Origin of the sequence: Streptococcus sp. 1453 (assembly GCF_013276955.1) — a bacterium.
In the GTDB taxonomy this organism is placed as follows: domain Bacteria; phylum Bacillota; class Bacilli; order Lactobacillales; family Streptococcaceae; genus Streptococcus.
Window position 1 is genome coordinate 115671 of sequence record NZ_VMLZ01000002.1, and the last position, 107987, is coordinate 223657.

Consider the following 107987-nt stretch of genomic DNA (forward strand, 5'->3'; position numbering starts at 1 on the left):
GATTAGCTGAACACCTCTGGTATTTTGAGCAACAAGGCTAGTCACAACGGCCATTCCATAGACATCTCTCGCTTGGAATGACTTTAAATCAGCCATAATGCCAGCACCGCCACTAGGGTCAGTCCCTGCAATGGTCAAAGCAACGGGTAAATAAGTCATCTAAAACCTCCCAACCAACTGAAGTTTGTATTCTCAAGAACAAGCTGGTCTGTTTTAGAAAGGTAATAGAAGACTGCTAGTCCCCATTAACATTTCCACTTCCATCAGCTAGCATTACCTAGATTGAGTCAGAGGGATCTAACAGTCGTTAATCTCAGCTTTACGCACCCCTAGTGGTTGTTTTCTTTTTTTCTTTAGTATAGCATATTTTTATTGTTTATATAGTAATATTTGACTGCAAATCGTTTTTCAAATGATTAAAATTCTATTTTTCGAAGAAAAATTTGATTTTTATAATTGACAAATGTAGATTTTCGAAGTATACTAATAACTGTAATCGACAAATGTAGATTTTGGAGGTGTGATGATGCAGATTTCAGATGCAGAATGGCAGGTCATGAAGATTATTTGGATGCAAGGAGAGCAGACCAGTACGGATTTGATCAGGGTTCTGGCGGAGCGGTTCGATTGGTCAAAGTCAACCATTCAAACTCTCTTGGCTCGTTTGGTTGAGAAAGAGTGTCTGACAAGGAAAAAAGAAGGCAAGTCCTTTGTTTATTCAGCCCTTTTAGCCTTGGACCAAAGTCGGGATTTACTTGTCCAAGATATCAAGGACAAGGTTTGTTCTCGTAGGATTAAGAACTTGTTGGCTGATTTGATTGCTGAATGTGATTTTACTCAGGCCGACTTGGAAGACTTGGAAGCTGTGATTTCTGAGAAGAAATCAAACGCTGTGACAGAAGTAAAATGTAATTGTATGTAAAGGAGACGTCATGTTAAATAGTATTGTAACCATTGTTTGTATTGCCCTTATCGCCTTTATCTTGTTCTGGTTTTTCAAAAAGCCTGAAAAATCTGGACAAAAGGCCCAGCAAAAAAACGGCTACCAAGAGATTCGAGTGGAGGTCATGGGGGGCTATACGCCTGAGTTGATTATCCTCAAGAAATCAGTGCCAGCCCGCATTGTCTTTGACCGCAAGGATCCTTCACCCTGTCTGGACCAAATTGTTTTTCCAGATTTTGGTGTACATGCGGACCTGCCTATGGGGGAAGAGTATGTAGTGGAAATCACGCCTGAGCAGGCTGGAGAATTTGGATTTGCTTGTGGTATGAACATGATGCACGGTAAGATGATTGTAGAATAGGAGAATGATATGACTGAAATTGTGAAAGCAAGTCTTGAAAATGGTGTTCAAAAAATCCGTATCACGGCAGACAAAGGCTACCATCCAGCCCACATTCAACTGCAAAAAGGAGTTCCTGCTGAGATCACCTTTCACCGTGTGACACCTTCAAACTGTTATAAGGAAATTCTGTTTGAAGAAGAAGGCATCTTGGAACCAATCGGCGTAGATGAGGAGAAAACAATTCGTTTTACACCTCAAGAATTAGGTCAACATGAATTTTCTTGTGGTATGAAGATGCAAAAGGGAAGTTATACAGTTGTTGAGAAGACTCGAAAATCTCTATCACTACTCCAGCGTTTTTGGATTACCAGTATCTTTACTGTGCCTCTTGTGATCCTCATGATTGGGATGTCGACAGGAGGAATTAGTCACCAAGTCATGCGTTGGGGCACCTTTTTAGCCACAACACCGATTATGCTAGTAGCAGGTGGTCCTTATATCCAAAGTGCTTGGGCTAGTTTTAAAAAGCACAATGCCAACATGGATACCTTGGTTGCTCTGGGAACCCTAGTGGCCTATTTCTATAGCTTAGTTGCCCTCTTCGCTGGCCTCCCCGTTTACTTTGAAAGTGCTGCATTTATCTTCTTCTTCGTTCTTATGGGAGCCGTTTTTGAGGAGAAAATGCGGAAAAATACTTCCCAAGCTGTGGAGAAATTACTGGACTTGCAGGCTAAAACTGCAGAAGTCTTGCGTGATGAACGTTATGTTCAAGTTCCTTTGGAACAAGTCAAGGTAGGTGACCTGATTCGAGTGCGTCCCGGTGAAAAGATTGCGGTTGATGGTGTCGTAGTAGAAGGTATCTCTAGTATTGATGAGTCTATGGTGACAGGTGAGAGTCTGCCTGTGGACAAGAAAGTTGGAGATACCGTCATTGGTTCAACCATCAATAATAGTGGAACGCTTGTTTTTAGGGCAGAAAAAGTTGGTTCAGAGACAGTTTTGGCTCAGATTGTCGATTTTGTGAAGAAAGCTCAGACCAGTCGTGCGCCGATTCAGGACTTGACGGATAAAATTTCAGGCATTTTTGTCCCAGCAGTTGTCATTTTAGGGATTGTGACCTTTTGGATTTGGTTCGTCTTGCTCAGGGATAGTGTAGTCGTGCTTGGAGCGAGTTTTGTCTCTTCTCTTCTCTATGCGGTGGCGGTTTTGATTATCGCCTGTCCTTGTGCTTTGGGGCTCGCAACACCGACAGCCCTTATGGTAGGGACAGGACGCAGTGCCAAGATGGGAGTTCTCCTCAAAAATGGAATGGTTCTACAGGAAATCCAGAAAGTCCAAACTATCGTCTTTGATAAGACCGGGACTTTGACGGAAGGGAAACCTGTGGTCACAGATATCATCGGCGACGAAGTAGAAGTACTTGGATTGGCAGCCTCCTTGGAAGAAGCTTCTCAACACCCACTGGCTGAAGCCGTTGTGAAACGAGCGAGTGAAGCTGGACTTGAGCTTCACACTGTTGAAAATTTCCAAGCCTCGCACGGAAAAGGTGTTTCAGGGAAAATCAATGGAAAACAAGTTTTACTTGGAAATGCTAAAATGCTGGATGGCATGAACATTTCTAGCACTTATCAAGATAAACTAGAAGAACTAGAAAAAGAAGCTAAGACAGTTGTGTTCTTAGCTGTTGACAATGAAATCAAAGGCTTGCTTGCTTTGCAAGATATTCCCAAGGAAAATGCCAAGCTTGCCATCAGTCAGTTGAAAAAACGTGGTCTTAAAACAGTCATGCTGACAGGAGATAATGTCGGTGTGGCGCGTGCTATTGCAGATCAGATTGGAATCGAAGAGGTCATTGCAGGTGTCTTACCAGAAGAAAAAGCCCATGAAATCCATAAACTACAAGCGGCTGGCAAAGTAGCCTTTGTTGGGGACGGTATCAATGACGCTCCTGCTCTCAGTGTAGCAGATGTGGGAATTGCCATGGGAGCTGGAACAGATATTGCCATCGAGTCAGCAGATTTGGTGTTGACAACCAATAATCTCCTAGGAGTGGTGCGTGCCTTTGATATGAGTAAGAAAACTTTCCATAGAATTCTGCTCAATCTTTTCTGGGCTTTTATCTACAATGTTGTCGGAATTCCGATTGCAGCAGGAGTCTTTTCTGGTGTTGGACTGGCTCTCAATCCAGAACTGGCAGGTCTAGCCATGGCCTTTAGTTCTGTATCTGTTCTGACCAGTTCTCTTCTCTTAAACTTTACTAAAATAGACTAAAAGTAATGACTAGATTTCTTTGTTATAAAACAGGAATGACAGCACTTTCAAAACTGTATTAGAATAGAGAATAGAGAGTTTTGAGCAGATTTTTAGAAAAGTCAGCATAAATATGATACAGTGGAATAGTAAAAGTTTGGAGAACGTTTCCAATTCTATGTAATCGTATTCTCCAAGTCTAAAAAAATTGAAGGAGAGTTATCACTATGACTCAAGGGAAAATTACTGCATCTGCAGCAATGCTTAACGTATTGAAAACATGGGGCGTAGACACAATCTACGGTATCCCATCAGGAACACTCAGCTCATTGATGGACGCTTTAGCTGAAGAGAAAGATATCCGTTTCTTGCAAGTTCGCCACGAAGAAACAGGTGCTCTTGCAGCGGTTATGCAAGCTAAATTCGGCGGCTCAATCGGGGTTGCAGTTGGTTCAGGTGGTCCAGGTGCGACTCACTTGATTAACGGTGTTTACGATGCAGCTATGGATAACACTCCATTCCTAGCGATCCTTGGATCACGTCCAGTTAACGAATTGAACATGGATGCTTTCCAAGAATTGAACCAAAACCCAATGTACAACGGCATCGCTGTATACAACAAACGTGTAGCTTACGCTGAGCAATTGCCAAAAGTAATCGACGAAGCTTGCCGTGCTGCAGTTTCTAAAAAAGGTCCAGCTGTTGTTGAAATCCCAGTAAACTTTGGTTTCCAAGAAATCGACGAAAACTCATACTATGGATCAGGTTCATACGAGCGTTCATTTATCGCTCCTGCTTTGAACGAAGTTGAAATCGACAAAGCTGTTGAAATCTTGAACAATGCTGAACGTCCAGTTATCTATGCTGGTTACGGTGGTGTTAAAGCTGGTGAAGTGATTACTGAATTGTCACGTAAAATCAAAGCACCAATCATCACAACTGGTAAAAACTTTGAAGCCTTTGAATGGAACTATGAAGGTTTGACAGGTTCTGCTTACCGTGTTGGTTGGAAGCCAGCCAACGAAGTGGTCTTTGAAGCAGACACAGTTCTTTTCCTTGGTTCAAACTTCCCATTTGCTGAAGTTTACGAAGCATTCAAGAACACTGAAAAATTCATCCAAGTCGATATTGACCCTTACAAACTTGGTAAACGTCATGCCCTTGATGCTTCAATCCTTGGTGACGCAGGTCAAGCAGCTAAAGCTATCCTTGACAAAGTGAACCCAGTTGAATCTACTCCATGGTGGCGTGCAAACGTTAAGAACAACCAAAACTGGCGTGATTACATGAACAAACTCGAAGGTAAAACTGAGGGTGAATTGCAATTGTATCAAGTTTACAATGCAATCAACAAACATGCTGATCAAGACGCTATCTACTCAATCGACGTAGGTGACACTACTCAAACATCTACTCGTCACCTTCATATGACACCTAAGAACATGTGGCGTACATCTCCACTCTTTGCGACAATGGGTATTGCCCTTCCTGGTGGTATCGCTGCTAAGAAAGACAATCCAGATCGCCAAGTATGGAACATCATGGGTGACGGTGCATTCAACATGTGCTACCCAGACGTTATCACAAACGTTCAATACGACCTTCCAGTTATCAACGTTGTCTTCTCAAATGGTAAATATGCCTTCATCAAGGACAAATACGAAGACACAAACAAACACTTGTTTGGTTGTGACTTCCCTAATGCTGACTATGCGAAAATCGCTGAAGCGCAAGGTGCTGTAGGATTTACAGTTGACCGTATCGAAGACATCGATGCAGTTGTTGCAGAAGCTGTTAAACTCAACAAAGAAGGTAAAACTGTTGTGATCGATGCTCGCATCACTCCACACCGTCCACTTCCAGTAGAAGTACTTGAGTTGGATCCAAAACAACACTCAGAAGAAGCTATCAAAGCCTTCAAGGAAAAATACGAAGCAGAAGAACTCGTACCATTCCGTCTCTTCTTGGAAGAAGAAGGATTGCAATCACGCGCAATTAAATAATTTCTCTCGTCGAAAATCAAATATAAAACTTGTAGATTTTATTCTTTGATTTTCATAGAGCAGAACTTGAAAAGATCGGAGCAATCCGGTCTTTTTATGGAGGATAGTAAATGGATTTAAATCAATTAGATATTATCGTTTCAGATGTTCCTCAAGTCTGTGCTGACTTGGAGAGACTTTTGGATAAAAAGGCAGATTATGTTGATGGCAGTTTTGCTCAGTTTACGATTGGCAGTCACTGTCTGATGTTGTCCCAAAAACATTTGATTCCTTTGGAAGATTTTCAGTCAGGAATCATTATTCATATCGAGGTTGAGAATGTCGACCAGAACTACAAACGGTTGAACGAGCTTGGTATCCAGGTTTTAAACGGTCCAACTGTAACCGATTGGGGAACAGAGTCCTTATTAGTTAAAGGTCCTGCTGGTCTAGTGATTGATTTTTATCGTATGAAATAAGGTGCTTAGTTATTTGAAGATAACCTTAACTATTCTTAAAACAGAAAGTGAGAATATGAACTATTGAAAGATCGGAGCAATCCGGTCTTTTTAATATAAAGAAATTGCATATAAATGGTTGACAGCGCTTTCTTAAAATCTTATAATAAAAATATAATAGCAGAAAATAAGACTGATGTGGAAAGGAGGAATATGATTAAACAGCTGTAGTAAGTAGATTTTCTTATCTCATTGGAAGTTGGGATTGAAATATCTCCATGAATAGATAGTAGGAGGAAAGAGATGCAAAAAAAGGATATTTATCTAATCTGTGTGACCATGATTATCTGTTCAATTATTCTAGGATTGATTATAGGAAGTTTTATTCTTCATGGTCTTGAAGATATTGCTGCAATCATTAACCACGGCTTGCTGATAATCAATCAAACTATCAATCAATCTATCCATTGATTGACAAGAGCTATTCATTTTTACATTTTATGGATCAAACAGATCGGAGCAATCCGGTCTGTTTCTTATTACAAGACTGTGATAGTTTACATTTTTATAATAAAACTCTTAAAGTCTTGCTTATTTTTGTATTAAATTATAAAATAGAAAGTATAAAAGAATAAAAGAGGTTTTGAAAATGTCTGAAAAACAAATGAAAGTGTTGGGTTGGGCAGCTACCTTTATGTCTGTTATGATGTATGTGTCATATTTTCCACAAATCATGAATAATCTTGCCGGTCAAAAAGGCAACTTCATTCAACCCCTAGTCGCAGCTATCAACTGTAGTCTCTGGGTTTACTATGGTCTTTTCAAGAAGGAAAGAGATATTCCACTTGCAGCTGCTAATGCACCAGGTATCGTTTTTGGTTTAGTAACGGCTATCACAGCTTTGATTTAAAAAGAAGACTGGTTTCAGTCTTTTTATTTTATGAAAATAGATGCTTCATTAAAGTAATTTTTGAATGAGAGTTGAGGGGAAAAGTCCAGTTACAGCTAGCTTTACGAGAATCTTTTATGTTCGTCTCTATCAAAGAAAAAAGTATATCGTTACTATTTTTATAAAATCTTCTCCCTACTTTATAAGATGTTAAAAAGAGTTCAATTCGAACTCTTTTTTTGCTATAATGAGGAGAGAAAAATCAGACAGGAGATCAAGATGTCAGAACCATTATTTTTACAATCAGTTATGCAAGAAAAAATCTGGGGGGGAACCAAGCTACGTGATGAGTTTGGCTACGACATCCCTAGTGAAAAAATCGGGGAATACTGGGCCATCTCAGCTCATCCAAATGGTGTCTCTAAAGTTGCCAATGGTCGCTACGAGGGAACAGATCTTGCTACTTTGTATGCGGAGCACCGTGAATTATTTGGCAACCGTCCAGAACCTGTATTTCCGCTTTTGACTAAGATTCTGGATGCTAACGACTGGCTCAGTGTCCAAGTTCACCCAGATGATGCTTATGGATTAGAGCATGAAGGCGAACTCGGAAAAACAGAATGCTGGTACATCATCGCTGCGGATGAAGGTTCAGAGATTATCTATGGCCACAATGCTAAGTCAAAAGAAGAGCTCCGCCAGCAAATCGAGGACAAGAATTGGGATGACTTGCTGACAAAAGTTCCTGTTAAGGCTGGAGATTTCTTCTATGTGCCAAGTGGCACCATGCACGCCATCGGTGCAGGTATCTTGATTCTTGAAACCCAACAATCTAGTGACACCACCTATCGCGTCTATGACTTTGACCGTAAGGATGATAATGGTAACTTGCGTGAACTTCACCTTGAAAAATCCATTGATGTCTTGAACATTGGCGAGCCAGCAAATAGCCGTCCTGTAACTGTCAAATCTGATGATTTATGCTCAACTCTCCTTGTATCCAATGATTTCTTTGCAGTTTACAAGTGGGAAATTACTGGAAAAGTTGACTTCGAAAAGACAGTTGACTACAGCTTGTTGAGTGTCTTGGCTGGTCAAGGTCAACTGACTGTCGATGGGAACAACTATCCAGTCCAAAAAGGCAGTCACTTTATCCTACCAAGTGATGTTGAAGCTTGGACATTGGAAGGGCAAGGTATTGAATTGATTGTTAGCCATCCATAAAAAAGAAAGGGCCTGAGTTCACTACTCAAGTCCTTTTTGATTACATAAATTGGGCGATAAAGACCACGATGATGATGATAGGAATGACAAAGCGAAGAAGGAAGAGCCATACTTGGAACAGTCCCTGTTTCCATGCTCTTTCATCGAGATGGAGTTCCTCCATTGCAAGAGCCTTTTTAAAGATATAGCCTGTAAAAAGTGAAAGGCAGAGAGCTCCAAATGGCATGAGGAGATTGGAAACCAAGAAGTCCATAGCGTCAAAGAAGGTCTTCCCAAAGATGTGAACATCTGCCATGACACCGTAAGATAGGGCTGAAGGAATTCCAAAGACAAAGGTCAAAATTCCTAAAATAACACTCCACTTAGCACGCTTGCTATTGTCCTGATTGGTGATATTGCCCACATTGATTTCCAGCATTACGACCGAAGAAGTGACCGTCGCAAAGAGGAAGAGCAAGAGGAAGAGGATGTAGAAAATGGTTCCAAAAGGCATCTTGTCAAAGAGTTGAGGCAAGACGATAAAGAGCAAGCTCGGCCCCCCTTCAGACTGGATATTGAAGGCTGACATGGCTGGGAAAATGGCTAGACCCGCCATGATGGATACCGAGATGTTCATAGCTACAATGGAAATCCCTGACTGGACAAGATTGGTTTTATTGTCCAAGTAAGAAGCATAGGTCAACATGGCTGTAACCCCTAGTGAGAGGGCAAAGAAAGATTGTCCCAGAGCATAGAGGAGACCAGCACTTGTCAGCTTAGAGAAGTCTGGTTTGAGGAAGTAAAGAACCCCTTCCATGGCATTTGTCAAACTGAGAGAACGACCGATGATAACGACAAAGATGATAAAGAGCAGGGGCATCATGACTTTCGAAGCTCTTTCAATCCCTTTTTGAACACCACGTGATACAATAAAGATATTCAATAAGATAAAGGCTGCTTGAGCTCCAAGGGCAATGGCTGGATTGGAAATAATATCGGTAAAGAGCTGAGCATAGTCACCCGTTCCGCTAAGCTGGAACAATTTTCCAAACTCGATGCCTAGATAAACCAGAATCCATCCTCCAATAACACTGTAGAAAGATAAAAGGATAAAGAGGGCAAAGGCACCAATCCAACCGATAAAGTTGTACTTGCTATTATTGCCTAGTTTTCCAAAGGTTTTGATTGCTGAGACACCAGCGCTTCGGCCGAGGGCAAATTCTGCAAGCAAAAGGGGGAAACCGATTAGAATAGTGGAGATGAGAAAGACTAGTAAAAAGCCACCTCCACCGTTAGCAGCAGTCATGTAAGGGAATTTCCAAACGGCTCCAAGTCCGATGGCTGAGCCAGCAGATGCTAGGATGAAGCCCAGTTTAGAACCCCATTGCGATTTTTCAGACATAGTTAAACTCCTAAAATTAGTGTTACAAAAGAAAAAGCTACTGCCCTTGGCAACTAGCCTCATCAGTACTCAAAGTGAGCGTTTCTTTTGATTGATAGACTTGACTATCCTATCATGTTTTCTAAGGTCTGTCAAGAAAACCATTTTCATGTTATGATAAAGTAAAAAATTTCGCAAAATCGCTTGACTCTGACCTAAGGGGAGGGGTTATACTATCATTGTAAGGAGGAAATCATGTACCATATAAAAGAAGCTGCCCAGCTTTCGGGCGTCTCTGTCAAGACCCTACACCACTACGATAAGATAGGACTTTTGGTTCCTTTAAAGTCGGAAAATGGCTATCGAACCTATAATCAGGAGGATTTGGAACGCCTTCAGGTTATTCTTTATTACAAATATCTAGGTTTTTCTTTAGAAAAAATAGCAGAACTATTAAAGGAAGAAAGGGAAGATTTATTGCCTCATTTGACCAGGCAGTTGGACTATTTGACTCGAGAAAGGGAATATCTGGATACCTTGATTTCAACCTTGCAAAAAACCATTCAAGAACAAAAAGGAGAAAGAGAAATGAGCATTCAAGAGAAATTTGCTGGATTTAACTACCAAGACCATCAAAAATACCACCAAGAGGCGGTAGAGAAATATGGACAAGAAGTCATGGATCAAGCGCTGGAGCGCCAGAAAGGTCACGAAGACGAAGCTACGGCTGCCTTCAATCAAGTCTTTCAAGCCTTGGCACAAAATCTTCAAGCTGGTCTACCTGTAACAGCATCCGAAAATCAAGAAGAAGCAGCCAAACTCTTGCAAGCCATCCGTACTTATGGATTTGACTGCTCTATCGAGGTCTTTGGTTATATTGGAAAAGGCTATGTCTATAATCCAGAGTTTAAGGAAAACATTGACAAATTTGGCCCAGGAACAGCCCAGTACACATCAGATGCCATTGCCCACTATGTCCAAACTCAGACAAAATAAAATCGGAGGAGTGATCTTCCGATTTTTACTAAATTCAAGCACTACTTGCTTAATAATTTTTCTACTACATTTAGTTTTCGCATGGTCAAATCTACATTAAAAAGCTTTTCAAGATAGTTGGTATGGAGTTTCTTTTGTTTTGCAGTTCTAGGGAGATAGAGGTAAAGACAATGGTTACCGATACAAATTTCTTCTTCACCGTAATCAATTTTCAATTTTTCTAAAGGGAGACTTTGAATAGATTCTTGATAAAAAATCACGTGTATACGGTCATAAAGATAGTGTTCTCCAAACGGGTTTTCTTGGACAATTTTTTTAAAATCACTTTTGTTCTTGATTACCATTTTTAAGTCGGCCCCAATTTTTTCCTTTATCAGAGTATGAACACGTTCTCGTATTTTTTCTAAATCTAAGTCACTTTCAAGAATGATATTCCCACTTTGAATATAGGTTCGAACTTGTTGAAAACCAGCTTCTGTCAAGATATCTACTAGATAAGACATTTTCGGGATAGCATTTTTCCCATTAGGAGTAACTCCTCTTAACAAGATAATATGTTCCAAAGGACTTCCTTTCTTTTGGAGTTGGTTTAGCCATTGAATAATTTAGATTTAGATTAGATTTGATCCCGCAACCCAGCCAGTACAGAGGGCAGAAGTGATGTTAAAGCCACCTGTGTGGGCGTTGATATCCATGACCTCGCCAGCAAAGTGGAGGCCAGGTACCAGCTTACTTTCCAGAGTTTTAGGGTTGATTTCCTTAAGACTGACACCACCCTTGGTAACAAATGACTTGGCAAGAGACATTTTACCAGTCACAGGGATTTTGAGGGCCTTAATAGACTGGAGAAGTTGTTCTCGTTTCTTTTCAGTCAACTGTTTGACTTTTTCAGGATAGCCTTGCGCAAAAAATTCTGCCAAGCGTTCTGGTAACAAGGTTTTTAAAGCATTTTTCAAGGATTTTTCCCGATTCTCTTCTAAAAAAACAACCAAGCCCTCCTCAGAAAGTTGAGGCAAAACATCGAGTGAGAGAACTTCCCCACCCTTGACAAAGCTGGACATACGCAGGGCAGCAGGGCCTGACAAACCAAAGTGGGTAAAGAGCAAATCGTGAGTGATGACATGCTTACCATAGCTTAGGGTCACATCGTCCAGCGAAATCCCCTGTAAGGCTTTGTGTGGAAAATCTGTTAATAAAGGACTTTCAGCAGCCTCAAGCTCGGTGATGGTATGCTTAAAATGGCGGGCAATCTCGTGACCAAAACCAGTCGAACCAGTAGAAGGATAGGATTTCCCACCAGTTGTGACAATGAGTTTCTCACAAGTGAAAGTTTGGTCTGTGGATTTAAGGACAAACTGGTTGTCTATCTTTTTAACCGAAACAATCTCCGTTTGAGTAGCAACTTGGCCGCCTAGCTCAGTGATTTTCTTTTCCAAGGCTTCGATAATGGTTCGCGATTTGTCGCTAGTAGGAAAGACGCGTCCGTGGTCTTCGATCTTAAGTTTAACACCATTTTCAGTAAAAAAGTTAATGATATCATGATTATCAAATTGGGAGAAGACACTGTAGAGAAAGCGCCCATTTCCAGGGATGCCAGCTAGCAGGTCGTCCAAGCTACCATTGTTGGTTACATTGCAACGTCCCCCACCAGTCCCAGCTAATTTTTTTCCAAGTTTCCGATTTTTTTCGATGAGGAGGGTTTTCTGTCCATAAAAGCTACTGGAAATTGTAGCCATCATTCCAGCAGGTCCTCCACCGATGACGATAGTATCAAAATGTTTCATAGCTCTATTGTACCACAAAAAAACAAGAGATGCTCGACATCTCTTGTTGCTAATGATCTTAGTTGATTTCATATCCCATCAACAAACCGCCATCTTCTGCATAGAAACTGCAGAGACCAGATGTCGGGAGAATTTTAATATCCGCCTGTGGGAAGGTTTCGCGAATTCGCTCTGAGAGCTGTTGACAACATTTCTCGTTATTACGTTGGGCCATGACGATACGGCCACCAGTATATCCTGCTTTCACTAACTCTTCATATGCTGCTTGAATCGCTTTCTTTGGCCCTCGTGCTTTTTGTAGCAATTCAAGGGTTCCAGTTTCACTAGCTTCTCCAACCATACGGATATTGAGAAGGCCAACGACCGTACCGATAAGCTTGCTCAAACGGCCGTTCTTCACCAAGTTATCGACTTTGGCTAGGACAAAAAGTAACTTGGTTTTTTCTTGATAGGCAGTGATAGTTTCAACCACTTCTTCAAAAGATAAGCCCTGGTCAATCAAGTCATTCAATTTTTCTACGAGCAAGTCAACTTCCCCACCAGCAGACAAACTATCAATTACATGAATTTTAGTATCAGGATGTTCTTCCAGATAAATATTCTTGGCCAGTTGAGCACTATTGTGACTGCCAGAAAGAGTACCTGTGATGGTTACTAGGAAAATGTTTTTGGCACCTTCAAATGCTCGCAAATAATCATCTGGACTTGGACAAGCCGATTTTGAAGCTTCTGCGGTTGCATACATGGTTTCCATCATTTGGTCAATATCAAGACTGGCATCATCAACAAAGACCTGATCAGCTACTTGAATGGTTAAAGGAACACTTACAAAGGTCGTGTCAATAGCTGGTGTTGGCAGCTGACGATAATCACAACCAGAGTCAGCAATAATCTTCCAAGTCATAGAAATTCTCCATCTTTGTCAGTTATACATTGACAAAGGTTCTGTCTTTTTTTACAATTATATCATGAAAGCCCTTGAAACAAAAGCCTCATCCGTCTGTTGTGACAAGTAGAAAGAAAATGTTATGTCTGAACGTAGAATCTCTGAAAAGTCTCTTGAAAATCTCAGAAAATCAAACCAAGAATCCAATTTATTAACTAGAGAAGCCATTGAAACAGCCCTCTTACAACTCTTGGAAAAAAAGGACTTGACCAAGATTAGTATTTCTGAATTGGTCAAACGTGCAGGCGTTTCGCGTGCGGCCTTTTACCGTAATTATGATTCCAAAGAGGAAATTTTAGAGAGTGTCTTTAAACGGAGTGTCCACAACATCATGGAACAGTTGCACCATTATGATTTAAAGACAGACCTTTATCTGGTCTGGGTTCACCTTTTCCGAGAAGCAAGAAAGGAAGCCAGAGTAATTCAACTGGCCTTGGATTACCATCTGGAAAAAATCTTTGTCCAAGCCATGCAGGAATTTCTAGAAAAATACCATGGAAAATCAAAAGGTGTCAGCTCTTATCTTCATTCCTTTTGGAGTTCAGCCATCGTCTCTGTCCTCCTAAAATGGATCAAGGATGGCATGAAGGTACCAGCTGAAAAGATTGCAGATTTACGGTTACCATTTTTTAAAAAATAGAGAAAAAGGAGAAAAGAGATGACTGAAAAAAGACTAGCCTGGGATGAGTATTTTGCAGCCCAAGCCCTACTAATTGCCAATCGTTCCACTTGTAAACGTGCCAAAGTGGGTGCGATTCTGGTAAAGGATAATAAGGTAATTTCCACTGGTTACAATGGTTCGGTGTCAGGGACTGAGCATTGTATTGACCACGAATGTCTGGTCATTGAAGGCCACTGTGTTCGCACCCTTCACGCTGAAGTTAATGCAATTCTCCAAGGTGCTGAGCGTGGTGTTCCTAAAGGCTTTACAGCCTATGTGACACACTTTCCTTGTCTGAATTGCACGAAACAATTGTTGCAGGTCGGTTGCAAGCGCGTAGTTTATATCAACCAGTACCGAATGGATGACTATGCCCAATACCTTTATCAAGAAAAAGGGACAGAATTGACCCATCTACCACTTGAGACAGTACAAGCAGCTCTTAAAGAGGCAGATTTAATGTAAAAATTATCAAAAATAAATGGTTTAGAAAGATTTTTAAACCGTTTTTTGGTATAATAAGAAGAATAAATTGAAAGAAGGAACTCCAAAAATGGGAAAAATTGAAGTTATTAATCACCCACTGATTCAACACAAATTGTCAATCTTGCGTCGTACAGATACTTCTACAAAAGCTTTTCGTGAGCTAGTAGATGAGATTGCAATGTTGATGGGGTATGAAGTACTTCGTGATCTTCCACTAGAAGATGTGGAAATCGAAACACCAATCACAAAAACAGTTCAAAAACAATTGGCTGGTAAGAAATTGGCCATCGTTCCAATCTTGCGTGCAGGTATCGGGATGGTTGATGGTCTCTTGAGCTTGGTTCCAGCTGCCAAAGTTGGTCATATCGGTATGTACCGTGATGAAGAAACGCTTCAACCAGTTGAATACTTGGTGAAATTGCCTGAGGACATTAACCAACGTCAAATTTTTGTAGTAGACCCAATGTTGGCAACAGGTGGTTCAGCAATCTTGGCTGTTGACTCGCTTAAAAAACGTGGCGCATCAAATATCAAATTTGTCTGCCTTGTATCTGCTCCAGAAGGTGTAAAAGCCCTTCAAGAAGCTCATCCAGATGTAGAAATCTTTACAGCAGCCTTGGATGAACGCTTGAACGAACACGGTTATATCGTTCCAGGTCTTGGAGATGCTGGAGACCGCTTGTTCGGTACGAAATAAAATTAAAAGAAGAATGACTTGGAAAAGGATTTCCAGTCACGAAAGGAGGTTGAATTTTTGTTTCTGTCTAATGAAAACAGAGCAAAAATTTGACCTTTTTTGACCAAGATATTATAATAGTCTTATCTTTAGTCATTTGACCAACAAAAATAAAACTCAAAAGGAGAAATAAATGATTCCTGTAGTTATTGAACAAACAAGTCGTGGAGAACGTTCTTACGATATTTACTCACGTCTTCTCAAAGACCGCATCATTATGCTAACAGGTCCAGTTGAAGACAATATGGCTAACTCTGTTATTGCCCAATTGCTTTTCTTGGACGCCCAAGATAGTACAAAAGATATTTACCTTTATGTCAATACACCTGGTGGTTCCGTTTCAGCTGGTTTGGCAATCGTTGATACCATGAACTTTATCAAGTCAGATGTCCAAACTATCGTTATGGGAATGGCTGCATCTATGGGAACAGTCATCGCATCAAGTGGAGCAAAAGGCAAACGTTTCATGCTTCCAAATGCTGAATACATGATTCACCAACCAATGGGTGGTACAGGTGGTGGTACCCAACAAACTGATATGGCGATCGCTGCAGAACACTTGCTTAAAACTCGTAACACCTTGGAAAAAATCTTGGCTGAAAATTCAGGTCAGTCAATCGAAAAAGTCCATGCAGATGCAGAACGCGATAACTGGATGAGTGCCCAAGAAACACTCGAATATGGCTTTATTGATGAAATCATGGCCAACAATTCATTGAACTAATGATGAAAGAAGGCAAACTCGACTGGGTTTGCTTTTTTTGGTATAATAGGGAGAGATTTCTTAGAAAGAGGATTTATCATGTTTGAAAAAGTCAATCGATCTGGCTTGATTATCTATCTTTACTATAATCGTGATGCCAAAAAACTGCAGGATTATGGAGATATTACCTATCATTCCAAGAAACATCGTTACTTACAACTCTATGTTCCAACTCAAGAAGTGGAGCAATTGGTCGGGCGCTTGAGTAAGGAAAAATTTATAAAAAAAGTCAGAGTTTGTCATATCCAAGAGCTGGAAACACCCTTTGTGGGCAATCTTTACCGAGAAGAAAACGTTATCAGATAAAAAATTAAAGAAAAGTGTTGACAATTTTCTGATAATTCGGTATATTCTTAACAGACTATTTAAGAAATAAGGAGACAAAAAAAGATGAAGAAAAAATTTGCCCTATCGTTTGTGGCGCTTGCAAGTGTAGCACTTCTTGCAGCCTGTGGAGAAGTGAAGTCTGGAGCAGTCAACACTGCTGGTAACTCAGTAGAGGAAAAGACAATCAAAATCGGATTTAACTTCGAGGAAACTGGTGCCGTAGCAGCCTACGGAACATCTGAACAAAAAGGTGCCCAATTGGCTGTTGATGAAATCAATGCAGCAGGTGGTATCGATGGAAAACAAATCGAAGTAGTCGATAAAGATAACAAGTCTGAAACAGCAGAGGCTGCTTCAGTAACAACTAACCTTGTAACTCAATCTAAAGTATCAGCAATCGTAGGACCTGCGACATCTGGTGCAACTGCAGCTGCGGTAGCGAACGCTACAAAAGCAGGTGTTCCATTGATCTCACCAAGTGCGACTCAAGATGGATTGACTAAAGGTCAAGATTACCTCTTTATCGGAACTTTCCAAGATAGCTTCCAAGGAAAAATTATCTCAAACTATGTTTCTGAAAAATTAAATGCTAAGAAAGTTGTTCTTTACACTGACAATGCCAGTGACTATGCTAAAGGTATTGCCAAAGCCTTCCGTGAAGCTTACAAGGGTGAGATCGTTGCAGATGAAACTTTCGTAGCAGGTGACACAGACTTCCAAGCAGCCCTTACAAAAATGAAAGGGAAAGATTTTGATGCTATCATCGTCCCTGGTTACTACACTGAAGCTGGTAAAATTGTAAACCAAGCGCGTGGTATGGGAATTGACAAACCAATCGTTGGTGGTGATGGATTCAACGGTGAAGAGTTTGTACAACAAGCAACTGCTGAAAAAGCATCAAACATCTACTTTATCTCAGGCTTCTCAACTACTGTAGAAGTTTCAGCTAAAGCAAAAGCCTTCCTTGATGCTTACCGTGCTAAGTACAATGAAGAGCCTTCAACATTTGCAGCCTTGGCTTATGACTCAGTTCACCTTGTAGCAAATGCAGCAAAAGGTGCTAAAAATTCTGGTGAAATCAAGGATAACCTTGCTAAAACAAAAGATTTTGAAGGTGTAACTGGTCAAACAAGCTTTGATGCAGACCACAACACAGTCAAAACTGCTTACATGATGACCATGAACAATGGTAAGGTTGAAGCAGCAGAAGTTGTAAAACCATAATCGAAAAATGTTGAAATAGGGAATGAGCCTTTGACTCACTCCCTGTTTCGATGTTTAATACTCTTCGAAAATCAAATTCAAACTGCGTCAACGTCGCCTTGCCGTACTCAAGTACAGCCTGTGGCTAATTTCCTAGTTTGCTCTTTGATTTTTATTGAGTATAAGAACCTATCAAAAATTGAGGGAAAACCCTCGAAATTATAAATAGAAAGAGTGAATCTTATGCTCCAACAACTAGTAAATGGTTTGATTCTAGGTAGTGTTTATGCCCTGTTAGCACTAGGATATACCATGGTTTACGGAATTATCAAGCTCATCAACTTCGCCCATGGTGATATTTATATGATGGGAGCCTTTATCGGTTATTTCTTGATCAATTCTTTCCAAATGAATTTCTTTGTAGCGCTTATTGTAGCCATGCTAGCGACAGCTATTCTTGGTGTCGTGATTGAGTTCCTTGCTTACCGACCTTTGCGTCACTCTACTCGTATTGCTGTTTTGATTACAGCTATTGGGGTTTCTTTCCTATTGGAGTATGGCATGGTCTATCTGGTTGGTGCCAATACTCGTGCCTTTCCTCAAGCGATTCAAACAGTTCGCTATGATTTGGGACCAGTTAGCCTAACAAACGTGCAGTTAATGATCTTGGCCATTTCCTTGATTTTGATGATTTTGTTACAGGTCATTGTCCAAAAAACGAAGATGGGGAAAGCCATGCGTGCTGTATCTGTAGATAGCGATGCGGCACAATTGATGGGGATCAATGTAAACCGTACGATCAGCTTTACCTTCGCTTTGGGTTCAGCTCTTGCGGGTGCGGCTGGTGTTCTGATTGCCCTCTATTATAACTCTCTTGAGCCTTTGATGGGGGTTACTCCAGGTCTTAAGTCTTTCGTTGCTGCAGTACTTGGTGGTATCGGAATTATTCCTGGTGCGGCTCTTGGTGGCTTTGTGATTGGTCTATTGGAAACCTTTGCGACAGCCTTTGGAATGTCAGACTTCCGTGATGCCATTGTTTATGGAATCTTGTTGTTGATCTTGATTGTCCGCCCAGCTGGTATCCTTGGTAAAAATGTGAAAGAGAAGGTGTAAACGATGAAGGAAAATTTAAAAGTTAATATTCTATGGTTACTCCTTTTGTTAGCTGGCTATGGATTGATTAGTGTACTGGTTTCAGTCGGAGTACTCAATCTATTCTATGTACAGATTTTACAACAAATTGGAATTAATATTATTCTTGCTGTTGGTCTCAACTTAATCGTTGGTTTTTCAGGACAATTTTCACTTGGTCATGCTGGTTTCATGGCGATTGGTGCCTATGCTGCAGCTATTATTGGTTCTAAATCACCAACCTACGGTGCCTTCTTTGGAGCTATGATTATAGGCGCTTTGCTTTCAGGAGCAGTTGCCTTACTTGTCGGAATTCCAACCTTGCGTTTGAAGGGGGACTATCTTGCAGTAGCAACTCTCGGTGTTTCTGAAATTATCCGTATCTTTATCATCAATGGTGGAAGCATTACAAATGGTGCGGCAGGTATCTTGGGAATTCCTAACTTTACAACTTGGCAAATGGTATACTTCTTTGTCGTGATTACAACCATTGCAACCTTGAACTTCTTGCGTAGTCCAATTGGTCGTTCAACCCTCTCCGTTCGTGAAGATGAAATCGCTGCTGAGTCAGTTGGGGTTAATACGACTAAAATTAAAATCATCGCTTTTGTCTTTGGTGCCATTACTGCAAGTATTGCAGGGTCACTTCAGGCAGGATTTATCGGTTCAGTTGTACCGAAAGATTACACCTTCATCAACTCAATCAACGTTTTGATCATTGTTGTATTTGGTGGACTTGGTTCAATTACAGGTGCGATTGTATCGGCTATTGTTTTGGGAATTTTGAATATGCTTCTCCAAGATGTTGCTAGTGTGCGTATGATTATTTACGCTTTGGCCTTGGTATTGGTAATGATTTTCAGACCAGGTGGACTCCTTGGGACATGGGAATTGAGCCTATCACGTTTCTTTAAAAAATCTAAGAAGGAGGAACAAAACTAATGGCATTACTTGAAGTAAAACAGTTAACCAAACATTTTGGCGGTCTAACAGCTGTTGGAGATGTGACTCTTGAATTGAACGAAGGGGAACTGGTTGGACTAATCGGTCCAAATGGAGCTGGGAAAACCACTCTTTTCAACCTTTTGACCGGTGTTTATGAACCAAGTGAGGGAACAGTTACCCTTGATGGTCACCTTTTGAATGGAAAGGCACCTTATAAGATTGCTTCTTTGGGACTTGGACGTACTTTCCAAAATATCCGTCTCTTTAAAGATTTAACAGTTTTGGACAATGTTTTGATTGCTTTTGGCAACCATCACAAACAACATGTTTTTGCTAGTTTTTTACGCTTACCAGCTTTTTACAAGAGTGAAAAAGAATTAAAAGCTAAAGCTTTGGAATTGCTGAAAATCTTTGATTTGGATGGTGATGCAGAAACTCTAGCTAAAAATCTTGCCTACGGACAACAACGTCGTTTGGAAATTGTTCGTGCCCTCGCTACGGAACCTAAAATTCTCTTTTTAGATGAACCAGCCGCAGGTATGAACCCACAGGAAACAGCGGAATTGACTGAGTTAATTCGTCGCATCAAAGATGAATTTAAGATTACAATCATGCTGATTGAACACGATATGAATCTGGTCATGGAAGTAACAGAACGTATCTACGTACTTGAATATGGTCGTTTGATTGCTCAAGGAACTCCAGATGAAATTAAGACCAATAAACGCGTTATCGAAGCTTATCTAGGAGGTGAAGCCTAATGTCTATGTTAAAAGTTGATAATCTTTCTGTGCATTATGGTATGATTCAAGCAGTCCGTGATGTAAGCTTTGAAGTGAATGAAGGAGAAGTTGTTTCCCTTATCGGTGCCAATGGTGCTGGTAAGACAACCATTCTCCGTACCTTGTCTGGTTTAGTTCGACCAAGTTCAGGAAAGATTGAATTTTTAGGTCAAGAAATCCAAAAAATGCCAGCTCAGAAAATCGTGGCAGGTGGTCTTTCACAAGTTCCAGAAGGACGCCACGTCTTCCCTGGCTTGACTGTTATGGAAAATCTAGAGATGGGAGCTTTCTTAAAGAAAAATCGTGAAGAAAATCAAGCTAATTTAAAGAAAGTTTTCTCACGCTTCCCACGTCTTGAAGAACGTAAGAACCAAGACGCAGCCACTCTTTCAGGAGGGGAACAACAAATGCTTGCCATGGGACGCGCTCTTATGTCAACGCCAAAACTTCTTCTTTTAGATGAACCATCAATGGGACTTGCCCCAATCTTTATTCAAGAGATTTTTGATATCATTCAAGATATCCAGAAACAAGGAACAACTGTCCTCTTGATTGAACAAAATGCCAATAAGGCACTCGCAATCTCTGACCGAGGCTATGTACTGGAAACAGGAAAAATTGTCCTATCAGGAACAGGAAAAGAACTTGCTTCATCAGAAGAAGTCAGAAAAGCATATCTGGGTGGCTAAACTAGTCTGGGAGACTAGTTTAGGTTGCAGATAAAGATTACGAAGTAATCATCAATATAGTCCGGGGGACCTTTTTAATCGGTGGATAGAGATTGCGAAGCAATCATAGCATAGTCTGGGAGACTAGTTTAGGTTGTAGATAAAGATTGCGAAGCAATTATCTTATCCAGTGGATTGTTTTAGTCGGTGGATGAAGATTACGAAGTAACCATCAATATAGTCCGGGGGATCTTTTTAGTCGGTGGATGAGGATTACGAAGCAATCATCAAATCCAGTGGATTGTTTTAGTCGGCGGATGAAGATTGCGAAGCAATTATTTTATCCAGCATATTTAGATTGCGAAGCAATTCTCATCTACACTGGAAAGTTAGCTTCTGATTCTTGAAATAAAATCGAATGAAACGTTTCTTACCTTCATTCACAGAGCTCGATTTTAGAGCTCTTTTTGCTAGCTTATTCATACTTTTCTGAATTTTGAAAAAGAAATGTAAGCGTTTGATAGATTTACAAAAAGATTGTATAATAGGGATAAGAATAGAAAAGGAGAAGTCTCATGGCAGTTAAAGATTTTATGACCCGCAAGGTAGTTTATATTAGTCCAGATACAACAGTATCTCATGCAGCAGATTTGATGAGAGAGCAAGGGTTGCACCGCTTGCCTGTTATCGAAAATGATCAATTGGTTGGTTTGGTAACTGAGGGAACCATTGCCCAAGCTAGCCCATCAAAAGCAACCAGTCTTTCTATCTATGAGATGAATTATCTTCTAAATAAGACAAAAGTAAAAGATGTCATGATTCGCGATGTTGTCACTGTTTCAGGCTATGCGAGTCTAGAAGATGCAACTTATCTGATGTTGAAAAACAAGATTGGTATTCTTCCTGTCGTAGATAACCATCAGGTCTATGGTGTTATTACGGATCGTGACGTTTTCCAAGCCTTTCTCGAAATTGCTGGTTATGGTGAGGAAGGAATTCGTGTGCGCTTTGTTACAGAAGATGAAGTTGGCGTTCTTGGTAAGATTGTTTCTCTAATCGTTGAAGAAAATTTGAATATCTCCCATACAGTCAATATTCCGCGTAAGGATGGTAAGGTGATTATCGAAGTGCAAATCGATGGATCAATTGATTTACCAGCCTTGAAAGAAAAATTTGAAGCAAATGGTATTCAAGTGGAAGAAATCACTCGCACTTCAGCAAAAGTCTTGTAAGAAGGGAAGCCGAAAGGCTTCTTTTTTCATAAAAAAGGGATTATAGCAAAAGATGGAAAGAAATGATAAAATATGCTATAATGAAATGATGCAAAAAGGAGTATTTATGGACATTTCAGTAATTCGTCAGAAAATTGACGCAAATCGTGAAAAATTAGCTTCTTTCAGGGGGTCTCTTTGACCTCGAAGGGCTAGAGGAAGAGATTGCCATCTTGGAAAACAAGATGACAGAACCTGATTTTTGGAACGATAATATCGCGGCCCAAAAAACGTCGCAAGAATTAAATGAATTAAAAAACACCTACAACACCTTCCATAAGATGGAAGAGTTGCAGGATGAAGTTGAAATTTTATTGGACTTTTTAGCAGAAGACGAGTCGGTTCAAGAAGAACTGGTAGAGCAGTTAGCCGAACTTGATAAGATGATGACCAGCTATGAGATGACTCTACTCTTGTCAGAACCTTATGACCACAACAATGCCATCTTGGAAATCCATCCAGGATCTGGTGGTACTGAGGCGCAGGACTGGGGCGATATGTTGCTTCGTATGTATACTCGTTATGGTAATGCTAAAGGCTTTAAAGTGGAAGTATTGGATTACCAAGCAGGAGATGAAGCTGGTATCAAGTCAGTAACCTTATCATTTGAAGGGCCTAATGCCTATGGCCTTCTCAAGTCAGAAATGGGTGTGCACCGTTTGGTGCGAATTTCGCCGTTCGACTCTGCCAAACGTCGCCATACATCTTTCACATCTGTAGAAGTGATGCCAGAATTGGATGATACTATTGAAGTGGAAATCCGTGAAGATGACATCAAGATGGATACCTTCCGTTCAGGTGGTGCCGGTGGACAAAACGTCAACAAGGTTTCAACAGGTGTACGTTTGACCCACATTCCAACTGGAATTGTTGTCCAATCAACAGTGGATCGGACCCAGTATGGAAATAGAGATCGTGCCATGAAGATGTTGCAGGCTAAGCTCTATCAAATGGAGCAAGAGAAGAAGGCTGCGGAGGTAGATTCTCTCAAAGGTGAGAAAAAGGAGATCACATGGGGAAGCCAAATCCGTTCTTATGTCTTCACACCTTATACTATGGTAAAAGATCACCGAACTAGCTTTGAGGTTGCTCAGGTAGATAAGGTTATGGATGGGGACCTAGATGGTTTTATCGATGCCTACCTCAAGTGGCGAATCAGCTAAGAAAGAAAGGAAGTCACATGTCAATCATTGAAATGAGAGATGTCGTCAAAAAATACGACAACGGAACGACTGCCCTACGCGGTGTTTCGGTCAGCGTTCAACCAGGGGAATTTGCTTACATCGTAGGACCTTCAGGAGCAGGGAAGTCAACCTTTATTCGTTCTCTGTATCGTGAAGTAAAAATCGATAAAGGAAGCCTATCAGTTGCTGGTTTTAATCTGGTTAAGATCAAAAAGAAAGACGTCCCGCTTCTACGTCGTAGTGTTGGGGTTGTCTTCCAGGATTATAAACTCTTGCCAAAGAAAACGGTCTATGAAAATATTGCTTACGCTATGGAAGTAATTGGGGAAAATCGCCGTAATATCAAAAAACGTGTGATGGAAGTTTTAGACTTGGTTGGGTTGAAGCATAAGGTTCGTTCTTTCCCAAATGAGCTCTCAGGTGGAGAGCAACAGCGGATTGCGATTGCACGTGCCATTGTAAATAATCCCAAAGTATTGATAGCCGATGAACCAACAGGAAACCTGGACCCGGATAATTCATGGGAAATTATGAATCTCTTGGAACGGATTAACCTACAAGGGACAACTATTTTGATGGCGACTCATAATAGCCAGATTGTAAATACCTTGCGCCACCGTGTCATTGCCATTGAAAATGGTCGTGTTGTTCGTGACGAATCAAAAGGAGAGTATGGATACGATGATTAGTAGATTTTTTCGCCATTTATTTGAAGCCTTAAAAAGTTTGAAACGAAATGGTTGGATGACAGTAGCTGCTGTCAGCTCAGTCATGATTACTTTGACCTTGGTGGCAATATTTGCTTCTGTTATTTTCAATACAGCGAAACTAGCTACAGATATTGAAAATAATGTCCGTGTAGTAGTTTATATCCGAAAGGATGTGGAAGATAACAGTCAGACAATTGAAAAAGAAGGTCAAACTGTTACAAATAATGACTACCACAAGGTATATGATTCTTTGAAGAACATGTCTACGGTTAAGAGTGTTACCTTTTCAAGTAAAGAAGAACAATATGAAAAGTTAACCGAGACAATGGGAGATAACTGGAAAATCTTTGAAGGAGATGCCAATCCTCTCTATGATGCCTATATTGTAGAGGCAAATACTCCAAATGATGTAAAAACTATAGCCGAAGATGCTAAAAAAATTGAAGGTGTCTCTGAGGTTCAAGATGGCGGTGCCAATACAGAAAGACTCTTCAAGTTAGCTTCATTTATCCGTGTTTGGGGACTAGGGATTGCTGCTTTGTTAATTTTTGTCGCAGTTTTCTTGATTTCAAATACCATTCGTATTACCATTATTTCCCGCAGTCGCGAAATTCAAATCATGCGCTTGGTCGGAGCTAAAAACAGTTATATCCGTGGACCGTTCTTGTTAGAGGGAGCCTTTATCGGTTTATTGGGAGCTATCGCACCATCTGTTTTGGTCTTTATTGTTTATCAAATGGTTTACCAATCTGTCAATAAATCGTTGGTAGGGCAAAATCTATCCATGATTAGTCCAGATTTATTTAGTCCGTTGATGATTGCCCTACTATTTGTGATTGGGATTTTCATTGGTTCATTGGGATCAGGAATATCCATGCGTCGATTCTTGAAGATTTAGGTAAAATAATTATTTTTATGAGGAGGTTGTAAAATCTCCTTTTTTTGCTACAAGAGTTTTTGAAAAGGGACTTCTAATACTCAATGAAAATCAAAGAGCAAACTAGGTAGCTCGCCACAGGATGCTCAAAATACTGTTTTGAGGTTGTAGATAAGACTGACGAAGTCAGTCACATATATACGGTAAGGCGGCGCTGACGTGGTTTGAAGAGATTTTCGAAGAGTATAAAGAAGTCCCCCAGAGAAAACTTCTTGATGGGTAACTTGAACTTGAAATTTGGCACTAGAAAAATTTTTGAAAAAAGTGTAATTTTTTTTGTAAAAGCCTTTACAAAAAAAATTAAAGTGGTATAATTAAATCATAAAAGGTGCAAACGTTTTCGTAAAACGTTTGCCTAAATAAAAATAAAGGAGATTTGAATGATGAAAGATACATTCAAAAATGTCTTGTCTTTCGAATTTTGGCAAAAATTCGGTAAGGCTTTGATGGTGGTTATCGCGGTTATGCCGGCTGCTGGTTTGATGATTTCAATCGGTAAGTCTATCGTGATGATTAACCCAACCTTTGCACCACTCGTTATTACTGGTGGTGTACTAGAGCAAATCGGTTGGGGGGTTATCGTTAACCTTCATATCTTGTTCGCCCTCGCTATTGGAGGAAGCTGGGCTAAAGAACGTGCTGGTGGTGCGTTTGCGGCAGGTCTTGCCTTTATCCTAATCAACCGTATCACTGGTACAATCTTTGGCGTATCAGGAGACATGTTGAAGAATCCAGAAGCTATGGTAACAACTCTCTTTGGTGGATCAATCAAAGTTGCTGATTACTTCATTAGTGTTATGGAAGCTCCAGCACTTAACATGGGTGTATTCGTAGGGATTATTTCTGGTTTTATTGGAGCAACTGCTTACAATAAATACTATAACTTCCGTAAGCTTCCTGATGCACTTTCATTCTTTAACGGAAAACGTTTTGTACCATTTGTAGTTATTCTTCGTTCAATAATTGCTGCAATTGTACTTGCTGCTTTCTGGCCACTTGTGCAAACTGGTATCAATAGCTTTGGTATCTGGATTGCCAACTCACAAGAAACTGCTCCAATCCTTGCACCATTCTTGTATGGTACATTGGAACGTTTGCTCTTGCCATTTGGTCTTCACCACATGTTGACTATCCCAATGAACTACACAGCTCTTGGTGGTACTTATGAAGTCTTAACTGGTGCAGCAAAAGGTAGCCAAGTATTTGGTCAAGATCCACTTTGGCTTGCATGGGTAACAGACCTTGTAAACCTTAAAGGTACTGATGCTAGTCAATACCAACACTTGTTAGATACTGTTCACCCAGCTCGTTTCAAAGTTGGACAAATGATTGGTTCATTCGGTATCTTGATGGGTGTGGTTGTGGCTATCTACCGTAATGTTGATGCTGACAAGAAACACAAATACAAAGGTATGATGATTGCGACAGCTCTTGCAACATTCTTGACAGGGGTTACTGAACCAATCGAATACATGTTCATGTTCGTTGCAACACCTATGTATCTTGTTTACTCACTTGTTCAAGGTGCTGCCTTTGCTATGGCTGACGTCGTAAACCTACGTATGCACTCATTCGGTTCAATCGAGTTCTTGACTCGTACACCTATTGCAATCAGTGCTGGTATCGGTATGGATATCATTAACTTCGTTTGGGTAACTGTTCTCTTTGCTGTAATCATGTACTTTATCGCAAACTTCATGATTCAAAAATTCAACTACGCAACTCCAGGGCGTAACGGAAACTACGAAACTGCTGAAGGTTCAGAAGAATCTAGCAGCGAAGTGAAAGTTGCAGCAGGCTCTCAAGCTGTAAACATTATCAACCTTCTTGGTGGACGTGCAAACATCGTTGATGTGGACGCATGTATGACTCGTCTTCGTGTTACTGTTAAAGATGCAGATAAAGTAGGAAATGCAGAGCAATGGAAAGCAGAAGGAGCTATGGGTCTTGTCATGAAAGGACAAGGGGTTCAAGCTATCTACGGTCCAAAAGCTGACGTATTGAAATCTGATATCCAAGATATCCTTGATTCAGGTGAAATCATTCCTGAAACTCTTCCAAGTCAAATGACAGAAGCACAACAAAACACTGTACACTACAAAGGTGTAACAGAGGAAGTCTACTCAGTAGCTGACGGTCAAGTTGTTGCTTTGGAACAAGTAAAAGATCCAGTATTTGCTCAAAAAATGATGGGTGATGGATTTGCAGTAGAACCTGCAAATGGAAACATTGTATCTCCAGTTTCAGGTACTGTATCAAGCATCTTCCCAACAAAACATGCTCTTGGTATTGTGACTGAAGCAGGTCTTGAAGTATTGGTTCACATTGGTTTGGACACAGTAAGTCTTGAAGGTAAACCATTTACAGTTCATGTTGCTGAAGGACAAAAAGTTGCAGCAGGAGATCTCCTTGTCACAGCTGACTTGGATGCTATCCGTGCAGCAGGACGTGAAACTTCAACAGTAGTTGTCTTCACAAATGGTGATGCAATTAAATCAGTTAAATTAGAAAAAACAGGTTCTCTTGCAGCTAAAACAGCAGTTGCTAAAGTAGAATTGTAATATACTTGAGGTTGGAAGCTGTATTCCAACCTCTTATTTTGGGAGAAAAGCATGAAATTTTTAACACTCAATACTCACAGTTGGATGGAGAAAGAAGCAGAGGAAAAATTCCAGATTTTGCTTGAGGATATTCTTGAAAAAGACTATGATTTGATTTGTTTCCAAGAAATCAATCAGGAGATCACATCGCCAGAGGTGGAGGTCAATGACCTTTATCAAGCTTTGCCAGCATCTGAGCCTATTCACCAAGATCACTATGTTAGACTCTTGGTTGAAAAGTTATCTGAGCAAGAGAAAAATTACTACTGGACTTGGGCCTATAACCATATCGGTTATGATCGCTACCACGAAGGTGTGGCTATCTTGTCTAAAACACCTATTGAAGCCAGAGAAATTTTGGTTTCAGATGTGGATGATCCAACAGACTATCATACTCGCCGTGTTGCCTTGGCTGAAACTGTAGTTGATGGTAAGGAGCTTGCAGTTGCAAGTGTCCACCTTTCTTGGTGGGATAAAGGTTTCCAAGAAGAATGGGCACGATTTGAGGATGTCTTGAAAGAATTGAACAAGCCACTTTTACTCGCTGGAGATTTTAACAACCCAGCTGGTCGGGAAGGCTACCAAGCTATTTTAGCTAGTCCATTAGGCTTACAAGACGCTTTTGAAGTTGCTCAAGAGAAAAGCGGTAGCTATACTGTTCCACCTGAAATTGATGGATGGAAAGGGAACACAGAACCCCTTCGGATCGACTATGTTTTTACTAGCAAGGAGTTAGCGGTGGAAAATTTACATGTCGTATTTGATGGTAACACGAGTCCGCAAGTGAGTGATCACTATGGCTTGAGTGCTATTTTAAACTGGAAATAATAACTGATACTCTTCGAAAATCTCTTCAAACCACGTCAACGTCGCCTTGCCGTACTCAAGTACAGCCTGCGGCTAGTTTCCTAGTTTGCTCTTTGATTTTCATTGAGTATGAAAAGAGGTTGGGATTATAAAATTCCAGCCTTTTTCTGATTAGAAAAGCTACTGGAAATAGCCTAATACTCTTCGAAAATCAAATTCAAACCACGTCAGCTTCACCTTGCCGTACTCAAGTACAGCCTGCGGCTAGCTTCCTAGTTTGCTCTTTGATTTTCATTGAGTATAAATAAGTGAGGCTACTGAAATGGAATAAAATGTGGTATAATTGATAGGATAGATAGAATCGAGGATAGTATGTCATTTACGAAATTTCAATTTAAAAACTATATTAGAGAAGCCTTGCAGGAGTTGAAATTTACAACTCCAACAGAGGTACAAGATAAGTTGATTCCCATTGTCTTGGCAGGCCGAGATTTGGTTGGAGAATCAAAAACAGGTTCAGGTAAGACCCACACTTTCTTGTTACCGATTTTCCAGCAATTAGATGAAGCTAGCGATAGTGTACAAGTAGTGATTACTGCACCGAGCCGTGAATTAGCTACTCAAATTTACCAAGCAGCCCGTCAGATTGCTACTCACTCAGAAGTAGAAGTTCGTGTGGTTAATTACGTGGGTGGTACTGATAAGGCTCGCCAGATTGAAAAATTGGCAAGCAATCAGCCTCATATTGTTATTGGAACACCAGGCCGTATCTACGACTTGGTTAAATCTGGTGATTTGGCTATTCACAAGGCTAAGACCTTTGTGGTCGATGAGGCAGACATGACCTTGGATATGGGATTCTTGGAAACTGTTGATAAGATTGCTGGCAGCCTTCCAAAAGACCTGCAATTCATGGTCTTCTCAGCGACTATTCCACAAAAGTTGCAACCATTCCTGAAAAAATACTTGTCAAATCCTGTTATGGAGAAAATCAAGACCAAAACGGTCATTTCTGACACTATTGATAATTGGTTGATTTCTACTAAGGGACGTGATAAGAATGCTCAAATTTATCAGTTGACTCAGTTGATGCAGCCTTATTTGGCAATGATTTTTGTCAACACTAAGACACGTGCTGATGAATTGCACTCATATCTGACTGCTCAAGGATTGAAGGTAGCAAAAATCCATGGAGATATTCCTCCTCGTGAGCGCAAACGTATCATGAACCAGGTGAAAAATTTGGATTTTGAGTATATTGTCGCAACAGATTTGGCAGCGCGTGGAATTGACATTGAAGGTGTCAGTCATGTCATCAATGATGCCATTCCGCAAGACTTATCTTTCTTTGTGCACCGTGTTGGTCGTACTGGACGCAATGGCCTAGCTGGTACAGCTATTACCCTTTATCAGCCAAGCGATGACTCGGATATCCGTGAGTTGGAGAAATTGGGAATCAAGTTTACTCCTAAGATGGTTAAAGACGGGGAATTTCAAGATACCTATGACCGTGATCGTCGTGCAAACCGTGAGAAAAAACAAGATAAGCTTGATATTGAAATGATTGGTCTGGTTAAAAAGAAAAAGAAAAAAGTCAAACCGGGTTATAAGAAGAAAATTCAATGGGCGGTTGATGAAAAGCGCCGTAAGACCAAGCGTGCCGAAAATCGTGCTCGCGGTCGTGCCGAGCGTAAAGCTAAACGCCAAACATTTTAATAGAAATCGTTGGAGTACTGAGCTCCAACTTTTTGCTTTATGAGAACGAACTATCTAAACCGAAATACCACATTAAAGACTGCAAATTGCGATTAAAAATGGTATAATGATAAAGTTATATAGTCCCGATAAGATGGTAGGTATTTCTATTTTTTCTTGCGAGTCGCAACTCGCAAAGACTGACGGCTCAAAAGTCGTTCGTCATTCTACGGTTGCCGCTATAAGGCGGTCACCCTATGCGCCTTATTAGCTTCAGAAATAAAAAATTATCGTTTTTATTTCTGAAGCTAGTAACTCTTAGATTATAGAAATACCTACCAGTACTTTGTAACTCTATAACACTATTTTTAAGGGGGGACATTTTTATGTCAGAACGTAAATTATTCACGTCTGAATCTGTATCTGAGGGGCATCCAGATAAGATTGCAGACCAAATTTCGGATGCGATTTTGGATGCTATTTTAGCTAAAGATCCAGAGGCGCACGTTGCTGCTGAGACAGCTGTATATACTGGATCTGTCCACGTTTTTGGTGAAATTTCTACAAATGCCTATGTGGATATTAACCGTGTGGTTCGTGATACCATTGCAGAGATTGGTTACACCAATACAGAGTATGGTTTTTCTGCTGAAACGGTGGGAGTCCATCCGTCACTTGTTGAGCAGTCACCAGATATTGCCCAAGGTGTTAACGAAGCCTTGGAGGTTCGTGGAAATGCAGATCAAGATCCGCTGGACTTGATTGGTGCTGGAGACCAAGGTCTCATGTTTGGATTTGCTGTGGATGAAACAGAAGAGCTCATGCCATTGCCAATTTCACTCAGTCATAAATTGGTTCGTCGTCTGGCAGAACTTCGCAAGTCTGGGGAAATCAGCTATCTTCGCCCAGATGCTAAATCACAAGTTACAGTTGAGTATGATGAAAATGACCGTCCAGTACGTGTGGACACAGTCGTTATTTCTACTCAGCACGACCCAGAAGTCAGTAACGAACAAATTCACAATGATGTCATTAGCAAGGTTATCAAAGAGGTTATTCCAGCCTCTTACTTGGATGAGCAAACAAAATTCTTCATCAATCCAACTGGTCGCTTTGTAATCGGTGGACCTCAAGGAGACTCAGGCTTGACTGGTCGTAAGATTATCGTGGATACCTATGGTGGCTACTCTCGTCACGGTGGTGGTGCCTTCTCTGGTAAGGATGCGACTAAGGTGGACCGTTCTGCCTCATATGCAGCTCGCTATATTGCCAAGAATATTGTTGCAGCAGGCTTGGCTAAGAAGGCAGAAGTGCAATTGGCCTATGCTATCGGTGTTGCCCAGCCTGTTTCTGTCCGTATCGATACCTTTGGTACAGGAGCAGTAGCTGAAAGTAAACTTGAAAAAGCAGCTCGTCAAATCTTTGACCTTCGCCCTGCAGGGATTATCCAAATGCTGGACCTTAAGCGTCCAATTTACCGTCAAACAGCAGCTTATGGACACATGGGACGTACAGATATTGACCTTCCATGGGAACGTTTGGATAAGGTAGATGCTTTGAAAGAAGCCGTCAAATAAATGAATTGAAGAAAGAGGGGGTCCCCTCTTTTTTATAGTTTTTAACTATACTGGGATACTGTTCTGAAAATCAATTTTGCGAAAGTAGAGATTTACATGTATTTCTTTAAAAATGATAAAGGTTGAGATTTCTCCTTGTAATAGATAATCATGGGGATATTTCAATCCAAAGTTTTATTCGTTATCACTTGACTATTGCAAGGTTTTCTAGAGCAACAGAGTCATGGAATGGACTCATGGTTGAGATTTCTCCTTGTTGCTTGGACTTCATTCAAAAGTCTGTTACCCAAGCCTTGTTCAAACTTCCAATACACTAGCTGTTTCCATAGCATGACTTCTGCACTAGACTTTCTTTTCCGAATAAATAGATAGAACCACAGAATCTAGTAAACCTAGAATTAAAACTGTGGTATAATATTAGCAATAAAAGGAATCTGGAGGATTAGAATCATGGTATCAACGAAAACGCAAATTGCTGGTTTTGAGTTTGACAATTGCTTGATGAATGCAGCAGGTGTGGCTTGTATGACGATAGAGGAGCTAGAAGGGGTTAAAAACTCAGTTGCAGGAACCTTTGTCACAAAGACAGCGACCCTGGACTTCCGTCAGGGAAATCCTGAGCCACGTTACCAAGATGTTCCACTTGGTTCTATCAACTCTATGGGCTTGCCGAATAATGGCTTAGACTATTATTTGGATTATCTTTTGGATTTGCAAGAAAAAGAGCCAAACCGAACTTTCTTTTTATCTCTAGTCGGCATGTCTCCAGAGGAAACCCATACTATCTTGAAAAAAGTCCAAGAGAGTGATTTTCGTGGTCTGACTGAGCTAAACCTCTCCTGTCCAAATGTTCCAGGTAAACCTCAGATTGCCTATGATTTTGAGACAACAGACCGGATTTTGGCAGAGGTGTTTGCCTACTTCACCAAACCTCTTGGAATTAAATTGCCACCATATTTTGATATTGTTCACTTTGACCAAGCGGCAGCTATTTTCAACAAGTACCCGCTCAAGTTTGTCAACTGCGTTAACTCTATCGGAAACGGACTGTATATAGAAGATGAATCTGTCGTTATTCGCCCTAAAAATGGTTTCGGTGGCATTGGTGGGGAGTATATCAAACCGACTGCTTTAGCTAATGTTCATGCCTTCTACCAACGTCTCAATCCTCAAATCCAAATTATCGGAACAGGTGGCGTGTTGACTGGTCGTGATGCCTTTGAACATATCCTCTGTGGAGCAAGCATGGTGCAGGTGGGAACCACCCTTCACAAAGAAGGCGTCGGTGCTTTTGACCGTATTACCAATGAACTGAAGGCAATCATGGCGGAAAAAGGGTACAAGAGCTTAGAAGATTTCCGTGGGAAATTGCGCTATATCGACTAAATTAAATCGAAAAATCAGAAGAAAGGAGAGAAGATGCTAGCTATTGAAGAAAGTCAGAAGTTGACTTTATCAAATTTACCTAGTCTGAGCCTATTTACAGGGATAGATCAGGGCCAGTTTGAAGTGATGAAGAGTCAAGTGTTGAAACAGATTGGGTATGATTCTGCAGACCTCAACTTTGCCTACTTTGATATGAAAGAAGTGGTTTATAAGGATGTAGAACTGGAGTTGGTCAGCCTTCCTTTCTTTGCGGATGAAAAAATCGTGATATTGGATCATTTTGTAGATATCACAACAGCCAAGAAACGCTTTTTGACAGATGATGAGCTCAAGTCGTTTGAGGAATACCTTGATAACCCTTCACCAACAACCAAGTTGTTGATTTTTGCGGAAGGAAAACTGGATAGCAAAAGGCGGTTGGTTAAATTACTGAAGCGTGATGCCAAGGTTTTTGACGCAGTAGAAGCCAAAGAACAAGAATTGCGCCAGTATTTCCAAAAGTGGAGCCAGAAACAAGGTCTGCAGTTTGCTAATCATTCTTTTGAAAATCTTCTCGTCAAGTCGGGTTTTCAATTTAGCGAAATTCAGAAAAATCTGCTTTTTTTACAGTCCTATAAGGCAGATTCTGTTATCGAAGAAGAGGATATTGTCAACGCTATTCCCAAGACCTTACAGGACAATATTTTTGATTTAACTCAGTTTATTCTGACTAAAAAGATGGACCAGGCGCGTGATTTGGTTAGAGACTTGACCTTGCAAGGAGAAGATGAAATCAAGTTGATTGCAGTCATGCTAGGACAATTTCGGACTTTTACTCAGGTGAAGATTTTGTCGGAGTCTGGGCAAACAGAATCGCAGATTGCAAGTAGTCTAGGAAGTTTTCTTGGACGCAATCCCAATCCCTATCAAATCAAGTTTGCGCTGAGAGATGCGCGAGGACTTTCCTTGAGCTTTTTGAAGCAAGCTATTTCCTATTTAATTGAGACAGACTATCAGATTAAGACAGGTCTTTATGAAAAAGGTTTCCTTTTTGAAAAGGCACTCTTACAGATTGCTAGTAAGGTAAATTGATATTTTTTTGAAACTACAACCCGCGTCAGGATTATCTTGTCGTGGGTTTCTTAGTGATTTGATTATTTTATACTCAATGAAAATCAAAGAGCAAACTAGGAAACTAGCCGCAGGTTGCTCAAAGCACTGCTTTGAGGTTGTAGATAAGACTGACGAAGTCAGCTCAAAACATGTTTTTGAGGTTGTAGATAAGACTGACGAAGTCAGCTCAAAACATGTTTTTGAGGTTGCGGATGAAACTGACGAAGTCAGTAACCATACCTACGGCAAGGCGACGTTGACGCAGTTTGAAGAGATTTTCGAAGAGTATTATTAGAAAGTATTTCAGCGATTTCTTCAAGCAAAAAACTTGAAAAAAGTGAATGTTTACGTTATCATTTTCATATAGAAAGAAAAAGAGGTATTACAGATGGCTATTATCTTACCAGATCTTCCATATGCATACGACGCTTTGGAACCATACATCGATGCGGAAACAATGCATTTGCACCATGACAAACACCATCAAACTTATGTCAATAATGCTAATGCAGCTCTTGAAAAACACCCTGAAATCGGTGAAGACCTTGCAGCCTTGCTTGCTGATGTAGAATCTATTCCAGCTGATATCCGTCAGGCACTTATCAACAATGGTGGTGGACACTTGAACCACGCTCTTTTCTGGGAATTGATGACTCCTGAAAAAACAGCTCCATCAGCAGAACTGTCAGCAGCAATCGATGCAACATTTGGTTCATTTGAAGACTTCCAAGCAGCCTTCACTGCAGCAGCAACAACTCGTTTCGGTTCTGGATGGGCATGGTTGGTTGTCAACAAAGAAGGGAAGCTTGAAGTGACTTCAACAGCAAACCAAGACACACCAATCTCAGAAGGTAAAAAACCAATCTTGGGCTTGGACGTTTGGGAACATGCTTACTATGTGAAATACCGCAACGTGCGTCCTGACTACATCAAAGCTTTCTTCTCAGTAATCAACTGGAACAAAGTAGATGAATTGTACGCAGCTGCTAAATAATGATAGTTGGAGGGAAGAATTGTTCTTCTCTTTTTAAGGTTATATTATTTGGTCTGACAAAATCGTCAGACTTTTTTCATTTATTATGAGAAACGTGCTAACTGCTAGAAATTATGGTAGAATAAAGTATTAAGTAATCGTGGAAAAAGGATATCTATGCGAAAAGAAATTGCACCTGAATTATACAACTATAACAAGTTTCCTGGTCCTGAGTTCCATTTACACGGGGACAAGGTTGAAACGGAAGGGATAGCTTTTTCCTTGGTAGAAAATATCAAGGATGCCTTTGATGTGACGGCTTTTAATCAGCGTTTTTCAGAAGTCTTAACCAAGTTTGATTTTATCGTGGGGGACTGGAGCAACGAACAGCTTCGCCTACGAGGTTTTTATAAGGATGATCGAACAGAAGAAAAACTTGAAAAAATCAGTCGTTTACAAGACTACCTTTTAGAGTATTGTAGTTATGGTTGTGCCTATTTTGTCTTAGAAAATGAAGCCCCTAAGCGAGCATCATTTGACAAGAAAATGCGTAAGAAGGAAGAAGAAACACCTTCTAAAAAAGGAAAGAAACCGACTCAAACCAAACGAAAGCCGAATGCAGATAAGAAAAATAGACGTCGTCAGAAAGACCAGCATTCTCAGAAAGAGGACAAGGGACAACGTCATTTTGTCATTCGTCAGAAGTGAGTAGAGAACAAGGAGAAGAAATGAAACCGTCAATTTATAGTTTAACACGTCAAACCATGCAGGAATGGGTTTTGGAGCAAGGAGAAAAGAAATTCCGTGCAGATCAAATCTGGGAATGGCTTTACCGTAAACGTGTCCAGTCATTTGAAGAGATGACTAACCTTTCCAAGGATTTGATTGCTAAGCTTAATGACCAGTTTGTGGTCAATCCCTTGAAACAACGTATCGTGCAAGAGTCTGCTGATGGGACAGTTAAATATCTTTTTGAATTGCCAGATGGAATGCTGATTGAGACAGTACTCATGCGTCAACACTATGGTTTGTCAGTCTGTGTGACCACTCAGGTAGGCTGTAATATCGGTTGTACCTTCTGTGCTTCTGGTTTGATAAAGAAACAACGTGACCTCAATAATGGGGAAATCGTAGCGCAAATCATGCTGGTTCAGAAATACTTTGATGAGCGTGGTCAGGATGAACGCGTCAGCCATATCGTTGTCATGGGAATTGGTGAACCCTTTGATAACTACAACAATGTCTTGAATTTCGTCCGTACTATCAACGATGACAAGGGAATGGCCATCGGTGCTCGTCACATTACGGTTTCAACTTCAGGTTTAGCCCATAAAATTCGTGATTTTGCTAATGAAGGGGTTCAGGTTAATCTTGCCGTTTCTCTTCACGCACCTAACAATGAGTTGCGTTCAAGCATCATGAAGATTAATCGTGCCTTTCCAATTGAAAAACTCTTTGCTGCTATTGAGCACTATATCGAAACAACCAATCGTCGTGTGACCTTTGAATACATCATGCTCAATGAAGTTAATGATGGTGTAGAACAAGCCTTGGAATTGGCTGAATTGCTTAAGAATATCAAGAAATTGTCTTATGTAAACTTGATTCCTTATAACCCAGTTAGTGAACATGACCAATATAGCCGTAGTCCTAAAGAGCGCGTCCTGGCCTTCTATGATACGCTTAAGAAAAAAGGGGTTAACTGTGTGGTTCGTCAAGAGCACGGAACAGATATTGATGCAGCTTGTGGACAATTGCGTTCCAATACAATGAAACGTGACCGCCAGAAAGCAGTCGCAGCAGTCAATCCTTAATGATGAAGAAAACTTATAATCATATTTTGGTCTGGGGAGTCATTTTCTATAGCATTTGCATTGTCTATTTTTGCTTTACCCCTCAAGAACAATCTCCCGTGGGGGTGGAAACTCCAGGTATTCAGCATCTTGGACGCCTGGTTTTTCTTTTGACTCCTTTCAATTCTTTTTGGAAACTGAGCCAAGTGAGTGACATTGGACAATTATCTTGGATTTTTTTACAAAATATCCTCAATGTCTTCTTGCTTTTTCCTTTGGTGTTCCAACTCCTTTATCTCCTTCCAAACTTGCGGAAAACAAAAAAGGTGCTTCTTTTTAGTTTTCTAGTGAGCCTTGGGATTGAGTGTACGCAGTTAGTCTTGGACTTTTTCTTTGATTTTAATCGCGTCTTTGAGATTGATGATTTGTGGACCAATACCTTGGGTGGCTATCTGGCTTGGCTCCTCTATAAACAATTACATAATACTCAATGAAAATCAAAGAGCAAACTAGGAAGCTAGCCGCAGGCTGCTCAAAGCACTGCTTTGAGGTTGTAGATAAGACTGACGAAGTCGGTAACCATACCTACGGCAAGGTGAAGCTGACGTGGTTTGAAGAGATTTTCGAAGAGTATAAAAACAAGATAAGGAAATAAAATGAGTATTTTAGAAGTTAAAAATCTGAGTCACGGTTTTGGTGACCGTGCAATTTTTGAAGATGTGTCTTTCCGCCTCCTCAAGGGGGAACATATCGGACTAGTTGGTGCTAACGGTGAAGGGAAATCAACCTTTATGAGTATTGTGACTGGTAAAATGCTGCCAGATGAAGGGAAGGTTGAGTGGTCCAAATATGTGACCGCTGGTTACTTGGATCAGCACTCCGTCCTTGCTGAAGGGCAGTCGGTGCGTGATGTTCTCCGTACAGCTTTTGATGAGCTTTTTAAAGCAGAAGCTCGTATCAATGACCTCTATATGGAAATGGCTGAAGATGGAGCGGATGTTGATGCTCTCATGGAAGAAGTTGGCGAACTCCAAGACCGTCTGGAGAGTCGTGATTTCTATACCTTAGATGCTAAGATTGACGAAGTGGCGCGTGCCCTTGGTGTCATGGACTTTGGCATGGATACGGATGTAACTTCTTTGTCAGGTGGGCAAAGAACCAAGGTGCTTTTGGCTAAACTTCTCCTTGAAAAGCCTGATATCTTGCTTTTGGACGAGCCGACCAACTACTTGGATGCTGAGCATATTGATTGGCTCAAGCGCTATCTCCAAAACTATGAGAATGCCTTTGTCCTTATTTCGCATGATATTCCTTTTCTCAATGATGTGATCAATATCGTCTATCATGTAGAAAATCAACAGCTGACGCGTTATTCTGGTGACTACTACCAGTTCCAAGAAGTCTATGCTATGAAGAAATCTCAGCTAGAGGCGGCCTACGAACGTCAGCAGAAAGAGATTGCAGACCTCAAGGACTTCGTGGCACGAAACAAAGCACGTGTTGCAACACGAAACATGGCCATGTCCCGTCAGAAAAAATTGGATAAGATGGATATTATCGAGTTGCAAAGTGAGAAACCAAAGCCGTCCTTTGATTTCAAACCAGCTCGTACGCCAGGACGCTTTATTTTCCAAGCCAAGGATTTGCAGATTGGTTATGACCGTCCTCTGACCAAGCCTTTAAATCTTACCTTTGAACGTAATCAAAAGGTTGCTATTATCGGGGCAAATGGTATCGGGAAAACAACTCTCTTGAAGAGTCTCTTGGGAATTATCCCACCTATTGCTGGGGAAGTGGAGCGTGGAGATTATTTAGAACTTGGTTACTTTGAGCAGGAAGTAGAAGGTGGCAATCGTCAAACACCTCTTGAAGCTGTCTGGAATGCCTTTCCTGCACTTAACCAAGCAGAAGTCCGTGCAGCCCTTGCCCGTTGTGGTCTGACAACCAAGCATATTGAAAGCCAAATTCAGGTCTTGTCAGGTGGGGAACAAGCCAAGGTGCGTTTCTGTCTCTTGATGAATCGTGAAAACAACGTTTTAGTGCTGGACGAGCCGACCAACCATTTGGATGTGGATGCCAAGGATGAACTCAAACGTGCTCTCAAAGAATACAAGGGGTCTATCCTTATGGTCTGCCACGAACCAGACTTCTATGAAGGCTGGATGGACCAAATCTGGGATTTTAATAATTTAACTTAAAAATGAGGATAAAAGAAATACAGTACCGTATGTGGATACTGTATTTTTTTTGGTTTTTAAGATTTAAAATTGTAGTCTTTCACCACTTCGATGCTATCGATAGTAATAGCAGTAGTTGGTTTGTCTTTCTCATCTTTTTCGGCTTTAGCAATCTTATCTACAACATCCATACCGTCAATCACTTGACCAAAAACTGGGTGTTTGCCATCTAAACTAGGATTTCCCCCTTCTTTGTAGGCTTCGATGATTTTCTTTGGATACTTACTTGTAGGGAGTTTAGCAGAGGTATCTGTAGAGTTTTGGTTGATGAAGAATTGGCTGCCGTTGGTGTTTGGTTGACCAGTATTAGCCATAGAAAGAGCACCACGGATATTATAGAGATAAGGAGTAATCTCGTTCTTGAAACCAGTTCCCTTGTCTTTTGTCTTATCCTTGTCATGCCAGATGGACTGACCACCTGTACCATCCCCTTTTGGATCTCCAGTTTGAACCATGAAGCCATCGATGACACGGTGGAAGGTAATGCCGTTATAGTAGCCTTCTTTGGCATGAGTGAGGAAGTTTTCAACCGCTAGAGGAGCGAGTTTAGGGAAGAGTTTGATACGGATATCTCCTTGACTTGTGTGGAGAATCACTTCAGCCTCGTCTTCAGCAACTTCCTTAGAAAGTTGTGGGAAATTGGCGTTTTCGTTTGTTAAAGCATCGTTTAACTCCTTGGCAGATTGGGCTGCTGCTTTGGAGCTTTCCTCAGCGGCCAAGCTAGAATCTACATAGTCATCACCACGCAAACTACGTTGGACGTTGCTACATCCAGCTAGAGCTACAGTGGATAGTAAAAGAAGGGTTGCTAGTTTTTTCATTCTAATCCTCTCAAAAATTCATTTCTACCATTGTACCCTAAAAGGAAGTGGATTTCAAATATTAGTGACAAGACAGTTTAAGAGGAAGGCAACCAGAAAGTCGCTTGCTTAGGGGCATCAATACCATAAGTGTGCTCAAAGTATTTAGGAAACCAGATCTTAAGAAAGCTCGTAAAGTTTCACAATTAGTAAACGTTCTTCGAAAGAATTACTATATTTTAAAAGAGCACATTTTCAAAGGATTTTTCTTTTGGCTTCAATTCCTAATGAATCAATGAACTTAATACTAGGTCTCGAAAAGAATTATGCTTCCTCTTTCTGTCTGAGTTCAAAGAGGTCTTCTACTTTCAGATTAAAAACTTGAGCAATTTTAAGAGCCATCTCCAGCGAAGGATTGTAACGGTTATTTTCTAAGTGCAGAATTGTCTCGCGGCGCATGCCGATGAGGTCGGCTAACTCCTTCTGGGTCATGCCTGTGGACTCACGAACAGATTTGAGATTAGTAATAATCTTACTTTCTTTGGCCATGCTTATCCTCTCCGTTCCAAGATAAGATAGACAACCGCAAAGATGCAAATCAAGGTAGCTATGCTAATAAAGATCTGGCCCATGTAAAGAGTGAGAGGCCCCATATACCCAATGATAACTGCTAGGATCATCAGTGCGCCTAGTATAAAAACCAACATCAAGCTAGCTGCCTTTGCTAAATTAGCATAAAAGCGTTCGTCCGGAGTTTCCTTGACATTTTTTAAAGAGAAAAAACCAAATAGAATCACTTCAATAACGAGGCCAATTCCCAAAATCCATTCTTTAATACCAGAACTTTCGCTTGGGGTCGCAACCCAAATTCCTACTGTATAAAAAATGCTTGCTGCAAACACAAGTATCGTGTAAAGCTTAGCAGACAAGTCAAAAATAATTTTTCTCTTACCTTTCTGACTCTTATGTAGCCAGCTCGATATAGCTACAATTTGACCTGACACTGAAATACCAGTAATAACTAACTTGGGTCCCCAACTAAGATTAGAACCAAATACAACAATAAAATCAATAAAGAGAGCTACGGCAATCATTGCAATGAGGCCATGCATTTTTTGACTTTTTTTCATGATAGACTCCTTTTTTGTGTTATAAATATATAACACTTAAATTTTATGTTATAAATATATCACATTTAAATTCGGAAAGCAAGAATTTATGTGCCAAGGTGGCAATTATTTGAAAAAATTTTTTAATAAAAGCCCATGATAGTCAAACAACTAAAGAATTCTTTGAAGCAATGCATCGGATTTGGTTTGGATAGTTTCGTTAATAATATTTGATGATAAAGAATTTTTGAAAAATCTAGATACTGTATGAATATCTACTTTTTTTCTTAGACTGTTACAAAGTCTGTCAGAATAGGCGTTGTAGGTGTAGAAGTTAATTTTTATAGAACTAAATTATTCCCCTATTTAGAATCTATTGATTCATATTTTATAAACTAAAATTAGTAGATATCTTTCTTAAAATCCTTGATATTTCGCTTGGGATTTAGGAGCCAAGCATTCAAATCATGTTCAGGTGAGATGAAGGGCTTAACTTGGTGGTCTTTATCACATTTTTCTAAAATAGTATTCACTGATAGCCTCTTTCAAACATTTATTTCCTACTTCTAGCAAATTTCTAAATGGTTTAAAAATTTTTAGTGTGTCAAGTTTTTTTCTTGACACCTGTCAGAAATCTGCTATAATAGAACATGTGCTAAATAGCTCAGCTATTTCACCGAAATAAAAAATAAGAAAAGAGACTTTAAAAATGGCAGTTAAAATCCGTTTGACTCGTATGGGTTCTAAGAAAAAACCTTTCTACCGTATCAACGTAGCAGATTCACGTTCACCACGTGACGGACGTTTCATCGAAACAGTTGGAACTTACAATCCACTTGTTGCTGAAAACCAAGTAACTTTGAAAGAAGACCGCGTTCTTGCATGGTTGGCTGATGGAGCTCAACCTTCAGATACAGTACGTAACATCCTTTCAAAAGAAGGTGTATTGAAGAAATTCCACGATTCTAAATTCTCAAAATAAGTTTAAAGTAGGTTGACAGATGGATACGATTGAAAATCTCATTATTGCGATTGTGAAACCCTTGATTTCACAACCAGATGCCTTAACTATCAAGATTGAAGATACACCAGAATTTTTGGAATATCATTTGAATCTTGATCAAAGCGATGTGGGTCGTGTAATCGGTCGTAAGGGTCGCACTATTTCTGCGATAAGAACGATTGTCTACTCTGTCCCAACTGAAGACAAAAAAGTAAGAATCGTTATTGACGAAAAATAAGAAGAGCGGGACGAATGTCTCGCTTTTTTTGTGTGGAGAAGTGTAAAATAGCCTCATCAGGATTTGGAAGGATTTTTGAAGGGGAAGGAGAATTAATGTCCCCTTCCTCCAACTTGAGAAAATACCTGGAACGTGATAAAATAAAGGATAAGGATTTTTAATAATTCATTATATAGAATGAGTGGATTTCTTTATGAAGAGGATTGATGTATCTACGAAAATTGGTAGTCTCTCTGTTACTTATCAAAAGCAAAAGAAAGTGCTAGTTTGTTTAAGTGGCGCAGGTTTGCTACCAAGTTATGAAAATTTTTCACTTATAATCGAAAAACTTCCTCCTACAATTGGTTATTTGACAATTGATTTTCCAAACACAGGTAGGAGTCCGATTCATGACCAAGCTGGAAAAAATCTGGATAATCTTGCAGATGCAGTTTATGAAGTACTTGAAGAATTGGCGATTTTTGAATATATACTTTGTGTACATAGTTTGAGTGGAATTTTAGCTTGCAAATTGCTCAAGAAACTAATTAAGTGTCAGGCTTTACTAGCAATTGAACCGACAACTAAAAACGTCATGTTTGCTGATTTTTCAGAAGATCCTTATCCAGAAATGGAAGAACAGATGAGGCTGATTGACGAGTATGGACCTGAACTTTATTTGAAGAATTTAACTCAAGCAACATTTAGTCCTGAAACGAATAAAGAAATCTGGGAAATAATGCAAGGAAAAGGCTTAGAGTTGGAAAATCAAGATCCAGAGTTTCAGATATCTGGAGAGATTACTGAGGAAGATTTTGAGGATGTATCAATACCAGATCGTATCCCTGTATTTGTTTTTTGTCAGCCTTATAGAGAAAAAGAGTACAGAGAATCAGAATATTGGACTTCCAATACTAAACTCATTTTAGGAGGGAATCACCATTATTTACAATGGTCAGAAGCGGAAAAAATTGCGGCTATTATTCGAGAATTGTCAGAATAAGATGGAAAAAAGGAGAGCACGGGAGACAAGATGAACTACTTTAATGTTGGGAAAATCGTCAATACGCAAGGGTTGCAGGGTGAGATGCGAGTCTTGTCTGTGACAGATTTTGCAGAAGAACGGTTTAAAAAAGGTACTGAGCTGGCCTTGTTTGATGAAAAAGATCAGTTTGTCCAAACAGTGACCATCGCTAGTCACCGTAAACAGAAGAACTTTGACATTATTAAATTCAAAGATATGTATCATATCAATGCTATTGAAAAGTACAAGGGATACAGTCTCAAGGTTGCTGAGGAAGATTTGAATGATCTAGACGATGGTGAATTTTATTATCACGAGATTATCGGTTTAGAAGTCTATGAGGGAGATAACTTGGTTGGAACCATCAAGGAAATCCTGCAACCAGGTGCCAACGATGTCTGGGTGGTCAAGCGAAAAGGCAAGCGTGATTTATTATTGCCTTATATTCCACCAGTGGTTCTCAATGTTGATATTCCAAATAACCGCGTCGATGTGGAAATCTTAGAAGGGTTAGACGATGAAGATTAATATTTTAACCCTTTTTCCAGAGATGTTTTCTCCACTGGAGCACTCAATCGTTGGAAAGGCTCGAGAAAAAGGGCTCTTGGATATCCAGTATCATAATTTTCGAGAAAATGCTGAAAAGGCCCGCCATGTAGACGATGAGCCCTACGGAGGTGGTCAGGGGATGTTGCTCCGCGCACAACCTATTTTCGATGCCTTTGACGCTATTGAAAAGAAAAATCCGCGCGTTATTCTCCTAGACCCAGCTGGCAAGCAGTTTGATCAGGATTATGCTGAGGATTTGGCTCAAGAGGAAGAGCTAATCTTTATCTGTGGGCACTATGAGGGTTATGATGAGCGAATTAAGACCTTGGTGACAGATGAGATTTCCCTAGGCGACTATGTCTTGACTGGTGGAGAGTTGGCGGCTATGACCATGATTGATGCTACGGTACGCCTGATTCCAGAAGTGATTGGCAAGGAGTCTAGCCATCAAGATGATAGTTTTTCTTCTGGCCTTCTTGAATATCCTCAGTACACACGTCCCTATGATTATCGAGGTATGGTTGTACCAGATGTATTGATGAGTGGTCACCATGAAAAGATTCGTCAGTGGCGCCTGTATGAGAGTTTAAAGAAAACCTATGAACGCAGACCGGATTTGCTTGAACATTATCAACTAACAGCAGAAGAAGAAAAAATGCTGGCAGAAATCAAAGAAAACAAAGAAAACAAAGAATAAAGGAGATACCTATGCAAGTAATCAAACGTGATGGAGAAATTGCTGAATTTAATCCAGATAAGATTTACCAAGCTATCTTAAAGGCAGCTCAGACTGTCTATGTATTGACAGATGATTTGCGTCAAAACCTTGCACAAGTCACTAAGAAAGTGGTTTTGGATTTGGAAGAGGCCAAGGTGGAACGTGCGACTATTAGCATGATTCAGTCTATGGTTGAACATCGTTTACTGGGTGCAGGTTACATTACCATTGCAGAACACTACATTTCCTATCGTCTACAACGTGACTTGGAAAGAAGTGGATATGGTGACCATATCGCGGTTCATTTACATTTTGAACAAGTTCGCTAAGAAAAAAGAGTGGGATGAAGCAACTACATCTCACTCTTTCTTAAATCTATTTTTTTGGGCTGTTTGGACGGTTGAAGGGACAAATCGCAGGCGTTGAATATCGCTTATGCGGATAATACGGCTTACATTTTTAGCAAAATTTTTCACGATAAGTTGTTGGCCTTGTTGATCGTATTTGATGATGTCACCTGTAAAGCTTGTCTCAGATAAGATAAGGTGAACAGCGGTTTGTTTTTGTATAGCCTCTTCAATAGTGGCTGTAAGGGAGTTGGTTTCAGTCTGATCAGGTTGGTCATGTCCATTTAAAAAGTCATGTATTTTATCTAGAACTTGCTGGAATTTATGTCTCATAGTGGCCTCCCTTCTTTTATATCAATATTATATAAAATTTTCCTAAAATCTACAAGATTTTACGAATAATCAAATGAAAGCTAAAAAAGGAGAAGAAAATGGCAGAATTTACATTTGAAATAGAAGAGCACTTGTTGACTCTTTCTGAAAACGAAAAAGGTTGGACCAAGGAAATCAACCGTGTGAGCTTTAATGGTGCTCCTGCAAAGTTTGATATTCGTGCTTGGAGTCCAGATCATACTAAAATGGGCAAAGGGATTACTCTCTCCAATGAAGAATTTCAAACGATGGTGGATGCTTTTAAAGGAAACTAAGTTTTCAAAATGAAAGAAAAGGATATTGAGTTATGACAACTCGATATCCTTTTTTAGCTAGCAAAGTAAGCCTGATTTTTAAGGCGTTGAAGTAGAGGACGGCTAATCAAACTAATAGCTAGAAGTTTACCAAGGTCTGGGATAATAAAGGGAAGAACTCCCACAATAAGAGCTTTTTCAAATGCCATTCCAGCTAGAAAATGCAAGCTGAGAATCCCGCCTACAAAGACAAGGGCATCACCCAAGAGGTTTGCAAGAAAAATCTTGACAACACTACTCTTTCTGTTGGTTAGAGAGGAAGTAAGTCCAGAGTATACAAGATAAAACCAAAGATAGCCTGCAGTGGGACCAACCAACGCCTGCAATCCAGCTCCACCTCCTGCAAAAACAGGAAGACCGATGGCACCTAGAAGAAGATAAAGTCCAACAGAAAGTACAGCCTCTCTGGGTCTAAAGACAGTAGCAATCAAGCCGATTGCAAAGTTTTGCAGAGTGAAGGGGACGGGTCCAATTGGAAGACTGATTTGTGCCAAAACAGCAATGAGAGCAGCCCCAATAGCAGGGATAGCATAAACGTGAGCTTTTTTCAAAATAGTTAACCTCTTTTATAATGTATAGTAACTATTATACTCGTAGAGTAATCATTGTCAACCAATTTTTAAAAACAAGATAACAAAAACTGTAACAGCCGATTTTACTTACTGGTTAAGGGGTGGGTAATTGTTTTGTTGATTTGAAAACATCAAAAAAGAGGCCGACACATTTGTATCAGCTTCTTTTATTTCGATTAACGCATGGTTACAAATTCTTCAGATGCAGTTGGGTGAATCGCCACAGTTGCATCAAAGTCAGCCTTGGTTGCTCCCATTTTGATAGCCACAGCAAATCCTTGAATCATTTCATCAACGCCGTAGCCAATTCCATGAAGTCCGACAACTTTTTCTTCTGAACCAGCTGTGATCAATTTGAAACGTGTTTCTTGACGGTTGCCAGTGCAAGCAGAGTACATAGAAGTAAAGCTTGATTTGTAAACCTTGATTTGGTCTTGTCCGTATTCTTTAATAGCTTGTTCTTCTGTCAATCCAACAGTTCCGATAGCAGGGTGTGAAAAGACAACGGTTGGAATAGTTGAGTAATCCATTTTTGCAGTAGTTTTTCCATTAAAGAGACGTTCAGATAGGGTACGCCCAGCCTTGATAGCAACTGGAGTCAGTTCTTTTTCACCTGTTACATCACCTAGAGCGTAGATTCCTTCAACAACAGTATTTTGGTATTCATCAACTTGGATAAAGCCACGTTCGTTCAGAGTCACTCCAGCTTTTTCAAGTTGCAAGCCCTTAACGTTTGGACGGCGACCTGTAGCCCAGATAACTTGACTAGCTGTGTGACTAGTACCATCTTCGAAATGAATGGTAATGCCTTCAGCAGTTTTTTCTAACTTGACAGGGACTTTGTGAGTATGAAGTGGCAAGTTTGTTCTTTCCATTTCCTTTACCAAACCTTCAACGATGTAAGAATCAAAACCACGTAAAGGACGATCACGACGAACAAAGAGGTCTGTCTTGACACCAAAAGTGTGGAGTACGCCAGCCAATTCAACGGCGATATAACCAGCGCCTAGAATAGCAACTGACTCTGGCAATTCTTCCCAGGCAAATACATCATCAGAAGAGCCACCTAGCTCAGCACCAGGAATAGTTGGAATACTTGGATGGGCACCAGTAGCAATCACGATATGTTTAGCACGAATCAGTTCACCATTTACACTGACAGTATGAGAATCTACAAATTCAGCATGACCTTCAATCAAGTCTACACCGTTACGTTTAAAACTGCCATCATAAGAAGAACGAGCGCGATCAATGTAGGTTTCACGATTGCGACGTAGGGTTGCAAAGTCAAAGTTAAGATTAGTAGTCTTAAAGCCGTAGTCTTCTCCAAATTGATGGAAAGTCTCAGCGATTTGCGCCCCGTACCACATGATTTTTTTAGGAACACAACCGACATTGACACAGGTTCCACCTAGTTTCTTTTCCTCAATAACGGCTGCTTTAGCTCCGTGTTCACCAGCACGGTTCATGGAAGCAATTCCTCCGCTACCTCCACCGATAGCGATGATATCGTATTCTCTCATTGAAAACTCCTTTGTACTCTTTTAAATAGTAGAGTATCATTTTTTGATAGTCATATTCTATCTTTTTTTTGATTTGATTGCAAAAATCTGCTACGTTCAAAAAATTGCAAAAAAGCTTGCCAAATAAGTCAAGATAGTGTATTATATAACTAGTACAATAGAAAAGGAGGATTTCCGAACGATTGTTTAATCCTGAACTGTCATTATTTCCATCTGAACTGCATTGTTTGCTGGAGGGAAATTTGGTATAATAGCAAAGTATTGTAAAAAAGAAAAGGAGTTTCATTATGAAGAAAAAGAATGGTAAAGCTAAAAAGTGGCAATTGTATGCAGCAATTGGTGCTGCAAGTGTAGTTGTATTGGGTGCTGGGGGGATTTTACTCTTTAGACAACCCTCGCAAACTGATGTGAAGGATGAAACGCCACATCTAGTAGTGGCAAAAGAGGGAACTGTTGCTTCGTCGGTTTTATTGTCAGGGACAGTAACGGCAAAAAATGAACAATACGTTTATTTTGATGCTAGCAAGGGAGATTTAGATGAAATCCTTGTTTCTGTGGGGGATAAGGTCAGCGAAGGGCAGGCTTTAGTCAAGTACAGTAGTTCAGAAGCCCAGGCGGCCTATGATTCAGCGAGTCGAGCAGTAGCTAAGGCAGATCGTCATATCAATGAACTCAATCAAGCACGAAATGAAGCCGCTTCAGCTCCGGCTCCTCAAGCCTCTGCGCCAGCAGGAGGAGAAGATGCAACGGTGCAAAGTCCAACTCCAGTGGCTGGAAATTCTGTTGCTTCTATTGACGCTCAGTTGGGTGATGCCCGTGATGCGCGTGCAGACGCTGCGGCGCAATTAAGTAAGGCTCAAAGTCAGTTAGATGCAATGACGGTTCTCAGTACCCTAGAGGGAACTGTGGTCGAAGTCAACCACAATGTTTCTAAATCTCCAACAGGAGCTAGCCAAGTAGTCGTTCATGTCGTAAGTAATGAAAACTTGCAAGTTAAGGGGGAACTATCTGAATATAACCTTGCCAACCTCTCTGTAGGACAAGAAGTAAGCTTTACTTCTAAAGTGTATCCTGATAAAAAATGGACTGGGAAATTAAGCTATATTTCTGACTATCCTAAAAACAATGGTGAAGCAGCTAGTCCAGCTGCCGCAGCTTCTGGTAATTCTGGTTCTAAATATCCATACACTATTGATGTTACAAGTGAAATTGGTGATTTGAAACAAGGATTCTCAGTAAGTGTTGAGGTCAAAAATAAGAGTAAAGCCATTTTGGTTCCTCTAACAAGTGTTGTGACTGAAAATGATAAGAACTATGTCTGGGTGCTTGACGAGCAGAAAAAGGCCAAGAAAGTGGAAGTTGGTTTGGGTAATGCTGATGCAGACAACCAAGAAATCACTTCAGGTCTGACAAATGGAGTCAAGGTCATCAGTAACCCAACGTCTTCTCTAGAGGAAGGAAAAGAGGTGAAGGCTGATGAAGCAACTAATTAGTCTAAAAAATATCTGCAGAAGCTACCGTAACGGTGACCAAGAACTGCAGGTTCTCAAAAATATCAACCTAGAAGTGAATGAGGGTGAGTTTGTTGCCATTATGGGACCATCTGGTTCTGGTAAGTCTACTCTCATGAATACGATTGGGATGTTGGATACACCAAGTAGTGGAGAGTATTATCTTGAAGGTCAAGAAGTGGCTGGATTGGGTGAAAAACAACTAGCTAAGGTTCGCAACCAACAAATCGGTTTTGTCTTTCAGCAGTTCTTTCTTCTATCCAAACTCAATGCTCTGCAAAATGTAGAATTGCCCTTGATTTACGCAGGAGTTTCGGCTTCAAAACGGCGCAAGTTGGCTGAGGAGTATTTAGACAAGGTTGAATTGACTGAGCGTAGTCACCATTTGCCTTCGGAATTATCTGGTGGTCAAAAGCAACGTGTGGCTATTGCGCGTGCCTTGGTAAACAATCCTTCTATTATTCTAGCAGACGAACCGACAGGAGCCTTGGATACCAAAACAGGGAACCAAATCATGCAACTATTGGTTGACTTGAACAAAGAAGGAAAAACCATTATCATGGTAACGCATGAGCCTGAAATAGCTGCTTATGCCAAACGTCAGATTGTCATTCGCGATGGAGTTATTTCATCTGATAGTGCTCAGTTAGAAAAGGAGGAAAACTAAGATGCAGAATCTGAAATTTGCCTTTTCATCTATCATGGCTCATAAGATGCGTTCTTTGCTTACCATGATTGGGATTATTATCGGTGTTTCATCAGTTGTTGTGATTATGGCTCTAGGTGACTCCCTATCTCGTCAACTCAACAAAGATATGACCAAATCTCAGAAGAATATTAGTGTCTTTTTCTCTTCTAAAAAAAGTAAAGATGGGTCTTTTACTCAGAAACAATCAGCTTTTACGGTTTCTGGAAAAGAAGAGGAAGTTCATGTTGAACCACCAAAACCGCAAGAATCTTGGGTCAAGGAGGCAGCCAAACTCAAGGGAGTGGATAATTACTATGTAACCAACTCAACGAACGCCATCTTGACTTATAAAGATAAAAAAGTTGAAAATGCCAATTTGACAGGTGGAAACAGAACTTATATGGAGGCTGTTAACAATGAAATTCTTGCAGGACGTAGTTTGAGAGAACAAGATTTCAAAGAATTTGCAAGTGTCATTTTGCTTGATGAAGAATTATCCATTAGTCTATTTGGATCTCCTCAAGAGGCTATTAACAAGGTTGTAGAAGTCAATGGATTTAGTTACCGGGTTATTGGGGTTTATACTAGTCCAGAGGCTAAACGTTCAAAAATATATGGTTTTGGTGGCTTGCCCATTACCACAAATATCTCCCTTGCTGCGAATTTTAATGTAGATGAAATAGCTAATATTGTCTTTCGAGTGAATGACACAAGCTTGACTCAAACTCTGGGTCCAGAATTAGCACGAAAAATGACAGAGCTTGCTGGCTTGCAACAGGGAGAATATCAAGTGGCAGATGAGTCAGCTGCATTTGCAGAAGTTCAACAAACGTTTAGTTTTATGACGACGATTATTAGTGCCATTGCAGGTATTTCTCTCTTTGTTGGAGGAACTGGTGTTATGAATATTATGCTGGTTTCGGTGACAGAGCGTACCCGTGAAATTGGTCTCCGTAAGGCTTTGGGTGCAACTCGTGCCAATATTTTAATCCAGTTTTTGATTGAATCCATGATTTTGACCTTGTTAGGTGGCTTGATTGGCTTGACAATTGCAAGTGGTTTAACTGCCTTAGCAGGTTTGTTACTGCAAGGTTTGATTGCGGGTATAGAAGTTGGAGTATCAATTCCAGTTGCCCTATTTAGTCTTGCAGTTTCGGCTAGCGTGGGTATGATTTTTGGAGTCTTGCCAGCCAACAAGGCATCGAAACTTGATCCAATCGAAGCCCTTCGTTATGAATAAGATCAACAAGATGGACACTTGTCTATCTTGTTTTTGTATGGATTTCCCTATCGAAAATCCTTAAAAATGTGATATAATGAAGTGTTAGAAAAACAGGTTTCATTTGCCTGGAAAGGAAAAATTATGTCTGAAAAGAATTTTTATATTACAACGCCGATTTACTACCCATCTGGTAAACTTCATATCGGTTCTGCCTACACAACCATTGCTTGTGATGTCCTAGCACGTTATAAACGCCTGATGGGCTACGATGTCTTTTATTTGACAGGTCTTGATGAGCATGGTCAGAAAATCCAGCAGAAAGCTGAAGAAGTTGGCATCACACCTCAAGCCTATGTTGATGGGATGGCAGTTGGAGTCAAAGAACTCTGGCAATTACTAGATATCTCATACGATAAATTTATCCGTACAACTGATGATTACCACGAAAAAGTTGTCGCACAGGTCTTTGAGCGCTTGCTTGCTCAAGATGATATCTATTTGGGTGAATATTCTGGTTGGTACTCAGTCTCAGATGAAGAATTCTTTACAGAAAGCCAGCTGGCAGAAGTATTCCGTGATGAAGCTGGAAATGTAACTGGTGGTATTGCTCCATCAGGTCACGAGGTTGAATGGGTATCTGAAGAATCATACTTCCTTCGCCTCAGCAAATACCAAGACAGTTTGGTGGAATTTTTCAAGGCCCATCCTGAATTTATCACTCCAGATGGTCGTCTCAATGAAATGCTTCGCAACTTCATCGAACCAGGTTTAGAGGATTTGGCAGTTTCTCGTACAACCTTTACATGGGGTGTGCCAGTACCATCTAATCCTAAGCACGTTGTCTACGTTTGGATTGATGCCCTTCTTAACTATGCGACAGCTCTTGGCTACGCTCAAGACGAACATGGTAACTTTGACAAGTTCTGGAATGGAACAGTCTTCCACATGGTAGGAAAAGACATCCTTCGTTTCCACTCAATCTACTGGCCAATCCTTCTTATGATGTTGGATGTTAAATTACCTGATCGTTTGATTGCCCATGGTTGGTTTGTCATGAAAGACGGTAAGATGTCTAAGTCTAAAGGGAATGTCGTTTACCCTGAAATGTTGGTAGAGCGTTATGGACTAGATCCGCTTCGTTACTACCTCATGCGTAGCCTTCCAGTTGGTTCAGACGGAACCTTCACTCCAGAAGACTATGTAGGCCGTATCAACTACGAATTGGCCAATGACCTTGGGAACCTCCTCAATCGTACGGTTTCTATGATTAACAAATACTTTGATGGACAAATTCCAGCCTATGTAGAGGGTGTAACAGAGTTTGACCATGCTCTTGCTGAGGTTGCAGAACAATCAATCGCAGACTACCATACACACATGGAAGCAGTTGACTACCCACGTGCTCTTGAAGCAGTCTGGACCCTTATCTCTCGTACCAATAAATACATCGATGAGACCGCACCATGGGTCTTGGCCAAGGATGAGGCTCTTCGTGACCAATTGGCAAGTGTTATGAGCCACTTGGCAGCCAGCCTTCGTGTCGTCGCTCACTTGATTGAACCATTTATGATGGAAACTAGTCGTGCGGTTATGACTCAACTTGGCTTGGAAGAAGTAGCGAGCCTTGAAAACTTGAGCTTGGCTGACTTCCCGGCAGATGAGACTGTAGTTGCCAAAGGAACACCAATCTTCCCACGTTTGGATATGGAAGAAGAAATCGCCTATATCAAGGAACAAATGGAAGGTAACAAGCCAGCTGTCGAAAAAGAATGGAATCCAGACGAAGTCGAACTCAAACTCAACAAGGAAGAAATCAAGTTTGAAGACTTTGACAAGGTCGAAATCCGTGTTGCCGAAGTTAAAGAGGTGTCTAAAGTGGAAGGTTCTGATAAGTTGCTTCAATTCCGCTTGGATGCTGGTGATGGAGAAGATCGTCAAATTCTTTCTGGAATTGCAAAATACTATCCAAATGAACAAGAATTGGTCGGCAAGAAAGTTCAAATTGTTGCCAATCTCAAACCACGTAAAATGATGAAAAAATATGTCAGCCAAGGGATGATTCTCTCAGCTGAACATGATGGACAATTAACCCTTCTTACAGTTGATCCAGCTGTACCAAACGGAAGTGTGATTGGGTAAAAATAGACAGGACTAGTTTATGCTAGTTCTGTTTTTTTATTTATACTCAATGAAAATCAAAGAGCAAACTAGGAAACTAGCCGCAGGTTGCTCAAAACATAGTTTTGAGGTAGTAGATAAGACTGACGAAGTCAGCTCAAAACACTGTTTTGAGGTTGTGGATAGAACTGACGAAGTCAGTAACCATATCTACGGTAAGGCGATGCTGACGTGGTTTGAAGAGATTTTCGAAGAGTATTAACTATTATGCTTTACAAACTAGTGTGAAAGTGGTATATTATAGATGAAGCTACTAGTAGGTATTACAAAATAGATAGAAGGGAGAAGGGATGAAAGAAACTCAGCTATTAAAAGGTGTTCTTGAAGGTTGTGTCTTGGATATGATTGGTAAAAAAGAGCGATATGGTTATGAGTTGGTTCAGACTTTGCGAGAGGCTGGATTTGACACTATCGTTCCAGGAACTATTTATCCTTTGTTGCAAAAGTTAGAAAAAAATCAATGGATAAGAGGCGACATGCGTCCGTCGCCAGATGGTCCAGATCGGAAGTATTTTTCGTTAACCAAAGAAGGAGAAGAGCGTGTCTCGGTCTTTTGGCAACAATGGGACGATTTGAGTCAAAAAGTAGAAGGGATTAAGAATGGGGGTTAAACCATGAAGAAAATGAAGTATTACGAAGAAACAAGTGCTTTGTTGCATGAGTTTTCTGAGGACAATCAGCAGTATTTTGAGGAACTGTGGGATAGTTTTAATCTTGCTGGATTTCTCTATGATGAAGACTATCTCAGAGAGCAGATTTATTTGATGATGTTAGATTTCTCAGAAGCAGAACGAGATGGCATGAGTGCAGAGGATTATTTAGGTAAGAATCCTAAAAAAATAATGAAAGAGATTCTCAAGGAAGCCCCACGCAGTTCTATCAAGGAGTCCCTTTTAACACCAATTTTTGTCCTAGCGATATTACGCTACTATCATCTACTGGGTGATTTTTCTAAAGGTCCTCTCTTAACAGTCAATTTGCTTACTTTTTTAGGGCAACTTCTTCTTTTTCTGATTGGATTTGGGCTTGTGGCTACAATTTTACGAAAAAGTTTAGTCCAAGATTCTCCTAAAATGAAAATTAGCACCTATATTATCGTTGGGATTCTTGTTCTGCTAGTTGTTCTGGGATATGTAGGAATAGGAAGTTTTGTACAAGAAGGAGCCTTTTATCTTCCTGCTCCCTGGGATAGTTTGTCTGTCTTTACGATTTCCCTAGTCATCAGTATTTGGAATTGGAAAGAACCGATTTTTCGTCCATTTGTTAGTATGATTATTGCCCACCTTATTGTAGGTTCTCTGCTCCGTTACTATGAGTGGATGGGAATTTCAAATGTTTTTCTTACAAAAGTTATTCCTTTAGCTGTCCTCTTTATTGGAATCTTTGTCTTGTTCCGTGGGTTTAAGAAGATAAAATGGAGTGAAATATAGTCAAAAAGCCGTTGCAAAGCGGTTTTTTGTTATAATGAAGGGAAGAATGTTAGAAATTTAAGGAGAAAAATTTGATGAGATACATAACTCTTGGTCAAGATGACAAAGAATTATCAGAAATTGTTCTCGGAATGATGAGAATAGAAGATAAGTCTGTAAAAGAAGTTGAAGAGCTTGTAGAAACAGCACTTTCTGTTGGAATCAATGCTTTTGACTTGGCTGATATATATGGTCGTGGTCGTTGTGAAGAACTGTTAGGTCTTGTCCTAAAAAATCGTCCAGATTTAAGAGAAAAGATGTGGATTCAGTCCAAATGTGGCATTCGCATTGAAGAATTTACCTATTTTGATTTTTCTAAGGACTATATTATAAAATCAGTAGATGGTATTTTGCAAAGATTGAAGATTGATCATCTAGATAGCTTGCTTCTTCATCGACCAGATGCTTTGATGGAATCTGATCAAGTAGCAGAAGCCTTTGATCTCCTTTATAAACAAGGTAAGGTTCGAGATTTTGGAGTTTCTAATCAAAATCCTATGATGATGGAGTTGCTGAAGAAAGAAGTAAAACAATCTCTATCTATCAATCAATTACAATTAAGTGCAGCTTTCACACCCGGTTTTGAAGCAGGATTTCATGTTAATATGGAAGATAGTCAAGCAGCTATGCGAGATGGCAGCATTTTTGAATATTGCAAATTACACGATGTGGTCATTCAAGCATGGTCTGTCTTACAATTCGGGTATTTTAGAGGGAATTTTGTTGGCAATGAGAAATTTCAAGCTTTAAATCAAGTACTTGAGCGTTTAGCTATTAAATATGGAGTAACTTCTTCAACTATTGCCATTTCTTGGATATTACGCTACCCAGCCAAAATGCAGGCAGTCGTAGGTACAACAAATCCTAAGCATTTGATAGAAGCTAGCCAAGCGACAAACTTTAATTTAACAAGAAAAGAATGGTATGAAATTTATCTTGCTGCAGGGAATAATTTGCCGTAAGTAGAAGCAGATGTAAATAAATCACAGTCAAAAAGCCGTTTTAAAGCGGTTTTTTTGTTATAATGAAGGGAAGAATTATTGATATTAAAGGAGATAAACATGACATTTGAAGAAATTCTACCTGGGTTAAAGGCTAAGAAAAAATATGTACGTACTGGTTGGGGAGGTGCTGAAAACTATGTCCAACTCTTTGATACCATCGAGCAAAATGGTGTGGCTTTAGAGGTAACTCCTTATTTTTTGATTAACGTTTCTGGCGAAGGAGAAGGATTTTCCATGTGGAGCCCGACACCTTGTGATGTTTTGGCGACGGATTGGGTAGAAGTGCATGACTAAGCGTGTACTCATTACAGGAGTGAGTTCAGGCATTGGTCTGGCTCAGGCTCGACTCTTTTTAGAAAATGGTTATCAAGTTTATGGAGTTGACCAAGATAAAAATCCACTCTTAGAGGGTGATTTTCACTTTTTACAGAGAGATTTAACCTTGGACTTGGAGCCAATTTTTGACTGGTGTCCTCAGGTAGATATTTTGTGCAATACTGCTGGAGTGTTGGATGCTTATAAACCCCTATTGGAACAATCAGCCCAGGAAATTCAAGAGATTTTTGAAATTAACTATGTGACTCCTGTTGAGTTGACTCGCTATTATTTGACACAAATGCTGGAAAATAAAAAGGGAATCATCATCAATATGTGTTCCATTGCTTCTAGCCTAGCAGGTGGAGGTGGTCACGCCTATACTTCCTCTAAGCATGCTTTGGCTGGCTTTACTAAGCAGTTGGCTTTAGACTATGCTGAGGCTGGGATTCAGGTCTTTGGGATTGCTCCAGGAGCAGTCAAGACAGCTATGACTGCTGCCGACTTTGAACCAGGTGGTTTGTCTGACTGGGTAGCGAGTGAAACCCCAATCAAGCGCTGGATTGAACCAGAGGAAGTGGCAGAAGTCAGTCTTTTTTTGGCCAGTGGAAAGGCATCTGCCATGCAAGGACAAATCCTTACAGTAGACGGTGGCTGGTCTTTGAAATAGGAGGATTTGGATGGAAATCAAAAATCACTTTGGAGTCTATGGTGTTTGCTTTGAAAATGGGAAGTTACTCTGCATTGAAAAATGAGAGGCCCTTATCAACATCGGTATGATCTACCTGGAGGCAGTCAGCAACTTGGTGAAAGACTGATGGAAACGCTGACTAGAGAAGTTATGGAAGAGACGGGATTTACTGTTAGAAGTTATTCTAATCCTCGAATCTACGATGTTTTCGTCAGGGAAGAGTTAAAAAATTTTATGGTTCACCATATCATGGCCTTGTATGATGTTGAAATGAATGAGAGTGTACCTCTAGTTACAATTTCGGAAGCTGTGTCTGATGGTGCGAATGATTCACTTGGATATATTTTGATGGATATTCAAGAGATTACAGAAGAAAGTGCATCGCCATTAGTCTTGAAGGTTAAGTCTGAATTATTAGGATTTCCAGAATTAGATATGACAAGCTATAGAAATTGGAAGGTGAAGTAGGGGGATAATGGAACTATTTAAAACATGGAAGAAAAATATGGTTCTCTATGGTCTTAAATCTCAAATTGGAACTATCTACCGAAACAATGATAGGACAACAAGCTTTTATGATGTTGGGAATTTTCTATACCTAGCAGGGGAGTTGGATTCCAGATTTTGGGAAGATTTTGTTAGAAAATATGGTTTAGATTATAAGATTATTATTTCAGAAAATACTAATTGGCAAGATTTTCTGCATCGGAAAGTGGGGCTAAATTCTTTTACTCGCTATTCTTTTAAAGATAAGGCAAATTTTCAAGTTAAATTTCTAAATGATCTAGTTACTCATTTAGAGGAAGATTACAATATTGTGCCTATTGATAATCATATTTATAACTGCTTTTCTACGAAAGAATGGTCACAGGATTTACAGGGGGATTTTGAGTCTTATCAGGATTTTGTTTTAAAAGGTGGATTTGGCTTTGTGATTCTTAAAAATAATGAACTGATTGCTGGGATTTCCTCAGGGTTAGTTTACCGTGGAGCAGTTGAAGTGGAAGTTGCAACTAGACCAAACGAACAAGGAAATGGATTTGCTAAAAAGCTTGGTGCTGCAATGATTCTAGAGAGTTTAAATAGAGATATGTTTCCACTTTGGGATGCTCATAACGAGGCTTCCAAAAAAGTAGCAGAATTTTTAGGATATGAGTTAGTTGAACCTTATGAAGCTTTTGAACTAGAGGAAAGTTTCATGTAGTGATATCTGATATTGTATCTTTTAAGACGAGGTGAATGGACATGAAAAACCAACTTGCCCTTAGTGGCGAAAAACTTGATGAAAAAGTTTACCCACAACTATTTCATCATGTTGGCATGATTCGTGGGGAATATTTATTGAGAGAGCTCAATCAAAATATACTATTACCAAGTTGTCAGCAATTTGTAAAAGATTATCTAGATACTATCTGTTCCTTGTACTCAGATGAGGAGATCTGGTATCGTTTTTCAGAATTAACGAATACAGAAGCCAATTATTTAGAGGGGACTAAAGAGTATTTTGATGAAAATCATCCCTTATTTGGATATAGAGGAACTAGGCGTTTGTTGGCGTGTCCGGATGAATTTCAGGCTGAAGCACATGTCGTTACAGAAGTTTATCAAACCAATCCCAATCTGTCTGTTATTTTTCCTTTTGTCAATGATGCCGACCAATTAAAACAAGCTATTACAGTATTGCGTCAGTATGGCTTTACTGGGAAAGTCGGCACGATGATTGAATTACCGTCAGCGTATTTTGACTTAAATAGGATACTGGAAACGGGCATTTCAAAGATTGTAGTTGGAATGAATGATTTGACTTCCTTTGTTTTTGCGACTGTGAGAAACAGTCAATGGCATGATATAGAAAGTCCAATAATGTTAGATATGCTAAGAGATATGCAGGATAAAGCAAGGGCGAAAAAGATTGATTTTGCTGTAGCAGGTTATCTGAATACTTCTTTCATACAAAAAATGAATCAGTTGGGTATCAAGTGCATTATCCATTACAGTTCTATTCCAGAGATTTTTAATTTAGAGATTGACCATCCAGACCACCTCAAACGTGTAAAAGAAGAAAGTAAAAAATTACAAAGGAGAAACCCATGACACCGCAAGAAATGTGGAATAAATACAAACAAATCAATCCTTCTATCGGAGATGAAATCGATGCTTGGGCTTTTGGAGTGGAACCAGACCTTTTAGCGGATTTGGTTTTAAAAGGCGAAAAGACGGCAACAGCTTCAGCCTACGATCTCTATGCACTAGAAGATGAACCCCTTCCGCAAGAAGGGACCTTCGATGTCATTTTAGATAGTCAAAATCAGGCTGTCTGCATTGTCGAAATTACAAAGGTTTCTGTTAAACCCTTCAATCAAGTTTCTGCTGACCATGCCTACAAGGAAGGCGAGGGAGACAAATCTTTAGCCTATTGGCGTCAGGTTCATGAGGACTTTTTCACCGAGTGGATGAGGGAGGCAGGACAGAATTTTACACCTGACAGCAAGGTTGTTTTAGAAGAATTTCGCAAGGTCTACCCCCTGTAGACTGCTAGACGGAAGAAAGTTTTGGAAATTGCCGTCCAATCCTTTTTTCTCAAGTAAAATATGATATAATAAGTTTGTTTGAAGAAGAGCAGCAGCTCTTAAACTTAGAATAGGAGAAAATTATGCAAGCAGTTGAACATTTTATTAAGCAATTTGTTCCTGGACATTATGATTTATTTTTAGACTTGAGTCGTGAGACCAAGACGTTTTCAGGGAAGGTGACCATCACTGGTCAAGCACAGAGTGACCGTATTTCCCTTCACCAAAAAGACTTGGAAATCGCCACTGTAGAAGTTGCAGGTCAAGCTCGTCCATTTACACTTGACCATGAAAATGAAGCCCTTCATATTGAATTAGCTGAGGCTGGTCAAGTTGAAGTGATTATCGCTTTCTCAGGAAAAATTACAGACAACATGACAGGGATTTACCCATCTTACTACACAGTTGATGGAGTCAAGAAGGAAGTCTTGTCAACTCAATTCGAGAGCCATTTTGCGCGTGAAGCCTTCCCATGTGTGGATGAGCCAGAAGCTAAAGCAACTTTTGACCTCTCTCTACGTTTTGACCAAGTAGAAGGTGAATTGGCCTTGTCTAACATGCCAGAAATCGATGTTGAAAAACGTAAGGAAACAGGTATCTGGAAGTTTGAGACAACACCTCGCATGTCTTCTTACTTGTTAGCCTTTGTTGCGGGTGATTTGCAAGGGGTAACCGCTAAAACTAAGAATGGTACCCTCGTTGGTATATACTCTACCAAAGCACATCCGCTTTCTAACCTTGATTTCTCTTTGGACATTGCCGTTCGCTCTATCGAGTTTTACGAAGATTACTACGGAGTCAAGTATCCAATCCCTCAATCTCTCCATATCGCCCTTCCTGACTTCTCAGCTGGTGCTATGGAAAACTGGGGTCTTGTAACCTACCGTGAAGTATACTTGGTTGTGGATGAGAACTCAACATTTGCCAGCCGTCAACAAGTTGCCCTTGTTGTGGCCCATGAATTGGCTCACCAATGGTTTGGGAACCTCGTTACTATGAAATGGTGGGATGATCTTTGGCTCAATGAAAGCTTCGCTAACATGATGGAGTACGTCTGTGTGGATGCCATTGAGCCAAGCTGGAATATCTTTGAAGATTTCCAAACAGGTGGAGTACCTCACGCTCTTGAACGTGACGCGACTGATGGTGTTCAGTCTGTTCACGTCGAAGTCAAACACCCAGATGAAATCAATACGCTCTTTGATGGCGCTATCGTCTATGCCAAAGGAAGTCGCCTCATGCACATGCTTCGTCGTTGGCTAGGTGATGCTGATTTTGCCAAAGGTTTGCATGCCTACTTTGAAAAACATCAATACAGCAATACAATTGGTCGTGACCTTTGGGATGCTCTTGGTCAAGCGTCTGGACGTGATGTCGCAGCCTTTATGGATTCTTGGTTGGAACAACCTGGTTATCCAGTTCTCACTGTCAAAGTTGAAAATGATGTCTTGAAGATTTCACAAAAACAATTCTTCATCGGTGAGCACGAAGATAAGAACCGTCTCTGGGTTGTGCCACTAAACAGCAACTGGAAAGGCCTGCCTGATACACTCGAAACTGAAAGCATCGAAATCCCTGGCTACGCAGCTCTTCTTGCTGAAAATAAAACAGCACTTCGTCTCAACACAGAAAATACAGCCCACTACATTACCGACTATCAAGGAGACTTGTTGGATGCAGTTCTTGCTGAGCTAGAGACACTTGATAACACAAGCAAACTGCAAATCGTCCAAGAACGTCGTTTGCTTGCTGAGGCAGGGTACATTTCTTATGCTGACTTGCTCCCAGTTCTTGATAAACTTGCTAAGGAAGAATCTTACCTTGTCGTTTCAGCTGTTTCTGAAGTGATTTCGGCCCTTGAGCGCTTTATCGATGAAGGAACAGAAGCTGAAAGAGCCTTCAAGGCATTGGTTGCTAAATTGGCTCGTCATAACTATGACCGTCTTGATTTTGAAGCTAAAGACGGAGAATCAGATGAGGATGAATTGGTTCGTCAGTTAGCTATTTCTATGATGATTCGCTCAAATGATGTAGAAGCTAGTCAAGTCGCTAGCCAAATCTTCGAATCTCACAAGGATCATCTTGCAGGACTTCCAGCAGCAATTCGCTCACAAGTTCTAATCAATGAGATGAAACATCATGAGACTAAAGACTTGTTAGCACTTTATCTTGATACTTATACTCACGCAACAGATGCTGTCTTTAAACGCCAGTTGGCAGCAGCTCTTGCATACAGTACAGATGCGGACAATATCCAAACCTTGATCGCTGCTTGGAAGGACAAATTTGTGGTCAAACCGCAGGACTTGTCTGCTTGGTATTACCAATTCCTAGCTCATCAAGCAACTCAGGAAACAGCTTGGTCTTGGGCGCGTGAAAACTGGGCTTGGATTAAGGCAGCTCTTGGTGGAGATATGAGCTTTGATAGCTTTGTTATCCTTCCTGCACACGTATTTAAGACTCAGCAACGCTTGGCGGAATACAAAGAATTCTTTGAACCGCAGCTTTCTGACCTTGCTCTTAGCCGTAACATCGGTATGGGAATCAAGGAGATTGCAGCGCGTGTTGACTTGATTAACCGTGAAAAAGCTGCAGTGGAAGCAGTTGTTCTTCAATACGGAACTAAATAATTAAGACTAAATAAAAGAAAACTCAGCTATCTCATATAAAATGCAGAGAGTTGAGTTTTTTTTAAGGCAAATTTGGTATAATAGTTTTAATAAGGAGGAGTTTCTCATGATAAAAATCTTATTGGTTGAGGATGACCTAGGACTGTCAAATTCAGTATTTGACTTTTTAGACGATTTTGCGGATGTCATGCAGGTATTTGATGGAGAAGAAGGTCTCTACGAAGCTGAAAGTGGCGTCTATGACTTGATTTTGCTCGATTTGATGTTACCAGAAAAAAATGGCTTCCAAGTCTTGAAAGAATTGCGTGAAAAGGGAATTACGACACCAGTTCTGATCATGACCGCCAAGGAAAGTTTGGATGACAAGGGACATGGATTTGAACTGGGAGCGGATGATTATTTGACCAAGCCATTCTACCTAGAAGAACTCAAAATGCGGATTCAAGCCCTTCTCAAACGTTCAGGCAAGTTTAATGAAAATACGCTATCTTATGGAGATATTCTCATCAATTTGTCAACCAATACCGTTAAGGTTGAAGATACTCCAGTCGAATTGCTGGGGAAAGAGTTCGATTTACTAGTTTATTTCCTTCAAAATCAAAATGTTATTTTGCCGAAGACTCAGATTTTTGATCGTCTATGGGGATTTGATAGTGACACAACGATTTCGGTTGTCGAAGTTTATGTTTCAAAAGTCCGTAAGAAATTAAAAGGAACCACTTTTGCAGAGAATTTGCAAACCTTGCGCAGTGTTGGGTATATTTTAAAAGATGTTCAGTAAACTAAAAAAAACATGGTATGCGGATGACTTTAGTTATTTTATCCGCAACTTTGGTGTCTTTACCTTGATTTTCTCTACCATGACTCTGATTATTTTACAGGTCATGCACTCGAGTCTCTATACTTCAGTGGATGATAAGCTCCACGGACTGAGTGAAAATCCTCAAGCAGTTATTCAGCTGGCAGTAAATAGGGCAACAGAAGAGATTAAAGATTTAGAAAATGCCGCTACAGATACTAGCAAGACTGAGATAAAACCCAATGTCAGTTCTAACACAGAAGTCATTCTTTTTGATAAAAATTTTACCCAACTCCTTTCTGGAAATCGATTTTTGGGATTAGATAAGATTAAGTTAGAGAAAAAAGAACTAGGACATATCTACCAGATTCAGGTTTTTAATAGCTATGGGCAGGAAGAAATCTATCGTATGATTTTGATGGAAACCAATATTAGTTCGGTTTCAACCAATATCAAGTATGCTGCTGTCTTGATAAATACCAGTCAGTTGGAGCAAGCCAGTCAAAAGCATGAGAAATTGATTGTGATTGTGATGGCTAGTTTCTGGATTTTGTCTTTGCTTGCCAGTCTCTATCTAGCTAGGGTCAGTGTTCGTCCTCTGCTTGAGAGTATGCAGAAGCAACAGTCCTTTGTGGAAAATGCCAGTCATGAGTTACGGACTCCACTTGCAGTTTTGCAAAATCGCTTAGAGACCCTCTTTCGTAAGCCAGAAGCTACCATTATGGATGTGAGCGAAAGTATTGCATCGAGTTTGGAAGAAGTCCGAAACATGCGTTTTTTGACGACAAACTTGCTGAACTTAGCTCGGAGAGATGATGGGATTAAGCCGGAGCTTGCAGAAGTTCCAACTAGTTTTTTCAATACGACTTTCACAAACTATGAGATGATTGCTTCGGAAAATGATCGTGTCTTCCGTTTTGAAAATCGGATCCATCGTCCGATTGTCACAGATCAGCTTCTCTTGAAGCAGTTGATGACCATCCTATTTGATAATGCTGTCAAGTATACTGAAGAGGATGGTGAAATTGATTTTCTTATCTCGGCGACCGATCGTAATCTTTATTTGCTAGTTTCCGATAATGGAGTCGGTATTTCGACAGAAGATAAAAAGAAAATTTTTGATCGTTTTTATCGAGTCGACAAGGCTAGAACCCGCCAAAAAGGTGGTTTTGGTTTAGGATTATCTCTGGCCAAGCAAATTGTAGATGCGCTTAAAGGAACCATTACTGTCAAAGATAATAAACCAAAGGGAACAATCTTTGAAGTGAAGATTGCCATCCACACACCATCGAAAAAGAAAAAATAAACATATCGCTCCGGATGGGGCGATATGTTTATTTTTTAAGTTTTCGTTTGATAATAGAGCGTTGGATTTTTAAAACAAGTAAGCTGGATACTATTGCTGCAGGTAAGGCGAGCACAGTTGTTAATTTTAATGATAAAAAGATAAAACTAAAGATGGCAATGCAGATACAAAAAACAGCGATATTGACAAAAAATAAAATTTCTTTGAGATTGCTATCAGCTTGTGCTTCAGGTGCATAAGCTTGATAATGAGGAAGTTGCTGGTTTAATTCTTCTTGATAGTCTACCTCATAGGATTGTAATTTTCTTACGGGCATGATTCTCTCCTTAACAGTACATACCCATTTTATCATTTTTTCAGCAGAGAATTATTACAGAAAGGTTACAAAAAGAATAAAGTACCTTTTCATTTTCAAAGAATAGCTGATTTTTGAGAAATATGGTATAATTTTCCTTATGGAAAAGATTATCATTACAGCAACTGCTGAAAGTATTGAACAAGTTAAACAACTGCTCGAAGCTGGCGTAGACCGTATATATGTCGGTGAGAAAGATTTTGGCCTTCGTCTACCAACAACCTTTAGTCATGACCAATTGCGTGAAATCGCTAAGCTGGTTCATGATGCTGGTAAGGAATTGATTGTTGCGGTTAACGCCCTCATGCACCAAGATATGATGGACCGTATCAAGCCTTTCTTAGACTTTTTGGAAGAAATCAAGACAGACTACATTACGATTGGGGATGCAGGTGTCTTTTACGTAGTCAACCGCGATGGTTATTCATTTAAGACCATCTACGATGCTTCGACTATGGTAACTAGCAGTCGTCAGATAAACTTCTGGGGACAAAAGGCTGGCGCATCTGAGGCTGTTTTGGCGCGTGAAATTCCATCAGCTGAACTTTTCAAAATGCCAGAGATTTTGGAAATTCCTGCTGAAGTTTTGGTTTACGGTGCCAGTGTCATCCATCATTCTAAACGTCCGCTCTTGCAAAACTATTATAACTTTACGCATATCGATGATGAAAAGACGCGCAAGCGTGATCTCTTCTTGGCTGAGCCGAGTGACCCAGAGAGCCACTATTCCATTTTTGAAGACAATCATGGTACCCACATCTTTGCAAACAATGACCTTGATTTGATGACCAAATTAACAGAATTGGTGGAGCATGGTTTTACTCACTGGAAACTAGAAGGGCTCTACACTCCTGGTCAGAACTTTGTTGAGATTGCAAAACTCTTTATCCAAGCGCGTAGCTTGATTCAAGAGGGTAACTTTAGCCATGACCAAGCCTTCTTGCTGGATGAAGAAGTTCGTAAACTTCACCCTAAAAACCGTTTCCTTGATACAGGATTCTATGACTACGATCCTGATATGGTTAAATAAAGCAAATGATTCGTTGAGAGAAGGAAGATGTAAACATTTCTTCTCTCAATTTTTCTTATTCTCCAATAATTTCAAAAAAATAAGTAGGCTAGGATGCTCTGTTTGCTGGGATTTTTAATACAAGTAACCTTCTTGAGTTTGAAAATTATCCCATGTTTGCAGGTGCCAAATGGCCCTTTTTTTGGTATAATTTTTTATAATGAAAACGATTGGTAATCGCTATGTTGTGGTGGATTTAGAGGCAACTAGCACAGGTAGTAAGGCTAAAATTATCCAAGTGGGAATTGTCGTGATTGAGGACGGAAAAATCGTTGATCACTATACGACGGATGTCAATCCACATGAACCCTTGGATGCTCATATCAAAGAACTGACAGGACTGACTGATCAACGTCTGGCGCAAGCGCCTGATTTTTCGCAAGTTGCCAGAAAAATCTTTGACTTGGTGGAGGATGGGATTTTTGTAGCCCACAATGTTCAGTTTGATGCCAATCTCTTGGCGGAAAATTTATTTTTTGAAGGCTATGAACTAAGAAATCCTCGTGTTGATACGGTCGAATTGGCCCAAGTCTTTTTCCCAGAACTGGAAAAATATAGTTTGCCGATTTTGTGTCGAGAATTAGGAATTCCTCTAAAACATGCTCACACAGCCCTTTCAGATGCTCAAGCTACAGCAGAATTACTCTTGTTTTTACGGGAAAAGATGGCCCAACTTCCTAAAGGACTCTTGGAACGCTTGCTGGAAATGGCTGACGCCCTCTTATATGAGTCCTACCTGGTTATTGAAGAAATTTATCGCAGCCAATCTATCCTGAGTTCTCCAGACTTGGTCCAAGTTCAAGAACTGTATTTCAAGAAAACTGGAGCCCCCCTGGAGCCACGAAAACTATCCCAAGATTTTTCTAAGAATATTTCTCTGTTGAACCTTGAAGTGAGGGAGGAGCAGGAACGTTTTGCTAAAGAGGTCGGCTTGCTATTGAAGGAGGAGCCTGTATCTCTGATTCAAGCACCGACAGGGATTGGGAAAACCTATGGCTATCTCTTACCCGCTTTGTCCCAAGTGGAAAATCGTCAGATTGTCCTTAGCGTTCCGACAAAGATTCTTCAAAATCAAATCATGGAAGAAGAGGGTAAACGTCTCAAGGAAGTGTTCCATATAGATATTCATAGTTTAAAGGGACCACACAATTATCTGAAGTTGGATGCTTTTTATCATTCCTTGCAGGAAAATGATGAAAATCGCTTATTTAGACGCTTTAAAATGCAACTCTTGGTTTGGTTGACAGAGACAGAGACAGGAGATTTGGATGAGATTGGTCAACTCTACCGTTACCAACATTTTCTGACAGATCTTCGTCATGATGGAAATTTGTCTTCTAAAAGCTTATTTGTGACGGAAGATTTCTGGAAACGTAGTCAAGAAAGGGCAAAGTCCTGTAAGCTTTTAGTGACCAATCATGCCTATCTTGTAACCAGACTTGAAGATAATCCTGAATTTGTCAGCGACCGTTTATTGATTATTGATGAAGTCCAAAAAGTTTTGTTGGCTCTAGAAAATCTGCTTCAAGAGACCTACGATATCCAGTCTATTATTGCTTTAGTTGATAAGGCTTTAGTAGAAGAACAAAACAGGATTCAACAACGAATACTAGAAAGTATTCGCTTTGAGTTTATCTACTTGATAGAACAATTTCAGTCTGGCAAATCTAGGAAAAATATCTTAGATTCTCTGGCCAATCTCCACCAGTATTTTTCAGAATTAGAGGTAGAAGGCTTTGGGGAACTGGTTCGCTATTTTACAGCTGACCGAGATTACTGGCTTGAAGCAACTGAAACGAGTCAAAAGAAAATTCAGATTTCTTCTACGAAATCAGGCCGTATTCTTCTATCTTCTTTAGTGCCTGATTCATGCCAAGTCTTGGGAGTATCGGCTACTCTTGAGATTAGTCAAAGAGTTTCTTTGGCAGACCTGTTAGGCTATCCTGAAGCCAAATTTGTTAAGATTGAAGCTGGTAAAAAACAGGATCAAGAAGTGGTCTTGGTCAAGGATTTTCCCTTGGTAACAGAAACCTCCTTAGAAGTTTATGCCAGAGAGGTAGCTGATTTACTAGTGGAAATTCGAGCTTTCCAGCAACCGATTTTGGTTCTCTTTACTGCTAAAGATATGCTTCTAGCAGTATCGGATTTACTCCCTGTAAGTCACTTGGCCCAGTATAAAAATGGGGATGTTCATCAACTGAAGAAACGCTTTGAAAAAGGTGAACAACAAATCCTGCTTGGTGCAGCAAGTTTCTGGGAGGGAGTTGATTTTTCAAGTCATCCTTTTGTGATTCAAGTTGTACCAAGACTTCCTTTCCAAAATCCCCAAGAGCCCTTGATGAAAAAAATCAATCAGGAACTGATTCAAGAAGGGAAAAATGCCTTTTATGATTATCAATTGCCAATGGCCATTATTCGTTTAAAACAGGCTTTAGGAAGAAGTATGAGACGCGAACACCAACGTTCTTTAACCCTCATTCTGGATAGAAGAATCGTCGGAAAACGATATGGCAAGCAAATAGTGACTTCTTTAGCAAAAGAAGCGACTGTTAAAACCGTCTCTCGATCCGAAGTTAATGAGGCTATTGATAGATTTTTAAATGAACTTTGATAAATAGTATTGTATGAAAGTATAAGGTTAGTGTATATGAAACGTTCTCTCGACTCTAGAGTCGATTATAGTTTGCTATTGCCAGTATTTTTTCTACTGGTCATCGGTGTGGTGGCTATCTATATAGCCGTTAGTCATGATTATCCAAACAATATTCTGCCCATTTTAGGGCAGCAGGTCGCCTGGATCGCCTTGGGGCTTGTGATTGGTTTTATCGTCATGCTCTTTAATACAGAATTTCTTTGGAAAGTGACCCCCTTTCTGTATATTTTAGGCTTGGGACTTATGGTCTTGCCGATTGTCTTTTATAATCCAAGCTTAGTTGCATCAACGGGTGCCAAAAACTGGGTATCGGTAAATGGTGTTACCTTGTTCCAGCCGTCAGAATTTATGAAGATATCCTATATCCTCATGTTGGCTCGTGTCATTGTCCAATTTACTAAAAAACATAAGGAATGGAGACGCACGGTTCCGCTGGACTTTTTGTTAATTTTTTGGATGATTCTCTTTACTATTCCAGTACTAGTTCTTTTAGCACTTCAAAGTGACTTAGGGACGGCTTTGGTTTTTGTGGCTATTTTCTCAGGAATCGTTTTATTATCAGGGGTTTCTTGGAAAATCATTATCCCAGTATTTGTGACTGCGGTAACAGGAGTTGCTGGTTTCTTAGCTATCTTTATTAGCAAGGACGGACGAGCTTTTCTTCACCAGATTGGAATGCCGACCTACCAAATCAATCGGATTTTGGCTTGGCTCAATCCCTTTGAGTTTGCCCAAACAACGACTTATCAGCAGGCTCAAGGGCAGATTGCCATTGGGAGCGGTGGCTTATTTGGTCAAGGTTTTAATGCTTCTAATCTGCTTATCCCAGTTCGAGAGTCGGATATGATTTTCACGGTCATTGCAGAAGATTTTGGCTTTATTGGCTCTGTCCTTGTTATCGCCCTCTATCTCATGTTGATTTATCGTATGTTGAAGATTACTCTCAAATCAAATAACCAGTTCTACACCTATATTTCCACAGGTTTGATTATGATGTTACTCTTCCACATCTTTGAGAATATCGGTGCTGTGACTGGCCTACTTCCTTTGACTGGGATTCCCTTGCCTTTCATTTCGCAAGGGGGATCAGCTATTATCAGTAATCTGATTGGTGTTGGCTTGCTTTTATCGATGAGTTACCAGACTAATCTAGCTGAAGAAAAGAGCGGAAAAGTCCCATTCAAACGGAAAAAGGTTGTATTAAAACAAATCAAATAAGGAGAAAATCATGGTAAAAGTAGCAGTTATGTTAGCTCAGGGCTTTGAAGAAATTGAAGCCTTGACAGTTGTAGATGTCTTGCGTCGTGCAAATATCACTTGTGATATGGTTGGGTTTGAAGAGCAAGTGACGGGTTCGCATGCAATCCAAGTAAGTGCAGATCGTGTCTTTGATGGTGATTTATCAGACTATAACATGATTGTTCTTCCTGGAGGGATGCCTGGCTCTGCACATTTACGTGATAATCAGGCCTTGATGCAAGAGTTGCAAAATTTCGAACAAGAAGGGAAGAAACTGGCGGCCATTTGTGCGGCACCAATTGCCCTCAATCAAGCAGGAGTGTTGAAAAACAAGAAGTTTACTTGTTATGACGGCGTTCAAGAGCAAATCCTTGATGGTCAATATGTCAAGGAAACAGTAGTGGTAGATGGTCAGTTGACAACCAGTCGAGGCCCTTCGACAGCTCTTGCCTTTGCCTACGAGTTGGTGGAGCAACTAGGAGGGGACGAAGAGAGTTTACGAACAGGAATGCTCTATCGAGATGTCTTTGGTAAAAATCAGTAAAACGGGAGTTATTCTCTCGTTTTTTATGTGGAAAAATCAGGGAAATCATCGCTTTTTTCATAAAAAAATGCTATAATGAAGGGTATGAAATATCACGATTATATCTGGGATTTAGGTGGAACTTTACTGGATAATTATGAAACTTCAACAGCCGCATTTGTTGAAACATTGGCACTGTATGGCGTCACACAAGACCATGACAGTGTCTATCAAGCTTTAAAGGTTTCTACTCCTTTTGCGATTGAGACATTCGCTCCCAATTTAGAGAATTTTTTAGAAAAATACAAGGAAAATGAAGCCAGAGAGCTTGAACACCCGATTTTGTTTGAAGGAGTTTCTGACCTATTGGAAGACATTTCAAAACAAGGTGGACGTCATTTTTTGGTCTCTCATCGAAATAATCAGGTCTTAGAAATTTTAGAAAAAACTTCTATAGCAACCTATTTTACGGAAGTAGTGACTTCTAGCTCAGGCTTTAAGAGAAAGCCAAATCCTGAGTCCATGCTTTATTTAAGAGAAAAGTATCAGATTAGCTCTGGTCTTGTCATTGGTGATCGACCGATTGATATCGAAGCAGGGCAAGCTGCTGGACTCGATACCCACTTATTTACCAGTATCGTGAATTTAAGACAAGTATTAGACATATAAGAAAAAGGAATAAGATGACAGAAGAAATCAAAAATCTGCAGGCACAGGATTATGATGCCAGTCAAATTCAAGTTTTAGAGGGCTTAGAGGCTGTTCGTATGCGTCCAGGGATGTACATTGGATCAACCTCAAAAGAAGGTCTTCACCATCTAGTCTGGGAAATTGTTGATAACTCAATTGACGAGGCCTTGGCAGGATTTGCCAGCCATATTCAAGTCTTTATTGAGCCAGATAATTCGATCACTGTTGTCGATGATGGACGTGGGATCCCAGTCGATATTCAGGAAAAAACAGGTCGACCTGCCGTTGAGACTGTCTTTACTGTCCTTCACGCTGGAGGAAAGTTCGGCGGTGGCGGATACAAGGTTTCAGGTGGTCTTCACGGTGTGGGGTCCTCAGTAGTTAATGCTCTTTCTACTCAATTAGACGTTCATGTCCACAAAAACGGAAAAATTCATTACCAAGAATACCGTCGTGGTCATGTTGTCGCAGACCTTGAGGTGGTTGGAGATACGGATAAAACAGGAACAACGGTTCATTTTACTCCGGATCCAGAAATCTTCACGGAAACAACAACCTTTGATTTTGATAAATTAAATAAACGGATTCAAGAGTTGGCCTTTCTAAATCGCGGTCTTCAAATCTCCATCACAGATAAGCGCCAAGGTTTGGAACAAACTAAGCATTACCACTATGAAGGTGGGATTGCTAGTTATGTTGAATATATCAATGAGAATAAGGATGTAATCTTTGATACACCAATCTATACAGACGGTGAGATGGATGATATCACAGTTGAAGTAGCCATGCAGTACACAACGGGTTATCATGAAAATGTTATGAGTTTCGCCAATAATATTCATACCCATGAAGGTGGAACGCATGAACAAGGTTTCCGTACAGCCTTGACACGTGTCATCAACGATTATGCACGTAAGAATAAGTTACTAAAAGACAATGAAGACAACCTGACAGGGGAAGATGTTCGCGAAGGATTAACTGCAGTTATCTCAGTTAAACACCCAAATCCACAGTTTGAAGGACAAACAAAGACCAAACTTGGGAACAGTGAAGTGGTCAAGATTACCAATCGCCTCTTCAGTGATGCCTTCTCCGATTTTCTCATGGAAAATCCACAGATTGCCAAACGTATCGTAGAAAAAGGAATTTTGGCTGCCAAGGCTCGTGTGGCTGCCAAGCGTGCGCGTGAAGTCACTCGTAAAAAATCTGGTTTGGAAATTTCCAACCTTCCAGGGAAACTAGCAGACTGTTCTTCTAACAATCCTGCTGAAACAGAACTCTTCATCGTCGAAGGAGACTCAGCTGGTGGATCAGCCAAATCTGGTCGTAACCGTGAGTTTCAGGCTATCCTTCCAATTCGCGGTAAGATTTTGAACGTTGAAAAGGCAAGTATGGATAAGATTCTAGCTAACGAAGAAATTCGTAGTCTTTTCACAGCAATGGGGACAGGATTTGGCGCAGAATTTGATGTTTCGAAAGCCCGTTACCAAAAACTCGTTTTGATGACCGATGCCGATGTCGATGGAGCCCACATTCGTACCCTTCTTTTGACCTTGATTTATCGTTATATGAAACCAATCCTAGAAGCTGGTTATGTTTATATCGCCCAACCACCAATCTATGGTGTCAAGGTTGGAAGCGAGATTAAAGAATACATCCAGCCAGGTGCAGATCAAGAAATCAAACTCCAAGAAGCCTTGGCTCGCCATAGTGAAGGACGTGCCAAACCAACTATTCAGCGTTATAAGGGGCTAGGTGAAATGGACGATCATCAGTTGTGGGAAACAACCATGGATCCCGAACATCGCTTGATGGCTAGAGTTTCTGTGGATGATGCTGCAGAAGCAGATAAAATCTTTGATATGTTGATGGGGGATCGAGTAGAACCTCGTCGTGAGTTTATCGAGGAAAATGCCGTTTATAGTACACTTGATGTCTAAAAAATCGGGAGAAGTAGTTCCCTTGGTCTAAAAAATATGATATAATCATTACGATTGTTTCAAGTAAAAAAAGGAGTTTGATATGTCTAATGGACAACTAATTTATTTAATGGTTGCAATTGCAGTCATTTTAGTTCTGGCTTATGTAGTGGCAATCTTTCTACGTAAGCGAAACGAGGGAAGATTAGAAGCGCTAGAAGAAAGAAAAGAAGAACTATACAATCTTCCAGTAAATGATGAAGTAGAAGCTGTAAAAAATATGCACTTGATTGGACAAAGTCAAGTGGCTTTCCGTGAATGGAATCAAAAATGGGTCGATTTATCTCTCAACTCTTTTGCCGATATTGAAAATAATCTCTTTGAAGCAGAAGGCTATAACCATTCATTTCGTTTTCTCAAGGCCAGTCATCAAATTGACCAAATTGAGAGTCAAATTACTTTGATTGAAGAAGATATTGCTGAAATTCGCAATGCTTTGGCAGACTTAGAGAAGCAAGAATCTAAAAATAGTGGTCGTGTTCTTCATGCTTTGGATTTATTTGAGGAACTTCAGCATAGAGTTGCTGAAAATTCAGAACAGTATGGTCAAGCCTTGGATGAAATTGAAAAACAATTAGAAAATATCCAATCTGAATTTTCACAATTTGTAACCTTGAATTCATCGGGTGACCCAGTAGAAGCTGCTGTGATTTTGGATAATGCTGAAAATCATATCTTGGCTTTGACACATATTGTTGATCGTATACCAGCAATTGTAACAACATTATCTAAAGAGCTACCAGATCAACTAGAAGATTTAGAAGATGGTTATCGTAAACTAATTGATGCTAATTATCATTTTGTTGAAACGGATATTGAAGCACGTTTCCACTTGCTTTATGAAGCATTCAAGAAAAACCAAGAGAATATTCGTCAGTTGGAATTGGATAATGCCGAATATGAGAATGGACAGGCACAAGAGGAAATCAATGCCTTGTATGATATTTTTACTCGAGAAATTGCTGCTCAGAAAGTAGTGGAAAATCTACTTGCAACTCTTCCAACTTACCTTCAACATATGAAAGAGAATAATACTTTATTGGGAGAAGATATTGCACGTTTGAGCAAGACCTATTTACTTCCTGAGACAGCTGCAAGCCATGTTCGTCGTATTCAGACAGAATTAGAGAGTTTTGAGGCAGCTATTGTTGAGGTAACTTCAAATCAAGAAGAACCAACCCAAGCTTATTCAATTCTTGAAGAAAATCTTGAATCTTTACAGGAAAATCTTAAAGATATTGAAGATGAGCAAATTTCAGTTAGTGAGCGCCTGACACAAATTGAGAAAGATGATATCAATGCACGTCAAAAGGCCAATGTTTATGTCAATCGTCTCCATACTATCAAGCGATACATGGAAAAACGCAATCTGCCAGGTATTCCACAAACTTTCTTGAAGTTATTCTTTACGGCAAGCAATAATACCGAGGATTTAATGGTTGAGTTAGAACAGAAAATGATTAACATTGAATCTGTTACCCGAGTTCTTGAAATTGCAACGAATGATATGGAAGCTTTAGAAACGGAAACTTATAATATTGTACAATATGCAACCTTAACAGAGCAACTCTTGCAATATTCTAACCGCTATCGCTCATTTGATGAACGCATTCAAGAAGCATTTAACGAAGCTTTAGATATTTTTGAAAAAGAATTTGATTATCACGCTTCATTTGACAAGATTTCTCAAGCATTGGAAGTGGCAGAGCCTGGTGTAACCAATCGCTTTGTTACCTCATATGAGAAAACACGTGAAACGATTCGTTTTTAATAAAAAAAGATTTGATTGTGTGAGGAGCAGAATCAAATCTTTTTCTATAGTAGTATCGTGAGCAAAAGATTTCAAAATGATAAAAACGCATAATAGCAGGTGTAGAAACTCTTGCTACTATGCGTTTTATTATGGAAAGACTTATTGGACTTTCGCTCAAGTCGAGTTTTTACTCAATTTCCTTACTTGATTGGGATTGAAATTCCAATTAATTTTTCTGAGTAGAGTGTCTTGATATTGGCTTCATCAATAGAGTCCTTATCAATTTTACGTTTCAAGAAAAATTCTTGAATGGTTTCGATTTCAGGCTCACGAATAGCACGGTGTTTGTTTGAGATGAGGATTTCATAGTGAAGCGGAGCTTGGGTAAAAATAACATCTGTATTCCCTGCTGAGTAAACCTCAACAAGGGTTGCATCGGTACTTTCTAGCTGGCTTTTTACAAGTTGCGAGTGTGAGTTTGTTGTATTGATAAGCTTCATAATATTTCCTCCGATTTTCTAATTCTATTATAGCACTTTTTGAATAAAGTCGCTTGATTTATACTCAATGAAAATCAAAGAGCAAACTAGGAAGCTAGCCGCAGGTTGCTCAAAACAGTGTTTTGAGGTTGTGGATAGAACTGACAGAGTCAGTATCATATACCTACGGTAAGGCGACGCTGACGTGGTTTGAAGAGATTTTCGAAGAGTATTAGTCAATCTTATGCTGTTTTTTCCAAGATTGGATGGCCCATTTATGGCTACCACGTTTGAGGTTCTCAATAGCCTCGTCAATAGGGAACCAGGCAATATGATTAAAGTCTTCTAGTGGATTTTGAACTTCCTTGAAAGAAGTCGCTTCATAGAGGTAGGCAGGATTGTAGTAGTAGGTATCACGGTGACGAGAGTAGAAATATTCGTCAGCTTGTCCATAATAGGTACCAATTTCAGCAGTGAATCCAAGTTCTTCAATCAATTCACGTTTTAGGGCTTCCTGATGATTTTCCCCTGCTTCAATTTCGCCACCTGGTAAGAACCAAGCACCATTAGGAGCTTGAACTAAAACTATTTGTTTTTGTTCAGCGTCAGGAATAACTGCATATACACCGTAACGTGAAACATAGTCTGTATTCGCTTTTTTTTCTCCGAAAGTTGGGTTTGCCATTGCATTTTCCTCATTATCTAGTATCGTTATTATTATCATAATGGACAAAGGCCAAGCTGTCAAGAAATTACAGTTATTTTAGTAAAAAGAAGCAGAAAATTTTCATTTTCTACTCCTTTTCTATAGGATTTATACTTCTTTTTCAGAAGTTTTAACTTCAGCTTTTTTGGCAGACTTAATTTGAATCTTACCCTTGCTGGTCATAACTGCCTTGAGGTCTTTTTCGCTTGGATTTTCAAGGTAGTAGTCAGTGATTGCGTCCTCAATATAGTCTTGAATAGTACGACGAAGTGGGCGCGCCCCCATTTTTGGATCATAACCGAGGTCAACCAATTTTTCCTTGACCTTGTCAGTTACATCCAAATGAATGTTGTTGCTAGAAAGGCGCTTGTTAACGTCTGCTAGCATAAGCTCGACAATCTGAAGGAGGTTATCTTTGCTGAGAGACTTAAATTCGATAATACCATCAAAACGGTTCATAAACTCTGGGCTAAAGAAGTTACCGAGTTCACCGAGAACAGAGTTGGTACGTCCTTCGCGAGCAGCCCCAAAACCAACGCTGGCTTCAGCCTTACCTGTCCCTGCATTTGAAGTCATGATAATAATGGCATCCTTGAAGCTGACGGTACGTCCTTGCCCATCTGTCAAACGACCATCGTCCAAGACCTGGAGGAACATGTGCATGACATCTGGATGGGCTTTTTCTACTTCATCCAAGAGAATAAGAGAATATGGATTGCGGCGAACTTTTTCAGTTAATTGTCCAGCCTCATCATAGCCAACATAACCTGGAGGAGCGCCGACCAACTTAGCCACACTATGTTTTTCCATGTATTCACTCATATCAAAGCGAATCATACTGTCAGCAGAACCAAAGAGTTCGATAGCTAGTTGTTTGGAAAGTTCTGTCTTACCGACACCAGTTGGTCCGACGAAGAGGAAGCTTCCGATTGGGCGGTTAGGTGTACCGAGACCGACACGATTACGGCGAATAGCCTTGGCAATCTTATCGACAGCATCATCTTGTCCAATAACATGAGACTTGAGATCTTCGGCTAGATGGATGAGTTGAGATTGTTCTTTCTCTTTCAAATCACCAACAGGGATATTGGTTTTCTGCTCAATAATGTGCTCAATAGTTTTCTCGCTGATGATAGGAGTATCTTGGTCTGTGACCTTTTTCTTTTGCATTTCTTTATACTTGGCAATCTGGTCGCGGAAATAAGCCGCTTTCTCAAAATCTTCCTCTCGTGTAGCTTGAGACTTGAGATTTTCAGCCTCAATCAAGCGTTGATCAATCACTTTAGGATCGACAAAATTCAAGGTCAAGTTCATCTTAGAACCAGCTTCATCTAGGAGGTCAATGGCCTTGTCAGGTAAGAAGCGATCTTGAATGTAGCGATTGGAAAGAGTTGCAGCTGCTTCAATTGCAGCATCGGTATATTGAACGTGGTGGTAGTCTTCGTATTTCTTTTGAATCCCTTTGAGAATAGTGATTGTTTCGTCCACTGTTGGTTCATCGACTTTAACAGGCTGCATACGACGCTCTAAGGCAGCATCCTTTTCAATGATACGGTATTCATTGAGGGTAGTAGCACCGACCAGTTGCAGTTCTCCACGAGCAAGGGCTGGCTTGAGGATATTTCCTGCGTCCATATTACCATCACTCGCAGAACCTGCACCAACAATTTCATGGATTTCATCGATAAAGAGGATAATATCCTCACGTTTGCGAATTTCTTCCATGAGTTTTTGCATGCGTTCTTCAAATTGTCCACGAATACCCGTTCCTTGAACTAAGCTAACCACATCCAGACGGATGACTTGTTTACCTTGGAGTTTATGTGGAACATCGCCATCAACGATTTTCTGAGCTAGGCCTTCGACAACAGCAGTTTTTCCGACACCTGGTTCGCCAATAAGAACAGGATTATTCTTGGTTCTACGATTGAGAATCTCGATGACACGGATAATCTCATCGTCGCGCCCGATAACGGGGTCAATGTCTCCACGACGGGCAATCTCAGTTACGTTGATACCAAATTCTTCCAGCAGCCCTTTTTCTTGGCTTGGTGGTGGAGTTTGAGCGGATCCATGATTTTGGGAACCATAACCGCCGTTTCCACCGTAACCTCCACCTGATTGGGTTGGGGGAATAGGAGGAGTATTGCTAGAAGGTCTGAAATTGTTTAGGTCATTGAAAAAATCACCAAAGGGATCGAAGTCACGATTGTTCAGATCCGTCATGCCTTTAAAGAGACTGTTATTAGGATCAGTCTTGATAATCTTGTAGCAGTTTTGACAGAGGTCAATTTGTTTTTGTTTTCCATTGAGATTGGTGTAAAGATGAATTGTTGAGTCGTTGATTTTACAGTTTTGACAAAACATACATCTACCTCATTTCTTTAGCTTGACCTGTTTAAAGGTCAAAAATAGTCAAATTTCTATACTTTCATTATAACAGGATTGGGGTGTAAAGCAAGTAAAAAGATTGTAGCTTTGAGAAGTTATTACAATGAAGATCTTTGTGAATTTGGACTATAAAAAAATCCTATTTGTGAGACAAAAAGGATTTTGGTTAGACATGCAGGGACAATCCCAGCTTGTTTTGTATTAGTAAAGGAGTTCGTAAATCTCCATTGCAATCAAGTCAATGCTATCAAACGTATACGTTTCGCGAGCTTCTACGTCACGAAGGGTAAAGATTGAGCCGTTTTCTTCGTCGTGGCTGTACGCAACTTCTGCAACAACAACTCCTTCGCGTTCAAAATTACGTTTTAAATTTCCGCCATCGTTTGCCATTGCTTCAAGGCGGTTGATGATTCTAACCAAATGTGATTCCATTTTGATTCTCCTTCATTTCTTATCGTTACTATTTTACCATAAAGGAGGCCAACTTGACTAGAAAAAACTAAGATTTCTCGCTAATTCTGCTAGTTTAAAGATTTTTAAATAAATTGGATAAAAGATTTGAATTTTAATTCAATACATGTTATAATCATACAGTACTCTATTTTAGAAAGCAGTGTGACTATGAATTTTTCTTTTTTACCTAAGTATTTACCTTATTTTAACTATGGGGCTGTTGTGACGGTTCTTATTTCTATCTGTGTTGTCTTTTTGGGAACTATTTTGGGTGTTGTCTTGGCTTTTGGGCAACGTTCAAAGTTTAAACCGCTTGTTTGGCTGGCCAACTTGTACGTTTGGATTTTCCGTGGGACACCTATGATGGTTCAGATTATGATTGCCTTTGCTCTTATGCATATCAATGCCCCGACTATTCAGGTTGGGATTTTGGGTGTTGATTTGTCTCGTCTGATTCCAGGGATTTTGATTATTTCTATGAACAGTGGTGCTTATGTTTCTGAGACTGTCCGTGCCGGAATCAATGCAGTTCCAAAAGGTCAGCTAGAGGCGGCTTATTCGCTAGGGATTCGTCCTAAAAATGCGATGCGCTATGTGATTTTGCCACAAGCTATCAAAAATATTTTGCCAGCATTGGGGAACGAATTTATCACTATTATCAAGGATAGTTCCCTCTTATCAGCTATCGGTGTCATGGAGTTGTGGAACGGAGCTACAACAGTTTCTACAACAACCTATCTACCTTTAACACCACTTTTATTTGCAGCCTTTTATTACTTGATTATGACCTCTATTTTGACCGTAGCCTTGAAAGCTTTTGAAAAACGTATGGGACAAGGAGATAAGAAATAATGACAGAAACCTTGATAAAAATTGAAAATTTACATAAATCATTTGGAAAGAATGAAGTATTGAAGGGCATCAACCTCGAGATTAAAAGAGGAGAAGTTGTCGTTATCATCGGTCCTTCAGGGAGCGGGAAATCTACCTTGCTTCGCTCTATGAATTTGTTGGAAGAGGCAACAAATGGGAAGGTTATCTTTGAGGGAGTCGATATTACGGACAGGAAGAATGACCTGTTTGCCATGCGTGAGAAGATGGGGATGGTTTTCCAACAATTCAATCTCTTTCCTAATATGACTGTGATGGAAAATATCACCTTGTCACCTATCAAGACCAAAGGTGAGAGCAAGGCAGTTGCTGAGAAGAGAGCCCAAGAGCTTTTGGAAAAAGTTGGTTTACCAGATAAGGCAGACGCTTATCCACAGAGTTTGTCAGGTGGCCAGCAACAACGGATTGCCATCGCGCGTGGGTTGGCTATGGAACCTGATGTTTTGCTCTTTGACGAGCCGACTTCAGCCTTGGATCCTGAAATGGTAGGTGAGGTATTGGCTGTTATGCAAGACCTTGCCAAGTCAGGGATGACTATGGTTATCGTAACACATGAGATGGGATTTGCTCGCGAGGTGGCAGACCGTGTCATCTTTATGGCAGATGGTGTGGTTGTTGAAGACGGAACACCTGAACAGATTTTTGAACAAACCCAAGAACAACGGACTAAGGACTTCTTGAGTAAGGTTTTATAATCTATTTTAAAATTTCAAGACAAGATTAGTGAAAAGCTCAACCAGAGCTTTTTCTTATAGTTTGAAACTATAGGATTGCCTAGGAAAGAAGTGTTAGAGGGTACTAGCAGTTTTTGGTATAATGGAAGATATTTGAAAGAAAAGAGAAGTGATATGACACAGATTATTGATGGGAAAGCTTTAGCGGCCAAATTGCAGGGACAGTTGGCTGAAAAAACTGCAAGATTAAAGGAAGAAACAGGTCTAGTACCTGGTTTGGTAGTGATTTTGGTTGGAGACAATCCAGCCAGCCAAGTCTACGTTCGCAACAAGGAGAGGTCAGCTCTTGCGGCTGGTTTCCGTAGCGAAGTAGTGCGAGTTCCAGATACCATTACTCAAGAGGAATTGTTAGACCTGATTGCTAAATATAATCAGGATCCAGCTTGGCATGGGATTTTGGTCCAGTTGCCATTACCAAAACATATCGATGAAGAGGCGGTTTTATTAGCCATTGACCCAGAAAAGGATGTGGATGGTTTCCATCCTCTAAATATGGGACGCCTTTGGTCTGGTCATCCAGTCATGATTCCTTCGACACCTGCAGGAATTATGGAAATGTTCCATGAATATGGGATTGACTTGGAAGGTAAAAATGCGGTTGTCATCGGTCGTTCAAACATTGTTGGAAAACCCATGGCCCAGCTTCTTTTGGCCAAGAATGCAACAGTGACCTTGACTCACTCACGCACCCATAATCTTGCTAAGGTGGCTGCTAAAGCAGATATTCTGGTGGTCGCAATCGGTCGTGCCAAGTTTGTGACCGCTGACTTTGTCAAACCAGGTGCAGTAGTCATTGATGTTGGGATGAATCGTGATGAAAATGGTAAGCTCTGTGGGGATGTGGATTATGAGGCAGTTGCTCCACTTGCTAGCCATATTACGCCAGTCCCTGGAGGTGTTGGTCCTATGACCATTACTATGCTGATGGAGCAAACTTATCAAGTAGCACTTCGAACATTGGATAGAAAATAAGAGAAAATTTGCTGAAGAGAGTGTATTTTCAATAGCTATATCTAAAGCGGCAGAAATGAATATTAAATTTTAGATATAAGATTACAAAAGACAAACTATAAGAAAAGTCAATAGTTTTATCTAAAATATTTCTTGTTTCAAATTTGCTGATTTTAGAGCACGTCAAAAATCCCTTGAAAAAATCCATTTTTTCAAAGGTAATCCTGTGTCAAATTCAGAAGTTACATCACTTTTTGTTCGTCAAAGGGTAGCTCGTTTTTGAAAAGATAAAACAGCATTCTGATAAGTTTTTTGCAAGGTGAATGATGGCTACATTGTAATGTTTTCCTTGTTCTAACTTATACTCATCTGTTTTCAAAAAGCATTCTAGTCCATCGCCGATTAACGATGGACTTTATCATTTCCTTCTCCAGTCCTTGTATGACATCTTGAAGTTGATTCATGACATCTTCCAAAGTTCGAAAGGCTTTATTCTTAAATCCACGTTTACGAATCTCTTTCCACACTTATTCATTGTGGTTCATCTCTGGTGTGTGTGTGGAGGAATAAATGCAAAGCCAATATTAGTCGGAATCTTTAAGGTACTTGATTTATGCCATATAGCATTGTCTATGACAAGTAAAAGATAATCATCTGGATAAACTTGTGAAAGCTCTTCTAAAAAGGCGTTCATACACTAGACTTCCTGCGAAACAAAAATATGATACAATAGAATTATGAAGCAAGTAAACAATTAACTGATGTTCGGTTTAAGCGTATTGTTGGTGTTCAGCGCACGACTTTTGAAGAGATGTTAGCTGTGTTAAAAACAGCTTATCAACTTAAACACGAAAAAAGTGGGCGAAAACCTAAATTAAGCCTAGAAGACCTTCTTATGGCCACTCTTCAATACACGCGAGAATACCGCACTTATGAACAAATTGCGGCTGATTTTTGCATTCACGAAAGCAACTTAATCTGTCGGAGTCAATGGATTGAAGTGACTCTTCTTTAAAGTGGTTTTACGATTTCAAAAACTCACCTTAGTGCTGAGGATATGGTGATTGTGGATGCAACAGAGGTAAAAATCAATCGTCCTAAAAAAAACAATTAGAGAATTATTCTGGTAAAAAGAAATGCCATGCTATGAAGGTTCAGACGATTGTCACAAGCCAAGGGAGAATTGTTTCTTTGGATATTGCGGTGAGCTATTGCCACGATATGAAGTTGTTCAAAATGAGTCGTAGAAATATCGGACAAGCTGGTAAAATCTTGGCTGACAGTGGTTATCAATGGCTCATGAAGATGTATTCACAAGCGCAAACTCCGAGGAAATCAAGCAAACTTAAGCAACTAACTCTTGAAGATAAATCCTATAATCATGTGCTATCTAAAGAAAGAATCAAGGTTGAGAATATTTTTGCCAAAGTAAAAACGTTTAAAATATTTTCAACAACCTATCGAAATAGACGCAAACGGTTTGGATTACGAATGAATTTGATTGCTGACATTATCAACTGTGAACTAGGATTTTAGTTTCGCAGGAAGTCTAATAAAATATATGAATTTGTGGAAGGTGAAAGAAAATCATATCCTGGTGAAATATGTTTTAAAAAATGTGATATTGACATGTGCGATGTATTGATATTTAACAAAACCTTGGGTGAAGGACGGTTCAATGGAAAGTCTATTGGTTTACAACAATTTATGGATGAATATATAGTAGATTGAAATAAGATATGAACAACTCTATTAGGAAAGTCAAATTAATTTCTAGAAATGTTTTAGTAGCTACAGCGTACTATTCCAAACTCAACCAATTATACAAACTCAGAATTTGAAATCATTATTGAAGGCTATTATGGCAACACAACTACATATACAGGATGGCTGAGGGAAGATGGGAAACGACCAGTGACGGCAATTATGTATGTTTGGAACAGCGGAGATATGGTGTATAACGTAAAAAAAAATAAACGATTTAAAACAACAATTTTATATGATAATTATTTGGAGAAAAAGAGGTATTGAATTTAAAGATGATAAAATATACAAATATAAAAGATATCGTTGAATATGGATTAGATACTATTTCTGATAAGGAAAAAATAACAATAAACCTGAAAGACTTTCTATACATTAGACGAGTTTTAGAGGAATATATGCGTTATCTACATAATCCTCATCATTATCCCGATATAGAAGCAATTCAAAATTTTTTAGGTGATACTTCTTCGGGAGGCGGATTTGAATGTTTAAGCACAGCTATTTATAAAAAAGTATATAAAGTTGATTTGCCGGCGGAGATTGAAAAAATGATTGATGATGGTTTATTTGAACACCCTCTTTATCCCAGCTACTATAAGAAAGATGAATAAGTAATAATTGGATAGTATTGTAATAGTAGAAAATATAAATATATGTGGATACGTAAATTCGAAGCTGTAGGAAAGGATAAAAAGTGAAAATAGTGTTTGTTAAATTTTAACTAATTAGGAGTACAGATTTTGATAAATGAAATAAAGGCATATTGGGACAAGCAGAAAAAAGAATATGAGGGTAGATATAAAGAGACATTTTTAAAGGACTATGAAAGATCAACAGAATACCTTAAAAAAATGGAAAGCTACTTGTTATCCAAACAAAAAGAATATCCTTCAGATATTGATATAGTATGTACGCTTGCTTCTTTAAAGTTAGAGCTTAGACGCGGTGAGTATATAAGATATTTAAATTCTTTTCTTGATAAATTTGAAAATTATTTAGATAATGCTCAAAAAGCAAGAGTTTACACCAATATTGCATTTAACCATGATTATACTGAAGAAACATTAGAATATTTACTAAAAGCAAAGGATTTAGATTCTCCTTTTGTTGAAACATATACAGGATTGGGGCTTTATTACTTTAGTATGTACCAGTCTAATGAAAATAAAGAATGGCTTATATTGAGTCAAAAATATTTTGAAAAAGCTAAAAATATTGATGATAGTTATGAATATTCCTTCAATCATGCAGTCTCTTTATATGAACTCAAAGAATATGAGAAAGCTAAAGAAATATTTTTAGAATTATTAAAACAATATCCTGATAGAATGAGTCTATTGCTTAGCATTGCATACTGCGAAGTATATCTTGGTAATAAAGATAAAGCAATATCTTGGTTAGAAAAAGTAAAGTCAGGAGAAGATGAAAATCACAATTTGAAAACAGATGATATTTCTGCGGAGCAAATTTTTGATGCCTATTATGCACTTGAAGAATTCGACAAATTCTTACATTACTATAGCGATGAAGTTATTTGTCAATACTATCTAGCTGACTGGGAACACTATTATTATGCTTTATGGCTAAAGGACGAAAAAGCAAAGTTTTTTGTCCTTGAAGAAAAAAATAGACTCTATTTAATGGATGCTATTAAAGAAGCTATAGTTGATGATGACTATGTGAGCGAGGAAGATAAGAAGAAATATATTGAGGAATTGGAAAAAGATAAAAGAGAATACGAAGAAATGATTTCTCGTGTAAAATCTCTAACTTTCAAACCAAAAGTAAGGCTTAAGCTATATCCAGAGTTTTCTTGCTTCATGGTAGACTGTGTGAGACATAAATTTAAATGAAATGTAAAAAAAATTTGAAGTTGGGGCTGCAACAATTATGATAAATGAATAAGTTATAAAAAAGTTGCATATGTCTTGGGGAGCTATAGCAGTTTTGATTATCCTAGCAGGTGCCGTGTTTGAAGAAATAGAAAAAGCGACAGACTGATTTACATATTGTATTTCAGGGCTCTGTCGCTTTTTATTGCAAATTATATAAATTTTAAAAAATGAGAAATCAAATAGAAGATATGGTCAATGATAACCACAAGGACTTCGTTAAGGCAATTATAAGCGTGGAAAAAGGTATCAACGATGAAAGTTGCTTTGGACAAGCTCTATGACGCTTATATGGACAATGACACCGTTAATTTTATTTGAAAGTGCAAAGAAATATCTCCAAGAACATTTAGGCGAGAGCAAGACCCTGAATATATCCAAATGGAAGGCAGAAATTGGCACTTTGAGGAAAGAAAAAGATAGTCTATATTCTCAAATCAAAGATATACGAAAAGAAGTGGAACAGGCTGAAAGTGCCAGAAGCTGTATAGATAAATTACTGCAAGAAAAAGGGGCCTAACACAGGTAAAGAAGCATGAGTTAGGGCTGTAAAACTTAGTAAAAACATGATACAATATTCTAAATATTAAGTGAAACAAATTAGAATTTGTACAAAAGAGGGAGTCATGAGTCAAAATATTCCATTCAAGATAAAGAAAAAAATAAATGATATTCGATTACTTCAAGTAGAGATTAAAAACTGGAAAATGAAAACAGAAACAGAAGTAGTTAATATTCTAAAGTTATTTGAAAAAACACCTAGAGATGAAATGTCATTATACTATTCTTCGTATTTCAAAGATGACAAATTTGCTGAGGAACTTTTACAGATAGCACTTAATTATTCAGATAATGAAAAAATACTATTGAATATCATATCTATTTTGGGAAATATGATACTAAGATACCAACTTGAAGAAACTACCGAAATTTATAATTTTATTTTATCAAATGCTTATAAAAAAGGACTTGCAGGTTATGTTTCTAACTATTTACCGCGTTTAAAAAATTTTGAATATTACCCTGATAAATGGAAATACTTTATGAGTATGCAAAAAATGACACCAAGAAAAATTGCACATCAAAATTTGGTTCATATTATTAATCAAAATATTCAAAGTATCCCTGAAGAATACAAAAAAGAAGTAATTTCTTTTTTACAAACAAAGCATGATTTAGCTAATAATGATGGTGGCAAGAATTTTTATTTAAATATGATAAAAAAGATCAAAAACTAAAATACGATTGACGTAATGTTTGATAGATAAAAAATAGTTACTTTCAGATATTTACATTTTGAGGAGAAGATTTATTGGGTAGTGGTTACTATGATACTTAAATATAGTTAAGAAAAAGCCAGTAGTAGTGTACCTATAATGGAGCAGAATAACCAAAAAGGTATGCTATAACATAACGAATGCATAAGTTATAGTAAGAATACAATAGCGAATATCGCTTGACAATTAGTTATGGCAGATATACGATTTAATCATGAGGTTAGTTCAGGAAACATAAGAGGCTTTCGGTATCTGAAACATTCTGTAGAAATGATGACGTATTTAATAACGATATAATAATTAAGAGAGCAAACAAAGTGAGAGTACCAACTTATATTAAAGAAGAAAATTACAATATAATAAATATAGATGATACATTTACAAGTATTAGTATTTGCAACAACTTAGAAAGTGGAGATACCAACGAACTGTATGAAATTTATTTTTATGGTTCACTTTTTGAAGAACATATGATTTGTGGTATGTATGATGAAAAAAATGAGATTAGCGATCCTTGCATGATAGTAGCAAAATATATACATACAGGAAAAAAAATTCTACTCTATGATGAAGCTAGATATGGATACAACCCTATGTTCTGTGATGAGATAAATTTAGAAGATATCAAAAAACGTCCACTTTCTAAATTAGAAATTCCAAACTCTAAAATTGAAATAGATTTTACCTATAACATTGATTTTGATGAAGAGAAAGAAGATTTTGAATTTGATGAAGATGACTTTACAGAAACTATTAACGGAGAAAAAATTTCTTTTGAAGAAGTGAAGAGAAATGGATTTGATTCTATAAAAATTACTGCTATAGACGAACTAGATACCAAAAGAGTTATCTGTGAGTTAGAACTTGCATAAGTTTATTAATTACGAGAGATAAAATATGAAACCAACGAAAGAAGAATTCTGAAAATATAGAGGAGACAAATGAAATGGGTGAAACAGAAAAGAAATTAACATACGCAAAGATTACCATAGAAAATATTAAAAGTTTAGATGAAACCTCTTATTTTGATGTTGTTGAGCCAATGTGGGAAACAATTAATATTTATGATGGATATGATGAGTATATTCAATCAGCGCAGACTTTCACTTTAGAGCAAAGATATTTATTAGCCATTACTTGGTATTTTTCAGAAGTAAGTAATGGAGGTCATTATCAGTTTTTATATAATCCTACAGGGATAGTTTGGGAAGATGCAATAAAAGGTTTCAAACATTTTGGAATGAACGAATATGCAGGTAATTTTCAAAAAGTTGTAGACTATTGTGGTGGGACAATATCTTTTGGTAGAGAAGAAAGATACCATATGCTAGAAATATTGGAAGAAAAATACGGAGAGGAATTTTTTAAGATTTTAGATGAAGCTGATGACTTCATTTACGATTATGAAGGTGAAGAAAACGAACTAAACTACATCAAATCTCACCCTGAAAAGTTTGTATTTGAAGGAGAATACGAGAGCTTTTACAATCGGCGCTAAAAAAGAAAAAGTAATATTCTAAAAAATTGAGAGAATGGTGCTTGAGTGAAAAATCTTTAGCATGTGAAAAAGAGAAATCATTAGAGAAATACTTGATAGAGGAAGTAGACAAACGATATGGATGAAGTATTTGAATGGTTAAAAGCATATTATCAGTATGTGCTGATAGTAGGAGGATTACTATTTTTAATCGGTGAGATAAGAGATTGGAAATGGGTATATCAAGCTACAGTCGGAGATAAAGCAAGGCACGCATTTATTTTTGGAGTGTGGGGTGAGAAAGGATATAGAGTCTTTATAGGAATATGTGGACTATTACTTGTAATTTGTGGTGTTGTATTTTTAATGTTGGATAAACGATAAAAGTGGAGGTAATATAACATGAAATGGAACTCAGAAAATCGCAAAGAATTTTTTGCGTATATTGAAAAGCTTACAGATGAAGATAAATATACGGAATGTATGACAGCGTTGGAAAGTATCCCTATGAAAGAACGGGATTATCAAGTATGGTATCAGCTTGCTCGTGCCTATCAAAACTTTGCAATTGTCGGCAATGACGATAAAGGAACACCTAGTTTTATTGGCGATAAATTTTTATTAAAATCTATAGATATTTTGAATTCGGTTAGAGAAGAGGGGAAAGATAAGGCTGAATGGAATATGCGTATGGCGTATGCCTATCAATATTTGACTCATGAGGAAGAAAGAGCTATTCCTTATGCCTTGCGTTGGGTGGAGTTAGATCCTGAGGAACAGAATGCTTTAGAAGTAGTAAAAGAGTGTAAAGAAGAAATTGAAAAAAGAGCATTCAGAGCCAATGTGGCTACTGATAAAGTAATCAATCAAGAAACTGCCGAAATTGACGAAGACTGGTGCATTTATCTATGCAATGCATTTGCTTACGACTTACCGGCTGTGGTTCGAACCAATTTAGCTCTTATGAATTTTGAATTTACTGCAAACTACCCTAAAAGGCTTCAATTACAAATATTATATAAGAATGCTGATGACAACGGTTTTCCTACAAGAGAAGAAGGGGAGTATGTATATTCTATAGAAGACTCTGTAGTAGAGATTATTGGACAACATGGAGACATGTTAGCAGGCGTTGTGAAATGCGATGAGCGGGCACATATTTTTGCGTATGTTAAGAATGAGTTGGGGTATTACGATGAAATTTCTGAGATGATGTCGGAAAAATTCCCTGATTATGCTTATACATTGGCAGTCTTTGAAGATAAGGACTGGGTCATGTACTTTCATGCACTGTATCCTGACAGATATGAATATCAAAGCATTATGAATATGAGGCTTATTGAGAATATTGAAAGTAATGGTGATAGTATGGTGCCGAGAGTACTCGAACATTGCCTACTCTTTAGAACAGAAGAAAATGGGGAAGCCTTTTTAGCCAAAGTAATCGAAGAAGGTTTTACAAAACTTTCATCAGAAAATCTGAGCAACAATGAAGATATAGATAAGGAAGATATAGATAATGAATATCCATATGAACTTGTCATAGGCAGAGAAGATGCTTTTGAAAATATCGATGACATTGTTTTTCGTTTAATAGATTTAGCAGAAGAATTTGACGGGGAATATGATGGCTGGGGATGCCATATTGTAAAGTAGCGTGAAATAGCACTTTAAAGAGAAGAAGCGAGATGAAAACTTCCCTTAAAAATATAGATTTCAACAGCCTCTTTGTTAAATAGGGTTGATGAAATAATTTTAACAGAAAATAACGATGTTTTTTGTCTCATTTTATTTTATAACTCAGGCGTAAATGATTCAGTGTAAAAAAACAATTAAAACTACTCAATTATTGTGATGTATTCACAGTGATATTTTATGTTTTAAAAGGAGAAAAATATGAGTTTTTATAAAAAAGTTATTAACGGATTATTTAATAGTTCAAAGGAAAAAAATGAAGAGTATTCTAAGATTAAAGAAGCACCTCTTGCTTATTGGGAAGAATTTTCACATATGTTAGCTTTAGTACCTAATAATTACTCACTTACAGAAGATATTTTTGAAAATATTAAAGCTATAGATGGTATTAAAATTAAAGAAAAAAGTCTTCCAAGTGAAGATTATCCTGGAAAGATTGTTCTATCATATAAAGGAACTGATTTTGATGTAAGATTCTATCTTGGAGATTTTTATGCAGAAGAAATGTATCAATGGGAATTACAATATTTTACAGAAGAAGAAAAAGAACAGATTTTAAATTCAAAGAATGCCTTAATTGTTTATATGAAATTTGAAGGAGATGATAAAAAATGTTACCATTTACAGCTTAAGCTTGTATATGCTATGGTTCCTGAAATGGTTGCTCTTTGTGATGAAAGTGCTGAAAGAATGTTAAATAAAAAATGGGTTGAATTAGCAGCAAAATCAAATGTACTTCCTTCTCCATCAAGCCTATATACTGTTCAAGCAGTTTATGATGAGAATGAAGTTTGGTTACATACTCATGGTTTATGTAGATGTAATCTTCATGAAATAGAGATTTTAGATTCAAATAAGAAAGATTACGAAGCACATTATAGCTTACTTTCTAATTATGCTTCTAGAATGATGGATGGAAATTATTCTAATGAAGATGGAGAAGAGATACATTTAGGAATGTTTGATGATGGAGAGCCAATAGTTGCTACATCTAAAAAATGGATTGATGCTTTGAAATATTATCCTAATGTTAAAATTGGAGGGATTGAAGACAGAAAAAAATCCCATAATTCTAAAACAAATATAATTTTCCTATATGAAAGTGAAGAAGACTATAATAATAACATTGTAAGTTTACCTTCAAAATTTACAGAAAAGTTTGATAATAATCCATTAATGTTCTTAAGTACTGAAGAAACTGCTAGAATGAGTGATTTGGCTAGAGAAAGATTTTCTTATGTTGAAAGAATGCTTAAGAAAAAACAAGAAGGTAATGAAGATATTACTATTATTATTAAATTAGGACTTGAAACAATAGATGAAGAAGGTAATTTGGATAGTACAAATCTTGAACATATTTGGTTTGAAGCTATTTCTATGGAAGGAGATAGTTTCAAGGCAGTATTGACTCAAGAACCATATCATATTCCAGATTTACATGAAGGTGATGAGGGGACATATTCTATAAATTATGTAAGTGATTGGGTGATTTATACTGAAAAGGGTGTAATAACACCAGAGACTGTCTATTTGTTAGATTTATAAGGAAATAAAATAGAGCGTATGATAAAAAGTCTGTAAATTCAAATCAAGCCTTCTATGGTAAAAGCGGCTCTTTGTCAAATAGGGTTGATGAAACCATTTTAGTGAAGGAATTAAGCAGCGTCAGGTTGCTTAATTCCTTTTTTAGGGCTCTTTATTAAATAAGGTTGATGAAATAATTTTAATAGAAAATAATGCTGTTTTTTGTCTCACTTTATTTTACAACTCAGGAAAGTGTTAATAATCGCCTAAGTTCTTAGTAATCGCCTAAAAATATGATATAATTAGGTGAAAAGAAAAAGGAGGTAGGCGAATGCGACTTTTTAGTTATGAAAATCTAGCAAGAAGTAAGTGGGATAGTGAAATTATAAATCTTCTTTCACAAATTCATGAGCACAAAGGAAAACAAGAACTATTTTTGACACGTAAACCTGCTGTTTTAGATAAATTAGTAGAGATTGCTAAAATTCAGAGTGTAGAAGATTCTAATAAAATAGAGGGGATTGTTACTACAGCAGTCAGAATAAAAGAGTTAATGAATCAAAAAACAACTCCTAGAAATAGGGATGAAGAAGAAATTCTTGGATATAGAGATGTACTAAATACAATTCATGAAAATTATGAATATATTCCAATCAGCAGTAACTATATTTTGCAACTTCATAGAGAACTATTTAAGTATAGTGAAAAAGGAATTGGTGGTCGATATAAAAATACGCAGAATTCTATTGTGGAAAAAGATAAAGAGGGTAATGCTGTCGAAAGGTTTAAGCCACTATCTCCATATGAAACACCAGGCGCAATTGAGCAAATTTGTAATGAATTGAATATAGCTTTTGACAAAAAAGATGTGGATTCGTTACTTTTAATTCCAATTTTTATTCATGATTTTCTTTGTATTCATCCTTTCAATGATGGGAATGGAAGGATGAGTCGTTTATTAACAACCCTCTTGCTATACAGACAAGGATATGTAATTGGGAAATATATCAGTTTAGAAAGTAAAATAGAAAAAAATAAAGACAGTTATTATATAGCTTTAGAAAAAAGTGGGATAGGTTGGCATGAAAACAAAGAAGATTCTGTGCCGTTTATAAAATATATTCTTAGAACGATATTAGCTGCTTATATTGATTTTGAAGAAAGGGTTGATTATGTAGACGAAAAAGTGCCTACAATTGAACTTGTTAGAAATGCAATTGATAGGAAATTAGGTAAATTTACTAAAAGCGATATGATGGAATTAGTTCCAAGTGTAGGAAAGGCTACAATTGAAAATATGCTTAAGCAATTAACTGAGGAATCGTACATTGAAAGACATGGCAAAGGAAGAGCGACCTTTTATGTAAAAAAGTAGCTAAATAACTAGATTTTAAGGTGAAATTATGAGGAACAGTATGAAGTTTATACACGATAGAAGTAGCAACATTCTTTTCAGCCTTCATGATAGCAGGGTGAAAGAAATCAAATATCACAACGAAACTTTGACGTTAAAAGTTAATAAAATATATGAATTTGTGGAAGGTGAAAGAAAATCATACCCAGGTGAAATATGTTTTAAAAAATGTGATATCGACCTGTGTGATGTATTGATATTTAACAAAATCTTGAGTGAAGGACATTTCAATGGAAAGTCTATTGGTTTACAACAATTTATAGATGAATATACAGACTCAGAATTTGAAATCATTATTGAAGGCTATTATGGCAACACAACCACATATACAGGATGGCTTCGGGAAGATGGGAAACGACCAGTGTCGGCAATTATGTATGTTTGGAATAGCGGAGATATGGTGTATAAGGTAAAAAAATAAACGATTTAAAACAATAATTTTATAAAGGAGAAAAGCTCATGAACAAATTTGAGAAGAGAAAATTGTTACAAGAATATCAAGTCAAACAAATGGAAGAATTTGAAGAGAACTTACCGATGGAAAAGAAATTATTTTATGAATTATTTGATTATCTAAATGATAAATCAGAAACGGTAGAGTGTAATCACGATTTTTCTTTAACAAATGAGTTTTTGAAAGATAAAAATGCGGATATTGAAAAGGTTATAGAATTTTTGCGAGAAAATGGTGCTGGTTGCGATTGTGAAGTGATTTTTAATGTTGAGGAAAAGTTTGAAGAATAAAATGTTTGTATTAGAAACAGACTGGTAAATTTGAAGGTGTAAGTAAAAATAGTGATAGATGAAACTAATAAATGATATTTTATGTGAAAAACTAAATCCGAGAAGTGGAGTTATCAAAATAAGTAGTTCTAATGATGAAGATAGAATTTATTTCGATATAAGTTGGGAGGGAGATTTCCATTTTATAGTTACTGGTTGGGTGCATTACGGGTGGTATTATGTACAAAGAGATAAACAATGTATATCGCCATCTTATGTTTATCAAAGAATAGATGATAGAGTGTTATCTGTAATGCAACACATTATAGACGAAATTGAAAATGGGAAATATAACAACAAAAAAACTGAAAAAGAAAAAATTAAACAGGTTCTTGAAGAAAGAAATCTAACCTCTTTTATGAACAATACAAAATGGAAAGAACTTATAGATTCCATCATGGAGAACATGAGAGACATCCCGATACAATATAAGACGTTTTTTGATGAAGAAGAGCCTAGCATGTATTGGACGATTGATGCTGATGAACATTTTTTTCATATGAATATGAGAATTGTTGAATGGTTTAAAATTAGAAGTAAATTTGAGAAAGTTCTTGGTCAAGGACGTTTAATTGAGCCAAAGATATGTGTTACTGATAAAAAAACAGAAATAGAGTGTATGCTTAATAAATTTAGTATTCCTTATGAATATGATGATATTGAAAAATGTTTTATTATTTTTGGGTAGAGATAATGAAAATTGAAAATTAGAAGTTAAAGGGGTAATTGTTCCATTAAATAGAATAGTTTGTTGTGATACTCCTCTTTATATTAAAATATCCGACTATAAATATGAGGTGCGGTTAGGCTATGAATTAGTTTTTAAATATGATTTTTTTGTATAGCTTTTGGGAAGAATGTGTTGTTATCACTGATAAGTTTTAGCAGCAAGGATGATAAAAATATTCGGATATCACAAATGAAAAAGGCTTGGTCAACGCCTAACCGAAGCGATAAACAGAAGAGGAAATGTGGAAGTCTTATCAAAAAATTGCAAACAGACAAACTTTTGAGAAACTATGCAATATGGAAGAGATTGCAAATGAATCTGATATAGTAAATAAAAAATCGGAAAATAGTTACCGCCTTATCGCTCTGTACAAAATGATTGGATACGGAGTTACAGGGTTTTATCCTGCCTTGGAAGAAAATAAAGATGAGCTGGAGAGAAAAATCGAAGAATACATTATGTGCTTAAGAACAAATCTCATTTTGTTGGATTAGTAACTAAATATAAATTTTAAATTTTTTAATTTTTAATAAGGAGGTCTGCGCCTCTTTTTTGTTGTATAATAAATGCGAGAGGAAAAAACGATGAAAGTGATTGATCAAACCTTACTAGAAAAAGTTATTATTGAACGTTCTCGTACAAGTCATAAAGGAGACTATGGTCGTCTGCTGTTGCTTGGTGGGACTTATCCTTATGGTGGTGCCATCATCATGGCCGCTTTGGCAGCTGTTAAAAGTGGAGCTGGTTTGGTGACCGTTGGAACGGACAGGGAAAATATTCCAGCTCTGCACAGCCATTTACCTGAGGCCATGGCCTTTTCTCTTCAAGACCAGCAATTATTAAAAGAGCAATTGGAGAAGGCAGAAGTTGTCTTGCTGGGACCTGGTTTACGAGACGATGCTTTTGGAGAAAATCTAGTCAAACAGGTCTTTGTTAATTTAAACCAAAATCAGATTTTGATTGTAGACGGAGGTGCCTTGACCATTCTTGCTAGAACAAGTTTGTCATTTCCGTCTAGCCAGCTTATCCTAACTCCCCACCAAAAAGAATGGGAAAAACTGTCTGGTATTGCTATTGAAAAGCAAAAGGAAGATGCAACGGCTAGTGTCCTAACTTCTTTCCCTCAAGGAACAATTTTGGTAGAGAAAGGTCCAGCTACTCGTATTTGGCAAGCTGGCCAGTCTGATTATTACCAGTTACAGGTTGGCGGTCCTTATCAGGCGGCTGGGGGAATGGGAGATACTTTGGCTGGAATGATTGCAGGATTTGTGGGCCAATTCCGACAGGCCAGTCTCTACGAGCGTGTGGCAGTAGCGACCCATCTTCATTCAGCCATAGCCCAAGAACTAGCTCAAGAAGATTATGTGGTTTTGCCAACGGAAATTAGTAATTGTATTCCTAAAGTAATGAAAATTATTTGTCAAAAAGAGAGGGTAAGCAAAGATAAACTTGTTTAAAATAGACAGATAAATCTACTTCCTTCTCTTAATTTATGGTTCTTGCAATGAGCCTGCTTTAATGCTAAACTAGACGTATCAAAGTTAAGGTCTTGTTTTTGGAACTGGAAAGAGATGAACAAATCAAATACATAAAAGATAAACTCATTTTTATTCGTTTGGTAAAAAGAAAATGCATATTTTTAAAGAAAGATTGATGAAAAATGTAAATTTGATCTTTTCACTTGAATAAAAAGCGGTTTCATAGTAAAATAAGAACTGAGAATGATGGAGGTAAATCGGTGGAAAATCTGAAGAAAATGGCAGGTATCAAGGCTGCTGAGTTCGTGAGCGATGGAATGGTCGTTGGACTTGGAACAGGCTCGACTGCCTATTATTTTGTCGAAGAAATCGGTCGTCGTATCAAGGAAGAAGGATTGCAGATTACAGCTGTAACGACTTCTAGTGTGACTAGTAAACAGGCGGAAGGCCTTAATATCCCACTCAAGTCTATTGACCAAGTAGACTTTGTCGATGTGACGGTTGATGGCGCGGATGAAGTGGATAGTCAGTTTAACGGAATCAAAGGCGGTGGTGGTGCTCTTCTGATGGAGAAGGTTGTTGCGACACCCTCAAAAGAATATATTTGGGTGGTGGATGAAAGCAAGCTGGTCGAAAAACTAGGTGCTTTTAAATTGCCAGTAGAAGTGGTTCAGTATGGCGCTGAACAGGTCTTTCGTCGTTTTGAACGAGCTGGCTACAAACCAAGTTTCCGTGAAAAAGATGGCCAACGTTTTGTGACCGATATGCAGAACTTTATCATTGACCTTGCCTTGGATGTCATCGAAGATCCAATTGCTTTCGGGCAAGAATTGGACCATGTCGTTGGTGTCGTGGAGCACGGCTTATTCAACCAAATGGTGGATAAGGTAATCGTTGCTGGACAAGATGGCGTTCAGATTTTAACCTCAAGAAAAGAAAAATAGAAGGGGGCATAAGATGTCTAAATTTAATCGTATTCACTTGGTAGTACTGGATTCTGTAGGAATCGGAGCTGCACCAGATGCCAATAACTTTGTCAATGCAGGGGTTCCAGATGGTGCCTCTGACACACTGGGACACATTTCAAAAACAGTTGGTTTGAATGTGCCAAACATGGCTAAAATTGGTCTAGGAAATATTCCTCGTGAAACTCCTCTTAAGACTGTATCTGCAGAAAGCACTCCAACTGGATATGCAACAAAATTAGAGGAAGTATCTCTTGGTAAGGATACCATGACTGGACACTGGGAAATCATGGGACTCAATATTACTGAGCCTTTCGATACTTTCTGGAACGGATTCCCAGAAGAAATCTTGACAAAAATCGAAGAATTCTCAGGACGTAAGGTCATTCGTGAAGCCAACAAACCTTACTCAGGAACAGCTGTTATCGATGATTTTGGACCACGTCAGATGGAAACTGGGGAGTTGATTATCTATACTTCAGCTGACCCAGTCTTGCAAATTGCTGCCCACGAAAATATTATTCCTTTGGATGAATTGTACCGTATCTGTGAATACGCTCGTTCAATTACACTTGAGCGTCCTGCCCTTCTAGGTCGTATCATTGCTCGCCCTTATGTAGGTGAACCAGGCAACTTTACTCGTACAGCAAACCGTCGTGACTTGGCAGTATCCCCATTTGCACCGACTGTTTTGGATAAATTGAACGAAGCTGGTATCGATACTTACGCTGTTGGTAAAATCAACGATATCTTTAACGGTGCTGGTATCAACCATGACATGGGACACAACAAGTCCAACAGCCACGGAATTGATACACTATTGAAGACCATGGGCCTTGCTGAGTTTGAAAAAGGATTCTCATTCACAAACTTGGTGGACTTTGATGCCCTTTATGGCCACCGCCGTAATGCTCATGGTTACCGTGATTGTTTGCATGAGTTTGATGAACGCTTACCTGAAATTATCGCAGCTATGAGAGAGGATGACCTTCTCTTGATTACTGCGGACCACGGGAACGACCCAACGTATGCAGGAACAGACCACACTCGCGAATATATCCCACTTTTGGCTTACAGTCCTGCTTTTAAAGGAAATGGTGTCATTCCAGTAGGACATTTTGCAGATATTTCAGCAACAGTTGCGGATAACTTTGGTGTGGAAACTGCCATGATTGGGGAAAGTTTCTTAGATAAATTGGTATAAGATGACGCGCTATGCTTTGCTGGTTAGAGGCATCAATGTTGGTGGTAAGAATAAGGTCGTCATGGCGGAGCTTTGTCAAGAATTAACAAACTTGGGACTGGAAAAGGTTGAGAGTTACATCAACAGTGGCAATGTTTTCTTTACTTCGACAGGGCTAAAAGCCCAATTGATTGAAAAATTAGAGACTTTCTTTGAAGCCCATTATCCATTTATTCAGAGCTTTTCTTTACTGAGTCAGGAAGACTATGAAGCAGAAGTGGAAAATCTCCCAGCTTGGTGGAGCGAAGACTTGGAACGAAAAGACGTCCTATTTTACACTGAGGGTTTGGATGTGGATCAAGTCATCGAGAAAGTAGACAGTTTAAAACTGGAAGATGAAGTTCTTCATTTTGGAAAACTTGGTATTTTCTGGGGGAAATTTTCTGAAGAAACCTACTCTAAAACTGCCTATCACAAGGATCTGCTCAAGATGCCTTTCTATCGCCACATTACCATTCGCAATGCTAAAACTTTTGACAAAATCGGTCAAATGCTAAAAAATAATAATAAAGGAGACACACAATGACATTTTTAGACAAAATCAATGAAACAGCTGCTTTCCTGAAAGAAAAGGGAATCCAAGCCCCTGAGTTTGGTCTAATCCTTGGATCAGGTCTTGGAGAATTGGCAGAAGAAATCGAAAATCCAGTTGTAGTAGACTATGCTGAGATTCCAAACTGGGGCCGCTCTACAGTAGTCGGTCACGCTGGTAAATTGGTATATGGTGACCTGGCAGGTCGCAAGGTCTTAGCTCTTCAAGGGCGTTTCCATTTCTACGAAGGAAATCCTCTGGAGGTCGTGACTTTCCCAGTACGTGTCATGAAAGTTCTTGGATGTGAAGGTGTTATTGTAACCAATGCTGCTGGTGGTATTGGATTTGGTCCTGGTACCTTGATGGCTATCTCAGACCATATCAATATGACGGGGCAGAACCCATTGATGGGTGAAAACTTGGATGACTTTGGTCCTCGTTTCCCAGATATGTCTAAGGCCTACACACCAGAATACCGTGCTACTGCTCATGAAGTGGCTAAAAAACTTGGTATCAAGCTTGATGAAGGTGTCTATATCGGTGTTACTGGTCCAACTTATGAAACACCAGCAGAAATTCGTGCCTATAAGACACTGGGAGCTGATGCAGTCGGTATGTCTACGGTTCCTGAAGTTATCGTGGCAGCCCACTCAGGTTTGAAAGTTCTAGGAATTTCATGTATTACTAACCATGCTGCTGGTTTCCAAGAAGAACTCAACCACGAGGAAGTTGTAGAAGTGACTGAACGTGTTAAAGGTGACTTCAAAGGCTTGCTTAAAGCGATTCTTGCTGAATTGTAAGAAAAAAGATTTAAAAGGGGGAATGCCTCTTTCCTTTCATGGTTGACTATTCGGAACAAAGAAGAAACATCGGTAGACTATGAGCTTCTTCCTGCTCTTATAATTGAAAGAAGCGGAAGAATAGATATGTTTGCGTCTGATAGTTAGCATTGTGAAAGACAAGATTCTAGGATACTAGCATTAGCTTCCTAGCCAAGCAGACTAGGATGATAAGAAGAGATAAGAATGAATTTACTTTCTGAGTTTCTCAGTCTTGTCCTAGATAGGGGACAAGGAGATTTTGCTTGAGTCTGCTTACAAATAAACGAAAAGAAAGATAAAGAATAATGAAAATTGGTCAACGAATTATGCGCTTTGGCATAAAAAAATTAAGTATCGGAGTTGTATCTGTTGCAGTCGGCTTCGCATTTCTAGCTCCAGCTGGAATTTCAGCCAATGAACTAAAGCAAGATGTAACATCTGAAGTGGCAACAAGAGTGCTAGATTCTAAGGAAGAATTGAGAGAGCCGGAAAATGTTGCTCCAAAACTAGAAACTCCTCTTAAAGAGGAGTCAAGACTAGCTCCTCAACCGCTTCCGGAAGCAAGTGAAGTTCTTGAAAACAAAAGGGAAGAGTCAAAAGTAGAGATAACAGAGCCAGCTCAAGACTCACCTATTCATGCTCCTGTAGAAGAAACTAAAGAAGAAGTTGTGACAGAAAAACCAACAAATACTCGTTCTCTAACTGCAGAAGATTTGGTGAAGATTTCCAAAGGGGAATTGCATTTAGAAAATGATTTGATTGATGAATCTCTCTATGGTGAAAAAGTTCTTGATTTGGAAGGGGATGATGACCAAGATGGCATCAAAAACAAAGATGAACTTTATGTGTACAACAAAGATGGTAAGGATTATCTAGGATATAACAGTCATCCCTTGCTAGCAGACAGTGATGGGGATGGTTTGGCAGATGGAGAAGATGACAATAAGAAAGAATGGTATGTCACAGACCGTGATTCTCTTCTCTTTATGGAGTTAGCCTATCGAGACGATGATTATATTGAGAAAATTTTAGATCATAAGAATCCTTTCCCTAGTCTCTATCTTGACCGTCAAGAATACAAACTTATGCACAATGAATTGGCTCCTTTCTGGAAGATGAAAAAAGCCTACCATACAGATAGTGGCTTGGATGCTTTCTTATTTGAGACCAAGAGCGACCTTCCTTATCTCAAAGATGGAACGGTGCACATGTTGGCTATTCGTGGAACGCGAGTTAATGACGCCAAGGATTTAAGTGCAGATTTGGTTTTATTAGGTGGAAATAAACCAGCTCAAGCGGATGATATCCGCAAGGTTGTTGGGGAATTAGCCAAGGATACAAGTATTACGAAATTATATATGACAGGTCATTCTCTTGGAGGCTACCTAGCTCAGATTGCAGCGGTTGAAGCTTACCAAAAATATCCTGATTTTTATAACCATGTATTACGGAAAGTGACGACTTTCAGTGCTCCTAAAGTGATTACTTCCAGAACTGTTTGGAATGCTAAGAATGGTTTCTGGGATGTTGGTTTGGAAAGCCGTAAATTAGCTGTTAGCGGAAAGATTAAGCATTATGTGGTTGATAATGATAATGTTGTGACTCCCTTGATTCATAATGATCGTGATATTGTTACATTTACAGGTAATTCACGCTTTAAACATCGTTCTCGTGGCTATTTTGAAAGTCGAATGAATGATATTCCTAACTTTAATATTGGTAAACGAGCTACCTTGGATAAACATGGTTATCGTGATCCGAAATTGGATAAAGTGCGATTCTTTAAGAAACAGGCTCTGCCTCAATCTGCTAGTCAACCAAGCGCTGAACCAATGGAAAATATTGCCTTAGGAAAACAGGTTAGTCAAAGTTCGACAGCTTTCGGAGGAGATGCTAGAAGAGCTGTGGATGGCAAAGTTGATGGTAACTATGGTCACAATTCTGTCACTCATACCAACTTCCAATCTAAACCTTGGTGGCAAGTAGATTTGGCTAAAGAAGAAACCATTCGCCAAATCAATATTTATAACCGCACAGACACTGCCCAGGATAGATTGGCAAACTTTGATGTCATTCTTTTAGATAGTTTTGGTAAAGAAATTGAGAGAAAACGCATAACATCTCTTAAAGATGTATCAGCACAAATTGCGATTAACCATAAAAAAGCGCGCTATGTCCGAATTGAGCTAGAAGGCTATAATGCCCTCAGTCTTGCAGAAGTCCAAGTATATCGTGCTGAGAATATCGCTTGGAAAAAACAAGCTAAGCAAAGTTCTACTGATTTTGGTGGAGATGCTAGTCGTGCCTTGGATGGCAATGCCAATAGTAGTTATAGCCAGCAATCAATTACCCATACAAAATTTGAAAACCAGCCTTGGTGGGAAGTTGATTTAGGTCGTACAGAACAGGTAGGACTTGTCCGACTTCATAACCGTGGGGATGGAGAGCTTTCTAAACGTCTGTCAGACTTTGATGTGATTTTGTATGATGAAAAAGGGAAAGAAGTTGCTAGACAGTATGTTTCTAAACTTGACGGAACGAGCTTGGATGTTCAATTAAATGGGAAATTGGGACGCCGTGTTCGTGTGCAACTACGTAAGAACAATCAAGCCCTCAGTCTTGCAGAAGTAGAAGTTTTCCGCTTTATAGCTACGAATGGTGAGACGGCGACACAAGTTTCTAAGCCAGTTCAACCAATCAGTCAGACTCCTGCAAAAGACAAAACATTGACAATTCAACATAGTGGAGCTTACATTGCTCGCTACTCTATCACTTGGGAAGAAGTTACAGTAGACAAAGATGGAAACCAAGTTGTTCGTAGTCGTTCTTGGGAAGGAAACGGTCGCAACCAGACTGCAGGTTTTGTCCTCAACCTCCCAATCAAAGAGAATATGAGAAATCTGCGAATTAAGATTGAGAAAAAGACAGGTCTACTATGGAATAGATGGCAAACAATCTATGAAAACAGACCAATTTTAGCTCAACCCCACCGTAAAATTACCCATTGGGGTACGACATTGAATTCCAAGGTGAGTGACGATGATGTCTTGTAATCTGATGGTACAATGACAGTTAGTTTGTCTAGTTTATAAGAAAGTACTACCTGAGCTTGAATAGAACTCAGGTAGCTTTCTATGAAAGAACAAAATTAAACAGAAAGGTATAGTGAGGTGTTCTAATTTGAACACGAGTAGAAATTCGTACCTATAAGATGCTTGGAACAGATGTGGTCGGAATGTCAACTGCTCCTGAAGTTATTGCTGTAGCCTATCAGGTTTGAAACTTCTAAGAATTTTATGTATTACTAACTATACTACTGGTTTCAAAGAAGAGATTAACCACGAAGAGGTTATAGAAGTGACTGAGTGTGTTAAAGGTGATTTTAAAGGCGTACTTAAAGCCGTTTTTGCTGAATTATTACTATGTTAAAAGAATTGAGGAGTATTTTTCAGAAAATCCCTTATAATCTTAAATTATTCCTAGCAGTAATTTTGCAAGGAATAGTTTCAGGTTTATCTGGTATTTTTCTACATTATCTTTTAAAGATAATAGAGGGGATAGCTTTTGGTCAATCAGAGCATCAAACTGTATTCTTGACAGATGGAGTTTCCTCGCCGCGGATAGGATTAAGTTTAATAATCGTGGGTGTCAGCTCATCCTTGGTCTGGTATTTCTTGCAAAAAGAATCACAGATTTTTTCCATTAAAGCACAGATGAAGTATGAGATTTCACAATACAAACTTCATTTTTTAAAACAGCTATTTCATTCAATTTGGCAAATTATTGCAGTTGGAGGGGGAGCACCTATTGGTAAAGAAGCTGCGCCACGAGAGATTGGAACTCTATTTGCAGGACCAATTGGAAAAATATGTTCTCTCTCTAAGAAGGATCAAATCTTTCTCCTTGCTTGTGGTGCTGGTGCTGGTTTAGCAGCTGTCTATCAGGTTCCATTAACAAGTGTCTTCTTTGTTTTTGAAACCCTAGGAATTGCTCTATCTATTAAACGATTTGTCTTAGTCGGTTTGACTACCTATGTTTCAACCTATATAGCAGGCTTGGTTATTTCAGATCATGCTCTCTACCAGATTCCAGCTATCACATGGTCATTAAAGGAAATATGGATTATTCCCTTATTACTTCTTTTCTTAACCCCACTAGCTTGGCTTTTTGATCGCTTAAGTAAAGAAGTATCTTCAAACAGAATAAAAGATAAACGAATACTTCTCACATTGCCTACAGCTTTTCTTTTTCTTGCTGGGTTGGCAAGTTATTTTCCACATCTACTTGGAAATGGACGTATGATGGCACAGGAAGTATTGAATGGTAGCGATGGCAAAACAGTATTCCTCTTGTTTATCCTAAAAGCGCTGGTCGTTCTTATTACTCTGTGGGCAGGGGTCTATGGTGGTACACTTACGCCATCTTTTGCCTTGGGGATGGCTGGAGCTGCTCTCTTGGGCATGATTCTAGGTTTCGACAGTCAGCCAAGCATTTTGCTTTTGGGATCGGTTTGCTTTTTGTCTGTGACCTTGAGGGCTCGCTGGTCTGCAACTGGATTAGTAATAGGTTTCACTGGGCTAGGTTTGGATTCTCTTCCGTATCTCTTAGTAACAGCTGTTTTAGCCTATGAATTTGCAAAAATGTTAGACCACTTTCCTTGGGCTAGCATACTGTGTCAGAAGTCAAAGAATAAAGTAATAAGATAGAGAACGACCGTTTCTTCTAATCAAAGATTTATCTTAAAAGATTAAAAACTATCGTCAATTTATCAATAACTGTTTAAAAAAATGTAGTAGGTTTATCGGAGTCATGATTGAATCCGATTTTTCCTAGCTATAAAAATAAAATAAAAAAAAGAAAGGTAGAGCGTGTGTTTTGATTTGAACACGAGCGGAAAAATTTTCTAAAAACTCAGAAGAGAAGGGGAGTTCGGGTTTGAATTGAAGCCGGTCTAATCTTCTCAATATCATCAAAATTAAGAAAGAAAGGATGGGTTAACTGTATTCATTGAACTGAATACGGGCGGAGAACTGTGTAAAAAAGATAAACTGTCTAGCATCTGCGATGCGTCGTCAGTTTCCTATTTTTACTTTGTTCTCTGTTGCTATCCTAAATATACAAAAAAGAAAGGTAGAGCGTGTGTTTTGATTTGAACACGAGCGGAAAACTTTTCTAAAAACTTAGAGAGGGTAGTTTGGTTTTGAATTGAACCCGTGCTATTCTCCTAGTTGTCATCAAAATTAAGAAAGAAAGGAATTGAACCCACCCTAAAAGCAGTGGGAAAAAGATAGTTGGTCTAGCGAGCATCGCTCACTGCACCCAACTCCTATTTTCCCTTTGCTTTTTGACGGGTTTGGTATCTTATATTATGTCTATCCATATTGCTGCTCAGCAGGGTGAAATTGCTGATAAAATTCTTCTTCCTGGGGATCCTCTTCGTGCTAAGTTTATTGCGGAGAATTTCCTTGAAGATGCTGTTTGTTTTAACGAAGTGCGTAACATGTTTGGTTACACTGGTACTTACAAGGGTCACCGTGTATCTGTTATGGGAACTGGGATGGGAATGCCATCTATTTCGATTTATGCGCGTGAGTTAATTGTGGACTACGGTGTGAAAAAATTGATTCGTGTGGGAACTGCGGGTTCTTTGAATGAAGATGTTCACGTCCGTGAATTGGTTTTGGCGCAGGCAGCTGCAACCAACTCAAACATCGTCCGCAATGACTGGCCACAGTACGATTTTCCACAAATCGCTAGCTTTGATTTGCTGGACAAGGCCTACCATATCGCTAAAGAACTCGGTATGACCACCCACGTTGGGAACGTTTTATCATCTGATGTCTTTTACTCAAACTACTTCGAAAAGAACATCGAGCTTGGTAAATGGGGAGTCAAGGCTGTGGAAATGGAAGCAGCAGCTCTGTACTATCTTGCTGCCCAACACCATGTTGACGCGCTTGCTATCATGACCATCTCTGATAGCTTGGTCAATCCAGACGAAGACACAACTGCAGAAGAACGCCAAAATACCTTCACCGATATGATGAAGGTTGGATTAGAAACCTTGATTGCAGACTAAAGGTAGGCTATATTCAGAATGATTTCTTTTGTTCTCAAAATGATAACTATCAACAATGAATCGTAAGAATAAGGAAATTGAAGAAAGCCTAATTGTGTCAAAGGACCGAGACTAGTCAGTTTAATATCTAAATCATAATCAAATAAAGTTGGAAGCCAAGTTGAGAAGAAGTCAAGACTTTCAACTTTTTAACTTGAAAATTCCTAGGAGTACAAAATGGATAAGATTGAACAATTACAAGGTATTATTGATCAAAGTCAGAGAATTGTCTTTTTCGGTGGTGCAGGGGTTTCTACAGAGTCTAATATTCCAGATTTTCGTAGTTCAGATGGTATATATAGTCTGAAACTAGGTCGCCATTTTACTGCCGAGCAACTGGTTTCACGCACTATGTTTGAGCGCTATCCAGAGGATTTTTTTGATTTCTACAAAAAGTATCTGGTATATCCTGATGCCAAGCCGAATTTAGCACATGATTATCTAGCGTCGTTGGAAAAAACAGGTAAATTAAAGGCGATTGTGACGCAAAATATCGATAGTCTCCATGAAATGGCAGGATCTCAGAAAATTTTGAAACTGCATGGTAGTGCAGATCGTAATTATTGTTTGGGCTGTCATCGCTTTTATGATTTGACTGTCTTTTTGGAACTTGGAGGTCCAGTTCCCTACTGCTTAGATTGTGGCAAGGTGGTCAAACCTGACGTGACCCTTTATGAGGAAGCGCTAGATATGGATGTATTTAGTCGCGCAGCTCGAGCCATTCAGCAAGCAGATTTGTTGATCATTGGTGGAACTTCCTTAGTTGTTTACCCTGCAGCTAGCCTAATCAATTATTTTTCAGGGTCAAATCTTGTCGTTATCAACAAGTCTAGCACTCCTCAAGACAGCCAAGCTGATTTAGTTATCGAAGGTAAGATTGGAGAAGTTTTTTCTAAATTGAGACAATAAAAAACTGAAAGAAGTAGGACTATACTTCCTTCAGTTTTTTTGTATCACGAACTCAGAAACTATGAACAAGATTCTTTTCATTTCTAGGGGAATTTTATTGCTGATTTATAAATTGCTCGAGTTATTTTTAATTGTTGAATAAAAGGAAAAAAGGAAGACTTTCTGGATGAAAAACTTCCTTTTTTAGTCAATCAGTGCATGCTGATTTTAATGAAATGCTACTATATTGTTTACTTTTTTAAAGATCGCAAAAAACAATCAATCTCTGCTTGAGAATGGAGAATATGCATCTTTTCTGGGTAAGTATTGTTTAAGTATTGGTATCTATCCTTAGCATTTTTTGTTCTCCCATACCAGAGAATCCATCTGATAAACTCCCAATTAAATTGTTCTTGACAACCAGCTGCCATACTTTCTCTGACCTTGCCTCGGTATGTGAGATACCGTTTAAAGGCTCGAAAGAGACAGGTCAATGGAGAAAAGTTGAGAAAGATGATTTGGTCAGCTTCCTGCATTCTTTCCTCGTAATAGCACCAAGAATAATTCCCATCAATGATCCAAGCTTCATGCTTGGTGAGAAAGTTTTTCATCTTGGTTAACATCCAGTCGCGGTCACTGTCTTGCCAACCAGGTTGAAATTGGAGTGTGTCCATGTGCAGTTTTGGAATGGAGTAGTAGTTAGATAACTTTTCTGCTAGAGTTGACTTACCAGCACCAGAATATCCGATAATTGCGATTTTCATTTTCTACCTTTTCCTATTTGGAGACAAAAAAACAGCCTCTATGGACTGTTTCTTATTTAGCAAGTTTAGCTGAAAGACGAGCTTTATCGCGGCTTGCTTTGTTTTTGTGAATCAAACCTTTAGTTTCTGCTTTATCGATAGCTGAGCTAGCAGCACGGAAAAGTTCTTCAGATGGGTTTGCTTCGAAAGCTTTGATAGCAGTACGCATAGCTGATTTTTGAGCTGAGTTCTTTTCGTTTTGTTTAACGTTCAATTCAGCGCGTTTGATAGCTGATTTAATGTTTGCCAATGTTCTTACCTCCATATTTACTAACTATACCATTATATCTGAAAACTTACGTTTTGACAAGGGAAAATTACTTTTTTAAGTAAATTTCATCGATTTCATGGTTCTTGCTTTTATGAAGAATCACTTCTGCACGATTTCTAGTTGGTTCAATATAATTTTGTAGATTTGTGAGATTGATACTGGTCCAGACCTGATGGGCAAAGGACTCCACTTCCCCAATCGGCATTTGAGTAAAACGATAGTAGTAGCTTTCAGGATCGTTTTGGGCTAGGCTCAGCATTTTCAAGAAACGATCCAGATACCAACTCTCAATATCATCCACTCCAGCATCTACATAGATGGAAAAGTCAAAGAAGTCAGTGATATAGAGACGCTCGTTTTGTGGATTTTGAAAGACATTGATTCCCTCAACAATGACAAAATCAGCAGCTTTAACGCTTTGCTTTTCCTCAGGTACGATGTCGTAGACTTCATGAGAATAGACAGGAATATCTACATCTTGTCCATTTTTGATGCGGTCCAAGAAGTTGAGAAGAGCTTCCATATCATAGCTTTCAGGAAATCCCTTGCGATTTAAAATCCCCTGCTCAATCAAGGTCTGGTTGGGATAGAGAAAGCCATCAGTTGTAACCAACTCAACACTAGCATCAGTTACAGTTCTAGAAAGCAGGGTTTGCAATAGTCGGCTGGTTGTTGATTTTCCAACGGCAACACTCCCAGAAACCCCAATAATAAAAGGCTGAGATTTACTTTCACGTTGGAGGAAAATTCCTTTTGAAAAGGCTAAATCTTCCTTAGTTCGCTTGTAAATCTGAATCAGATGAGCCAAGGGGAGATAGATATCTGTAACGTCTTGAAGACTGATTTGGTCATTAAAACTCTTGATAGATTCCAATTCTTCTTCAGTCAAAGGAGGTGTTGTCTTTCGATGTAAAGATTGCCAAGTCTGGCGGCTGATTTTTTCAAAATGTAAAAATTCGTTGGTCATTTGTTTTCCCCTAGATATTTTGTCTATCATACCATAAAAAGCTAAAAAAATAAAGCGGTTTCTTGATAATAGTAAGCCAATATCGTATAATAGAAGTAGATAGAGGTTGACAAATTTATTGATGAAGTAGGAGATAGTTTCTACTGATTTATAAGCTTATAAAGGGGGCTTTTTAGTTCACAACTGATAGGAGGTGTACTATGAAAATTTTAAAACGTTATATATTGGAACTTTGTTTTATTTTAAGTTTTGCACTACCTTTTATAAGAGGAGTCAATGCGGATAATGGTAGACGCTTTGTGGAAATCTATTACGGTTTTACTTTTTTGATGGAGCATGCTATTGTAACAGTTGTCTTTATCTGTTCGCTCTTGATTGCTTTCTTACTAAAAAAACTCTAAGCAGG

The 107987-nt window shown here is 39.0% G+C and carries 111 protein-coding genes, 7 pseudogenes and 1 riboswitch (1 of these 119 only partly in view); of the genes and pseudogenes, 97 read left to right on the forward strand and 21 right to left on the reverse strand.

From position 1 onward, the window contains the following. On the reverse strand, nucleotides 1–159 hold the beginning of the coding sequence (thiD, locus tag HW098_RS01415) for a bifunctional hydroxymethylpyrimidine kinase/phosphomethylpyrimidine kinase (RefSeq protein ID WP_176139052.1). Its footprint begins 633 nt before the window's first position; 159 of the gene's 792 nt are visible here — the first part of the coding sequence; it begins with the start codon at nucleotides 157–159; the stop codon falls past the left edge of the window. A gap of 83 nt (nucleotides 160–242) precedes the next feature. Next, nucleotides 243–341: riboswitch (TPP riboswitch) on the reverse strand. A gap of 185 nt (nucleotides 342–526) precedes the next feature. Here thiD and HW098_RS01420 point away from each other — a divergent pair. The 8 genes from HW098_RS01420 (at nucleotide 527) to manA (ending at nucleotide 8089) form a co-directional block, all read left to right on the forward strand. Further along, complete coding sequence (locus HW098_RS01420; RefSeq protein ID WP_176139120.1) at nucleotides 527–922, forward strand: CopY/TcrY family copper transport repressor; 396 nt, start codon at nucleotides 527–529, stop codon at nucleotides 920–922. A 10-nt stretch (nucleotides 923–932) separates the two neighbouring features. Beyond that, entirely contained in the window at nucleotides 933–1304 is a 372-nt protein-coding gene (locus HW098_RS01425; protein WP_176139053.1) for a cupredoxin domain-containing protein, read from the forward strand. Nucleotides 1305–1313: 9 nt separating this feature from the next. After that, entirely contained in the window at nucleotides 1314–3557 is a 2244-nt protein-coding gene (locus HW098_RS01430) for a heavy metal translocating P-type ATPase (protein ID WP_176139054.1), read from the forward strand. Nucleotides 3558–3763: 206 nt separating this feature from the next. Next, a complete protein-coding gene (gene spxB, locus HW098_RS01435; protein ID WP_050253167.1) occupies nucleotides 3764–5539 on the forward strand; it encodes a pyruvate oxidase in 1776 nt (591 codons plus the stop codon). A 110-nt stretch (nucleotides 5540–5649) separates the two neighbouring features. Next, entirely contained in the window at nucleotides 5650–5997 is a 348-nt protein-coding gene (locus HW098_RS01440; RefSeq protein WP_176139055.1) for a VOC family protein, read from the forward strand. A gap of 282 nt (nucleotides 5998–6279) precedes the next feature. Then, nucleotides 6280–6447, forward strand: coding sequence for a hypothetical protein (locus tag HW098_RS01445; RefSeq protein ID WP_173275623.1), 168 nt, complete (start codon nucleotides 6280–6282; stop codon nucleotides 6445–6447). 178 nt (nucleotides 6448–6625) lie between these two features. Then, nucleotides 6626–6886, forward strand: coding sequence for a SemiSWEET family transporter (locus tag HW098_RS01450; protein WP_004261618.1), 261 nt, complete (start codon nucleotides 6626–6628; stop codon nucleotides 6884–6886). A 258-nt stretch (nucleotides 6887–7144) separates the two neighbouring features. Beyond that, the gene (gene manA, locus HW098_RS01455; RefSeq protein ID WP_176139056.1) at nucleotides 7145–8089 is read left to right on the forward strand and encodes a mannose-6-phosphate isomerase, class I; all 945 of its coding nucleotides are present in this window, start codon (nucleotides 7145–7147) and stop codon (nucleotides 8087–8089) included. 40 nt (nucleotides 8090–8129) lie between these two features. Here the strand turns inward: manA and HW098_RS01460 are convergent, their stop codons facing one another. Continuing rightward, the gene (locus HW098_RS01460; RefSeq protein WP_176139121.1) at nucleotides 8130–9470 is read right to left on the reverse strand and encodes a sodium-dependent transporter; all 1341 of its coding nucleotides are present in this window, start codon (nucleotides 9468–9470) and stop codon (nucleotides 8130–8132) included. Nucleotides 9471–9704: 234 nt separating this feature from the next. On the opposite strand from HW098_RS01460, the gene HW098_RS01470 reads away from it, so the two are divergent. After that, nucleotides 9705–10445, forward strand: a complete 741-nt coding sequence (locus tag HW098_RS01470; protein ID WP_176139057.1) for a MerR family transcriptional regulator — start codon at nucleotides 9705–9707, stop codon at nucleotides 10443–10445. 41 nt (nucleotides 10446–10486) lie between these two features. On the opposite strand, the gene HW098_RS01475 is transcribed toward HW098_RS01470, so the two are convergent. From HW098_RS01475 to HW098_RS01485, 3 genes are read right to left on the reverse strand one after another with little or no spacing between them, the layout of a single operon-like run. Next, a complete protein-coding gene (locus HW098_RS01475) occupies nucleotides 10487–11008 on the reverse strand; it encodes a DUF1697 domain-containing protein (RefSeq protein WP_176139058.1) in 522 nt (173 codons plus the stop codon). Nucleotides 11009–11056: 48 nt separating this feature from the next. After that, nucleotides 11057–12229: an NAD(P)/FAD-dependent oxidoreductase gene (locus HW098_RS01480; RefSeq protein ID WP_176139059.1), complete on the reverse strand. Its 1173-nt coding sequence runs from the start codon at nucleotides 12227–12229 to the stop codon at nucleotides 11057–11059. Nucleotides 12230–12287: 58 nt separating this feature from the next. Beyond that, on the reverse strand, nucleotides 12288–13133 hold the full coding sequence (locus HW098_RS01485; protein WP_176139060.1) for a DegV family protein: 846 nt from the start codon (nucleotides 13131–13133) through the stop codon (nucleotides 12288–12290). A gap of 124 nt (nucleotides 13134–13257) precedes the next feature. Here HW098_RS01485 and HW098_RS01490 point away from each other — a divergent pair, with 124 nt between their 5' ends. The 27 genes from HW098_RS01490 (at nucleotide 13258) to HW098_RS01620 (ending at nucleotide 39100) form a co-directional block, all read left to right on the forward strand. Then, complete coding sequence (locus HW098_RS01490; RefSeq protein WP_000004132.1) at nucleotides 13258–13815, forward strand: TetR/AcrR family transcriptional regulator; 558 nt, start codon at nucleotides 13258–13260, stop codon at nucleotides 13813–13815. Nucleotides 13816–13833: 18 nt separating this feature from the next. Then, nucleotides 13834–14301 carry a cytidine/deoxycytidylate deaminase family protein gene (locus HW098_RS01495; RefSeq protein WP_000136973.1) on the forward strand — a complete coding sequence of 156 codons (468 nt, stop codon included), beginning with the start codon at nucleotides 13834–13836 and terminating at the stop codon, nucleotides 14299–14301. An 88-nt stretch (nucleotides 14302–14389) separates the two neighbouring features. Further along, complete coding sequence (gene upp / locus HW098_RS01500; protein WP_000515975.1) at nucleotides 14390–15019, forward strand: uracil phosphoribosyltransferase; 630 nt, start codon at nucleotides 14390–14392, stop codon at nucleotides 15017–15019. Between the two features lie 172 nt (nucleotides 15020–15191). Beyond that, nucleotides 15192–15782, forward strand: a complete 591-nt coding sequence (gene clpP / locus HW098_RS01505; RefSeq protein ID WP_057487259.1) for an ATP-dependent Clp protease proteolytic subunit ClpP — start codon at nucleotides 15192–15194, stop codon at nucleotides 15780–15782. A 78-nt stretch (nucleotides 15783–15860) separates the two neighbouring features. Continuing rightward, on the forward strand, nucleotides 15861–16127 hold the full coding sequence (locus HW098_RS01510) for a YlbG family protein (RefSeq protein WP_050223575.1): 267 nt from the start codon (nucleotides 15861–15863) through the stop codon (nucleotides 16125–16127). Nucleotides 16128–16211: 84 nt separating this feature from the next. Further along, nucleotides 16212–17372, forward strand: coding sequence for an ABC transporter substrate-binding protein (locus tag HW098_RS01515; RefSeq protein WP_050236908.1), 1161 nt, complete (start codon nucleotides 16212–16214; stop codon nucleotides 17370–17372). Between the two features lie 222 nt (nucleotides 17373–17594). Then, a complete protein-coding gene (locus tag HW098_RS01520; protein ID WP_000941427.1) occupies nucleotides 17595–18464 on the forward strand; it encodes a branched-chain amino acid ABC transporter permease in 870 nt (289 codons plus the stop codon). A gap of 3 nt (nucleotides 18465–18467) precedes the next feature. Then, complete coding sequence (locus tag HW098_RS01525; protein ID WP_176139061.1) at nucleotides 18468–19424, forward strand: branched-chain amino acid ABC transporter permease; 957 nt, start codon at nucleotides 18468–18470, stop codon at nucleotides 19422–19424. Continuing rightward, on the forward strand, nucleotides 19424–20188 hold the full coding sequence (locus tag HW098_RS01530; protein ID WP_001185995.1) for an ABC transporter ATP-binding protein: 765 nt from the start codon (nucleotides 19424–19426) through the stop codon (nucleotides 20186–20188). The genes HW098_RS01525 and HW098_RS01530 overlap by 1 nt, the downstream gene beginning before the upstream one ends. Continuing rightward, entirely contained in the window at nucleotides 20188–20898 is a 711-nt protein-coding gene (locus tag HW098_RS01535; RefSeq protein ID WP_000062200.1) for an ABC transporter ATP-binding protein, read from the forward strand. Before HW098_RS01530 ends, HW098_RS01535 begins: the two co-directional genes overlap by 1 nt. A gap of 554 nt (nucleotides 20899–21452) precedes the next feature. After that, nucleotides 21453–22109, forward strand: coding sequence for a CBS domain-containing protein (locus tag HW098_RS01540; protein ID WP_000268665.1), 657 nt, complete (start codon nucleotides 21453–21455; stop codon nucleotides 22107–22109). Nucleotides 22110–22215: 106 nt separating this feature from the next. Continuing rightward, a protein-coding gene (gene prfB, locus HW098_RS01545) for a peptide chain release factor 2 (RefSeq protein WP_100127798.1) occupies nucleotides 22216–23311 on the forward strand; the annotation gives its coding sequence in 2 pieces (ribosomal slippage) (nucleotides 22216–22287 and nucleotides 22289–23311; 1095 coding nt in all). A 17-nt stretch (nucleotides 23312–23328) separates the two neighbouring features. After that, complete coding sequence (gene ftsE, locus HW098_RS01550; protein WP_000022265.1) at nucleotides 23329–24021, forward strand: cell division ATP-binding protein FtsE; 693 nt, start codon at nucleotides 23329–23331, stop codon at nucleotides 24019–24021. Beyond that, nucleotides 24014–24940: a permease-like cell division protein FtsX gene (ftsX, locus tag HW098_RS01555; RefSeq protein WP_000625541.1), complete on the forward strand. Its 927-nt coding sequence runs from the start codon at nucleotides 24014–24016 to the stop codon at nucleotides 24938–24940. Before ftsE ends, ftsX begins: the two co-directional genes overlap by 8 nt. A 419-nt stretch (nucleotides 24941–25359) precedes the next feature. Next, nucleotides 25360–27540, forward strand: coding sequence for a PTS transporter subunit IIBC (locus tag HW098_RS01560; protein ID WP_176139062.1), 2181 nt, complete (start codon nucleotides 25360–25362; stop codon nucleotides 27538–27540). Between the two features lie 51 nt (nucleotides 27541–27591). Continuing rightward, nucleotides 27592–28407 carry an endonuclease/exonuclease/phosphatase family protein gene (locus tag HW098_RS01565; protein WP_176139063.1) on the forward strand — a complete coding sequence of 272 codons (816 nt, stop codon included), beginning with the start codon at nucleotides 27592–27594 and terminating at the stop codon, nucleotides 28405–28407. A 351-nt stretch (nucleotides 28408–28758) separates the two neighbouring features. Continuing rightward, nucleotides 28759–30102: a DEAD/DEAH box helicase gene (locus HW098_RS01570; RefSeq protein ID WP_176139064.1), complete on the forward strand. Its 1344-nt coding sequence runs from the start codon at nucleotides 28759–28761 to the stop codon at nucleotides 30100–30102. A gap of 365 nt (nucleotides 30103–30467) precedes the next feature. Beyond that, nucleotides 30468–31658, forward strand: a complete 1191-nt coding sequence (metK, locus tag HW098_RS01575) for a methionine adenosyltransferase (RefSeq protein WP_050142778.1) — start codon at nucleotides 30468–30470, stop codon at nucleotides 31656–31658. 450 nt (nucleotides 31659–32108) lie between these two features. Beyond that, complete coding sequence (locus HW098_RS01580) at nucleotides 32109–33044, forward strand: dihydroorotate oxidase (RefSeq protein ID WP_176139065.1); 936 nt, start codon at nucleotides 32109–32111, stop codon at nucleotides 33042–33044. 33 nt (nucleotides 33045–33077) lie between these two features. Beyond that, nucleotides 33078–34115: a DNA polymerase III subunit delta gene (holA, locus tag HW098_RS01585; protein ID WP_176139066.1), complete on the forward strand. Its 1038-nt coding sequence runs from the start codon at nucleotides 33078–33080 to the stop codon at nucleotides 34113–34115. A 76-nt stretch (nucleotides 34116–34191) separates the two neighbouring features. Then, nucleotides 34192–34431 carry a hypothetical protein gene (locus HW098_RS01590; protein ID WP_176138988.1) on the forward strand — a complete coding sequence of 80 codons (240 nt, stop codon included), beginning with the start codon at nucleotides 34192–34194 and terminating at the stop codon, nucleotides 34429–34431. Between the two features lie 93 nt (nucleotides 34432–34524). Then, nucleotides 34525–35130, forward strand: coding sequence for a superoxide dismutase SodA (sodA, locus tag HW098_RS01595; protein ID WP_176139067.1), 606 nt, complete (start codon nucleotides 34525–34527; stop codon nucleotides 35128–35130). Between the two features lie 156 nt (nucleotides 35131–35286). After that, nucleotides 35287–35817, forward strand: a complete 531-nt coding sequence (locus HW098_RS01600) for a YutD family protein (protein WP_176139068.1) — start codon at nucleotides 35287–35289, stop codon at nucleotides 35815–35817. Between the two features lie 20 nt (nucleotides 35818–35837). Continuing rightward, nucleotides 35838–36923, forward strand: coding sequence for a 23S rRNA (adenine(2503)-C(2))-methyltransferase RlmN (rlmN, locus tag HW098_RS01605; RefSeq protein WP_176139069.1), 1086 nt, complete (start codon nucleotides 35838–35840; stop codon nucleotides 36921–36923). After that, the gene (locus tag HW098_RS01610; protein ID WP_176139070.1) at nucleotides 36923–37396 is read left to right on the forward strand and encodes a VanZ family protein; all 474 of its coding nucleotides are present in this window, start codon (nucleotides 36923–36925) and stop codon (nucleotides 37394–37396) included. The genes rlmN and HW098_RS01610 overlap by 1 nt, the downstream gene beginning before the upstream one ends. Then, nucleotides 37393–37557, forward strand: a complete 165-nt coding sequence (locus HW098_RS10395) for a hypothetical protein (RefSeq protein ID WP_240149440.1) — start codon at nucleotides 37393–37395, stop codon at nucleotides 37555–37557. Before HW098_RS01610 ends, HW098_RS10395 begins: the two co-directional genes overlap by 4 nt. Before the next feature lies 1 nt (nucleotide 37558). Continuing rightward, nucleotides 37559–39100, forward strand: coding sequence for an ABC-F family ATP-binding cassette domain-containing protein (locus tag HW098_RS01620; RefSeq protein ID WP_000025378.1), 1542 nt, complete (start codon nucleotides 37559–37561; stop codon nucleotides 39098–39100). A 56-nt stretch (nucleotides 39101–39156) separates the two neighbouring features. Here HW098_RS01620 and HW098_RS01625 read toward each other — a convergent pair whose 3' ends face one another. The 4 genes from HW098_RS01625 to HW098_RS10700 all read right to left on the reverse strand — a co-directional run bounded on the left by HW098_RS01625 (nucleotide 39157) and on the right by HW098_RS10700 (nucleotide 41581). Further along, complete coding sequence (locus tag HW098_RS01625) at nucleotides 39157–39960, reverse strand: peptidylprolyl isomerase (RefSeq protein WP_176139071.1); 804 nt, start codon at nucleotides 39958–39960, stop codon at nucleotides 39157–39159. 303 nt (nucleotides 39961–40263) lie between these two features. Further along, nucleotides 40264–40488, reverse strand: a complete 225-nt coding sequence (locus tag HW098_RS01630) for a helix-turn-helix transcriptional regulator (protein WP_176139072.1) — start codon at nucleotides 40486–40488, stop codon at nucleotides 40264–40266. A 2-nt stretch (nucleotides 40489–40490) separates the two neighbouring features. After that, entirely contained in the window at nucleotides 40491–41069 is a 579-nt protein-coding gene (locus HW098_RS01635) for a DUF3796 domain-containing protein (RefSeq protein WP_176139073.1), read from the reverse strand. A 380-nt stretch (nucleotides 41070–41449) separates the two neighbouring features. Further along, the gene (locus HW098_RS10700) at nucleotides 41450–41581 is read right to left on the reverse strand and encodes a hypothetical protein (protein WP_267240441.1); all 132 of its coding nucleotides are present in this window, start codon (nucleotides 41579–41581) and stop codon (nucleotides 41450–41452) included. A gap of 176 nt (nucleotides 41582–41757) precedes the next feature. Here HW098_RS10700 and rpsP point away from each other — a divergent pair, with 176 nt between their 5' ends. The 6 genes from rpsP (at nucleotide 41758) to HW098_RS01665 (ending at nucleotide 44888) form a co-directional block, all read left to right on the forward strand. Beyond that, a complete protein-coding gene (rpsP, locus tag HW098_RS01640; RefSeq protein ID WP_000268760.1) occupies nucleotides 41758–42030 on the forward strand; it encodes a 30S ribosomal protein S16 in 273 nt (90 codons plus the stop codon). 19 nt (nucleotides 42031–42049) lie between these two features. Further along, on the forward strand, nucleotides 42050–42289 hold the full coding sequence (gene kphA, locus HW098_RS01645) for an RNA-binding protein KphA (protein ID WP_000379620.1): 240 nt from the start codon (nucleotides 42050–42052) through the stop codon (nucleotides 42287–42289). 193 nt (nucleotides 42290–42482) lie between these two features. Beyond that, nucleotides 42483–43271, forward strand: a complete 789-nt coding sequence (locus tag HW098_RS01650; protein ID WP_176139074.1) for an alpha/beta hydrolase — start codon at nucleotides 42483–42485, stop codon at nucleotides 43269–43271. A 30-nt stretch (nucleotides 43272–43301) separates the two neighbouring features. Continuing rightward, complete coding sequence (gene rimM / locus HW098_RS01655; RefSeq protein WP_061590089.1) at nucleotides 43302–43820, forward strand: ribosome maturation factor RimM; 519 nt, start codon at nucleotides 43302–43304, stop codon at nucleotides 43818–43820. Then, complete coding sequence (gene trmD / locus HW098_RS01660) at nucleotides 43810–44538, forward strand: tRNA (guanosine(37)-N1)-methyltransferase TrmD (protein ID WP_176139075.1); 729 nt, start codon at nucleotides 43810–43812, stop codon at nucleotides 44536–44538. The genes rimM and trmD overlap by 11 nt, the downstream gene beginning before the upstream one ends. 11 nt (nucleotides 44539–44549) lie before the next feature. After that, a complete protein-coding gene (locus HW098_RS01665) occupies nucleotides 44550–44888 on the forward strand; it encodes an ATP cone domain-containing protein (RefSeq protein WP_001196041.1) in 339 nt (112 codons plus the stop codon). Between the two features lie 30 nt (nucleotides 44889–44918). Here the strand turns inward: HW098_RS01665 and HW098_RS01670 are convergent, their stop codons facing one another. Continuing rightward, entirely contained in the window at nucleotides 44919–45239 is a 321-nt protein-coding gene (locus HW098_RS01670) for a hypothetical protein (protein ID WP_176139076.1), read from the reverse strand. Between the two features lie 98 nt (nucleotides 45240–45337). Here HW098_RS01670 and HW098_RS01675 point away from each other — a divergent pair, with 98 nt between their 5' ends. Then, nucleotides 45338–45553, forward strand: coding sequence for a YdbC family protein (locus HW098_RS01675; RefSeq protein ID WP_000807422.1), 216 nt, complete (start codon nucleotides 45338–45340; stop codon nucleotides 45551–45553). A gap of 53 nt (nucleotides 45554–45606) precedes the next feature. On the opposite strand, the gene HW098_RS01680 is transcribed toward HW098_RS01675, so the two are convergent. Both HW098_RS01680 and gor read right to left on the reverse strand, forming a co-directional pair. Then, nucleotides 45607–46143, reverse strand: a complete 537-nt coding sequence (locus tag HW098_RS01680; protein ID WP_176139077.1) for a biotin transporter BioY — start codon at nucleotides 46141–46143, stop codon at nucleotides 45607–45609. A 197-nt stretch (nucleotides 46144–46340) separates the two neighbouring features. After that, the gene (gene gor, locus HW098_RS01685) at nucleotides 46341–47687 is read right to left on the reverse strand and encodes a glutathione-disulfide reductase (protein WP_176139078.1); all 1347 of its coding nucleotides are present in this window, start codon (nucleotides 47685–47687) and stop codon (nucleotides 46341–46343) included. 287 nt (nucleotides 47688–47974) lie between these two features. On the opposite strand from gor, the gene HW098_RS01690 reads away from it, so the two are divergent. From HW098_RS01690 to ciaH, 17 genes and pseudogenes are all read left to right on the forward strand, one after another. Continuing rightward, the gene (locus HW098_RS01690; RefSeq protein WP_173307270.1) at nucleotides 47975–49180 is read left to right on the forward strand and encodes an efflux RND transporter periplasmic adaptor subunit; all 1206 of its coding nucleotides are present in this window, start codon (nucleotides 47975–47977) and stop codon (nucleotides 49178–49180) included. Continuing rightward, nucleotides 49164–49865 (forward strand): ABC transporter ATP-binding protein, encoded by a 702-nt coding sequence (locus HW098_RS01695; protein WP_000811469.1) that lies wholly within the window; start codon nucleotides 49164–49166, stop codon nucleotides 49863–49865. The genes HW098_RS01690 and HW098_RS01695 overlap by 17 nt, the downstream gene beginning before the upstream one ends. A gap of 1 nt (nucleotide 49866) precedes the next feature. Beyond that, nucleotides 49867–51126 carry an ABC transporter permease gene (locus tag HW098_RS01700; RefSeq protein WP_176139079.1) on the forward strand — a complete coding sequence of 420 codons (1260 nt, stop codon included), beginning with the start codon at nucleotides 49867–49869 and terminating at the stop codon, nucleotides 51124–51126. A gap of 123 nt (nucleotides 51127–51249) precedes the next feature. Beyond that, a complete protein-coding gene (gene metG / locus HW098_RS01705) occupies nucleotides 51250–53247 on the forward strand; it encodes a methionine--tRNA ligase (protein WP_176139080.1) in 1998 nt (665 codons plus the stop codon). 49 nt (nucleotides 53248–53296) lie between these two features. Continuing rightward, nucleotides 53297–53488, forward strand: coding sequence for a hypothetical protein (locus tag HW098_RS10400; protein WP_240149441.1), 192 nt, complete (start codon nucleotides 53297–53299; stop codon nucleotides 53486–53488). Nucleotides 53489–53576: 88 nt separating this feature from the next. Further along, nucleotides 53577–53897: a PadR family transcriptional regulator gene (locus HW098_RS01715; RefSeq protein WP_084572370.1), complete on the forward strand. Its 321-nt coding sequence runs from the start codon at nucleotides 53577–53579 to the stop codon at nucleotides 53895–53897. 3 nt (nucleotides 53898–53900) lie between these two features. Further along, complete coding sequence (locus HW098_RS01720) at nucleotides 53901–54716, forward strand: hypothetical protein (RefSeq protein ID WP_084572371.1); 816 nt, start codon at nucleotides 53901–53903, stop codon at nucleotides 54714–54716. Nucleotides 54717–54790: 74 nt separating this feature from the next. After that, the gene (locus HW098_RS01725) at nucleotides 54791–55717 is read left to right on the forward strand and encodes an aldo/keto reductase (RefSeq protein WP_176139081.1); all 927 of its coding nucleotides are present in this window, start codon (nucleotides 54791–54793) and stop codon (nucleotides 55715–55717) included. A 99-nt stretch (nucleotides 55718–55816) separates the two neighbouring features. After that, nucleotides 55817–56053, forward strand: coding sequence for a DUF2829 domain-containing protein (locus HW098_RS01730; protein ID WP_000141913.1), 237 nt, complete (start codon nucleotides 55817–55819; stop codon nucleotides 56051–56053). After that, nucleotides 56046–56744, forward strand: a complete 699-nt coding sequence (locus tag HW098_RS01735; RefSeq protein ID WP_176139082.1) for a 3-oxoacyl-ACP reductase — start codon at nucleotides 56046–56048, stop codon at nucleotides 56742–56744. Before HW098_RS01730 ends, HW098_RS01735 begins: the two co-directional genes overlap by 8 nt. 10 nt (nucleotides 56745–56754) lie before the next feature. Continuing rightward, nucleotides 56755–57233 (forward strand): annotated as a pseudogene (locus HW098_RS01740) (NUDIX hydrolase). 7 nt (nucleotides 57234–57240) lie between these two features. Then, nucleotides 57241–57969 (forward strand): GNAT family N-acetyltransferase, encoded by a 729-nt coding sequence (locus HW098_RS01745; RefSeq protein ID WP_176139083.1) that lies wholly within the window; start codon nucleotides 57241–57243, stop codon nucleotides 57967–57969. A 41-nt stretch (nucleotides 57970–58010) separates the two neighbouring features. Further along, the gene (locus HW098_RS01750) at nucleotides 58011–58859 is read left to right on the forward strand and encodes a putative PEP-binding protein (RefSeq protein ID WP_176139084.1); all 849 of its coding nucleotides are present in this window, start codon (nucleotides 58011–58013) and stop codon (nucleotides 58857–58859) included. Then, nucleotides 58856–59296, forward strand: a complete 441-nt coding sequence (locus tag HW098_RS01755; RefSeq protein ID WP_176139085.1) for an ASCH domain-containing protein — start codon at nucleotides 58856–58858, stop codon at nucleotides 59294–59296. Before HW098_RS01750 ends, HW098_RS01755 begins: the two co-directional genes overlap by 4 nt. 122 nt (nucleotides 59297–59418) lie before the next feature. Next, nucleotides 59419–61965, forward strand: a complete 2547-nt coding sequence (locus HW098_RS01760) for a M1 family metallopeptidase (protein WP_176139086.1) — start codon at nucleotides 59419–59421, stop codon at nucleotides 61963–61965. A 106-nt stretch (nucleotides 61966–62071) separates the two neighbouring features. Further along, nucleotides 62072–62746 (forward strand): two-component system response regulator CiaR, encoded by a 675-nt coding sequence (gene ciaR / locus HW098_RS01765; protein WP_000590627.1) that lies wholly within the window; start codon nucleotides 62072–62074, stop codon nucleotides 62744–62746. After that, nucleotides 62736–64070 carry a two-component system sensor histidine kinase CiaH gene (ciaH, locus tag HW098_RS01770; RefSeq protein ID WP_176139087.1) on the forward strand — a complete coding sequence of 445 codons (1335 nt, stop codon included), beginning with the start codon at nucleotides 62736–62738 and terminating at the stop codon, nucleotides 64068–64070. Before ciaR ends, ciaH begins: the two co-directional genes overlap by 11 nt. Nucleotides 64071–64098: 28 nt before the next feature. On the opposite strand, the gene HW098_RS01775 is transcribed toward ciaH, so the two are convergent. Continuing rightward, nucleotides 64099–64386 (reverse strand): DUF3270 domain-containing protein, encoded by a 288-nt coding sequence (locus HW098_RS01775; protein ID WP_057487219.1) that lies wholly within the window; start codon nucleotides 64384–64386, stop codon nucleotides 64099–64101. A 139-nt stretch (nucleotides 64387–64525) separates the two neighbouring features. Here HW098_RS01775 and HW098_RS01780 point away from each other — a divergent pair, with 139 nt between their 5' ends. The 7 genes from HW098_RS01780 to ezrA all read left to right on the forward strand — a co-directional run bounded on the left by HW098_RS01780 (nucleotide 64526) and on the right by ezrA (nucleotide 74349). Then, nucleotides 64526–65455: a peptidase U32 family protein gene (locus tag HW098_RS01780; RefSeq protein WP_000411189.1), complete on the forward strand. Its 930-nt coding sequence runs from the start codon at nucleotides 64526–64528 to the stop codon at nucleotides 65453–65455. A gap of 199 nt (nucleotides 65456–65654) precedes the next feature. Then, the gene (locus HW098_RS01785) at nucleotides 65655–68105 is read left to right on the forward strand and encodes a bifunctional DnaQ family exonuclease/ATP-dependent helicase (RefSeq protein WP_176139088.1); all 2451 of its coding nucleotides are present in this window, start codon (nucleotides 65655–65657) and stop codon (nucleotides 68103–68105) included. A 36-nt stretch (nucleotides 68106–68141) separates the two neighbouring features. Further along, a complete protein-coding gene (locus tag HW098_RS01790) occupies nucleotides 68142–69365 on the forward strand; it encodes an FtsW/RodA/SpoVE family cell cycle protein (protein WP_173262763.1) in 1224 nt (407 codons plus the stop codon). 10 nt (nucleotides 69366–69375) lie between these two features. Next, nucleotides 69376–69930 (forward strand): DJ-1 family glyoxalase III, encoded by a 555-nt coding sequence (locus tag HW098_RS01795; RefSeq protein ID WP_176139089.1) that lies wholly within the window; start codon nucleotides 69376–69378, stop codon nucleotides 69928–69930. 84 nt (nucleotides 69931–70014) lie between these two features. After that, complete coding sequence (locus HW098_RS01800; protein ID WP_176139090.1) at nucleotides 70015–70578, forward strand: HAD family hydrolase; 564 nt, start codon at nucleotides 70015–70017, stop codon at nucleotides 70576–70578. Nucleotides 70579–70592: 14 nt separating this feature from the next. Next, on the forward strand, nucleotides 70593–72539 hold the full coding sequence (gene gyrB / locus HW098_RS01805) for a DNA topoisomerase (ATP-hydrolyzing) subunit B (RefSeq protein ID WP_176139091.1): 1947 nt from the start codon (nucleotides 70593–70595) through the stop codon (nucleotides 72537–72539). 82 nt (nucleotides 72540–72621) lie between these two features. Then, complete coding sequence (ezrA, locus tag HW098_RS01810; protein ID WP_176139092.1) at nucleotides 72622–74349, forward strand: septation ring formation regulator EzrA; 1728 nt, start codon at nucleotides 72622–72624, stop codon at nucleotides 74347–74349. A 182-nt stretch (nucleotides 74350–74531) separates the two neighbouring features. Here the strand turns inward: ezrA and HW098_RS01815 are convergent, their stop codons facing one another. From HW098_RS01815 to HW098_RS01830, 4 genes are all read right to left on the reverse strand, one after another. Beyond that, nucleotides 74532–74831, reverse strand: coding sequence for a DUF1827 family protein (locus HW098_RS01815; RefSeq protein WP_000767194.1), 300 nt, complete (start codon nucleotides 74829–74831; stop codon nucleotides 74532–74534). Nucleotides 74832–75042: 211 nt separating this feature from the next. After that, nucleotides 75043–75495 carry an NUDIX hydrolase gene (locus HW098_RS01820; RefSeq protein WP_176139093.1) on the reverse strand — a complete coding sequence of 151 codons (453 nt, stop codon included), beginning with the start codon at nucleotides 75493–75495 and terminating at the stop codon, nucleotides 75043–75045. A 129-nt stretch (nucleotides 75496–75624) separates the two neighbouring features. Then, complete coding sequence (locus HW098_RS01825; protein ID WP_176139094.1) at nucleotides 75625–77883, reverse strand: ATP-dependent Clp protease ATP-binding subunit; 2259 nt, start codon at nucleotides 77881–77883, stop codon at nucleotides 75625–75627. A gap of 225 nt (nucleotides 77884–78108) precedes the next feature. Then, nucleotides 78109–78339 (reverse strand): DUF1797 family protein, encoded by a 231-nt coding sequence (locus HW098_RS01830; protein ID WP_000443574.1) that lies wholly within the window; start codon nucleotides 78337–78339, stop codon nucleotides 78109–78111. 189 nt (nucleotides 78340–78528) lie between these two features. Between HW098_RS01830 and HW098_RS01835 the strand changes: the two genes are divergently transcribed. From HW098_RS01835 to HW098_RS01845, 3 genes are all read left to right on the forward strand, one after another. Beyond that, nucleotides 78529–79212 (forward strand): amino acid ABC transporter permease, encoded by a 684-nt coding sequence (locus tag HW098_RS01835; protein ID WP_001011642.1) that lies wholly within the window; start codon nucleotides 78529–78531, stop codon nucleotides 79210–79212. Beyond that, nucleotides 79212–79946 (forward strand): amino acid ABC transporter ATP-binding protein, encoded by a 735-nt coding sequence (locus tag HW098_RS01840; protein ID WP_176139095.1) that lies wholly within the window; start codon nucleotides 79212–79214, stop codon nucleotides 79944–79946. The genes HW098_RS01835 and HW098_RS01840 overlap by 1 nt, the downstream gene beginning before the upstream one ends. A gap of 153 nt (nucleotides 79947–80099) precedes the next feature. After that, complete coding sequence (locus HW098_RS01845; protein WP_176139096.1) at nucleotides 80100–80957, forward strand: bifunctional methylenetetrahydrofolate dehydrogenase/methenyltetrahydrofolate cyclohydrolase; 858 nt, start codon at nucleotides 80100–80102, stop codon at nucleotides 80955–80957. Between the two features lie 344 nt (nucleotides 80958–81301). Here HW098_RS01845 and HW098_RS01850 read toward each other — a convergent pair. Further along, nucleotides 81302–81630, reverse strand: a pseudogene (locus tag HW098_RS01850) (transposase); the annotation flags it as partial. An 84-nt stretch (nucleotides 81631–81714) separates the two neighbouring features. Between HW098_RS01850 and HW098_RS01855 the strand changes: the two are divergent. The 26 genes and pseudogenes from HW098_RS01855 to HW098_RS01975 all read left to right on the forward strand — a co-directional run bounded on the left by HW098_RS01855 (nucleotide 81715) and on the right by HW098_RS01975 (nucleotide 105561). Further along, nucleotides 81715–82472: pseudogene (locus HW098_RS01855) on the forward strand (IS5 family transposase). 503 nt (nucleotides 82473–82975) lie between these two features. Further along, complete coding sequence (locus tag HW098_RS01860; RefSeq protein ID WP_176139097.1) at nucleotides 82976–83314, forward strand: hypothetical protein; 339 nt, start codon at nucleotides 82976–82978, stop codon at nucleotides 83312–83314. Between the two features lie 129 nt (nucleotides 83315–83443). Then, a complete protein-coding gene (locus HW098_RS01865) occupies nucleotides 83444–84556 on the forward strand; it encodes a tetratricopeptide repeat protein (protein ID WP_176139098.1) in 1113 nt (370 codons plus the stop codon). A 209-nt stretch (nucleotides 84557–84765) separates the two neighbouring features. Further along, nucleotides 84766–84907: pseudogene (locus HW098_RS10295) on the forward strand (DNA-binding protein); the annotation flags it as partial. Further along, nucleotides 84903–85147 (forward strand): annotated as a pseudogene (locus HW098_RS01870) (conjugal transfer protein TraA); the annotation flags it as partial. The pseudogenes HW098_RS10295 and HW098_RS01870, both read left to right, overlap by 5 nt. A gap of 74 nt (nucleotides 85148–85221) precedes the next feature. Then, on the forward strand, nucleotides 85222–85833 hold the full coding sequence (locus HW098_RS01875) for a hypothetical protein (protein WP_176139099.1): 612 nt from the start codon (nucleotides 85222–85224) through the stop codon (nucleotides 85831–85833). Nucleotides 85834–86189: 356 nt separating this feature from the next. Next, the gene (locus tag HW098_RS01880; RefSeq protein WP_176139100.1) at nucleotides 86190–86744 is read left to right on the forward strand and encodes a hypothetical protein; all 555 of its coding nucleotides are present in this window, start codon (nucleotides 86190–86192) and stop codon (nucleotides 86742–86744) included. A gap of 74 nt (nucleotides 86745–86818) precedes the next feature. Continuing rightward, complete coding sequence (locus tag HW098_RS01885; protein ID WP_176139101.1) at nucleotides 86819–87370, forward strand: DMP19 family protein; 552 nt, start codon at nucleotides 86819–86821, stop codon at nucleotides 87368–87370. Between the two features lie 117 nt (nucleotides 87371–87487). Next, the gene (locus tag HW098_RS01890) at nucleotides 87488–87733 is read left to right on the forward strand and encodes an immunity 17 family protein (protein WP_176139102.1); all 246 of its coding nucleotides are present in this window, start codon (nucleotides 87488–87490) and stop codon (nucleotides 87731–87733) included. Nucleotides 87734–87751: 18 nt separating this feature from the next. Then, nucleotides 87752–89005, forward strand: a complete 1254-nt coding sequence (locus HW098_RS01895) for a DUF695 domain-containing protein (RefSeq protein WP_176139103.1) — start codon at nucleotides 87752–87754, stop codon at nucleotides 89003–89005. A gap of 240 nt (nucleotides 89006–89245) precedes the next feature. Beyond that, entirely contained in the window at nucleotides 89246–90589 is a 1344-nt protein-coding gene (locus HW098_RS01900) for a DUF4026 domain-containing protein (RefSeq protein WP_176139104.1), read from the forward strand. Nucleotides 90590–90899: 310 nt separating this feature from the next. Further along, nucleotides 90900–91943, forward strand: a complete 1044-nt coding sequence (locus HW098_RS01905) for a Fic family protein (RefSeq protein ID WP_176139105.1) — start codon at nucleotides 90900–90902, stop codon at nucleotides 91941–91943. 40 nt (nucleotides 91944–91983) lie between these two features. Beyond that, nucleotides 91984–92403, forward strand: a complete 420-nt coding sequence (locus HW098_RS01910) for a hypothetical protein (protein WP_176139106.1) — start codon at nucleotides 91984–91986, stop codon at nucleotides 92401–92403. A gap of 38 nt (nucleotides 92404–92441) precedes the next feature. After that, a complete protein-coding gene (locus HW098_RS01915) occupies nucleotides 92442–92726 on the forward strand; it encodes a DUF2695 domain-containing protein (RefSeq protein WP_001031754.1) in 285 nt (94 codons plus the stop codon). Between the two features lie 58 nt (nucleotides 92727–92784). Further along, nucleotides 92785–93453 carry a DUF6678 family protein gene (locus tag HW098_RS01920; RefSeq protein ID WP_176139107.1) on the forward strand — a complete coding sequence of 223 codons (669 nt, stop codon included), beginning with the start codon at nucleotides 92785–92787 and terminating at the stop codon, nucleotides 93451–93453. A gap of 338 nt (nucleotides 93454–93791) precedes the next feature. After that, a complete protein-coding gene (locus tag HW098_RS01925; protein WP_176139108.1) occupies nucleotides 93792–93989 on the forward strand; it encodes a hypothetical protein in 198 nt (65 codons plus the stop codon). Between the two features lie 90 nt (nucleotides 93990–94079). Next, the gene (locus tag HW098_RS01930; protein WP_176139109.1) at nucleotides 94080–94952 is read left to right on the forward strand and encodes an NAD(P)H-hydrate dehydratase; all 873 of its coding nucleotides are present in this window, start codon (nucleotides 94080–94082) and stop codon (nucleotides 94950–94952) included. Between the two features lie 281 nt (nucleotides 94953–95233). Continuing rightward, nucleotides 95234–95917 carry a ribose-5-phosphate isomerase RpiA gene (rpiA, locus tag HW098_RS01935; protein ID WP_176139110.1) on the forward strand — a complete coding sequence of 228 codons (684 nt, stop codon included), beginning with the start codon at nucleotides 95234–95236 and terminating at the stop codon, nucleotides 95915–95917. Nucleotides 95918–95930: 13 nt separating this feature from the next. Next, nucleotides 95931–97142: a phosphopentomutase gene (locus tag HW098_RS01940; protein WP_176139111.1), complete on the forward strand. Its 1212-nt coding sequence runs from the start codon at nucleotides 95931–95933 to the stop codon at nucleotides 97140–97142. A 1-nt stretch (nucleotide 97143) separates the two neighbouring features. After that, nucleotides 97144–97707, forward strand: a complete 564-nt coding sequence (locus tag HW098_RS01945; RefSeq protein ID WP_176139112.1) for a DUF1697 domain-containing protein — start codon at nucleotides 97144–97146, stop codon at nucleotides 97705–97707. Further along, entirely contained in the window at nucleotides 97704–98513 is an 810-nt protein-coding gene (locus tag HW098_RS01950) for a purine-nucleoside phosphorylase (RefSeq protein ID WP_176139113.1), read from the forward strand. Before HW098_RS01945 ends, HW098_RS01950 begins: the two co-directional genes overlap by 4 nt. A gap of 326 nt (nucleotides 98514–98839) precedes the next feature. Further along, nucleotides 98840–101587 (forward strand): thiol-activated cytolysin C-terminal domain-containing protein, encoded by a 2748-nt coding sequence (locus HW098_RS10705; RefSeq protein WP_176139114.1) that lies wholly within the window; start codon nucleotides 98840–98842, stop codon nucleotides 101585–101587. A 140-nt stretch (nucleotides 101588–101727) separates the two neighbouring features. After that, nucleotides 101728–101963 (forward strand): annotated as a pseudogene (locus HW098_RS01960) (purine-nucleoside phosphorylase); the annotation flags it as partial. Continuing rightward, nucleotides 101957–103240, forward strand: coding sequence for a chloride channel protein (locus HW098_RS01965; RefSeq protein ID WP_176139115.1), 1284 nt, complete (start codon nucleotides 101957–101959; stop codon nucleotides 103238–103240). The pseudogene HW098_RS01960 and the gene HW098_RS01965, both read left to right, overlap by 7 nt. A 662-nt stretch (nucleotides 103241–103902) precedes the next feature. Then, nucleotides 103903–104613: a purine-nucleoside phosphorylase gene (gene deoD, locus HW098_RS01970; protein ID WP_000022096.1), complete on the forward strand. Its 711-nt coding sequence runs from the start codon at nucleotides 103903–103905 to the stop codon at nucleotides 104611–104613. Between the two features lie 216 nt (nucleotides 104614–104829). Next, nucleotides 104830–105561, forward strand: a complete 732-nt coding sequence (locus HW098_RS01975; RefSeq protein WP_173213666.1) for an NAD-dependent protein deacylase — start codon at nucleotides 104830–104832, stop codon at nucleotides 105559–105561. Between the two features lie 230 nt (nucleotides 105562–105791). On the opposite strand, the gene HW098_RS01980 is transcribed toward HW098_RS01975, so the two are convergent. The 3 genes from HW098_RS01980 to coaA all read right to left on the reverse strand — a co-directional run bounded on the left by HW098_RS01980 (nucleotide 105792) and on the right by coaA (nucleotide 107581). Continuing rightward, on the reverse strand, nucleotides 105792–106304 hold the full coding sequence (locus tag HW098_RS01980) for a DNA topology modulation protein (RefSeq protein ID WP_176139116.1): 513 nt from the start codon (nucleotides 106302–106304) through the stop codon (nucleotides 105792–105794). A 52-nt stretch (nucleotides 106305–106356) separates the two neighbouring features. Then, nucleotides 106357–106593 (reverse strand): 30S ribosomal protein S20, encoded by a 237-nt coding sequence (rpsT, locus tag HW098_RS01985; protein WP_001274000.1) that lies wholly within the window; start codon nucleotides 106591–106593, stop codon nucleotides 106357–106359. Nucleotides 106594–106660: 67 nt separating this feature from the next. Beyond that, complete coding sequence (coaA, locus tag HW098_RS01990) at nucleotides 106661–107581, reverse strand: type I pantothenate kinase (RefSeq protein ID WP_000180505.1); 921 nt, start codon at nucleotides 107579–107581, stop codon at nucleotides 106661–106663. Between the two features lie 200 nt (nucleotides 107582–107781). Between coaA and HW098_RS01995 the strand changes: the two are divergent. After that, nucleotides 107782–107976: pseudogene (locus tag HW098_RS01995) on the forward strand (hypothetical protein); the annotation flags it as partial. Nucleotides 107977–107987 lie beyond the last annotated feature (11 nt).

What these genes read in the sequence shown, in the direction of transcription:
- HW098_RS01420 (WP_176139120.1), top strand. Translation starts at nt 527, where the DNA reads ATGCAGATTTCAGATGCAGAATGGCAGGTCATGAAGATTATTTGGATG.
- HW098_RS01425 (WP_176139053.1), top strand. Translation starts at nt 933, where the DNA reads ATGTTAAATAGTATTGTAACCATTGTTTGTATTGCCCTTATCGCCTTT.
- HW098_RS01430 (WP_176139054.1), top strand. Translation starts at nt 1,314, where the DNA reads ATGACTGAAATTGTGAAAGCAAGTCTTGAAAATGGTGTTCAAAAAATC.
- spxB (WP_050253167.1), top strand. Translation starts at nt 3,764, where the DNA reads ATGACTCAAGGGAAAATTACTGCATCTGCAGCAATGCTTAACGTATTG.
- HW098_RS01440 (WP_176139055.1), top strand. Translation starts at nt 5,650, where the DNA reads ATGGATTTAAATCAATTAGATATTATCGTTTCAGATGTTCCTCAAGTC.
- HW098_RS01445 (WP_173275623.1), top strand. Translation starts at nt 6,280, where the DNA reads ATGCAAAAAAAGGATATTTATCTAATCTGTGTGACCATGATTATCTGT.
- HW098_RS01450 (WP_004261618.1), top strand. Translation starts at nt 6,626, where the DNA reads ATGTCTGAAAAACAAATGAAAGTGTTGGGTTGGGCAGCTACCTTTATG.
- manA (WP_176139056.1), top strand. Translation starts at nt 7,145, where the DNA reads ATGTCAGAACCATTATTTTTACAATCAGTTATGCAAGAAAAAATCTGG.
- HW098_RS01460 (WP_176139121.1), bottom strand. Translation starts at nt 9,470, where the DNA reads ATGTCTGAAAAATCGCAATGGGGTTCTAAACTGGGCTTCATCCTAGCA.
- HW098_RS01470 (WP_176139057.1), top strand. Translation starts at nt 9,705, where the DNA reads ATGTACCATATAAAAGAAGCTGCCCAGCTTTCGGGCGTCTCTGTCAAG.
- HW098_RS01480 (WP_176139059.1), bottom strand. Translation starts at nt 12,229, where the DNA reads ATGAAACATTTTGATACTATCGTCATCGGTGGAGGACCTGCTGGAATG.
- HW098_RS01485 (WP_176139060.1), bottom strand. Translation starts at nt 13,133, where the DNA reads ATGACTTGGAAGATTATTGCTGACTCTGGTTGTGATTATCGTCAGCTG.
- HW098_RS01490 (WP_000004132.1), top strand. Translation starts at nt 13,258, where the DNA reads ATGTCTGAACGTAGAATCTCTGAAAAGTCTCTTGAAAATCTCAGAAAA.
- HW098_RS01495 (WP_000136973.1), top strand. Translation starts at nt 13,834, where the DNA reads ATGACTGAAAAAAGACTAGCCTGGGATGAGTATTTTGCAGCCCAAGCC.
- upp (WP_000515975.1), top strand. Translation starts at nt 14,390, where the DNA reads ATGGGAAAAATTGAAGTTATTAATCACCCACTGATTCAACACAAATTG.
- clpP (WP_057487259.1), top strand. Translation starts at nt 15,192, where the DNA reads ATGATTCCTGTAGTTATTGAACAAACAAGTCGTGGAGAACGTTCTTAC.
- HW098_RS01510 (WP_050223575.1), top strand. Translation starts at nt 15,861, where the DNA reads ATGTTTGAAAAAGTCAATCGATCTGGCTTGATTATCTATCTTTACTAT.
- HW098_RS01515 (WP_050236908.1), top strand. Translation starts at nt 16,212, where the DNA reads ATGAAGAAAAAATTTGCCCTATCGTTTGTGGCGCTTGCAAGTGTAGCA.
- HW098_RS01520 (WP_000941427.1), top strand. Translation starts at nt 17,595, where the DNA reads ATGCTCCAACAACTAGTAAATGGTTTGATTCTAGGTAGTGTTTATGCC.
- HW098_RS01525 (WP_176139061.1), top strand. Translation starts at nt 18,468, where the DNA reads ATGAAGGAAAATTTAAAAGTTAATATTCTATGGTTACTCCTTTTGTTA.
- HW098_RS01530 (WP_001185995.1), top strand. Translation starts at nt 19,424, where the DNA reads ATGGCATTACTTGAAGTAAAACAGTTAACCAAACATTTTGGCGGTCTA.
- HW098_RS01535 (WP_000062200.1), top strand. Translation starts at nt 20,188, where the DNA reads ATGTCTATGTTAAAAGTTGATAATCTTTCTGTGCATTATGGTATGATT.
- HW098_RS01540 (WP_000268665.1), top strand. Translation starts at nt 21,453, where the DNA reads ATGGCAGTTAAAGATTTTATGACCCGCAAGGTAGTTTATATTAGTCCA.
- ftsE (WP_000022265.1), top strand. Translation starts at nt 23,329, where the DNA reads ATGTCAATCATTGAAATGAGAGATGTCGTCAAAAAATACGACAACGGA.
- ftsX (WP_000625541.1), top strand. Translation starts at nt 24,014, where the DNA reads ATGATTAGTAGATTTTTTCGCCATTTATTTGAAGCCTTAAAAAGTTTG.
- HW098_RS01560 (WP_176139062.1), top strand. Translation starts at nt 25,360, where the DNA reads ATGATGAAAGATACATTCAAAAATGTCTTGTCTTTCGAATTTTGGCAA.
- HW098_RS01565 (WP_176139063.1), top strand. Translation starts at nt 27,592, where the DNA reads ATGAAATTTTTAACACTCAATACTCACAGTTGGATGGAGAAAGAAGCA.
- HW098_RS01570 (WP_176139064.1), top strand. Translation starts at nt 28,759, where the DNA reads ATGTCATTTACGAAATTTCAATTTAAAAACTATATTAGAGAAGCCTTG.
- metK (WP_050142778.1), top strand. Translation starts at nt 30,468, where the DNA reads ATGTCAGAACGTAAATTATTCACGTCTGAATCTGTATCTGAGGGGCAT.
- HW098_RS01580 (WP_176139065.1), top strand. Translation starts at nt 32,109, where the DNA reads ATGGTATCAACGAAAACGCAAATTGCTGGTTTTGAGTTTGACAATTGC.
- holA (WP_176139066.1), top strand. Translation starts at nt 33,078, where the DNA reads ATGCTAGCTATTGAAGAAAGTCAGAAGTTGACTTTATCAAATTTACCT.
- HW098_RS01590 (WP_176138988.1), top strand. Translation starts at nt 34,192, where the DNA reads ATGAAAATCAAAGAGCAAACTAGGAAACTAGCCGCAGGTTGCTCAAAG.
- sodA (WP_176139067.1), top strand. Translation starts at nt 34,525, where the DNA reads ATGGCTATTATCTTACCAGATCTTCCATATGCATACGACGCTTTGGAA.
- HW098_RS01600 (WP_176139068.1), top strand. Translation starts at nt 35,287, where the DNA reads ATGCGAAAAGAAATTGCACCTGAATTATACAACTATAACAAGTTTCCT.
- rlmN (WP_176139069.1), top strand. Translation starts at nt 35,838, where the DNA reads ATGAAACCGTCAATTTATAGTTTAACACGTCAAACCATGCAGGAATGG.
- HW098_RS01610 (WP_176139070.1), top strand. Translation starts at nt 36,923, where the DNA reads ATGATGAAGAAAACTTATAATCATATTTTGGTCTGGGGAGTCATTTTC.
- HW098_RS10395 (WP_240149440.1), top strand. Translation starts at nt 37,393, where the DNA reads ATGAAAATCAAAGAGCAAACTAGGAAGCTAGCCGCAGGCTGCTCAAAG.
- HW098_RS01620 (WP_000025378.1), top strand. Translation starts at nt 37,559, where the DNA reads ATGAGTATTTTAGAAGTTAAAAATCTGAGTCACGGTTTTGGTGACCGT.
- HW098_RS01625 (WP_176139071.1), bottom strand. Translation starts at nt 39,960, where the DNA reads ATGAAAAAACTAGCAACCCTTCTTTTACTATCCACTGTAGCTCTAGCT.
- HW098_RS01630 (WP_176139072.1), bottom strand. Translation starts at nt 40,488, where the DNA reads ATGGCCAAAGAAAGTAAGATTATTACTAATCTCAAATCTGTTCGTGAG.
- HW098_RS01635 (WP_176139073.1), bottom strand. Translation starts at nt 41,069, where the DNA reads ATGAAAAAAAGTCAAAAAATGCATGGCCTCATTGCAATGATTGCCGTA.
- rpsP (WP_000268760.1), top strand. Translation starts at nt 41,758, where the DNA reads ATGGCAGTTAAAATCCGTTTGACTCGTATGGGTTCTAAGAAAAAACCT.
- kphA (WP_000379620.1), top strand. Translation starts at nt 42,050, where the DNA reads ATGGATACGATTGAAAATCTCATTATTGCGATTGTGAAACCCTTGATT.
- HW098_RS01650 (WP_176139074.1), top strand. Translation starts at nt 42,483, where the DNA reads ATGAAGAGGATTGATGTATCTACGAAAATTGGTAGTCTCTCTGTTACT.
- rimM (WP_061590089.1), top strand. Translation starts at nt 43,302, where the DNA reads ATGAACTACTTTAATGTTGGGAAAATCGTCAATACGCAAGGGTTGCAG.
- trmD (WP_176139075.1), top strand. Translation starts at nt 43,810, where the DNA reads ATGAAGATTAATATTTTAACCCTTTTTCCAGAGATGTTTTCTCCACTG.
- HW098_RS01665 (WP_001196041.1), top strand. Translation starts at nt 44,550, where the DNA reads ATGCAAGTAATCAAACGTGATGGAGAAATTGCTGAATTTAATCCAGAT.
- HW098_RS01670 (WP_176139076.1), bottom strand. Translation starts at nt 45,239, where the DNA reads ATGAGACATAAATTCCAGCAAGTTCTAGATAAAATACATGACTTTTTA.
- HW098_RS01675 (WP_000807422.1), top strand. Translation starts at nt 45,338, where the DNA reads ATGGCAGAATTTACATTTGAAATAGAAGAGCACTTGTTGACTCTTTCT.
- gor (WP_176139078.1), bottom strand. Translation starts at nt 47,687, where the DNA reads ATGAGAGAATACGATATCATCGCTATCGGTGGAGGTAGCGGAGGAATT.
- HW098_RS01690 (WP_173307270.1), top strand. Translation starts at nt 47,975, where the DNA reads ATGAAGAAAAAGAATGGTAAAGCTAAAAAGTGGCAATTGTATGCAGCA.
- HW098_RS01695 (WP_000811469.1), top strand. Translation starts at nt 49,164, where the DNA reads ATGAAGCAACTAATTAGTCTAAAAAATATCTGCAGAAGCTACCGTAAC.
- HW098_RS01700 (WP_176139079.1), top strand. Translation starts at nt 49,867, where the DNA reads ATGCAGAATCTGAAATTTGCCTTTTCATCTATCATGGCTCATAAGATG.
- metG (WP_176139080.1), top strand. Translation starts at nt 51,250, where the DNA reads ATGTCTGAAAAGAATTTTTATATTACAACGCCGATTTACTACCCATCT.
- HW098_RS10400 (WP_240149441.1), top strand. Translation starts at nt 53,297, where the DNA reads ATGAAAATCAAAGAGCAAACTAGGAAACTAGCCGCAGGTTGCTCAAAA.
- HW098_RS01715 (WP_084572370.1), top strand. Translation starts at nt 53,577, where the DNA reads ATGAAAGAAACTCAGCTATTAAAAGGTGTTCTTGAAGGTTGTGTCTTG.
- HW098_RS01720 (WP_084572371.1), top strand. Translation starts at nt 53,901, where the DNA reads ATGAAGAAAATGAAGTATTACGAAGAAACAAGTGCTTTGTTGCATGAG.
- HW098_RS01725 (WP_176139081.1), top strand. Translation starts at nt 54,791, where the DNA reads ATGAGATACATAACTCTTGGTCAAGATGACAAAGAATTATCAGAAATT.
- HW098_RS01730 (WP_000141913.1), top strand. Translation starts at nt 55,817, where the DNA reads ATGACATTTGAAGAAATTCTACCTGGGTTAAAGGCTAAGAAAAAATAT.
- HW098_RS01735 (WP_176139082.1), top strand. Translation starts at nt 56,046, where the DNA reads ATGACTAAGCGTGTACTCATTACAGGAGTGAGTTCAGGCATTGGTCTG.
- HW098_RS01745 (WP_176139083.1), top strand. Translation starts at nt 57,241, where the DNA reads ATGGAACTATTTAAAACATGGAAGAAAAATATGGTTCTCTATGGTCTT.
- HW098_RS01750 (WP_176139084.1), top strand. Translation starts at nt 58,011, where the DNA reads ATGAAAAACCAACTTGCCCTTAGTGGCGAAAAACTTGATGAAAAAGTT.
- HW098_RS01755 (WP_176139085.1), top strand. Translation starts at nt 58,856, where the DNA reads ATGACACCGCAAGAAATGTGGAATAAATACAAACAAATCAATCCTTCT.
- HW098_RS01760 (WP_176139086.1), top strand. Translation starts at nt 59,419, where the DNA reads ATGCAAGCAGTTGAACATTTTATTAAGCAATTTGTTCCTGGACATTAT.
- ciaR (WP_000590627.1), top strand. Translation starts at nt 62,072, where the DNA reads ATGATAAAAATCTTATTGGTTGAGGATGACCTAGGACTGTCAAATTCA.
- ciaH (WP_176139087.1), top strand. Translation starts at nt 62,736, where the DNA reads ATGTTCAGTAAACTAAAAAAAACATGGTATGCGGATGACTTTAGTTAT.
- HW098_RS01775 (WP_057487219.1), bottom strand. Translation starts at nt 64,386, where the DNA reads ATGCCCGTAAGAAAATTACAATCCTATGAGGTAGACTATCAAGAAGAA.
- HW098_RS01780 (WP_000411189.1), top strand. Translation starts at nt 64,526, where the DNA reads ATGGAAAAGATTATCATTACAGCAACTGCTGAAAGTATTGAACAAGTT.
- HW098_RS01785 (WP_176139088.1), top strand. Translation starts at nt 65,655, where the DNA reads ATGAAAACGATTGGTAATCGCTATGTTGTGGTGGATTTAGAGGCAACT.
- HW098_RS01790 (WP_173262763.1), top strand. Translation starts at nt 68,142, where the DNA reads ATGAAACGTTCTCTCGACTCTAGAGTCGATTATAGTTTGCTATTGCCA.
- HW098_RS01795 (WP_176139089.1), top strand. Translation starts at nt 69,376, where the DNA reads ATGGTAAAAGTAGCAGTTATGTTAGCTCAGGGCTTTGAAGAAATTGAA.
- HW098_RS01800 (WP_176139090.1), top strand. Translation starts at nt 70,015, where the DNA reads ATGAAATATCACGATTATATCTGGGATTTAGGTGGAACTTTACTGGAT.
- gyrB (WP_176139091.1), top strand. Translation starts at nt 70,593, where the DNA reads ATGACAGAAGAAATCAAAAATCTGCAGGCACAGGATTATGATGCCAGT.
- ezrA (WP_176139092.1), top strand. Translation starts at nt 72,622, where the DNA reads ATGTCTAATGGACAACTAATTTATTTAATGGTTGCAATTGCAGTCATT.
- HW098_RS01815 (WP_000767194.1), bottom strand. Translation starts at nt 74,831, where the DNA reads ATGAAGCTTATCAATACAACAAACTCACACTCGCAACTTGTAAAAAGC.
- HW098_RS01820 (WP_176139093.1), bottom strand. Translation starts at nt 75,495, where the DNA reads ATGGCAAACCCAACTTTCGGAGAAAAAAAAGCGAATACAGACTATGTT.
- HW098_RS01825 (WP_176139094.1), bottom strand. Translation starts at nt 77,883, where the DNA reads ATGTTTTGTCAAAACTGTAAAATCAACGACTCAACAATTCATCTTTAC.
- HW098_RS01830 (WP_000443574.1), bottom strand. Translation starts at nt 78,339, where the DNA reads ATGGAATCACATTTGGTTAGAATCATCAACCGCCTTGAAGCAATGGCA.
- HW098_RS01835 (WP_001011642.1), top strand. Translation starts at nt 78,529, where the DNA reads ATGAATTTTTCTTTTTTACCTAAGTATTTACCTTATTTTAACTATGGG.
- HW098_RS01840 (WP_176139095.1), top strand. Translation starts at nt 79,212, where the DNA reads ATGACAGAAACCTTGATAAAAATTGAAAATTTACATAAATCATTTGGA.
- HW098_RS01845 (WP_176139096.1), top strand. Translation starts at nt 80,100, where the DNA reads ATGACACAGATTATTGATGGGAAAGCTTTAGCGGCCAAATTGCAGGGA.
- HW098_RS01860 (WP_176139097.1), top strand. Translation starts at nt 82,976, where the DNA reads ATGATAAAATATACAAATATAAAAGATATCGTTGAATATGGATTAGAT.
- HW098_RS01875 (WP_176139099.1), top strand. Translation starts at nt 85,222, where the DNA reads ATGAGTCAAAATATTCCATTCAAGATAAAGAAAAAAATAAATGATATT.
- HW098_RS01885 (WP_176139101.1), top strand. Translation starts at nt 86,819, where the DNA reads ATGGGTGAAACAGAAAAGAAATTAACATACGCAAAGATTACCATAGAA.
- HW098_RS01890 (WP_176139102.1), top strand. Translation starts at nt 87,488, where the DNA reads ATGGATGAAGTATTTGAATGGTTAAAAGCATATTATCAGTATGTGCTG.
- HW098_RS01895 (WP_176139103.1), top strand. Translation starts at nt 87,752, where the DNA reads ATGAAATGGAACTCAGAAAATCGCAAAGAATTTTTTGCGTATATTGAA.
- HW098_RS01900 (WP_176139104.1), top strand. Translation starts at nt 89,246, where the DNA reads ATGAGTTTTTATAAAAAAGTTATTAACGGATTATTTAATAGTTCAAAG.
- HW098_RS01905 (WP_176139105.1), top strand. Translation starts at nt 90,900, where the DNA reads ATGCGACTTTTTAGTTATGAAAATCTAGCAAGAAGTAAGTGGGATAGT.
- HW098_RS01910 (WP_176139106.1), top strand. Translation starts at nt 91,984, where the DNA reads ATGAAGTTTATACACGATAGAAGTAGCAACATTCTTTTCAGCCTTCAT.
- HW098_RS01915 (WP_001031754.1), top strand. Translation starts at nt 92,442, where the DNA reads ATGAACAAATTTGAGAAGAGAAAATTGTTACAAGAATATCAAGTCAAA.
- HW098_RS01920 (WP_176139107.1), top strand. Translation starts at nt 92,785, where the DNA reads ATGAAACTAATAAATGATATTTTATGTGAAAAACTAAATCCGAGAAGT.
- HW098_RS01925 (WP_176139108.1), top strand. Translation starts at nt 93,792, where the DNA reads ATGGAAGAGATTGCAAATGAATCTGATATAGTAAATAAAAAATCGGAA.
- HW098_RS01930 (WP_176139109.1), top strand. Translation starts at nt 94,080, where the DNA reads ATGAAAGTGATTGATCAAACCTTACTAGAAAAAGTTATTATTGAACGT.
- HW098_RS01940 (WP_176139111.1), top strand. Translation starts at nt 95,931, where the DNA reads ATGTCTAAATTTAATCGTATTCACTTGGTAGTACTGGATTCTGTAGGA.
- HW098_RS01945 (WP_176139112.1), top strand. Translation starts at nt 97,144, where the DNA reads ATGACGCGCTATGCTTTGCTGGTTAGAGGCATCAATGTTGGTGGTAAG.
- HW098_RS01950 (WP_176139113.1), top strand. Translation starts at nt 97,704, where the DNA reads ATGACATTTTTAGACAAAATCAATGAAACAGCTGCTTTCCTGAAAGAA.
- HW098_RS10705 (WP_176139114.1), top strand. Translation starts at nt 98,840, where the DNA reads ATGAAAATTGGTCAACGAATTATGCGCTTTGGCATAAAAAAATTAAGT.
- HW098_RS01965 (WP_176139115.1), top strand. Translation starts at nt 101,957, where the DNA reads ATGTTAAAAGAATTGAGGAGTATTTTTCAGAAAATCCCTTATAATCTT.
- deoD (WP_000022096.1), top strand. Translation starts at nt 103,903, where the DNA reads ATGTCTATCCATATTGCTGCTCAGCAGGGTGAAATTGCTGATAAAATT.
- HW098_RS01975 (WP_173213666.1), top strand. Translation starts at nt 104,830, where the DNA reads ATGGATAAGATTGAACAATTACAAGGTATTATTGATCAAAGTCAGAGA.
- HW098_RS01980 (WP_176139116.1), bottom strand. Translation starts at nt 106,304, where the DNA reads ATGAAAATCGCAATTATCGGATATTCTGGTGCTGGTAAGTCAACTCTA.
- coaA (WP_000180505.1), bottom strand. Translation starts at nt 107,581, where the DNA reads ATGACCAACGAATTTTTACATTTTGAAAAAATCAGCCGCCAGACTTGG.